88 protein-coding genes, 1 tRNA gene and 1 pseudogene (2 of these 90 running past the window's edge) are annotated in these 115,343 nt (G+C 34.2%); 30 read left to right on the plus strand and 60 right to left on the minus strand.

The window, feature by feature from the left end:
- The 4 genes from ABD011_RS14560 to leuB all read left to right on the plus strand — a co-directional run.
- Positions 1–608, plus strand: partial view of a 2-isopropylmalate synthase gene (locus tag ABD011_RS14560; protein WP_134200873.1) — the 3' portion only. It extends 568 nt beyond the left edge of the window; the window shows 608 of its 1,176 coding nt (coding positions 569–1,176); its start codon lies beyond the left edge, outside the window; it ends in the stop codon at positions 606–608.
- A 34-nt stretch (positions 609–642) separates the two neighbouring features.
- On the plus strand, positions 643–2,043 hold the full coding sequence (gene leuC, locus ABD011_RS14565) for a 3-isopropylmalate dehydratase large subunit (protein ID WP_343799428.1): 1,401 nt from the start codon (positions 643–645) through the stop codon (positions 2,041–2,043).
- A gap of 2 nt (positions 2,044–2,045) precedes the next feature.
- Positions 2,046–2,630, plus strand: coding sequence for a 3-isopropylmalate dehydratase small subunit (gene leuD, locus ABD011_RS14570; RefSeq protein ID WP_129761097.1), 585 nt, complete (start codon positions 2,046–2,048; stop codon positions 2,628–2,630).
- 147 nt (positions 2,631–2,777) lie between these two features.
- Positions 2,778–3,896 (plus strand): 3-isopropylmalate dehydrogenase, encoded by a 1,119-nt coding sequence (gene leuB / locus ABD011_RS14575; protein ID WP_343799431.1) that lies wholly within the window; start codon positions 2,778–2,780, stop codon positions 3,894–3,896.
- Between the two features lie 55 nt (positions 3,897–3,951).
- On the opposite strand, the gene argH is transcribed toward leuB, so the two are convergent.
- The 16 genes from argH to gltB all read right to left on the minus strand — a co-directional run bounded on the left by argH (position 3,952) and on the right by gltB (position 26,386).
- The gene (gene argH / locus ABD011_RS14580) at positions 3,952–5,226 is read right to left on the minus strand and encodes an argininosuccinate lyase (RefSeq protein ID WP_343799433.1); all 1,275 of its coding nucleotides are present in this window, start codon (positions 5,224–5,226) and stop codon (positions 3,952–3,954) included.
- Between the two features lie 108 nt (positions 5,227–5,334).
- Complete coding sequence (locus tag ABD011_RS14585; protein WP_343799435.1) at positions 5,335–6,396, minus strand: M20 family metallo-hydrolase; 1,062 nt, start codon at positions 6,394–6,396, stop codon at positions 5,335–5,337.
- Positions 6,393–7,169, minus strand: a complete 777-nt coding sequence (argB, locus tag ABD011_RS14590; RefSeq protein ID WP_343799437.1) for an acetylglutamate kinase — start codon at positions 7,167–7,169, stop codon at positions 6,393–6,395. The genes ABD011_RS14585 and argB overlap by 4 nt, the downstream gene beginning before the upstream one ends.
- A complete protein-coding gene (locus ABD011_RS14595) occupies positions 7,166–8,104 on the minus strand; it encodes an N-acetylornithine carbamoyltransferase (RefSeq protein WP_343799439.1) in 939 nt (312 codons plus the stop codon). The genes argB and ABD011_RS14595 overlap by 4 nt, the downstream gene beginning before the upstream one ends.
- Complete coding sequence (locus tag ABD011_RS14600; protein WP_343799441.1) at positions 8,101–9,231, minus strand: aspartate aminotransferase family protein; 1,131 nt, start codon at positions 9,229–9,231, stop codon at positions 8,101–8,103. The genes ABD011_RS14595 and ABD011_RS14600 overlap by 4 nt, the downstream gene beginning before the upstream one ends.
- Positions 9,228–10,028, minus strand: coding sequence for a pyrroline-5-carboxylate reductase (proC, locus tag ABD011_RS14605; protein ID WP_343799443.1), 801 nt, complete (start codon positions 10,026–10,028; stop codon positions 9,228–9,230). Before proC ends, ABD011_RS14600 begins: the two co-directional genes overlap by 4 nt.
- A gap of 52 nt (positions 10,029–10,080) precedes the next feature.
- A complete protein-coding gene (gene argC / locus ABD011_RS14610; RefSeq protein WP_343799445.1) occupies positions 10,081–11,055 on the minus strand; it encodes an N-acetyl-gamma-glutamyl-phosphate reductase in 975 nt (324 codons plus the stop codon).
- On the minus strand, positions 11,052–12,239 hold the full coding sequence (locus tag ABD011_RS14615) for an argininosuccinate synthase (protein WP_343799447.1): 1,188 nt from the start codon (positions 12,237–12,239) through the stop codon (positions 11,052–11,054). Before ABD011_RS14615 ends, argC begins: the two co-directional genes overlap by 4 nt.
- Positions 12,232–12,858: a GNAT family N-acetyltransferase gene (locus ABD011_RS14620; RefSeq protein ID WP_343799449.1), complete on the minus strand. Its 627-nt coding sequence runs from the start codon at positions 12,856–12,858 to the stop codon at positions 12,232–12,234. Before ABD011_RS14620 ends, ABD011_RS14615 begins: the two co-directional genes overlap by 8 nt.
- Before the next feature lie 463 nt (positions 12,859–13,321).
- Positions 13,322–14,587 carry a threonine ammonia-lyase IlvA gene (gene ilvA / locus ABD011_RS14625; protein ID WP_343799451.1) on the minus strand — a complete coding sequence of 422 codons (1,266 nt, stop codon included), beginning with the start codon at positions 14,585–14,587 and terminating at the stop codon, positions 13,322–13,324.
- An 8-nt stretch (positions 14,588–14,595) separates the two neighbouring features.
- Positions 14,596–16,098: a ketol-acid reductoisomerase gene (gene ilvC, locus ABD011_RS14630; RefSeq protein WP_343799453.1), complete on the minus strand. Its 1,503-nt coding sequence runs from the start codon at positions 16,096–16,098 to the stop codon at positions 14,596–14,598.
- Between the two features lie 10 nt (positions 16,099–16,108).
- On the minus strand, positions 16,109–16,639 hold the full coding sequence (ilvN, locus tag ABD011_RS14635) for an acetolactate synthase small subunit (protein WP_131508904.1): 531 nt from the start codon (positions 16,637–16,639) through the stop codon (positions 16,109–16,111).
- A 2-nt stretch (positions 16,640–16,641) separates the two neighbouring features.
- Entirely contained in the window at positions 16,642–18,378 is a 1,737-nt protein-coding gene (gene ilvB, locus ABD011_RS14640; protein WP_343799455.1) for a biosynthetic-type acetolactate synthase large subunit, read from the minus strand.
- A gap of 11 nt (positions 18,379–18,389) precedes the next feature.
- Positions 18,390–20,069 carry a dihydroxy-acid dehydratase gene (gene ilvD, locus ABD011_RS14645; RefSeq protein WP_343799457.1) on the minus strand — a complete coding sequence of 560 codons (1,680 nt, stop codon included), beginning with the start codon at positions 20,067–20,069 and terminating at the stop codon, positions 18,390–18,392.
- Between the two features lie 353 nt (positions 20,070–20,422).
- Positions 20,423–21,889, minus strand: coding sequence for a glutamate synthase subunit beta (locus ABD011_RS14650; RefSeq protein ID WP_343799459.1), 1,467 nt, complete (start codon positions 21,887–21,889; stop codon positions 20,423–20,425).
- A gap of 3 nt (positions 21,890–21,892) precedes the next feature.
- Positions 21,893–26,386, minus strand: a complete 4,494-nt coding sequence (gene gltB / locus ABD011_RS14655) for a glutamate synthase large subunit (protein WP_343799461.1) — start codon at positions 26,384–26,386, stop codon at positions 21,893–21,895.
- A gap of 437 nt (positions 26,387–26,823) precedes the next feature.
- On the opposite strand from gltB, the gene ABD011_RS14660 reads away from it, so the two are divergent.
- Together ABD011_RS14660 and ABD011_RS14665 are read left to right on the plus strand one after the other, a co-directional pair.
- The gene (locus ABD011_RS14660; RefSeq protein ID WP_262733497.1) at positions 26,824–27,858 is read left to right on the plus strand and encodes a porin; all 1,035 of its coding nucleotides are present in this window, start codon (positions 26,824–26,826) and stop codon (positions 27,856–27,858) included.
- Positions 27,859–27,914: 56 nt separating this feature from the next.
- Positions 27,915–29,231 (plus strand): ammonium transporter, encoded by a 1,317-nt coding sequence (locus ABD011_RS14665; protein WP_262733498.1) that lies wholly within the window; start codon positions 27,915–27,917, stop codon positions 29,229–29,231.
- A 122-nt stretch (positions 29,232–29,353) separates the two neighbouring features.
- Here the strand turns inward: ABD011_RS14665 and ABD011_RS14670 are convergent, their stop codons facing one another.
- On the minus strand, positions 29,354–31,939 hold the full coding sequence (locus ABD011_RS14670; RefSeq protein WP_343799464.1) for a phosphoenolpyruvate carboxylase: 2,586 nt from the start codon (positions 31,937–31,939) through the stop codon (positions 29,354–29,356).
- Positions 31,940–32,314: 375 nt separating this feature from the next.
- Between ABD011_RS14670 and metK the strand changes: the two genes are divergently transcribed.
- Positions 32,315–33,568: a methionine adenosyltransferase gene (gene metK, locus ABD011_RS14675; protein WP_129761117.1), complete on the plus strand. Its 1,254-nt coding sequence runs from the start codon at positions 32,315–32,317 to the stop codon at positions 33,566–33,568.
- Between the two features lie 58 nt (positions 33,569–33,626).
- Here the strand turns inward: metK and ABD011_RS14680 are convergent, their stop codons facing one another.
- From ABD011_RS14680 to ABD011_RS14710, 7 genes are all read right to left on the minus strand, one after another.
- Positions 33,627–34,808, minus strand: a complete 1,182-nt coding sequence (locus ABD011_RS14680; protein WP_343799466.1) for a sialidase family protein — start codon at positions 34,806–34,808, stop codon at positions 33,627–33,629.
- Positions 34,801–36,369, minus strand: coding sequence for a M20/M25/M40 family metallo-hydrolase (locus ABD011_RS14685; RefSeq protein ID WP_343799468.1), 1,569 nt, complete (start codon positions 36,367–36,369; stop codon positions 34,801–34,803). Before ABD011_RS14685 ends, ABD011_RS14680 begins: the two co-directional genes overlap by 8 nt.
- 212 nt (positions 36,370–36,581) lie before the next feature.
- Positions 36,582–36,664 (minus strand) — tRNA-Tyr (locus ABD011_RS14690).
- Between the two features lie 76 nt (positions 36,665–36,740).
- Entirely contained in the window at positions 36,741–39,530 is a 2,790-nt protein-coding gene (locus ABD011_RS14695; RefSeq protein ID WP_343799470.1) for a carboxypeptidase regulatory-like domain-containing protein, read from the minus strand.
- Positions 39,531–39,567: 37 nt separating this feature from the next.
- On the minus strand, positions 39,568–40,455 hold the full coding sequence (locus ABD011_RS14700; RefSeq protein ID WP_131508893.1) for a GLPGLI family protein: 888 nt from the start codon (positions 40,453–40,455) through the stop codon (positions 39,568–39,570).
- 105 nt (positions 40,456–40,560) lie between these two features.
- Positions 40,561–41,406, minus strand: coding sequence for a GLPGLI family protein (locus ABD011_RS14705; RefSeq protein WP_343799472.1), 846 nt, complete (start codon positions 41,404–41,406; stop codon positions 40,561–40,563).
- An 8-nt stretch (positions 41,407–41,414) separates the two neighbouring features.
- Positions 41,415–41,783, minus strand: a complete 369-nt coding sequence (locus tag ABD011_RS14710) for a hypothetical protein (protein ID WP_343799474.1) — start codon at positions 41,781–41,783, stop codon at positions 41,415–41,417.
- A gap of 123 nt (positions 41,784–41,906) precedes the next feature.
- Between ABD011_RS14710 and ABD011_RS14715 the strand changes: the two genes are divergently transcribed.
- From ABD011_RS14715 to ABD011_RS14730, 4 genes are all read left to right on the plus strand, one after another.
- Positions 41,907–43,379 carry a sensor histidine kinase gene (locus ABD011_RS14715; RefSeq protein WP_343799476.1) on the plus strand — a complete coding sequence of 491 codons (1,473 nt, stop codon included), beginning with the start codon at positions 41,907–41,909 and terminating at the stop codon, positions 43,377–43,379.
- On the plus strand, positions 43,372–44,052 hold the full coding sequence (locus ABD011_RS14720; protein ID WP_343799478.1) for a response regulator transcription factor: 681 nt from the start codon (positions 43,372–43,374) through the stop codon (positions 44,050–44,052). Before ABD011_RS14715 ends, ABD011_RS14720 begins: the two co-directional genes overlap by 8 nt.
- Positions 44,053–44,150: 98 nt before the next feature.
- On the plus strand, positions 44,151–45,554 hold the full coding sequence (locus tag ABD011_RS14725) for a sensor histidine kinase (protein ID WP_343799480.1): 1,404 nt from the start codon (positions 44,151–44,153) through the stop codon (positions 45,552–45,554).
- Positions 45,529–46,230 (plus strand): response regulator transcription factor, encoded by a 702-nt coding sequence (locus ABD011_RS14730; RefSeq protein WP_131508887.1) that lies wholly within the window; start codon positions 45,529–45,531, stop codon positions 46,228–46,230. The genes ABD011_RS14725 and ABD011_RS14730 overlap by 26 nt, the downstream gene beginning before the upstream one ends.
- A 75-nt stretch (positions 46,231–46,305) precedes the next feature.
- On the opposite strand, the gene ABD011_RS14735 is transcribed toward ABD011_RS14730, so the two are convergent.
- A complete protein-coding gene (locus tag ABD011_RS14735; protein WP_343799483.1) occupies positions 46,306–49,521 on the minus strand; it encodes a T9SS-dependent choice-of-anchor J family protein in 3,216 nt (1,071 codons plus the stop codon).
- A gap of 194 nt (positions 49,522–49,715) precedes the next feature.
- Between ABD011_RS14735 and ABD011_RS14740 the strand changes: the two genes are divergently transcribed.
- From ABD011_RS14740 to ABD011_RS14750, 3 genes are all read left to right on the plus strand, one after another.
- A complete protein-coding gene (locus tag ABD011_RS14740) occupies positions 49,716–51,305 on the plus strand; it encodes a T9SS type A sorting domain-containing protein (RefSeq protein WP_343799485.1) in 1,590 nt (529 codons plus the stop codon).
- Positions 51,306–51,401: 96 nt separating this feature from the next.
- Complete coding sequence (locus tag ABD011_RS14745; RefSeq protein ID WP_343799487.1) at positions 51,402–52,181, plus strand: hypothetical protein; 780 nt, start codon at positions 51,402–51,404, stop codon at positions 52,179–52,181.
- Between the two features lie 2 nt (positions 52,182–52,183).
- Positions 52,184–52,798 carry a deoxynucleoside kinase gene (locus ABD011_RS14750; protein WP_343799489.1) on the plus strand — a complete coding sequence of 205 codons (615 nt, stop codon included), beginning with the start codon at positions 52,184–52,186 and terminating at the stop codon, positions 52,796–52,798.
- A 67-nt stretch (positions 52,799–52,865) separates the two neighbouring features.
- Here the strand turns inward: ABD011_RS14750 and ABD011_RS14755 are convergent, their stop codons facing one another.
- A complete protein-coding gene (locus ABD011_RS14755; RefSeq protein ID WP_343799491.1) occupies positions 52,866–55,283 on the minus strand; it encodes a sodium-translocating pyrophosphatase in 2,418 nt (805 codons plus the stop codon).
- 115 nt (positions 55,284–55,398) lie between these two features.
- Positions 55,399–55,926, minus strand: coding sequence for an inorganic diphosphatase (locus tag ABD011_RS14760; protein ID WP_343799493.1), 528 nt, complete (start codon positions 55,924–55,926; stop codon positions 55,399–55,401).
- A 163-nt stretch (positions 55,927–56,089) separates the two neighbouring features.
- Here ABD011_RS14760 and ABD011_RS14765 point away from each other — a divergent pair, with 163 nt between their 5' ends.
- On the plus strand, positions 56,090–57,859 hold the full coding sequence (locus ABD011_RS14765) for a DUF4209 domain-containing protein (RefSeq protein ID WP_343799495.1): 1,770 nt from the start codon (positions 56,090–56,092) through the stop codon (positions 57,857–57,859).
- A gap of 71 nt (positions 57,860–57,930) precedes the next feature.
- Here ABD011_RS14765 and ABD011_RS14770 read toward each other — a convergent pair whose 3' ends face one another.
- Both ABD011_RS14770 and ABD011_RS14775 read right to left on the minus strand, forming a co-directional pair.
- Complete coding sequence (locus ABD011_RS14770; protein ID WP_343799497.1) at positions 57,931–60,429, minus strand: DUF5686 family protein; 2,499 nt, start codon at positions 60,427–60,429, stop codon at positions 57,931–57,933.
- A gap of 61 nt (positions 60,430–60,490) precedes the next feature.
- On the minus strand, positions 60,491–61,468 hold the full coding sequence (locus ABD011_RS14775) for a pyruvate dehydrogenase complex E1 component subunit beta (RefSeq protein ID WP_131508880.1): 978 nt from the start codon (positions 61,466–61,468) through the stop codon (positions 60,491–60,493).
- 303 nt (positions 61,469–61,771) lie between these two features.
- Here ABD011_RS14775 and ABD011_RS14780 point away from each other — a divergent pair, with 303 nt between their 5' ends.
- The 6 genes from ABD011_RS14780 (at position 61,772) to ABD011_RS14805 (ending at position 67,259) form a co-directional block, all read left to right on the plus strand.
- Positions 61,772–62,518, plus strand: coding sequence for an electron transfer flavoprotein subunit beta/FixA family protein (locus ABD011_RS14780; protein WP_129761136.1), 747 nt, complete (start codon positions 61,772–61,774; stop codon positions 62,516–62,518).
- Positions 62,519–62,539: 21 nt separating this feature from the next.
- Positions 62,540–63,499 carry an electron transfer flavoprotein subunit alpha/FixB family protein gene (locus ABD011_RS14785; RefSeq protein ID WP_343799501.1) on the plus strand — a complete coding sequence of 320 codons (960 nt, stop codon included), beginning with the start codon at positions 62,540–62,542 and terminating at the stop codon, positions 63,497–63,499.
- 119 nt (positions 63,500–63,618) lie between these two features.
- A complete protein-coding gene (locus ABD011_RS14790) occupies positions 63,619–64,227 on the plus strand; it encodes a bifunctional nuclease family protein (protein ID WP_129761138.1) in 609 nt (202 codons plus the stop codon).
- A gap of 15 nt (positions 64,228–64,242) precedes the next feature.
- Complete coding sequence (locus ABD011_RS14795; protein ID WP_343799503.1) at positions 64,243–65,772, plus strand: NupC/NupG family nucleoside CNT transporter; 1,530 nt, start codon at positions 64,243–64,245, stop codon at positions 65,770–65,772.
- A gap of 207 nt (positions 65,773–65,979) precedes the next feature.
- The gene (locus ABD011_RS14800) at positions 65,980–66,804 is read left to right on the plus strand and encodes a thymidylate synthase (RefSeq protein ID WP_335977335.1); all 825 of its coding nucleotides are present in this window, start codon (positions 65,980–65,982) and stop codon (positions 66,802–66,804) included.
- Positions 66,805–66,806: 2 nt separating this feature from the next.
- Positions 66,807–67,259, plus strand: coding sequence for an energy transducer TonB (locus ABD011_RS14805; RefSeq protein ID WP_131508877.1), 453 nt, complete (start codon positions 66,807–66,809; stop codon positions 67,257–67,259).
- A gap of 65 nt (positions 67,260–67,324) precedes the next feature.
- Here the strand turns inward: ABD011_RS14805 and ABD011_RS14810 are convergent, their stop codons facing one another.
- Complete coding sequence (locus tag ABD011_RS14810) at positions 67,325–67,624, minus strand: isoamylase early set domain-containing protein (RefSeq protein ID WP_129761141.1); 300 nt, start codon at positions 67,622–67,624, stop codon at positions 67,325–67,327.
- A gap of 359 nt (positions 67,625–67,983) precedes the next feature.
- On the opposite strand from ABD011_RS14810, the gene ABD011_RS14815 reads away from it, so the two are divergent.
- The 3 genes from ABD011_RS14815 (at position 67,984) to lspA (ending at position 70,382) form a co-directional block, all read left to right on the plus strand.
- A complete protein-coding gene (locus ABD011_RS14815) occupies positions 67,984–68,907 on the plus strand; it encodes a dihydrofolate reductase (RefSeq protein WP_134200805.1) in 924 nt (307 codons plus the stop codon).
- Between the two features lie 80 nt (positions 68,908–68,987).
- Positions 68,988–69,881, plus strand: a complete 894-nt coding sequence (gene fabD, locus ABD011_RS14820) for an ACP S-malonyltransferase (protein WP_129761143.1) — start codon at positions 68,988–68,990, stop codon at positions 69,879–69,881.
- Positions 69,882–69,884: 3 nt separating this feature from the next.
- Positions 69,885–70,382, plus strand: coding sequence for a signal peptidase II (gene lspA, locus ABD011_RS14825; protein WP_134200801.1), 498 nt, complete (start codon positions 69,885–69,887; stop codon positions 70,380–70,382).
- A gap of 36 nt (positions 70,383–70,418) precedes the next feature.
- Here lspA and ABD011_RS14830 read toward each other — a convergent pair whose 3' ends face one another.
- The 4 genes from ABD011_RS14830 to ABD011_RS14845 all read right to left on the minus strand — a co-directional run bounded on the left by ABD011_RS14830 (position 70,419) and on the right by ABD011_RS14845 (position 74,674).
- Positions 70,419–70,610 carry a hypothetical protein gene (locus ABD011_RS14830; RefSeq protein ID WP_129761145.1) on the minus strand — a complete coding sequence of 64 codons (192 nt, stop codon included), beginning with the start codon at positions 70,608–70,610 and terminating at the stop codon, positions 70,419–70,421.
- 546 nt (positions 70,611–71,156) lie between these two features.
- Positions 71,157–72,404: a helix-turn-helix domain-containing protein gene (locus ABD011_RS14835; protein WP_343799512.1), complete on the minus strand. Its 1,248-nt coding sequence runs from the start codon at positions 72,402–72,404 to the stop codon at positions 71,157–71,159.
- 114 nt (positions 72,405–72,518) lie between these two features.
- A complete protein-coding gene (gene galE, locus ABD011_RS14840; RefSeq protein WP_343799514.1) occupies positions 72,519–73,538 on the minus strand; it encodes a UDP-glucose 4-epimerase GalE in 1,020 nt (339 codons plus the stop codon).
- Positions 73,538–74,674 carry a DegT/DnrJ/EryC1/StrS family aminotransferase gene (locus ABD011_RS14845; protein ID WP_343799516.1) on the minus strand — a complete coding sequence of 379 codons (1,137 nt, stop codon included), beginning with the start codon at positions 74,672–74,674 and terminating at the stop codon, positions 73,538–73,540. Before ABD011_RS14845 ends, galE begins: the two co-directional genes overlap by 1 nt.
- A 128-nt stretch (positions 74,675–74,802) precedes the next feature.
- Here ABD011_RS14845 and ABD011_RS14850 point away from each other — a divergent pair, with 128 nt between their 5' ends.
- Together ABD011_RS14850 and ABD011_RS14855 are read left to right on the plus strand one after the other, a co-directional pair.
- Positions 74,803–76,038: a 3-deoxy-D-manno-octulosonic acid transferase gene (locus ABD011_RS14850; protein WP_343799518.1), complete on the plus strand. Its 1,236-nt coding sequence runs from the start codon at positions 74,803–74,805 to the stop codon at positions 76,036–76,038.
- Positions 76,039–76,157: 119 nt separating this feature from the next.
- Complete coding sequence (locus ABD011_RS14855) at positions 76,158–76,463, plus strand: hypothetical protein (RefSeq protein WP_129761150.1); 306 nt, start codon at positions 76,158–76,160, stop codon at positions 76,461–76,463.
- Positions 76,464–76,554: 91 nt separating this feature from the next.
- On the opposite strand, the gene gloA2 is transcribed toward ABD011_RS14855, so the two are convergent.
- The 7 genes from gloA2 to ABD011_RS14890 form a co-directional block, all read right to left on the minus strand.
- Positions 76,555–76,941, minus strand: coding sequence for an SMU1112c/YaeR family gloxylase I-like metalloprotein (gene gloA2 / locus ABD011_RS14860; protein ID WP_343799521.1), 387 nt, complete (start codon positions 76,939–76,941; stop codon positions 76,555–76,557).
- Positions 76,941–77,906 (minus strand): TIGR03571 family LLM class oxidoreductase, encoded by a 966-nt coding sequence (locus ABD011_RS14865; RefSeq protein WP_343799523.1) that lies wholly within the window; start codon positions 77,904–77,906, stop codon positions 76,941–76,943. Before ABD011_RS14865 ends, gloA2 begins: the two co-directional genes overlap by 1 nt.
- Before the next feature lie 58 nt (positions 77,907–77,964).
- Complete coding sequence (locus ABD011_RS14870; RefSeq protein WP_343799525.1) at positions 77,965–78,903, minus strand: aldo/keto reductase; 939 nt, start codon at positions 78,901–78,903, stop codon at positions 77,965–77,967.
- Between the two features lie 4 nt (positions 78,904–78,907).
- Positions 78,908–80,113 carry an MFS transporter gene (locus ABD011_RS14875; protein ID WP_343799527.1) on the minus strand — a complete coding sequence of 402 codons (1,206 nt, stop codon included), beginning with the start codon at positions 80,111–80,113 and terminating at the stop codon, positions 78,908–78,910.
- A 2-nt stretch (positions 80,114–80,115) separates the two neighbouring features.
- A complete protein-coding gene (locus ABD011_RS14880) occupies positions 80,116–80,868 on the minus strand; it encodes a type 1 glutamine amidotransferase domain-containing protein (protein ID WP_343799529.1) in 753 nt (250 codons plus the stop codon).
- 122 nt (positions 80,869–80,990) lie between these two features.
- Positions 80,991–81,563, minus strand: a complete 573-nt coding sequence (locus ABD011_RS14885) for a Crp/Fnr family transcriptional regulator (protein ID WP_343799531.1) — start codon at positions 81,561–81,563, stop codon at positions 80,991–80,993.
- 16 nt (positions 81,564–81,579) lie between these two features.
- Positions 81,580–81,939: a winged helix-turn-helix transcriptional regulator gene (locus ABD011_RS14890; protein ID WP_343799533.1), complete on the minus strand. Its 360-nt coding sequence runs from the start codon at positions 81,937–81,939 to the stop codon at positions 81,580–81,582.
- A gap of 104 nt (positions 81,940–82,043) precedes the next feature.
- Here ABD011_RS14890 and ABD011_RS14895 point away from each other — a divergent pair, with 104 nt between their 5' ends.
- Genes ABD011_RS14895 through ABD011_RS14905 form a run of 3 tightly spaced genes read left to right on the plus strand, consistent with a single transcriptional unit; the run spans position 82,044 to position 83,850 of the window.
- A complete protein-coding gene (locus ABD011_RS14895) occupies positions 82,044–82,637 on the plus strand; it encodes an NAD(P)H-dependent oxidoreductase (RefSeq protein ID WP_343799535.1) in 594 nt (197 codons plus the stop codon).
- 52 nt (positions 82,638–82,689) lie between these two features.
- The gene (locus tag ABD011_RS14900) at positions 82,690–83,208 is read left to right on the plus strand and encodes a peroxiredoxin-like family protein (protein ID WP_343799537.1); all 519 of its coding nucleotides are present in this window, start codon (positions 82,690–82,692) and stop codon (positions 83,206–83,208) included.
- A 9-nt stretch (positions 83,209–83,217) separates the two neighbouring features.
- Positions 83,218–83,850 (plus strand): transglutaminase-like domain-containing protein, encoded by a 633-nt coding sequence (locus ABD011_RS14905; protein WP_343799539.1) that lies wholly within the window; start codon positions 83,218–83,220, stop codon positions 83,848–83,850.
- A gap of 170 nt (positions 83,851–84,020) precedes the next feature.
- Here the strand turns inward: ABD011_RS14905 and ABD011_RS14910 are convergent, their stop codons facing one another.
- The 5 genes from ABD011_RS14910 to ABD011_RS14930 form a co-directional block, all read right to left on the minus strand.
- Positions 84,021–84,590 (minus strand): hypothetical protein, encoded by a 570-nt coding sequence (locus tag ABD011_RS14910; RefSeq protein ID WP_343799541.1) that lies wholly within the window; start codon positions 84,588–84,590, stop codon positions 84,021–84,023.
- Between the two features lie 241 nt (positions 84,591–84,831).
- On the minus strand, positions 84,832–85,725 hold the full coding sequence (locus tag ABD011_RS14915) for a toxin-antitoxin system YwqK family antitoxin (protein WP_425545562.1): 894 nt from the start codon (positions 85,723–85,725) through the stop codon (positions 84,832–84,834).
- 27 nt (positions 85,726–85,752) lie between these two features.
- Positions 85,753–96,270, minus strand: a complete 10,518-nt coding sequence (locus ABD011_RS14920) for a SpvB/TcaC N-terminal domain-containing protein (RefSeq protein ID WP_343799545.1) — start codon at positions 96,268–96,270, stop codon at positions 85,753–85,755.
- 13 nt (positions 96,271–96,283) lie between these two features.
- Positions 96,284–98,962 (minus strand): T9SS type A sorting domain-containing protein, encoded by a 2,679-nt coding sequence (locus ABD011_RS14925; RefSeq protein ID WP_343799547.1) that lies wholly within the window; start codon positions 98,960–98,962, stop codon positions 96,284–96,286.
- A 243-nt stretch (positions 98,963–99,205) separates the two neighbouring features.
- The gene (locus ABD011_RS14930) at positions 99,206–99,886 is read right to left on the minus strand and encodes a response regulator transcription factor (RefSeq protein ID WP_343799549.1); all 681 of its coding nucleotides are present in this window, start codon (positions 99,884–99,886) and stop codon (positions 99,206–99,208) included.
- 555 nt (positions 99,887–100,441) lie between these two features.
- Here ABD011_RS14930 and ABD011_RS14935 point away from each other — a divergent pair.
- A pseudogene (locus tag ABD011_RS14935) lies at positions 100,442–100,864 on the plus strand (transglutaminase domain-containing protein); the annotation flags it as partial.
- A gap of 110 nt (positions 100,865–100,974) precedes the next feature.
- Here the strand turns inward: ABD011_RS14935 and ABD011_RS14940 are convergent.
- The 14 genes from ABD011_RS14940 to ABD011_RS15005 all read right to left on the minus strand — a co-directional run.
- On the minus strand, positions 100,975–102,447 hold the full coding sequence (locus ABD011_RS14940) for a serine hydrolase domain-containing protein (RefSeq protein WP_343799551.1): 1,473 nt from the start codon (positions 102,445–102,447) through the stop codon (positions 100,975–100,977).
- 106 nt (positions 102,448–102,553) lie between these two features.
- Positions 102,554–103,093 carry a helix-turn-helix domain-containing protein gene (locus ABD011_RS14945; RefSeq protein WP_343799553.1) on the minus strand — a complete coding sequence of 180 codons (540 nt, stop codon included), beginning with the start codon at positions 103,091–103,093 and terminating at the stop codon, positions 102,554–102,556.
- Between the two features lie 89 nt (positions 103,094–103,182).
- Complete coding sequence (locus ABD011_RS14950; RefSeq protein ID WP_343799555.1) at positions 103,183–103,971, minus strand: T9SS type A sorting domain-containing protein; 789 nt, start codon at positions 103,969–103,971, stop codon at positions 103,183–103,185.
- A gap of 61 nt (positions 103,972–104,032) precedes the next feature.
- Positions 104,033–104,842, minus strand: a complete 810-nt coding sequence (locus tag ABD011_RS14955) for a T9SS type A sorting domain-containing protein (protein ID WP_343799557.1) — start codon at positions 104,840–104,842, stop codon at positions 104,033–104,035.
- 58 nt (positions 104,843–104,900) lie between these two features.
- Complete coding sequence (locus ABD011_RS14960) at positions 104,901–105,998, minus strand: hypothetical protein (RefSeq protein ID WP_343799559.1); 1,098 nt, start codon at positions 105,996–105,998, stop codon at positions 104,901–104,903.
- A gap of 10 nt (positions 105,999–106,008) precedes the next feature.
- Positions 106,009–107,700, minus strand: coding sequence for a T9SS type A sorting domain-containing protein (locus tag ABD011_RS14965; protein WP_343799561.1), 1,692 nt, complete (start codon positions 107,698–107,700; stop codon positions 106,009–106,011).
- Between the two features lie 63 nt (positions 107,701–107,763).
- Complete coding sequence (locus ABD011_RS14970; protein WP_343799563.1) at positions 107,764–108,450, minus strand: DUF4386 domain-containing protein; 687 nt, start codon at positions 108,448–108,450, stop codon at positions 107,764–107,766.
- A gap of 4 nt (positions 108,451–108,454) precedes the next feature.
- A complete protein-coding gene (locus ABD011_RS14975; RefSeq protein ID WP_343799565.1) occupies positions 108,455–109,798 on the minus strand; it encodes a serine hydrolase domain-containing protein in 1,344 nt (447 codons plus the stop codon).
- A gap of 18 nt (positions 109,799–109,816) precedes the next feature.
- Positions 109,817–110,599: an FISUMP domain-containing protein gene (locus ABD011_RS14980; protein ID WP_343799567.1), complete on the minus strand. Its 783-nt coding sequence runs from the start codon at positions 110,597–110,599 to the stop codon at positions 109,817–109,819.
- 40 nt (positions 110,600–110,639) lie between these two features.
- Positions 110,640–111,587 (minus strand): polysaccharide deacetylase family protein, encoded by a 948-nt coding sequence (locus tag ABD011_RS14985; protein WP_343799569.1) that lies wholly within the window; start codon positions 111,585–111,587, stop codon positions 110,640–110,642.
- A gap of 7 nt (positions 111,588–111,594) precedes the next feature.
- Positions 111,595–112,506, minus strand: a complete 912-nt coding sequence (locus ABD011_RS14990; RefSeq protein ID WP_343799571.1) for a TolB family protein — start codon at positions 112,504–112,506, stop codon at positions 111,595–111,597.
- Positions 112,507–112,511: 5 nt separating this feature from the next.
- Positions 112,512–113,966 carry an amidohydrolase family protein gene (locus ABD011_RS14995; RefSeq protein WP_343799573.1) on the minus strand — a complete coding sequence of 485 codons (1,455 nt, stop codon included), beginning with the start codon at positions 113,964–113,966 and terminating at the stop codon, positions 112,512–112,514.
- Between the two features lie 3 nt (positions 113,967–113,969).
- Entirely contained in the window at positions 113,970–115,247 is a 1,278-nt protein-coding gene (locus ABD011_RS15000; RefSeq protein WP_343799575.1) for a DUF418 domain-containing protein, read from the minus strand.
- 18 nt (positions 115,248–115,265) lie between these two features.
- A protein-coding gene (locus ABD011_RS15005; protein WP_343799577.1) for a serine hydrolase crosses the window boundary here: on the minus strand, positions 115,266–115,343 show its 3' portion. Its footprint extends 1,950 nt past the window's final position; 78 of the gene's 2,028 nt are visible here — the last part of the coding sequence; the start codon falls outside the window, past its right edge; the stop codon is at positions 115,266–115,268.

Here is a 115,343-nt window from a genome sequence, read left to right on the forward strand (position 1 = left end):
AACATGTAAAAGGCATAGACAAAGCTATTTTATCTTGTCATTGCCATAACGATTTAGGATTAGCCACAGCAAATTCTATAGAAGGTGTTATTAATGGTGCTCGCCAAATAGAATGCACTATTAATGGTGTTGGCGAACGTGCTGGTAACACAGCTCTTGAAGAAGTCGTCATGATTTTAAAACAACACCCTTATTTAAATTTAGACACAAGTATTGTAACACAAGAACTTTATGGCATTAGCCAATTAGTACAAGAACAAATGGGTGTTTACTCTCAACCTAACAAAGCTATTGTTGGTAGTAACGCTTTTGCTCACAGCTCTGGAATTCATCAAGATGGCGTTATTAAAAACCGTGAAACTTACGAAATTATAGACCCAAAAGATGTTGGTGTTACCGAGTCTGCCATTGTACTTACAGCTAGAAGTGGTCGAGCTGCTTTAGCGTATCGCGCAAAAAATATTGGTTACGAACTAACCAAATTACAGCTTGATGATATTTATCAAAACTTCTTGGTTTTTGCAGATAAGAAAAAAGAAGTCAATGATAGCGATATTCATCAAATTATTGAAACAAGCAACGTGTATCAACAAATCATTTCGGCTTAATTAAAAAAGAGTACCGCTTTCGCGGAAAACAACTATGGGAAAAACATTATTCGATAAAGTTTGGGATACACATGTGGTCGATTCTATTGAAAACGGCCCTCAAATTTTATATATAGACAAACATTTAATTCATGAAGTTACGAGTCCTCAAGCATTTAATGAGCTTGAAGAACGTAACATTCCTATTTTTAGACCAAATCAAATTGTAGCAACTGCAGATCACAATACACCAACACAAAACCAACATTTACCAGTAAGAGACGAATTATCCAGAAACCAATTAAAACAATTGGCTGAAAACTGCGATAAAAACAACATTACACTTTACGGTCTTGGTCATAAATACAACGGTATTGTTCACGTTATGGCTCCAGAACTTGGTATTACGCAACCTGGAATGACTATGGTTTGTGGCGATAGTCACACCTCAACGCATGGTGCTTTTGGAACCATTGCCTTTGGTATTGGCACAAGTCAAGTTGCACAAGTTTTTGCTAGTCAATGTTTGCTTTTAACAAAACCTAAAAGCTTACGTGTTTCTGTAAACGGAACCCTAAAACCTGGTGTATTACCAAAGGATGTTATTTTATATATCATTTCAAAAATTGGTACAAATGCAGGTACTGGTTATTTCTGTGAATATGCTGGTGATGTTTTTGAAAACATGAGTATGGAAGGCAGAATGACTGTATGCAATATGAGTATTGAAATGGGAGCTCGTGGTGGCATGATTGCACCAGACGAAACTACTTTTGCCTATGTAAAAGGGAAAGAATTTGCGCCTCAAGGAGAAGCCTTTGAGAAAGCTGTTGCTTACTGGAAAACACTTCCTACTGATACCGATGCTACTTTTGATAAAGAATATACGTTTGATGCTGAAGACATCGAACCTATGGTTACTTATGGTACCAACCCTGGAATGGGTATAAAAATAAATGCCAAAATCCCAGATTTAAGCGATGCTTCTTTTGAAAAGTCTCTAGAGTACATGGACTTTAAAAAAGGAGAACTTATGCTAAACAAACCTATTAACTACGTGTTTATAGGAAGTTGCACCAACTCCCGAATTGAAGATTTTAGAGTTGCTGCCAACTATATAAAAGGTAAGCAAAAAGCACCAAATGTAACTGCTTGGTTAGTTCCAGGAAGTAAGCAAGTAGAATCTCAAATAGAAGAAGAAGGCTTAAAAACAGTATTTGAAGCTGCTGGTTTTGAATTAAGACAACCTGGTTGCAGTGCGTGTTTAGCTATGAACGATGATAAAATTCCTGAAGGCGAATACTGTGTTTCAACATCAAATAGAAATTTTGAAGGTAGACAAGGACAAGGCGCAAGGACTATTTTAGCAAGTCCACTAGTTGCCGCTGCAACTGCTGTAGAAGGAAAAATTGTTGATGTCACTAAAGCGTTAAGCCTAGAAGAAGAATTGATTTAAACATGGAAAAATTTACAACTTTACATAGTACTGCCATTCCGTTGGAAATTGAGAATATTGACACCGATCAAATTATTCCAGCGCGTTTTTTAAAGGCAACCGACAAACAAGGTTTTGGCGATAATGCATTTAGAGATTGGCGTTTTGATAAACAAGGAAACATTAACGAAGCCTTTGCTTTAAACAACCCAAAATATCATGGTAGCATATTGGTTGCTGGAGATAATTTTGGTTGCGGCTCTAGTCGTGAGCATGCTGCTTGGGCGCTTGCTGGTTATGGCTTTAAAGTGATTGTTTCTAGTTTTTTTGCCGATATTTTTAAAGGCAATGCTTTAAACAATGGTTTGTTGCCATTACAAGTTTCTGAAGGGTTTTTAAAAGATTTGTTTGAGGTTATTAAAACCAATCCTGAAACAGTATTAACCGTGAATTTAGAAGCGCAAACCTTAACTGTTGATGGTACAAATTTGCAAACCGATTTTGACATTGATCCTTACAAGAAAACTTGTATGATTAATGGCTATGATGATATTGATTATCTATTAAGTAAAAAAGAACAAATAGAAGCTTTTGAGCTATCGCGTTAGCGATTGAGGCATTTGTTGAAGCTCTCCAGATGGTTACAATCTGGAAGCGACTGCCGAAAGCGCGACCCTTGTGGTAACGCCCAAAAAAGCAACAAAATAATAACTAAATAAAGAGAGCAGTGTGATTTGCTTTCGAAGGAAATGACTATGAAATTAAATATTGCAGTTTTATCAGGAGATGGTATTGGTCCAGAAGTTACAAAAGAAGCCATCAAGACATTGAAAGCGATAGCTCAAGAGTTTGACCATACGTTTAATTTTAAATCGGCTTCAGTTGGCGCTATTGCTATTGATGAAACTGGAGAACCGCTTCCTGATGCTACGCTAGATTTGTGCAAACACAGCGATGCTGTATTGTTTGGTGCCATTGGCGACCCAAAATATGATAATAATCCTAATGCAAAAGTGCGTCCGGAACAGGGATTACTTAAGCTACGTAAAGAGCTTGGTTTGTATGCAAACATTAGACCTGTTAAGGCTTACGATATGCTTTTAAGTCAGTCGCCATTGAAGGAAGAAAACATTAAAGGCACTGACATTAGTATTTATCGTGAATTGACTGGTGGTATTTATTTTGGCGAAAAACAATTAAGTGAAGATGGTAATATCGCTTCAGATTTGTGTGAATATTCTCGTGAAGAAATTGAGCGTATTACGCATTTAGCTTTTAAAGCTGCACAAACAAGACAAAAAAAGGTAACACTTGTTGATAAAGCCAATGTATTGGAAACGTCTCGTTTATGGCGCAATGTTGTAAAACAAGTTGCTGAAGACTATCCTGATGTAGCATTAGAGTTTTTATTTGTAGATAACGCTGCGATGCAATTGATATTAAACCCAAAACAGTTTGATGTTATTTTAACCGAAAATATGTTTGGTGATATTATTAGTGATGAAGCCAGTGTTATTGGTGGTAGCATTGGATTATTAGCTTCGGCATCGGTTGGTGATAAACACGCGATGTTTGAACCTATTCATGGATCGTATCCGCAAGCTACAGGAAAAGGTATTGCAAACCCTATAGCCTCTATTTTATCGGCTGCTATGTTACTTGATCATTTTGAGTTACATGAAGAAGCTGAAATGGTTAGAGAAGCTGTTGAAAAATCGTTACAACTAGAAATCACAACACCTGATTTAAACAGTAAAAACAATACTATAACAACAAGTAAAGTTGGAGACTTTATTGAAGACTTTATTAATAACCCTAAAGATAGTAACCTAAATTTCGCGAACATTCATTTGGGTCAATCTACTATTATTTAGAGTGATTAATTATTTTGATTAAAATCAGAAAAGCACCTCCAAAGAGGTGCTTTTTTTATTCAGGAAATTTATTTTTTATCTCTTCCAAACATAAATTACCAATACTTCCAATGTGTGTATGCTCTTTTGAGGTGTCAGGCTTGTAGGTTCCGTTCTGTACGTCGCCACCAATTTTTTGATAAGCTTCTCTAAAACTCATACCGTTTTCAACTAGTGTATTGATGTTGTCAACCGTAAATAAATATTGATATTTCCCGTCGTTTAAGTCAATAGATTTTACGTCTATTTGTTTTATAGAATAGTTGAAAATCTCTAAAATATCTTGTATATCCATAATGGCTGAAATCATATTTTCTTTTAATAATTGGTAATCTCTGTGATAACCACTTGGTAGATTATTAGTAATCAAAACCATTTCATGATGTAATGCTTGAATTTTATTACTTTTTCCTCTAATCAATTCGAAAACATCAGGATTTTTTTTGTGAGGCATTATACTACTTCCAGTAGTTAACTCATCTGGAAAACTTATAAAGCCAAAATTCTGACTCATATACAGGCAAATATCCATCGCAAAACGCGCCAATGTATTGGCTAAACTACCTAAGGCTAATGCAATTGTACGTTCGCTTTTTCCACGACTCATTTGTGCAGCAACAACGTTATATTTTAAAGTTGAAAACTCTAAAAGCTGTGTAGTTAATTGTCTGTCAATTGCAAATGAACTTCCGTAACCAGCTGCAGAACCTAGCGGATTTTGATCAACGGTTTTTAACGCTGCATCTAATACATATACATCGTCAATTAAGACTTCTGCGTAGGCTGAAAACCATAACCCAAAAGATGATGGCATCGCAACTTGTAAATGCGTGTAACCTGGTAATAGTGTTTTTTTATATGTTTCAGATAACTCTAAAAGCGTTTCAAAAAAGTCTTTTGTTTTCGATTTTATATTGATTAATTCGGCTTTGTAAAATAGTTGTAATGCTACCAAAACTTGATCGTTTCTAGATCGTGCTGTATGGATTTTTTTACCAACATCACCATAGGTTTTAGTGAGTTCAAATTCAATTTTTGAATGTACATCTTCAAACTGATTGTCTATGGTAAATGTTCCGTTTTCAATTTGTGATGCTAAATCTTGAAGTCCTTTTTCTAATTGTTGTAATTCTTCAGTTGTTAAAACACCTATGGATTGTAACATTTTAGCGTGCGCTAATGAGGCTTGCACGTCGTATTTTGCAATATGTAAATCGATTTCTCGATCGTTACCAACCGTAAATTGTTCTATTTTTTTGTCTATGCTAATTCCTTTATCCCAGAGTTTCATAATTTATTCCTGCGAAAGCAGGAATCTCTGCTTTCTTTTTAATTAAACTTTTGTCTCCTCGAGCGTAGTCGAGAGGTTAATCAGGTCTCGACTGCGCTCGACCAGACATTATAATACTTTCTCTAACAATTCAATATAAATCTTAATGCCTTCTTCAATTTCATTGATATAAATAAACTCGTCTGCACTATGCGATCGCGTACTGTCACCAGGTCCTAATTTTAACGACGGACAGCTCAACACCGCTTGATCTGATAAGGTTGGTGAACCGTAAGTGTTTCTTCCAATTTCAATACCAGCTTTTACCAAAGGATGGTCAATTGGAATAGACGACGAATTTAACTTTGTACTTCGCGGAATAATACTATCACAAGGCGCTTCTTGTTGCAAAATATCCACAATCTCTTGATTAGAATATTTATCGTTCACACGAACATCTACCACCAAATCAACATTCGCTGGAACAGCGTTGTGTTGCTTACCTGCATTAATTTGCGTCACAGTCATTTTTACCTCGCCTAAAGCTTCTGATGTCTTTTTAAACGTATAATTTTTGAACCATTCCAATACTGAAATCGTATTATAGATTGCATTATCATCGTTTGGATGTGCTGCATGACTTGGCGTGCCTTTTACTACAGCATCAAACACAACCAAACCTTTTTCGGCTACCGCTAAATGCATCAAGGTTGGTTCACCTACAATCGCAACATCTACTTTTGGAATAACACTTAACATGCTATTTAAACCATTGTCGCCACTGCTTTCTTCTTCCGCTGAAGCAACAATAACTAAATTGTATTTCAGATTTTTTTGCTCATAGAAATAAGCAAATGTTGCAAGCAAACTTACCAAACAACCACCAGCATCATTGCTGCCTAAACCATACAGTTTTCCATCTTCAACAATCGCTTTAAACGGATCTTTAGTATAACCATTATTTGGTTTTACCGTATCGTGATGCGAGTTTAAAAGCAACGTTGGTTTGGTCTCATCAAAATGTTTATTGATTGCCCAAACGTTATTCATTGTGCGTTGATATGGTATGTTATGAAGCTGAAACCATTGCTCAATAAGTTGTGCAGTTTGATCTTCTTCAGATGAAAACGAAGGTGTTTCTATAAGTTGTTTTAGCAACGAAATGGCTTGTTCTGTTAACGTTGATATCATTTTAAAATGGTTGTGTAGGTTGAATTTTTATCGAAAAGCATCTCTGGTTTTCCAATGCATACTTTTTGTACATTATGATTGACAGCATGCATACAATTATTAATTTTTGGCAGCATACCTTCCGATATAATTTGATTGTCTATCAATTGCTGAACGCTTTTTGAAGTTATTGATTCTATCACTGAATGGTCGTCATTAATGTCTTTTAAAACACCGTTTTTTTCGAAACAGTAATACAATTCTGTTTTGAAAATTTGAGATAAACTAATAGCTAATTCTGATGCAATAGTATCTGCATTGGTGTTTAATAATTGTCCGTTTTTATCATGTGTAATGGCGCAAAACACTGGTGTTGCGTCATTTTCTAAAAGTAATTCTAAAGTTGTTGTATTCACTTGTTTTACATCTCCAACAAAACCGTAATCTATTGTTTTTACAGGTCTTTTGTCTGATACAATTGTGTTGCCATCTGCACCAGAAAACCCGATAGCATTACAGTTATTTGCTTGTAATTGTGCAACTATATTTTTATTGATTTTACCTGCGTAAACCATCGTAATAATATCCAAAGTTTCAGCATCGGTAATACGTCTGCCATCAATCATTTTTACTTCTACTTGCATTTGATTCGCAAGTTTTGTTGCTAATTTTCCGCCACCATGAACTAATAATTTAGGTTCTTCAATCGTAGAAAAATCTTTTAAAAACGCTTGTAATACATCTTCGTTATCGATGATGTTTCCGCCTATTTTTATGACTTTTAGTGTTTTCATCTTAATCCTTCTAAAATCTGCTTTAATACAATTTGAGCTGCAAATGTTCTGTTATTGGCTTGTTTTATGACTACTGAATTTTCACTATCTAAAACTGCATCTTCAACAACAACATTACGTCTTACTGGCAAGCAGTGCATAAATTTAGCATTGCCTAATTTGTCTTGTGTCATCATCCAATTTTCATCTTGATTTAATACCTTTCCGTAGTCATTAAAATTGCTCCAGTTTTTCACATACACAAAATCGGCATCTTTTAAAGCCTCTTTTTGATTGTAATTTATTGGTGTTTGTTTGGTTATCTTTTTGTCTAACTCATAACCTTCAGGATGTGTAATGGTGAGGTCAACCTCTAAATTTTGCATCATTCCTACAAACGAATTCGCCACAGCTTGTGGTAACGCTTTAGGATGTGGTGCCCAAGACAATACAACTTTAGGTTTTGGTTTTTCTGCCAATTCAGTAATCGTAATCGCATCTGCCAAAGCTTGTAATGGATGCGCTGTCGCACTTTCCATGTTAACGATTGGTACTGTAGCATATTTTTCAAAACTTTTTAAAATGTATTCGCTTTGGTCTTTGGCTTTATCTGTTAATGTTGGAAATGCTCTAACCGCAATAATGTCTGCATACTGTGAAATCACTTGAGCTGCTTCTTTAACGTGTTCTGATGTGTTGGCATTCATAACGGTTCCGTCTTCAAACTCTAATTGCCAAGCATCATTTACGTTTAAAACCATAACGTCCATTCCTAAATTCTTTGCTGCTTTTTCTGTACTTAATCTGGTACGTAAGCTGGCATTAAAAAACAACATGACCAAGGTTTTATGTCTTCCTAAATCTTGAAATTCATAAGGATTCATTTTTAATAAAATAGCTTCCTTTATAGTTTCGTTTAGGTTAGAAATGTCTTTTATTTCGGTGTATTTTTTCATGAGTTTAATTCTTTTTTCAGTGCCACAAAAAAGGCATCAATGTGTTTTTTCTGAATGGTTAATGGTGGAAGAATTCGTAAAAGATTAGGGTTTTTGGCGCTTCCTGTAAACATGTGATGTTTGTGAATAAGTTGTTTTCTTAATTCTGAAACAGGAAAATCAAAATCTAACCCTAACATTAATCCACGACCTTTAATACCTTTCAATCTTGGTAATTCTTTAGCTTTTTCAATAAAATAAGCTGAAATATCAATTGCATTTTCAAGCAATTTTTCCTCTTCTATCACTTCTAAAACCGAAAGTGAAGCTGCACAAGCCAAATGATTGCCACCAAAGGTTGTGCCTAACAAACCAAAGCTAGGTTTGATGCTTGGATGAATTAAAATACCACCTATAGGAAAACCATTACCCATTCCTTTTGCGATAGAAATAATATCTGGTGTAATGTTATGCTTTTGAAAAGCGAAAAAATCGCCTGTTCTACCAAAACCAGACTGTACTTCGTCTGCAATTAAAACCGTTTTATATTGTTTGCATAACGTTTCTAAACCTTGATAGAATTCGGTAGTGCTTTCGTCTAATCCGCCAACACCTTGAATACATTCAATGATTACTGCACAAGTTTGGTTTGCTTTCAGAATATTTTCAACTGAAATTAAATCGCCTAACTCTACAAAATTAACATCTTGTTGTGCATTAATTGGTGCTACAATTTTAGGGTTATCGGTTGCTGCAACTGCTGCAGATGTACGACCATGAAACGAATTTTTAAAAGCTAATACTTTACTTTTTCCGTTGTGAAATGATGCTAATTTCAAAGCGTTTTCATTCGCTTCTGCACCAGAATTACACAAGAATAATTGGTAATCTTTGCAACTTGAAAGTGTTTCTAATTTATCAGCTAAAGCGACTTGCAACGGATTTTGAATGGCATTGCTATAAAAACCCAATTTTGACACTTGATTAGAAATTGCCGACACATATCTTGGATGCGAATGCCCAATAGAAATCACTGCATGTCCACCATACAAGTCTAGATATTCGACATTATTTTCGTCGTAAACATAGACGTCTTTAGCCTTTACAGGTGTAATATCAAAAAGTGGATAAACGTTAAACAAACTCATATTTGTTCCTTTTTAATGTTGTTAATTTTATTAAATGACGCGACCATGCCTTGAATTAAAGACGAGCTCAATCCTTTGTGTTCCATTTCGTTTAAGCCTTCAATGGTACAACCTTTTGGTGTAGTGACAAGATCAATTTCTTCTTCTGGATGATTACCATTGGTGATTAATAAATTAGCTGCGCCTTCACACGTATGCATCGCTAATTCTTGGGCTTCTTTTGAGTCAAATCCCAACTGAATTGCCGCTTGTGTCGTCGCTCTAATCAAACGCATCCAAAAGGCAATTCCGCTAGCACAAACTACTGTTGCGGCTTGCATTTGCGCTTCTGGAATTACTAACGAATGTCCCAAACGATTAAAAATAGCTTGAGCAATTTTAATCCGTTTTTCACCTTGTGCATTGCTACATAAACAGGTCATAGATTTGCCAACAGCAATTGCTGTATTTGGCATAGCGCGAATGATAAACTGATCAGTCCCAATTTGTGCTTCAATTTTAGGAATGGTATAACCTGTAATTGTAGAAATTACGACATGCTTCTCGGTTAAAAAAGGTTTAATGTCTTTTAAAATCGATTCGAAATGCGCTGGCTGAACCGCAAAAATCAAAATATCCGATTGTTGTACAGCCAACATATTATCTGTTGTAAGCGTCACGTTTTTATAACCGTCAAATTCTGAAATATTTTCAAGATTTCGTTTGGTTAAATACAATGTCGTAATCGCATTGTTGGTGATTAACCCTTTGGCTATCGATTTCCCTAAATTTCCTGTTCCTATGATTGCTATTTTCATTTGTTTAGTAATTAGTGTTTAGTTGGTAGTGTTTAGTACTCACTCATACTTTTTAAAAATAACTCGCCTTTAATTTTAAACCTGTTGTTTCTTCAAAACCAAACATTAAATTCATGTTTTGCACGGCTTGTCCTGATGCACCTTTTAGTAAATTATCAATTATGCTTGTGACCAATAATTTATCTTCGTGTTTATGTAAATGAAGTATGCAATTATTGGTATTGACTACTTGTTTTAAATGAATATTTTCATTTGAAATCGATGTGAATTTTGTGTCTTTATAATAGTTACTAAACAGCTGTTCGGCATCTTCTAAACTACCATCAAACTTTGTGTAAAGCGTTGCGAAAATTCCTCTTGAAAAATCACCTCGATTTGGCATAAAGTTGATTTGCGAATTGAAATTATCTTGTAACAATTTTACCGACTGATTAATTTCACCTAGATGCTGATGCGTAAAAGGTTTGTAATACGAAAAATTGTTATCTCGCCATGTAAAATGTGTAGTCGCAGAAAGTGAAGTTCCTGCACCTGTTGCACCAGTAACTGCATTTACGTGTACATCTTCGATTAATGATTTTGTATTCGCTAATGGCAATAATGCTAGTTGAATAGCTGTTGCAAAACAACCAGGATTAGCAACATAATCAGCTTGTTTTATGTCTGATTTATTTAATTCAGGTAGACCGTAAACGAATGATTTTCCATTGAAAATCTTATCGTTTTCAAGTCTAAAATCGTTGCTTAAATCTATGATTTTTGTTTTGGTTGAAAACTCGTTTTCACTTAAGAATGCTTTTGAATTTCCATGACCTAAACACAAAAAGACAACATCAACTTTTGGATTGATTTTATTAGAAAATTCTAAATCTTCACTTATCAAATCTTGATGTACTTTACCAATAGAATTACCTGCATTAGAAGTGCTATACACAAAATCTATGTTTACTTCAGGATGATTGATTAATATTCTAACCAACTCGCCTGCTGTGTAACCTGCGCCACCAATTATTCCTGCTTTAATCATAACTCTTGATTTACTTGTTGATAGATTTTGTTTTGATTACCAAAGATTTTAATGAATCCTTTAGCGTCTTCTGCAGTCCAACCTTTGTTTTCTTCTCCGTAACTTCCAAACTTCGCACTCATTAAATCATGTTTTGAAGAAATACCGTCTAATGTGAAATGGTATGGTTTTAAAGTCACAACCACTTCACCAGAAACTTTATCTTGACTACTTTCTAAAAAGGCCTCCATGTTTCGCATTACAGGATCTAAATATTGACCTTCATGTAAATGCATTCCATAAAAATTAGACAGATAATCCTTATGCTGTAATTGCCATTTGGTTAACACATGTTTTTCTAATAAATGATGTGCTTTGATGATGATTAAGGCAGCAGCAGCTTCAAAACCTACACGACCTTTTATACCAACAATAGTATCGCCAACATGAATATCGCGACCAATAGCATAGGCAGATGCTAAATTATTTAAGACTTCAATATTGACTTCTGGACTATTTTCGATTCCGTTTACAGCAACTAATTCACCTTTTAGAAAGGTCAACGTGACTTTTTCAGGATCAGAATGTTTTAATTGTGAAGGATAGGCTTCGCTAGGTAAAGGTTTTTCCGAAGTTAAGGTTTCTGATCCACCAACACTTGTTCCCCAAAGTCCTTTATTGATTGAGTACTTTGCTTTTTCCCAAGACATATCAATACCATTTTCTTTTAGATAATCAATTTCTTCCTGTCTGGTTAATTTTTGATCTCTAATAGGTGTGATAATTTCGATTTCTGGTGCTAAAGTTTGAAAAATCATATCAAAACGCACTTGATCGTTTCCTGCACCAGTACTACCATGAGCAATATATTTAGCATCTATACTTTTAGCATATTTAATAATTTCGATCGCTTGGATAATTCGCTCTGCACTTACCGACAATGGATACGTATTATTTTTAAGGATATTGCCAAAAATTAAATACTTAATTACTTTATTATAATAAGACGCAATAGCATCGATATTTTTGTAAGTAGCAACACCCATTTTATAAGCGTTTGCTTCTATTTTGTTAATTTCTTCTTTTGTAAATCCGCCTGTATTTACACTTGCGGCATGCACATCGTAACCTGCTTTTGATAGGCTAACTGCGCAATAGGATGTATCTAATCCGCCACTGTAGGCGATGACTAATTTTTTACTCATTTTGCTTTTCTTTTTTTAGAAATCTGGTTTGTTTAATGCTTTTTAATCGCGTCCAGACTTTTTTATCGAATTTATGCTCTTGTGTATTTTGTTCTTCTTTTAATGGATCGTATAGCATACCAGTACACAAACACATTTTTTGTTCTGTACGTTGTAAAACGTCATAGTTTTTACAGGTTTGACAACCATTCCAAAAGGTTTGATCATCTGTTAATTCTGAAAACGTCACAGGTTTATAACCTAATTCGCTATTCATTTTCATTACAGCTAAACCTGTTGTGATACTAAATACTTTTGCGTTTGGGAATTTGGTACGCGAATGCTCAAAAATTTTCTTTTTGATTTGTTTAGCCAATCCTATATTTCTGAAATCTGGATGAACAATTAGTCCAGAATTTGCTACAAATTTTCCGTGACTCCATTGTTCTATGTAGCAAAAACCAGCAAATTTATCGCCATCTAAAGCAATGACAGCATTACCATTTTCCATCTTGGTAATGATGTATTCTGGTTTTCGTTTTGCAATACCTGTACCCCTTACTTTTGCAGCTTCGGCAATGGTTTCGCAAATAATTTCAGCATAAACGCTATGCGATTTGTTAGCAATAACAATTTCCATAATACAGACCGTGATAACGGTTATATTTATTAATAAATTCTATTTTTTGTTTTTTTGAGATTCCTATTTTATTAGGAATTGTTTTTTTTTGAAAGAGGAACTGGACACACCTAAAGTTCCGAAAAATTAGACATACCCTTACGGGCGACGTGGAAAACGTCGGCGTACTAAAACATGGTTATTAAGAGTAATAACTTGGTGTTTTAAAAATGATATCTGTAAAGGGTTGTTCAATGTGGTAAAAAATGAAAATGTGTAACTAATTTGCTTGATTTTGAGCATTAGCGACGTCGCTCACGAAGTGTTGAGCGTGTGGGTTGGATTTCCCTATTTCTATTTTTTGTTAAATTCATAGTGCTAAACTATAAATAAATTAAATACGACGGTTTAAAAATTGTTGATTTTAATCAAATTTTATGATTTTGTCAAAATAAGCACTTATAATTGCTTAAAATTTAAAAAATTAGACTAAAAACTGAAATAAATCAGGCTTGTTATTAAGATAGTCGCCATAGAAATTTCTGTTTTTCATTTTAGTGATTAATGGCTCTAAATCTTCTTGAGACTTTAGCTCAATACCAACAACTGCCGAACCAGTATCGCGATTGGATTTTTTTGTATACTCAAAATGTGCAATATCATCGTTTGGACCTAAAATATCTACCACAAATTCTTTTAAAGCTCCAGCACGTTGTGGGAATTTCACAATGAAATAATGCTTCAAATTTGAATACAACAATGCTCGCTCTTTTATTTCAGCAGTACGTGTTATATCATTATTGCTACCACTTATTACACAAACAACATTTTTTCCTTTGATGTCTTCGGTAAACACATCTAAAGCAGCAATACTCAATGCGCCAGCAGGCTCAACTACAATAGCCTCTTTATTGTAAAGCTCTAAAATAGTTTGACAAATTTTCCCTTCAGGAATGGTAATCATATCGTCTAAATTCTGCTTACAAATGTCAAAAGTTTTATCACCTACTTTTTTTACAGCAGCACCATCTACAAAGTTTTCAATGTGTTCGAGTTCTGTATTCTCATTGTTTTTAATTGATGTTGACATTGATGGTGCGCCAGTTGGTTCAACACCAATAATCTTAGTATTAGGGGACAATTGCTTAAAAATAGTTGACAAACCAGAGGCTAATCCACCACCACCAACAGGCACAAAAACATAATCTATAGGTTTTGGCGCTTGATTAAACAATTCCCAACCTACGGTTGCTTGTCCTTCAATAACTTTTTCATCGTTAAATGGATGAATAAAAGCCTTGCCTGTTTCTTGTTGCTCGCGCATAGCAGCATAGTAAGAATCATCAAACGTATCACCTTCTAAAACGACATTAATATAGTCTTCGCCAAACATTTTTACCTGTTCTATTTTTTGGTTTGGTGTTGGCGAAGGCATATAAATTGTACCGTGAATTTTAAGCAATTTGCAAGATAAAGCGACTCCTTGCGCATGATTTCCTGCACTGGCACAAACCACACCATTTTTCACTTCATTTTGAGACAATGAAGCCATTTTATTGTAAGCACCACGAATTTTATACGAACGTACCATTTGCAAATCTTCACGTTTAAACAAGATGTTGCTATCGTACAGTTTTGAATAGTATAAATTTGAGGTTAATGGTGTTTGATTTACTACCGATTTCAATTTATCAGCAGCAGCAATTACCGCTTCTAATGTTGGAAAATATGTGGTTTGTGTATCTTTCATTTGTTGTATTAAGATAAAACAGCTTCGGCTTTTACATCTTCGGTTTTTATCACTTTCATAGCTGTCATTGCTATACGCAAACGCTTACCTACAGTTTCGATAGAGTGACTTCTTATAGCTTCATTTACTTTTATCAATTCAACATTGTCAACATCATTTTTAGTTGCAAATGGTTTCCCGATAACATCGGTTGAAACAGTTTTCATGAAATCCACTAATAAAGGTTTTGCTGCATGATCGAATAAATAGCATCCATATTCGGCAGTATCTGAAATCACACGATTCATTTCGTATAACTTTTTACGAGCAATGGTATTTGCGATCAATGGTAACTCATGAAGCGATTCGTAATACGCAGAATCTTCAATAATCCCAGCGCTAACCATTGTTTCGTAAGCTAACTCAACACCTGCTTTTACAAAGGCTACCATTAATGTTCCGTGATCAAAATAGTCTTGTTCTGAAATAGTTTCAGACGTTAAAGGCGTTTTTTCAAAAGCTGTTTCACCTGTAGCTTCACGCCACGTTAAAAGGTTAATATCATCATTTACCCAATCTTCCATCATGGTTTTAGAAAAATGACCAGAAATGATGTCGTCCATGTGTTTTTGGAACAATGGTGCCATAATCACTTTCAATTCTTCCGAAAGTTTAAATGCTTCAATTTTTGCAGGATTAGACAACCTATCCATCATATTGGTAATACCTCCATGCTTTAAAGCTTCGGTAATAGTTTCCCAACCATATTGAATCAATTTTGCCGCATATTCTGGATCGATACCTTCTTCAACCATTTTATCGAAACACAAAATAGAACCTGTTTGTAACACACCACACAAGATGGTTTGCTCACCCATAAGATCGGATTTTACTTCTGCAACAAAAGAAGACTCTAAAACACCTGCACGATCGCCACCTGTTGCCACTGCATAGGCTTTTGCTTGTGCCAATCCTTTTCCTTGCGGATCATTTTCTGGATGTACTGCGATAAGCGTTGGCACACCAAACCCACGTTTGTATTCCTCACGAACTTCGGTTCCAGGACATTTTGGCGCTACCATAATTACGGTTAAATCTTCACGGACTTGCGTACCTTCTTCAACAATATTAAATCCGTGCGAGTAGCTTAATGTCGCTCCTTTTTTCATTAAAGGCATGACAGCGTTAACCACATTGGTGTGCTGTTTATCTGGCGTGAGGTTAAGCACTAAATCGGCTGTTGGAATTAACTCTTCGTAAGTTCCAACATTGAAACCATTATCGGTTGCTTGCACATACGATTGGCGCTTTTCGGCAATGGCTTGTGGTCTTAAAGCATAAGAAATATCTAATCCAGAATCTCTCATGTTTAAGCCTTGGTTAAGTCCTTGTGCACCGCAACCAACGATTACGATTTTCTTTCCTAGTAAAACTTCAACGCCATCTTCAAATTCTGACGCTTCCATAAATCTACATTTTCCTAATTGTGCTAACTGTTCTCTTAATGATAATGTGTTAAAATAATTTGACATGGTGTGTGTTTTAGTTTTTGAATGCTAGTAGCATTTCTGATATTTTCATTTCGTCTTTGGTTACAGCAATACGTCCTGATCGTACAAATTGCATGATGCCAAAGGGTTTTAATTTTTGATGTAATTCGTCTAATTCTTGTCGTCTTCCTGATTTTTCAAGGACAAAGAATTTCTTGTTTACAGTAACAATATTAGCGTTACTGTCTTTAATAATATTTTGAATTTGACGTTCGTCAAACAACAAATCTGATTTTATTTTGAACAAGCAAGATTCTTGATGAATGGTTTCATCATCCGTATGATAAAACGCTTTAATGACTTCAACTTGCTTTTCTATTTGACCGATGATTTTCTTGATTTGTTCTTCGGTAACTTTTACAACGATTGTCCAACGCGATACGCCTTTTATTTCGGAAACAGAAGACACAATACTTTCAATATTGATATGACGACGCTGAAAAATTGCCGAAATTCGATTTAACAATCCAATATTATTTTCAGTGTAAATAGACACAGTATATATTTGGTTTTCTTGACTCATAATTAACTTAATCTTACATCTGAAACCGAAGCTCCAGTTGGTATCATTGGAAATACGTTATCTTCTTTTTCTACGCAAACTTCTAGGAAGTAAGCTGAATCGCTTGCTATCATTTCTTTAACGGCATCAGCTAATTCTTCTCGTTTTGTGACACGTTTAGCATCTATATGATACCCTTTTGCAATCTGAACAAAATCTGGATTAACCAATTCGGTTGATGCATAACGTCTATCAAAAAACAGTTGTTGCCATTGACGAACCATTCCCAAGAAATCGTTATTTAAAACCACAATTTTCACAGGAACTCGCGTTTGAAAAATAGTGCCTAATTCTTGAATGGTCATTTGGTAGCCACCATCTCCAATTATAGCCACAACTTCACGATTTGGCGCAGCCATTTTTGCTCCAATTGCAGCTGGTAACGCAAATCCCATTGTACCCAAACCACCAGATGTAATGTTGCTTTTAGAAACTTTAAAATCGGCATAACGACAAGCAATCATTTGATGTTGACCAACGTCGCTAACAATAGCTGCTTCGCCTTTGGTTTCGGTATTGATTTGCTTTAAAACTTCACCCATTGTTAAGCCTTCTTTGGTTGGATGCAAATCGTTTTTTATGACTTTTTCAAATTCTACATCATATAGCTTTTTGAACTCATTGTGCCAATTATCATGAGATTTTGCTTCTAAAAGAGGCAACAAAGCCGCTAAACTTGTTTTGGCATCACCTAAAACAGCAATGTCTGTCTTTACGTTTTTATCAACTTCAGCAGGATCAATTTCAAAATGAATAACTTTAGCTTGTTTTGCATAGGTTGCTAAATTTCCTGTAACTCGATCATCGAAACGCATACCAATTGCGATAAGCACATCGCACTCGTTGGTTAGTTTATTAGGTGCATAATTACCATGCATACCAACCATACCAATATTTAAAGGATGTGATGTTGGAATTGCGGAAGCACCTAAAATAGTCCAAGCCGAAGGGATTCCTGCTTTTTCAATGACAGCTTTTAATTCTTCTTCAGCTTCACCCAAAATAACACCTTGCCCCCAAACGATCATTGGTTTTTTCGCACTATTGATTAAGTCAGCAGCAGCTTTTACCTGTTCTGGTTGTGTTTCTGGAACAGGTTTATAACTACGAATTGCTTCGCAAGTTTTATATTCAAAATCGAATTCTTCAAATTGAGCATCTTTAGTAATATCGATTAACACAGGTCCAGGTCTTCCGCTTTTAGCAATATAAAACGCTTTTGCAATCACTTCAGGAATTTCAGACGCTTTTGTGATTTGATGATTCCACTTGGTTACAGGTGTAGAAATACCAATAATATCGGTTTCCTGAAACGCATCACTACCTAATAAATGTGATGCGACTTGACCTGTAATACAAACCATAGGTGTAGAATCTATTTGCGCATCGGCAATACCAGTAATTAAATTGGTAGCGCCAGGACCAGACGTAGCCATTGCTACACCAACTTTTCCCGAAATGCGTGCAAAACCTTGAGCCGCATGTGTTGCTCCTTGCTCATGGCGTGTTAGTACATGATGTAGTTTATCTTGATACTTATATAATTCGTCATAAATTGGCATAATTGCGCCACCTGGATAACCGTAGACCGTATCGACGCCTTCTGCTAATAAACAACGCACCACAGCTTCACTTCCAGAAATGCGTGTTGATGTTACCACTTGTTTTTCGTCTTTTGTGATTATTTGAGTATTCTCCATAGTCTACGTATTTAAAATTCATCTGTTACGCAACCTTGCGCAGCAGATGATACAGTTCTTGCATATTTGTAAAGCACACCTCTATCAAATTTTAATTTTGGTGCTACCCATTGTTCTCTTCGTTTTGCTAATTCTTCTTCAGAAACTTCTAATGAAATGGAATTGGTTTCGGCATCGATGGTTATCATATCACCATCTTTAACCAAAGCGATTGTGCCACCTTCTTGAGCTTCTGGCGCAATATGTCCCACAACAAAACCGTGAGTTCCACCAGAAAAACGACCATCAGTAATTAAAGCGACTTCTTTTCCTAAACCAGCTCCCATTATAGCAGCTGTAGGCTTTAGCATTTCAGGCATTCCTGGACCGCCTTTAGGACCTTCATATCGAATAACAACCACATCGCCTTTCCCTACTTTTCCATCGCGAATACCATCATTTGCAGCATATTCACCTTCAAACACTTTTGCTTTTCCGATAAATTTTAAACCTTCTTTTCCTGTGATTTTAGCCACACTTCCTTCAGTGGCTAAATTTCCATAAAGCATACGTAAATGCCCTGTAGGTTTTATAGGTTCTTCTAGTGGCTTAATAACATCTTGCCCTTCGGTTAAATCATCAACATCCAATAAATTTTCAGCCACAGTTTTTCCAGTAACCGTTAAGCAATCACCATGAAGCAGTCCTTTTTTTAGTAAATATTTCATAACCGCAGGAATACCTCCAACAGCATGAACATCTTCCATAAGATATTTTCCGCTAGGTTTTAAATCGGCTAAAAACGGTGTGGTATCACTTATACGCTGAAAGTCTTCGAGTGTGAATTCTATTTTTGCTGCTCTAGCAATCGCTAAAAAGTGTAAAACGGCATTAGTAGATCCGCCAAGAATCGTTACCAAACGCACCGCATTTTCCAAAGACTTTTTATTGATAATATCTGATGGTTTTATATCTTTTTCCAACAATAACCTAACAGCTTCTCCAGCTTTTACAGCCTCTTCTTTTTTCTCATTCCCAGTTGCAGGGTTGGATGAGTTGAACGGTAAAGCCATACCTAATGCTTCAATAGCCGAAGCCATTGTATTTGCTGTATACATACCACCACAAGCACCAGCTCCTGGACACGCTTTTTGAATAATACTTTTGTACTCGGTTTCTGGTAATGTTCCTGCTACTTTTCCGCCCCAAGCTTCGAAAGCAGAAACGACATCTAATTTTTGTCCGTTGTGACAACCCGAATCAATTGTTCCACCATACACCAAAACGCTAGGTCTGTTTAAACGAATCATTGCTATTAAAGCCCCAGGCATATTTTTATCACAGCCTACGACAGTTACCAAACCATCATAACTCATGGCTTGTACCACTGTTTCCATAGAATCGGCAATAATATCACGAGAAGGTAATGAATAACGCATTCCAGGTGTTCCCATTGAGATTCCATCACTTACACCAATGGTGTTAAAAATCAATCCAACAACATCTTCATTTTGCGTGCCTTGTTTTACCAATTTCGCCAAATCATTCAAATGCATATTACATGGGTTACCTTCATAACCTGTACTTGCAATACCTACAAATGGTTTTTGTAAATCTTCATCATTTAAACCAATGGCATGCAACATGGCTTGTGCTGCAGGTTGAGTTGGATCTTGTGTTACGGTTTTACTGTATTTGTTTAATTTACTCATTATGTTTATTAATCTTCTAACCTTTTGGTTGTTCTAAAGTAATTTTTTGCAACATTCTTTCTTTTTTATTGTAATATTTTCATCTAGACTCAACACTTTTGACAAGTGTTCAAACAACTGAAAATCAGTATTTTAATTTAATGTGATTATGATGTTCAAAATTTAAATTTGATGCATAAAAAAATGCCTTCCGAAAAGAGGAAGGCATTTTTTTATAAAATATTACAACAATACCATTCCTCATCGATGCGAAATAATCACAACGATAATAATAGAAATGATATTAATAATTTGTCTGTTCATTTTTGTCTTATCAAATATGACACGTTTATTTAAAAAAAGCAAATCAAGAATTAAATTCTAGGTAAATCACCATCGCCTTTAAGTGGTAAATCTGATTTTCCCATAAGATATTTATCTACATGATGCGCTGCTTGTCTTCCTTCGGAAATCGCCCAAACTATTAACGACTGACCACGACGCATATCACCAGCTACAAACACATTATTAACATTGGTTTGATAGTTGGTTTCTGGCGCTTTTATATTAGTTCGCATATCGGTTTCTAGCCCAAACTGTTCTACCAAAGTTGTTTCGGAACCTGTAAAACCTAACGCTAAAAGCACCATATCGCAATCCCAATGCTTTTCACTATTAGGAACTTCTCGCAATTGAGGTCTTTGCCCTGGAGTTTTTACCCATTCTACCTCACAAGTTACCAAACCTGTTAAGTTTCCATCGATATCTTTTTTAAATGCTTTTGTTGAAATACTAAACACGCGCTCAACACCTTCTTTATGCGAGGTACTTGTTCGTAAACGCATAGGCCAAAAAGGCCAAGGTTGAGCTTCTGGACGCTCGATAGTTGGCTTACTTAATATTTCAAAATTAGTTACACTAACTGCGCCATGACGATTACTTGTTCCTATGCAGTCACTTCCTGTATCTCCACCACCAATAACAATAACACGCTTTCCTTTTGCAGAAATTTCAGCTTCTTCAAAATTTTCACCACTAACACGTTTGTTATTTTGCTTTAAAAAATCCATAGCTTGATAAACGCCTTTTGCATCAGCTCCTTGAATTGGTAAACCACGACGAACCGTTGCGCCACCACAAAGCACGACAGCATCATGTTCTTTTTTTAATGCACTTGCATCTACATTAACACCAACATGCGCATTGGTTTCAAAAAGAATACCTTCTTCTTTCATAACCTCAACACGACGATCAATGATGTTCTTTTCCATTTTAAAATCTGGAATTCCATAGCGCAATAAGCCTCCTACTTTTGCATCGCGCTCATAAACCGTTACTGAATGACCAGCACGATTAAGCTGTTGCGCAACTGCTAAACCTGCAGGTCCTGAACCAATAACCGCAACTTTTTTTCCTGTTCTAGATTTTGGTGGTTTTGCTGTAATCCATCCATTTTTAAAAGCTTCTTCAACAATGTTTTTTTCAATATTTTCAATAGTTACTGGATCTTCGTTAATTCCAAGCACACAAGCTTCTTCACAAGGTGCTGGACACAAACGCCCTGTAAACTCCGGAAAGTTATTGGTTGCATGTAAAATTTCGGCTGCTTCTTTCCATTTTCCGTTATAAACCTTATCGTTAAAATCTGGTATTAAATTTCCTAAAGGACAACCACTATGACAGAAAGGGATACCACAATCCATACAGCGAGCGCCTTGATTTTCCACTCGACTTTTTGCCATTTTAACAGCAAACTCCTCATAATTTTTTAAACGCTCTTCTACAGGTTTGTAATCTTCAACCTCTCTTTTATATTCTAAAAATCCTGTTACTTTTCCCATGATTTATTGCGTTACTAATTTTTCTTGTTCTAATTTGATTAATGCCTGACGATATTCCTCTGGAAGTACTTTTAAGAATTTAGGCAAGTAGTTTTCCCATTGTTCTAAAATGCGTTGCGCTAACGGACTTAACGATGCATTGTAGTGGTTTTCTATCAATTCTTTTAACTGTTTGATGTCTTCTGCATTTGTAACTGGATCGATATTTAACCCTTCTCCATTACATCTACTTTCAAAAGTTTTATTTTCGTCTAAAATATAAGCGATTCCACCACTCATTCCAGCCCCAAAGTTCCTTCCTACTTCCCCTAAAATCACAGCAACTCCACCTGTCATATACTCACAACCATGGTCGCCAATACCTTCAACAACCGCTTGCGCTCCAGAATTTCTAACACAGAAACGCTCTCCTGCTTTTCCGTTGATATAAACCTCACCAGAAGTCGCACCATACAAGGTTACGTTTCCTGTAATAATGTTATCCTCCGGAACAATGGTTGAGTCTTCAGGAACACGAACAACCAATTTAGCCCCTGACAATCCTTTACCCATATAATCGTTGGTATTTCCATTGACAATCATGGTCAATCCTTTGGTCGCAAAAGCTCCAAAACTTTGTCCTGCTGAACCTGTAAAATTTAGGTTCAACGTGTTTTCAGGTAAGCCTTGAGCACCATAAATTTTGGACACTTCGTTACTTATTATTGCTCCAACAGCACGATTTACATTTCGGATATTGAAATCTAAATATGTTTTCTCCTTACGGAATAACGCTGGATGTGATTTCTCAATAATTTTAAAATCTAAATGCTTTTCTAAATCGTGATCTTGCGTTGTTGTATTATATAGTTTTGTTCCTGGTTTTGCAGCTGCTTGATGAAGAATTGGTGTTAAATCTAAACCTTTAGCTTTGTAATGCTCTATAGCTTTTGTTCGACTTAATTTTTGCACTTGACCAACCATTTCATCTACAGTTCTAAAACCAAGTTTTGCCATGATTTGACGTAATTCTTCTGCAATGAAATACATGTAATTCACAACGTGTTCTGGTTTTCCTTTGAACTTTTTACGAAGCTCTGGATTTTGCGTTGCTATTCCAACAGGACATGTATTAAGATGACACACGCGCATCATGATGCAACCCGAAGCTACCAAAGGTGCTGTTGCAAAACCGAATTCTTCAGCTCCTAACAAACACGCTATCGCTACATCTCGCCCTGTTTTTAATTGTCCGTCGCATTCTAAAACCACACGATTTCTCAAATCATTCATCACCAACGTTTGTTGCGCTTCAGCAATTCCTAATTCCCAAGGTAAACCTGCATGTTTTAAAGATGTTAGTGGTGATGCTCCTGTTCCGCCATCAAAACCAGAAATTAAAACAACATCTGCTTTAGCTTTTACAACACCAGCAGCAACTGTTCCTACTCCAACTTCTGACACTAATTTCACATTAACACGTGCTTCTCTATTAGCAGATTTCAAATCGTAAATAAGTTGCGATAAATCTTCAATAGAATAAATATCGTGATGTGGTGGCGGCGAAATCAATCCTACATAAGGTGTGGAGTTTCTTGTTTTAGCAATTGCCGGATTTACTTTTGGTCCTGGCAATTGTCCGCCTTCACCTGGTTTTGCACCTTGCGCTATTTTAATTTGTATTTCGTTAGCATTGGTTAGATAGTTAGAAGTCACGCCAAAACGACCTGAAGCCACCTGCTTTATTGCACTGTTTTTCCAGTCGCCAGCAGCATCTTTATAAAAACGTGTTTCATCTTCACCACCTTCTCCAGAATTGCTTTTACCACCAATACGATTCATTGCAATGGCTAAATTTTCATGAGCTTCTTTACTTATAGAGCCATAAGACATTGCTCCTGTTTTAAAACGCTTCACGATTTCTGTCCAAGGCTCAACTTCTTCAATAGGAATTGGATCGTAATTTGTAAACTCAAATAACCCACGAATAGTCATTAATGCTTTGGATTGATTGTTTACCAACTCTGAATATTCTTTATAGGTTGTTGGATTATTTTCTCTAACTGCTTGCTGCAATTTTGCTACCGATAATGGGTTAAACATGTGCTTTTCGCCATTACGTCTCCAACGATATTCGCCACCAATTTGCAAGTCTAAATCGCCAGCGATATCCTGCGTTTCAAAAGCCACTTGATAGCGTTTGTAGATTTCCTTTTCAAGCTCCATAAGTCCAACGCCTTCAATTCGCGTTGGTGTATTTGGAAAATATTTATTTACCACATTTGAGTTGATTCCGATACATTCAAACAGTTGCGCGCCTCGATAAGAATTCAATGTTGAAATCCCTATTTTGTTCATCACCTTTAAAATACCTTGACCAACGGCTTTGTTGTAATTTTGAATTGCTTCTTCAAACTCTAAATTTAAATCTGGCAAATGACTTTCGATAATTTCATTTACCATATACGGATTGATTGCGCTAGCTCCAAACCCAAACAATAGAGCAAAATGATGCACTTCGCGAGGTTCGGCAGACTCAATTATCAAACTTACTTTAGAACGCTTACCTAAACCATACAAACCATGGTTTACATAAGAACAAGCCAATAAAGCTGGAATTGGCGCTTTTCCTTGAGTGACATTTCTATCAGAAAGCACAATAATACTCACGCCATTATCTATAGCTTTTGATGCTTGTTGCACCAATCTTTCAAGTGCTTTTTCTAGACCATTTGCTCGTTCATTCACATCATAAAGCATTGAAATAACCTCAACACTATAATCTTCTTTGCCTTTGTAATTAATGAGTTTATCTAAATCTTGTTTTGAAATAACCGGATTTTGAATTTTTAATTTTCGGCAGTGCTTTTCGTTAATATCAAACAGATTGTAATCGCTACCCAGTGTTAAACTGATATCTGTAATCATTTCTTCTCGAATACCATCTAAAGGCGGATTGGTAACCTGTGCAAACAACTGCTTAAAATAATTATAGATTAACTGCGGACGCTCTGACAATACTGCAACCGGCGTATCAGAACCCATTGAACCAATTGGCTCTTTTGCTTTGGAAGCCATTGGCAGAATAATGGTATTTACATCTTCTTGCGTGTATCCAAATATATGCTGACGCGTGTTTAGTTCAATTTCGTTATGCGTGATTTCGTAATCACTATACTTTATATCTTTTAGTCTGGTTAAATTTTCATCCAACCATTTACGATAAGGGTACTTACTAACGATTTTATTTTTGATTTCTTCGTCATTTACAATACGACCTTCGTTCATATCAACCAAAAACATTTTCCCTGGCTCTAAACGTCCGTGATATTCAACATTTTCAGGCTTTATATCCATAACTCCAGTTTCAGAAGACATAATCACGTAACCCGATTTTGTAACCGTATATCTCGATGGTCGCAATCCGTTTCTATCTAAAACCGCACCTATATAATTTCCATCCGTAAACGGAATAGACGCAGGACCATCCCAAGGTTCCATCAGGCAAGAGTTGAATTCGTAGAAGGCTTTTTTCTCGTCAGACATGTCCTTGTATTTTTCCCAAGCTTCTGGCACCAACATCATCATAACTTCAGGAAGCGAACGACCAGTCATTAATAACAATTCTACAACCATATCCATTTGAGCAGAATCTGACTTCCCATTTAAAACCGTTGGGAAAATCTTTTTTATATCTGGTCCAAACCAATCGCTTTGCATAAGTTCTTCACGAGAAAACATACGTGACACATTACCACGACGCGTGTTGATTTCACCATTGTGACACATATAACGGAACGGTTGTGCTAAATCCCAAGTTGGAAATGTATTAGTAGAAAATCGTTGATGCACCAAAGCCAGTTTAGCATCCAATAACGGATTCATTAAATCCTTATAATACAAACTGATGTCTTCGGGCTTTAAAAGTCCTTTATATATAATGGTTTTTGTGGATAAGCTAGGAAAGTAGAAATATGATGCTTGTGATAATTTTGAACCATAAATATCATGCTCTGCAATTTTACGTGCTGCGAAAAGTTTTAAGTTGAACTCAAACTCGGTTTGTTCCTCGCTTGCCTTACCAACAAATACTTGTTTTATAGAAGGCTCTGCAGTTGCAGCAACTTGCCCTAAAACTGAACTATCTACAGGCACATTTCTCCAACCCAAAATTTTAAGTCCCTGATTATTTATAGCATCCTCGAAAACATTAATACAATATTGCATTTGGTTTTCCTTTTTTGGTAAAAACATATTACCAACAGCATAACTACCTAACTCTGGAAGATTAAAATCACAGCTTTCCTTAAAAAACACATGAGGCACATCAATTAAAATACCTGCTCCATCTCCTGTTTTACCATCGGCATTTACAGCTCCTCGATGCTCCAGCTTAACAAGAATTTCTAATGCTTTGTGAATAATACCGTTAGAGCGATTACCTGTTAAACTACAAATAAATCCTGCTCCACAATTATCGTGTTCAAACTCTGGTAAATATAGTCCTTGTTTTTCCATAATAACCTACTACTTTTTGCTAATTTTAAACTTAGGACTTACTAATATATAAGGTATTTCACCATAAATAATAACGCTCTCTTTATTATTACGACATCCTTATTTTAAAGGTTTTATAATTAGAATCTCTCAAAAAACCACCTCTTAAAATACAGAATTCGCAATGGTTATTTTTCAATAAAAAATTCATTTTAATGAATATCAATCAATCAAAATGAATTTTACATGCGATATTTTCATCTTTTTTTGAATAATATTAAATTTTTATTAAAAAATACATTTTCAAATTCTCAAAAAAATTAATATAAATTATTTAACCCTAATTTTTTTAGGGTATAAATTCATTATATAATAAAAATACACTTACACACCCTATTTTTTTAGGGGTAAATAATGTTTTTGCATAGTTTTACTTTTCTAAACAAAACTAACTTATTATGAAAAAAAGAATTACTCTCGTTTTGCTATTAATGACTGTAGTGAATTTTAACTTGAAAGCTCAAGAAGAAGAAACTGAGGACAAGAAAAAATTCTCATTTAATGGTAGTATCGACGCATACTATCGAGTTAATTTTGGAGCACCCAACGACGAAAACGCCATTTACCCAGGTTCCTCTTTTGCTAATTTACCTGGTTTTGCCTTAGGTATGGCCAATGTTGTAGCTTCATACGAAGGCGCAAAGGTAGGCTTTGTTGCCGATTTAGTCTTTGGACCAAGAGGTGAAGACGCTATTTTCAATTCTCCTTTATTAAGACCAGGAGGAAGTTCTAATATTGTAAATCAGCTTTATGCTTATTGGAATGTAAGCGAAACTGTAACTCTTACTTTTGGTAATTTCAACACTTTTTTAGGCTATGAAGTTATTTCTCCAACAGGAAATTTCAACTATAGCACTTCTTACCTATTTTCTTATGGCCCTTTTAGCCATACAGGTCTTAAAGCCGACTTTGCCATTTCAGACGACTTTAGCTTTATGCTAGCTGTAATGAATCCAACAGATGCCACAGAATATAATCCAAATGGAAAATATGCTTTTGGTGCTCAAGTAGGGTACAAAGGACAGTACTTAAACTTCATTACTGATGATGGTGCATTTGAAATTGACTTCACAGGTGGTTTTGATCTGTCTGATGATTTTTACTTAGGAATCAATGGTGCTTACTTTGACAACGACGGAGTTGGTTTTGCAGGTGGAGCTATTTACCCTCAATACTCTACTTCTGACAAATTTACAATTGGACTAAGAGGCGAATATTTTGTAGAAAGTGGCGATTTTGGAGCTATTGGAACAGGTGTTGAAGACTCTAGCGTAATTGCCGCTACACTAACAGGAAGCTACGTAGTTGGAGACCTAACTATAAAACCTGAGCTAAGACTAGACAGTGCTTCTGATGACGCTTTTGTTGATACCGATTTAATGCCAACAAAAAGCCTTAGCTCATTTATTTTAGCTGCGATTTACGCATTTTAAATCCACCATGAACTTAACTACTACTCTTAAACTAAATAATATTTAATTTTTTTATAATGACAACTTTATTTTCAATTACACACTTTTTATTAGCGCAAGATGCTACAGCTACCACAAAAAATCTGGAAGATGCTGTAAGCGCAATAAAAGGAGACATGAGTATGCTATGGATGCTTCTTGCAGGTATCTTAGTATTCTTTATGCAAGCTGGATTCACTCTTGTAGAATCCGGAATGACAAGATCTAAAAACGCTGTAAACATAGCAATGAAAAACCTCTTAGACATCTGTGTAGGTTCAATATCATTTTGGTTTATTGGATACTCATTAATGTATGGAGATTCAGAAAACGGATGGTTTTTTTGGAGCGGATTAATGCAAGGTGAAGGTGCTGACCTATTCTTCCAAACCATGTTTGCTGCCACAGCAGCAACAATAGTATCTGGAGCTATTGCTGGACGAACAAAATACACAACTTATGCGATCTTCTCAATAGTGATGACTGCTGTTATATATCCAATTGCAGGTGGTTGGGAATGGAATGGAGGATGGTTAAACAGCGAATCTATGCCAGCTGAGTTTATTGACTTTGCAGGCTCATCTATTGTACATTCAGTTGGTGGATGGGCAGCTTTAGTTGCTGCTTTTATGGTAGGTCCGAGAATTGGAAAGTTTGTAGACGGAAAAGTAATCCCTATTCCAGGTCATAATCAAGTATTAGCTACATTAGGTGTGTTTATTCTTTGGTTAGGATGGTTTGGGTTTAATGGAGGTTCTCAACTAGCTTGGGGAGGAGATGACTCTTCAGCAGCTTCAACAGTTGTTTTAATCACTAACCTTGCAGCTGCAGCAGGTGGTCTTGGAGCACTTATCACTACATGGATTTGGTACGGAAAACCAAACTTAGCTCAAACCTTAAATGGTGCTTTGGCTGGTTTAGTAAGCATTACTGCTGGTTGCGGAAACATGACAGCAGGCGGAGCTCTTTTAGCTGGTTTAATTGGAGGTGTTATTGTGGTATTCTCTATTGAATTTATTGAAAAGAAACTTAAAATTGATGATGCAATTGGCGCAGCATCAGTGCATGGTGTAGCTGGTGCTTGGGGAACTTTAGTTATTGGTCTTTGGGGTGTTGATGGAGATACTGGTATTGGACTATTTAATGGAGGTGGGTTTGCGCAATTAGGCGCACAAGCCATTGGAGTATTAGCTTACGCAGTTTGGGCAATCGTTTTATCTATAATTGTATTTGGTATTCTTAAATATACTTTTGGGTTACGTGTAACAGAAGAAGAAGAAATACAAGGTTTAGATATTTCTGAACATGGTTCAATTGCCTATCCAGGAAAAAGACAGAGAGAATACGATGAATAGACACATCGAAATCTACATGAAATTCCTACAACAATTGATTACTATTAATTATTAATTGCTCAAAAAACCTCGAAGAATATCTTCGAGGTTTTTTACTATCATATATTAAGAAGAAAGAAAGACTAAGCTGAATTTCTACTAGCGTTTATATTACCAAATAAGGATCTCGTAACAATCTTTTCAAAAATTTGAATTTGAGCCTCATCTTTTACTTTTTCTTTTTGAAGTTCTTGCAACTTTTTAAGTGCATACTGCTGAATAGTCAACAGAGGCAACACAATAGACTCTCTAACTTCAATTGAAGCCTTACCAGACGGTTCATTTTCCATTAAAGTTTTATATCCTGTAAGCTTTAACAACAACCTCTTAGTGGTTTCATATTCTTGATAAATAATTTTCCAGAACTCTCCAAACTCCTCGTCTTCAGCCATATATTTTGTTAAATCAAAAAACGATTTAGATAATGACATCATACTGTTTTCAATAAGAGTTTTGAAAAAGCTAGACTCATTGTACAGTTTCTTTACTTTATCAAACTCATCATTATCTTCATAGTGTTTCAAAGCTGTACCAACCCCAAAAAATCCAGGAACATTTTGCTTTAACTGACTCCAAGAACCTACAAACGGAATTGCTCTCAAGTCTGAAAACACCAAAGCATCAGACTTCCCTCTTTTTGAAGGTCTACTTCCAATATTGGTTTTGGCGTAATATTTTAAAGTACTCATACGTTCCAAATAAGGAATAAACATTGGATGACCTTTAAAATCCATATAAGTTTTTAGGCTTATTTTTGCCAAATCATCCATTACTGCTGTATTCGCCTCAGATAACAAATTGTTCTTCTCGTTCATTCTGTTATAAATACCAGAACTTATCAATTGCTCTAAGTTGTATTGTGACGAATCTAAGGTTCCAAAATTTGAACTTATGGTTTGCCCTTGTATCGTCAACTGCACTTCTTTATCTTCAATCGTTGGACCTAAAGACGCATAAAACTGATGTGTTTTACCACCTCCTCTAGCAGGTGGACCTCCTCTACCATCAAAGAAAATAACCGTAACGTCATACTTTCTAGACACCTTAGTTAATCGCTCTTTTGCCTTAAAGATTGCCCAATTTGCCATAAGATAACCACCATCTTTAGTTCCATCAGAAAACCCTAACATAATCGTTTGTTTATTGCCTCTAGATTTTAAATGCGCTTTGTAAGCTGGGTTAGTATAGAGTTCCTCCATCACCAAATGCGCATTTTCTAAATCTGTTATGGTTTCAAATAGAGGACCAATATCTACAGTAAGTTTATCTTGAAACGCAACCAATTTTAACATAGCATATAGCTGCATTACATTTAAAGTCGTTTGGTTATTACTGATAATGTATCGGTTTGCGGCACTTTCGCCATTATTATCTTGAATTTCTTTTATTGCTTTAATGGTATTTAAAGTCTTTAGCACTTCTTCATCTTCAAACAAACCTAAATCAACACTTCCTTCAACTTTAGAAAGCACTTCAACTTGCTTTTCAGGAGACAACGTATTGTAATCTTTTGGAAAAATAGTACTACCACTTTTAATAAGCCTATCCACCATTGCAGTAAACACCTTATCATGCGCTCTACTATCCTGTCTTATATCCAAGTTAGCAAAGTGAAAACCGAAAAGATGCGTTTTATTGATAAGACTAATTACATCTTTTTCATATAGAGACTGGTGCTCTTTATTTAAAATGTTTTTGATGTCTTTAAGTTCAGACACAAACTCATCTAACTGAATGATAGACTTTGAATCGGCATCAACAAACGCATTATATAACCTATGTTCTAAACTTGTGATTTTATCTTCAACATCCTTAAATGTTAGTTTTCTTCTCAACTTTCTTACATCTCTGTAATAGTTTTTAAGCACTGTTTGCTTTAAACGTTTTGCAACTTGTTTCGTAATTTCTGGAGTCACAAATGGGTTCCCATCTCTATCACCACCAGGCCAAAAGCCAATATTTATAATATCGTTTTTAACAGGTTTATCATCAAAAATATTCTGTTGAATATAATCGAAAATTGTTCCAAAGGAATGATAGAACACGTTTTCTAAATACCATATTAAACTTACAGCCTCATCATAAGGTGTTGGTTTTTTATGTTTAAAGAAAGGTGTTTTACCTAATTGCGCCAACAAATCATTAATCAACAACAAATCGTTGTTTTTAATAGCAGCAGACAAATCGGTAATAATCCCTAAAACCGAACCTGGATAAAACTGCGTAGGATGCGCTGTAAGCACTATTCTCACTTTAAATTCTTCGAGGTATTTTTGAAGCATCTCAGCATTATGCTCTGACACTACCGACTCTTTCAAGCTTCTCAGCGTACCAATACCATCCATATTATTCACAATTGGAAACGCTGCGTCTTCTATAGCATCAAAAAGCACCACTTGCCTCTCAATGTATTGTATAAACCTAAAAAGCAAATTTATTTGGCTTTCGTGCGAACGTCTCGCTTGATATTTTTTAAAAAAAGTATCTACAATGGTTGTTGGGTTATCTCCATTTTCAAAGCCCTTTTTACAGGTTTCATGAAACAGAGGTAACAAAACACCTGTTTTTGAAATAGCATCAAACGGCAAAGTCATAAATATACTATTGTATATCTGATACTTAGAGAGTACATTTTGCTTAAATCGGGTTAATTTAGGTGGTGTAGACATAATTTTAAATCTTATAAATGGTAACTATAAAAATACTCAAGCTAGAGCAAAAGACAAGAGCCTTTTCTGAATTTTGCAGAATTATGAATTAAAAGCTATTAAACTGAAAATTATTTTTTAAAATCGAGATTCTATTCCATTTTTCTGAAAACCATTATTCATCAATAATGTACCACCTTTTAATTAAATGAATAAAAACCAAAGGTTTCTTTTTTAGACAAAGCGTTTTGCCATTATAATTTTATCTGTACATTTGTAGCCAAATTTAGAGGAGAGATTTGACTGATTGCAACCTCATTAAAAAATGCTAAAGGACAGTGTAAACTTCCTTTGACGCTTTCGTCAAATCCCTTCGTAATATTACATTTATTATTTATGGCGTATTTATTTACATCTGAAAGTGTATCAGAAGGACATCCAGATAAAGTAGCAGACCAAATTAGCGACGCACTAATAGACAACTTTTTAGCTTTTGACCCTGAGTCTAAAGTAGCTTGCGAAACCTTAGTAACCACAGGACAAGTAGTACTTGCTGGTGAAGTAAAATCGAATATTTATTTAGATGTTCAAAAAATAGCAAGAGATACTATTAATGCTATTGGCTACACTAAAGGCGAATACATGTTTGACGGAAATTCTTGTGGTGTTTTATCTGCTATTCATGAGCAATCAGATGACATCAATAGAGGTGTTGATAGAGCTTCTAAAGAAGAACAAGGTGCTGGTGACCAAGGAATGATGTTTGGTTACGCAACAAGAGAAACTGAAAACTTTATGCCTCTTGCTTTAGATTTATCTCACCGAATACTAAAAGAACTTGCTGATTTAAGAAGAGAACAAAAAGACATCACCTATTTAAGACCAGACTCTAAAAGTCAGGTTACCATTGAATATAGTGATGACAATATACCTCAACGTATAGACTCTATAGTGATATCTACACAGCATGACGATTTTGATAATGACGAAGCAATGCTTTCAAAAATAAGGAAAGATATTATCGATATCCTGATTCCTAGAGTTATTTCAAAATTACCAGAAGACATTCAAGCCTTGTTTAATGATGACATTACTTACCACATTAACCCAACTGGTAAATTTGTTATTGGTGGACCTCATGGTGACACTGGTTTAACAGGACGGAAAATTATTGTTGACACTTATGGTGGAAAAGGTGCCCATGGTGGTGGTGCTTTTAGCGGAAAAGACCCAAGTAAAGTAGACAGAAGTGCAGCTTACGCAACCAGACACATCGCTAAAAACCTAGTTGCAGCTGGTGTTTGCGACGAAGTTTTAGTGCAAGTAAGTTATGCTATTGGAGTAGTTGAACCTATGGGAATTTTCATTGACACCTATGGTACTTGTCCGTTTAATATGACTGACGGAGAAATTGCCAATAAGGTTTCTGAAATTTTTGATATGCGTCCTGCTGCCATTGAATCTCGATTAAAACTAAGACAACCAATGTATAGTGAAACAGCTGCTTATGGACACATGGGACGAACTCCTGAAACTGTTTCCAAAACCTTTGAACAACCAAATGGCGAGCCTATTACAGTTGATGTTGAATTGTTTACTTGGGAAAAACTTGATTATGTAGACAAAGTTAAAACTGCTTTTGGCTTATAAACTATAACATATATTGAAGTTCAAAAAAACCTCATAATTAAATTATGAGGTTTTTTTATTAATCTATTTTCAAGCTCTCAATAGGAACTCTCGTTAATTCTACATCTTCTTTATTTGTAGCATAAGACACATAAAGGTAATCATTCCAAATTACGCTTTTAGGGTAGCTATAACCTACTCGTTTATATTTCCCTTCAAATCGCATAGGTTGTAAATCAGATTCGTTTCCGCTACGCAACAAAAATGCTTTATCAAACAAAAAACCATCTTCACTAAGTGTTACAACTAATGGAATTCTTGTTTTGCTTCCTGAAGGATTATTGACCATAAACGCAGTTCCATCTGGTAAATTACCTGCACTCTGTTTTGCCCTGGAATCAGGAGTATCAACCAATTGAGGCATCGTCCATGTTACTCCATTGTCATAACTTACTGATGCCAATTTTTTAAACGTACTTTCTTGATCTCTAAACACCATAACTATAGCTTTGTCCTTTTTCCTGTAAAACCAACTAGGTTCAATTGCTCTACTCATATTTTTATCAGAAGGCAAATTTTTCATCTTTCCTGCTTGCCAACCAGATATTCCTAAAGGGTCATCAGTATAAAAAGGTGTGATTTTTAAACCAGGTTGCATATGAAAAGCAGTTACAACTCTTCTATTAGGCACTGCATGTACATCTTGCTCAATGATTCCTAAAATAGGATTTCCTGATTTATCAGTAACTTTTTTAGGAGTTGACCAATCTACTCCATTACTTGAAGTCATATACTCTGTATAACCTTGTTTAGGATTAGCTTCGTCTTTTGGCCATACACAAATGTAAGCCACAAGAGTTTCACCATTACTCCACCAACCTCCACTTGTAGTAATTTTTGAGTTAGATGTTGATGTTAATGCAATAGGCTTGCTCCAAACTTTTCCGTCATAACTTCTAGAATAAAACACTTGAGTATCTTCTCCATCTTCATCTACTAAAGAACTCTGCCATTGTGCATAGAGCATGTGCTTAAAAGGAAATAATACCACTCCATGATTGTATTTATTGTCGTTCTCTGTAGGTGAAAAAATAGTAACTGTTTCTTTGTTTTTAGCCTCAGTAAGCCCAAGTGTATTGGGTTGGTTACTATCAAAAAGATTTACTACTTGAAAAGGTGCTGCTACTTCTTTTTCCTTACAGGTCAAAACCAACAAAGAAGCAACAAGTAACGCATATACTTTTAATTTAGATTTAATCATCTAAACCTCCTCTTCGTTTTGGTGAACGTTGCTCAGGCCATATTTTTTGCTCATCTGTTCTTGGGTCAATAGGCAACACAATTTTTTCTCTAGAAGCTAGATTAGGATCCTCTGATGCCATATAAGCCATAATTGCAGTTAAAATAACATTACTTCTTACGTCATCAAAAACGATTTTATCATAAGTATCTCTGTTGGTATGCCACGTATATTTTCGGTATGACCAATCTAAAGCACTCAAATAAAATGCAGGAACACCAGCTGCCACAAAAGACGCATTATCAGAACCTCCACTACTAGGCGAACCAGGGAAATCGGTTTTTATTTGGTCTTTTATTTCTCTTGGAACAGGGTACATCCATCTCGAAATGTAGTCGTATGCATTTAAATATCCAGCACCTGAAATTTCTATAACGCGACCTGTACCATTATCCTGATTAAAAACAGCTTGTACATGTTCTACAATTTCAGGATGGTCTTCAACAAACGCTCTTGACCCATTAAGACCTTGTTCTTCACTTCCCCAATGTCCAACTAAAATGGTACGCTTTGGGTTAGGATATACTTTTTTAAGGATTCGCATTACTTCCATCATTAAAATAGTACCTGTACCATTATCGGTTGCTCCTGTTGCTCCATCCCAAGAATCTAAATGCGCTGAAAGAATAACATATTCGTTTGGTAATTCTTTTCCTTCTATTTTACCTATAGTATTAAAAGTTGGTACTACTCCTAAATCTTTGGATTGTGCAACTACTTTTAAAGTTGGCGTATTACCACTCTCAGCAAGTCTGTAAAGCATTGTGTAATCTTCCATTTCAATATCTAAAGTTGGGATATTCTCAGTACGTGAACTAAAAATTCTATTCACACCAAACCCTTTAGACCAATATGAAGACAATATTCCTGCTGCTCCTGCATCTTCAAAAGCTTTAATAATACCTCTTCGACCATAACCTGTTCTTGCTATATTTTGCAACCATTCTTTAGTCAATGAATCACGTTGCTGCTTCATACGTTCATAGGATGTTTCAGTTGCAAATTCTTCCCAGTTTTCATCTGGTCGTCCTGTAATTTGCTTCATAGAAGTTAGTACAAACTTCCCTTTTACATTTGGCAGCCATTTTACAAAATCTAAAGAATCTTTAATTCTAGGTATAGCAATTACCTCAGCCGTAATACCTTCTTGTGGTGTACTAGGACTCCAAGCTAACTGCATTCCTTCTAGCGACTGCACTCTTGGTGATACCATATCTACGTGAGTAATGCCTCTTTCCCAAGCTTTCCATTCTCCCCATTGTTCATTTTCCGCAGAAATTCCCCAATGATCATAAGTATCAACCACCCAATCATTGGCTTGTTTCATTTGAGGTGTCCCAACCAATCTTGGACCAATTACATCTAATAAATGGTGTGCTAAGGATTCTAATTGTGAATTTTCATTTGCTTCTTTAATAATGTCTTCAACTACTTTGTTTTCCTCTTTATTTTGAGAATACGCTGAAAATGTCATTAAAAACAAGGCTAGAAAAGTATTTCTAATTATTTTATTTGAAATCATACATTTATGGATTTGCTATTAATTTTAAGAAACGTAAGTTAAAACTATTTTTAAAATTGTGCCTCTAAATAAACGTTAAGACTGGAGAGAAACTAATAAGTTTTTATGGAAGATTAACTGCGTTGATACTGCAAAGCTACGCTTTGAAAACACAAAGACCCACAAAACAAAAAAGCAAGCTTTATGTTTTGCTTGCTCTTTGTATTTATTCGTGGGGAGAGCAGGATTCGAACCTGCGAAGTTAAAAAACAACAGATTTACAGTCTGTCCTCGTTGGCCGCTTGAGTATCTCCCCAAAACCGTTGGCAAATATATTATTGTTTTTGTTCTGAACAAACAATAATTTATCAATTTGTAAAAAATATTACTTTTTACAACTCATATTGCAATCTAAAAGTTATAAAACGCGGTTGAATAAACGTTTCAGAACTGAACACCGAAATACTTCCTGCTCCATTGCTAACATTAGAATCGATATCTAATAAGTTTGAAGCTATTAGTGAGTATTCCCATTTAGCATCTCTATCTTTTCTATAGCGTAATGAAGCATTCCAAGTTCTAAAAACATCTTTTTGTCCTTCGCCATTATCTTGTTCGTTATAGGTAAAGTCTGTTAAAAACGATACCGAATTCCAAATATAAGCATCAAACTCGATAGAAGGTGCATTTGTGGTGTAAGTTACACTATTTGTTCCTTGGTCATTTTTAGACACACTATATGCATATCTAAACGATACGTTTGGCGCTTCTCTAAAGTTTGTTCTAATTTCTGGAGTATAGCTTTGTGAAAAACTCTCATTTACAGATTGAGTTCCTTGAACAAATTGGTTGTTTTTACTGTAATTAAAATTTGCTCTCAAACTTGCTCTTACTTTACCAAAGGTACGTTGCACTCTACCAAAAAGGGATGCGCTTTCGTCAGCAAAACCAGAATTGAAATAAGTACTTGTTCTAATTACATTTTCAAAATTGGTTAATGAACGTATTTGATCTATGTTTTTACTATAATTTGCTCCAGCAAACACATTGGTATAATTAAACAAATTGAAACTATGATAAAACAAACTCAAATTGTGCGAAAGGGCATTTTGCAATTCTGCATTACCATAATTAATACTATTGTAATTGTTAAGCACTAATCCTTCTGCTATATTAGTAACATCAGTAAACGATGTATTCATTCGGTAATTAAAGGTTAAGCTTTCACTCTTTTTAAATTGAATTCTGGTTTCAAAATCTGGTAAAACCATAAAGAAATTATCGTCAAATAAGGTTTCACCCGCTTGTGTATTTTTATTACTGTATGCATGTAACGACAGTCCTGGAGTAAAGGTAAACTTCCCTGATTTTAACCTATAATGTACTCCAAGATAAATATCAGAAAAATTATACTCTACATCATTTATCGCAGTCAACATATTACCCTCTGCATCAGTAACCTGAGGTGTTGGGTCTAACTGTGATCCGTCATCTAAAAACTGAAAGATATTAGAATTGAACTTTTGATTACTTAAAATCGTTCCTAAAGTAAAGTTGATATTACTTTTTGAATTTAAAATATTGTAGTAATCCAATTTAGCATCTAATTGGTTGGATTTTACACGACGGTCTTGATTTAAATTATATGAAAACTGATCTAAATCTAGTCCTAATCCTGATGCAGTAGTATCAAACGCATCTTGGTTTTCTTCGTCATCATTGTTTGTTGGGTCGTTAACCAATAGCGCATTGTAAAACGGATCTTCGTCTTTTATTAAATGTTGCGCTTCTAGAGCAAAAATATTATTCTCGTTTAACGTGTAATAGTAGTTAAAATTTTGATTAATACTAAATGGTGAAGCTGTGTCAACCTGATCAGTATTTCCTACTACAGATGAAAATAAATTTTGGCGCTCTTCATCATCAGAAAAACGTGCCAACACGTCATAATCTAATTGATTATTAACATTTGGTTGGTATTTAGCGCTAAGCTTTGCCAAAAACTGGTTTGTTGCCTCTCTTCCTGTTTGTACAGTAGCTTCATCTGGAGGAATATTTGCCGACTCGTCTATTGGTGTATTTGGGTCGTCTTCAAACTCAATATAATCTATAAAACTCTCTTCTCTAGTTCGCATTCTAGAACTATTGTAAATAAGAAAACCGCTAAAATCCAATGATTTTTTAGGCGAATAGCTAAAGTTAGTTGCAATAAGTTTTGTAACAACTTCTTGAGCTCTTGAGATATTTGTTAATCCTCCTAATCCATTATCTCCTAAATTAATACTCGTTCCACTGGTTCTACTTGGCATTCTAAAACCACCTCCAAAGTTTCTTAAATCTCTATTAGTTAAAGCAACTTCACCAACATTATTCATATCTCCAATGATGTTGACACTGTATTTTGGACTGTAATAAAATAGTTTTGGTTGCACCAAATACAACTCATCATTAGGTGAAGGTGCAGTACCAGCTCCTAATGTAACATCACCAAACCAAAAATTCTCTTTTCCTTCTTTTAACTTAATGTTGATAGCAACGTTATCCTGATTGTTTTGAACACCACTAAGCTGACCAACTTCAGAATAGTTACGGAGTACTTGAACTTTATCTACTGCATTAGAAGGAATATTTTTGGTCGCTAATTTTGTGTCACCATCAAAAAAATCTTTTCCATTTACCATTAATTTACTCACTTCCTTCCCTTCAACCTCAATGGTTCCGTCGTCATTAACCTCAACTCCAGGAAGTTTTTTAAGAACATCTTCTAGCTTCCGTTCGGTTCCATTTTTAAAGGAATCAGCATTATAAACTAGTGTATCTCCTTTGACCGTTACAGGCATTTCGTAAACCAATTCAACAGCATCTAAACTATTATCAACTTTTAAAGTGAAGTCTTTTTTTAAATCGGCTTCTTTAGTGTTCAACAGCTCTTCGTAAGTTTTCATTCCAATGTAACTCACCTGAATTTTGTATGACGAATTTTTATCTAACGAAAGTTTAAAAAGTCCTTTATCATTAGTTACAGCATAAGACTCCAAAATTTTTGTTTCTTGATTAATTGCAACAACATTAGCAAGTTCAAGCGGAGTTCCTATACTGTCTTTTACTACACCTTCTACTTTTATTTGAGCAAAAGAATTGCTTGCTGCTAAGAGCAGCATGAACATAAAGATTTTTTTCATTTGATTTTTTAGTTGGGATTATTTAAAAGTGAATTGATTAGAAACGTCTGTTACCACGACCTCCTCTACCTCCATACATTTCGCGCATTTCTTCAATTTTATCTTTCATGATTTGGTTGTACTCTTCTCTTGTTACTTCTTTACCTTTTGAAGGCATTTTAATCTCTTCTTTTTCTTCAGGATTCATTACAATTTTAGAACACAATATTGTTGTTCTACCAGCATTAACCTCAAGAATTAAACCTGGTAATCCCCAATATTCTCCTGGACCTTGGTTTACTGGGATTTGTGGTGTATACCAAGCTGTAATGGTTATTTCTTTTGGCACTTCCAACTCACTCATTGGATCATCTCTATCTACTGAATCTTTAGATTTTTCTGCTTTTTCCTTTTCGTCATTGCCTCTATCTCTTCGTCTTCGCATATTCATAAAATCCATCTCATCTACTTTTTTTACAGCTGTAGCTTTATAACAAGTATATTGACCTATTTGCTTGGTTTCTCCCTCCATTTTCCACTCTAGAGTTTCAAGTTCATCAACAACTAAAAACTGTTTGCCAAAAAATTCCTGTTCTTGTAAAAGCTTAGATTCCTTCACATTTTTGTATTGCGGACCACCTGTAAAACTACTCATCATTCCTCTCCATGGACCTCCTCCTGAACCTGGTGTTTCTAGCTTTTCTTCTTCTTTATATGTAGACTCTGTTCTATTAAAGGTTAGTATAAAGGTTTTTTCGAGCATACTTTTCATACGCTCAGTAATCATCTTTTTTTGTTCTTCGCTCATTTGTCGACCTCCAAAATTATCCATGTCGACTGTAGTCTTAGATTGATAGATTGCTTTACCTTGAAATTCTTGAGCTAAAAGCGTGTTACTGAATAGTGTAATTAATACAACACAAAGTTTAATTGAGATTGATTTCATTGTTTTAAGTCTAAAGAGTTTGTGTTAAAAATACAGTTTTAACTATTGTTAGACATCTAAAACAATTGAAAGTTTAATTGTAAAATGTTAAAATCCAATAAAAAATTAACCTCCTATTCTTATCTCAATCTCTTGTCCATCACCTTTTCCTCTTCTTGGACTGTAACGTTCTTTCATTTCTTCCATTTTCTTTTCCATAATTTTATCAAACTCTTCTTTAGTCACTTTTTTACCTTTTTTAGGTTCAGTGATTTCAACTTCATTTTTTGGATTGAGCACTATTTTACTACAAATGACAGTTTCTGACCCATCGTTTACCTCAAGAATTAAACCTGGAAGCCCATAATAATTACCTGGACCATTGTTTACAGGAATTTGAGGCGTATACCATGCTGTAATAGTTATGGTTTCCATTTCAGGTTCTTTTTCTTCATCTAAATCTTTATCACCATTAACGCTAATACCTCCAACAATTTTTGGTCGCTCGCGAGTTATGGTTGCTTTATAGCAAGTGTATTCGCCAATGTTTTTAGTCTCTGAGCCAAATTGCCAATCAAGTTTTTTTAGCTCGTCTTTTATCAAAAAGATTTTTCCAAACACATCATTTTGATTAGTGTAGCGTTCTTCTTTTGTGTTTTTATACAGCACATCTGCTCCTCCTGTGTTTATCATTACTACTTCCATCCCTCCAGGTTGAGGAGCTCCAAGCGATTCTTCTTCTTTATAAACCGATTCTTCTTTATTAAACGTAAGTATGTACGTTTTTTCAAACTGCTTTTTAAGCATATCCATCATTTTTTGATGCATTTCAGAGTTTACCTGAGTACTGTCTAGTTTAATATCTACTTTTCGTTTTGACTTGTAGGTTGCAACTCCTGTAAACTCTTGAGCGTGACTTTTTATAGACGCTAAAAGCACTACTACAATTAAAACTTTTACTATATCTTTCATGGTCTTATTTATTGATTGTTATAATAGTCTGTTACTAATTTTTTTATAGTATTGATGTTGTTATAAAATGCTTCTTTCTCTCCTGCTTTTCCAGTGATTTTATAAGTTGCAGAAGCTTCTTTTCCATTAGACATTGGCTTACCTTTACATTTTATCTCAAATGAAATGTTTTCATCAGGACTCATGTCGTCAACGATACTTTTTATATCATTAAGATTAAATGTGCTTTCCAACTCTTTAACAGAATCGATAGTTATTGACACTTCAATACTTTGAATTGTTGTTGCTAAAGTTTCATCTGCATTTTGTAGTTCCTTTATTTGACTAAAAGATGTAAATGCAATTAAAAAAGTAATCGTGGTAATTAGTGTTTTCATTTATGTTCGTTTTTTGATTAATACTCTACAAACTTAAACCAACCCAAATGAGTATTAAGTTAACCAGTGTTAACGTGTGTTAACCGATTAGTTTTTATCTACTTTAACATTTACTTTTGGCCTATGAATAATTCTAGATACCGAATAATATTATACTTCATAGTTACCGTAATACTCAGTACTATTGCGATACAAGTGTATTGGAATTATAAAAACTATTTAGCCAACAAGCAACAGCTTATTAAAGATGTTCAGGTGAGTTTAGATAAAGCTGTTGATGATTATTATGTTAACCTTGCCGAACAAACCACCATTGGATTTGCTTTTGAAGGCAATGACAAGGACGACTTTTTTGCCGAAGACCATAAGTTTGACTCCATTTTAAAGCAAATTGATATTACCAAAAAAAAGTTTAAAAACCTTGATAGCCTTAATCTTGAAACTACTGATGGTATTTCTATTTATAGAGGTGCTAATGTAGATTCAATTTTAAATGCAAAATGGGATCACAAAAAGCTGAATTCTATTGACATAAAAAAAGACTCTATAAAAGTAAAAGGATTTGAATTGCTTACGTCTAAAGTTGTTATTTCTATTTCAAATGACACGCTTGATGTTAAAAAAATTGACAGTTTAATAACTACTGACTTATCTCAAAAAAACATCACTATTGATTACACACTTGATTTTAATAGAGACAAAACAAAGAGGATAAAAGACACAATAAGCGATTCAAAAAACATTTTAAACGTTGCTTCAAAATCTACATTATTACCTAAAGGAAGTTCTTTAAATTTAAGTTTTGAAAACCAAACAAAGCTTATTTTAAAACGCATTTTTGGTGGTATTTTAATTTCCACATTGTTAATTCTAGCAGTGATAAGCTGTTTGTTTTATTTACTTAAAATCATCAAGCACCAAAAACAATTAGCTGAAGTAAAAAATGACCTCATTAGCAACATTACACACGAATTCAAAACACCTATTGCAACCATTGGTGTTGCACTTGAAAGCATTCAAAACTTTAATGTTATTGAAGATAAAGCTAAAACAAAAACGTATTTAGATTTATCAAACACGCAGCTTTCAAAATTGAACACTATGGTTGAAAAGTTACTAGAAACCGCTACACTTGATAGTGAAAATCTTGAGCTCAACAAAGACACTTATAACATCTCGGAAATTTTGACCACGAGTATTGAAAAACACCAACTTAATAGTGACAAAACCATAACCTTCAATATACCTGAAAACATTTCGGCAAAAATAGATGTGTTCCATTTTGAAAATGCCATCAATAATATTATTGACAATGCTATAAAATATGGTGGAGATGCGATTTCAGTTTCGCTTGAGCAAAATCATTTTGCATTTACCATTACTATTTCTGACAATGGAAACACGTTAACCAAAGCTAATAAAGACAAGATTTTTGAGAAATTTTACCGCGTTCCTAAAGGCAACACACATGATGTTAAAGGCTTTGGAATTGGACTGTATTACACCAAGAAAATTGCAGAAAAACATAACGGAACTATCACTGTTGATTTAAAAAATAACATTACCTCATTTAAAATAACATTACCAAATGCCTAAAACCACCATTTTATTAGCCGAAGATGAGCCAGCACTTGGTCAAATTATTAAGGAAAGTCTTGAAACTAGAAACTTTAATGTTATTTTATGTGATAATGGCGAAAAAGCATTTGAAAAATACCAGTCTGAAACTCCCGAAATTTTAGTCTTGGACGTTATGATGCCCAAAAAAGATGGATTTACATTAGCTAAAGACATTAGAGCAATTGATGATACAATTCCTATTATTTTTTTAACTGCCAAATCGCAAACACAAGATGTTGTTGAGGGTTTTACCATAGGCGGAAATGATTACCTAAAAAAACCATTTAGCATGGAAGAGCTTATTGTAAGAATTAACAATTTGCTTAACAGAACACAAGTTCAAAAAACTTCAGAAGTATTAAAAATTGGAGATTATACGTTTGATTTCCCAAAGCAAACACTTCAATTTAACGCTGAAGAAAAACTACAACTCACACATAGAGAAGCGCATTTACTATTCCATTTAATTAAAAACAAAAACCAGGTTTTAGACAGGTCAATCATCTTGAATAAACTTTGGGGAAATGACGATTTTTTCTCTGCAAGAAGCATGGACGTTTTTATCACTAAACTTCGAAAAAAACTATCTAAAGACGACACTATCCAAATCATAAACGTAAGAGGCTTTGGGTATAAACTCATTGGTTAATTTCATTTTCCTATTTTTATAGAAATATTCTCGGTTAACAATAAGTTAATAGAGTATTGTATTAAACTGTTTTCATCTTTTTATGGTAATTTAACTCTATGCAAATAAAATCGAAATTCCTTATTGCTGGAGCAATTATTGCCTTAATCGCCTTGACAAGCATGCAAGGGTATTTAACGTTCAACACCTTTGATCTAAGAAAAAAAAGCTTTGCAGTTGACTCTAGAACCAAAATAGGCGACATAGTAAAAACCAAATATGTTGATTCATTATCGTGGCATTATCGTATGGATTTTGTAGATAAAATCCCTGACTATAAACGAAACCGAATTAGCAAAGAAGAACTCCTCGCAGATTTAAAGTTTTTTGCCAACGACAGGAACGACGAATTTACAGAATACTTCAATAAAGAAGCTGAGCGCTTGGGTTTAAACGAAAATATATTATTTAAAAAAGTAGCATCTTCAATTCAGCTTATTGATGAAAATGGTAACGTCGAAAACCTCCTTATAGAAGACAAAGATTCACCAATATTTTTAATTGGTACTGATTTCCTACTTGAAGAAGGATTACTCATTAATGCTTGGAACTGGACATTTGACAAAGGATTTATAAATGACAATCATCAACTAGAGTCTGTAACAGTTAAATATAGAGCTAGTATTTACATGAAAATTGTAGATTGGGATAAAATCATTTTTAAACAACTGCTGTTTCTTTTCTTAATTGCATTTTTACTGTTCCTTTTTGTAATATCCCTAGTAACATACTCTATTAGAAACTTATTTAAACATAAGCGCATTTCTGATATTAAAACTGACTTCATCAATAATATTACTCACGAACTAAAAACACCACTTTCAACTTTATCAATTGCCACCAAAACCTTAACCAATAGGTTTGCAAAAGACAATACAGATATTGCTAAAGAATCTATTGACACTATTAACAGACAAAATAAACGTCTTCAAAATTTAATTGATCAGGTAGTAGATAACAGTTTAGGATATAACGACATTAATTTAAATCTCGAACAAGTTAGTCTGCCAGATTTTATTAATGAAGTGTGCGATGACTTTGCATTAACATTACCTACTAATATTCAATTTTTAAGAGATGTTGAAGTTAATGATACTGAAGTTGAAATTGACAAGTTCTTCCTTGGCACAGCCATAATTAATATTTTAAATAATGCCATAAAATTTGATGGCACAGTGCTTAAAATAAAGTATAACATCACTAACAACATGCATACTATTGCAGTTTCTGATAATGGCATAGGCATCTCTAAAAAAAATAAAAAACTTATCTTTGATAAATTCTATAGAGTGAGCGAAAAAAACATGCACACCTACAAAGGCTTAGGCTTAGGCCTTTACTACTGTAGTCAAATTGTTAAAGCTCACCATGGACTAATAGACGTTGAAAGCAAAGTAAAAGAAGGCTCAACATTCTATATAAAAATTCCCGTAGAAAATGGAAAAGAGAATTTTATTAGCTGATGATGATATTGATTTTGGCACTACCCTAAAACAATATTTGGAGCTAAATAAGTTTGAAGTTGTTTGGGCAAAAGATGGCTCTGAAGCTTTAGATTTATTTAAAATGCACTCTTTTGACATATGCATTATTGATGTAATGATGCCTAAGCTAGACGGCTTTAAACTCTCAAAAAAACTCAGTAAGAAAAACCCCGAAACACCTTTTTTATTTTTAACTGCTCGTAAAGCTAAAGAAGACCGAATAAAAGGTTTAAGCTTAGGTGCTGATGATTATATTTCAAAACCATTTGATGTTGAGGAACTCATTTTAAGAATAAACAACATCATTAAAAGAACTAACCAGCAACAAACCATTAGCTTAGAGACTGATAAAGAAGAGCCTATTGCTATTGGCAAGTATTTATTTGACAGCAAAAATCTTACATTAAGTATAAATGGTAAAAGCGCTAAGATTACTGAAAAGGAAGCGCAGCTTATTTATTTTTTATTCACTAACAAAAATAAACTTATCCCTAGAGATGATATACTCGCAAAGGTTTGGGGACAAAGCAATTTTTTTTCTGGGAGAAGTATGGATGTATTTATTACAAGGGTAAGAAAACATCTAAAAGAAGACCCTAATATTAGTATTAATAGCGTTAGAGGTGTTGGACTAGAGTTTGTAATTAAAGATTAAAAAAACAAAAGCCAGCAAACTAAATTACTGGCCTTTTCCATGAAAAAAACTACTTTTTAGTAAAAAGTATTACGTTTAATTTTTTATAAACTTTTTAATAGCTGTATTTCCGTTTGCATCTTTAAGATTTACAAAATACATTCCATTAGCAAGATTAGATACATCAATAGTTTGTGCACTTAACTGTTGTGACAAGATGTGTTTTCCGTTAATGCTATAAACATCAACTGTCTCAATAGTGCTACCACTTACATGTAATGTGTTTTTTACTGGGTTTGGATATATTTTAACTGAGCTGTTAAAATCATAATCGTTAGTACTTAAAGAAGGATTATCCTCATAAGTAAAATTATCTATGTATAAATTATCAAAAGTTGTTGCAGCATTGTACTTAAACACAATATAGTTATCAGATCCAGCATAACTATCAAAGGTCACAGTTTTCTCATCCCATGCATCATCAGTCATATCTGCATCTAAAAATGTTTGATATGTAGTATATGTTGAAGCATCAGTAGGATCAGTCATAGTACCAACCTCTAAACCTCCATTGTGATCATCATAAACATGGAAACGAATTTGTTTAGTGCTATCAAAATCAGACAACATAGGAGTAATTAAAAAGATATCTGAAGTTTCATCATTACCACTATACATTCTCACACTAATAGAACCTTCTTGAGCTTGAAAAGTACTGTATCTCACGTATGGGCTTGTTGATACAGGATTAATTAAACTAGACCAACATGGTTCTATTTCAGCATTGTTAGCATTACCCTCAAAGCCGTTGGTGAAAGTCCCAGATTCTGGCACACATAATGTCGTAAAATAAACTGGTCCAACCCATGGGCTTGTACCATTTGCATCACAATCAGCTCTTACATAAATTTCATAAGCAGTATTATCTGTAAGACTATTAAAATCGCTATTTGAAGTACTAGACGAAGTTACAACACCTGATGCTGGCTCACCTGTTCCTGCAGGTTGCACAACATACTCCCAACTGTTTTGTCCTCCAAGAAAATTCCAACTAACCTCAACAGAAGCGTCTGTTACATTTTCAGCTACAACATTATACACTTCAGTACAAGCAGGTTGATCTGTAATTGCAACATCATCAATATAAAAAGCAATGCTTGCTCCAGTACCTGCTCCATGCTTAAGCACTACATACTCATCAGTACTTGCTGGTAAATTCACAAAATATTGAAGAAAACTACCTGAAAAACCACCTGTTGTTATTGGAAATTCAGTTATTTCTTGAAAAGTGTTAGCATCCATAGGATCACTCATAGTACCAACTATTATATTAGCATCAGTATTCTCGCTATTCTTTTTAGCATAAAACTCTAGTCTATGCATACCATCATTAGCAGTAGTATGTTGAGGTAAAATAAGTAACACATTTGCACTAGCATCATTACCTGTATTCATTATAATTGCATTAGCTCCTGAGTTAGCATACGATGTGGAAGTATTTACCTCAACTAGAGGAGACCCAGAAGATGTAACGTTTTTGTTCCAGCAAAAAGGAAAATCAGCATCTGAATATAAATCAAAGTCTTCAGTAAAATTAGTTGCAAATGGCGCGCAAGCGGTTCTTATATCGTAAGGTCCAAACCAAGTGCTATAACCAGAACCATCACTACCTGCTGCATCACAATTAGCTCTAACAAAAATTCTATAAGGACTATTTGGTATAATTGCTTGTCCATCAGAATCCAATGTAATATTATTTGTAAGGGAACTTGTTACTATTGGAGTTTCTAATGCTGGATTAAAGTTTAAACTAGTTTGAACAATTACCATTTCCCATTCCGTTTGCACTTGAATATCTGGAGTAATTTCTAAGTCAAAAGAAACATCGGTAATATTACTTGCCTCTACATCTAGCACCTCAAAACAAGAAGGCTGTGTAGTAACAACTATATTGTCTAAATAAACAATCTTATTAAACGAAGCGGTTGTTTCTGGTTTAAATGCTAAATGACTTGCTGATGCATTTAACGGCACATTTACATAGTAAAGTGAATAGTTATTAGTGTTTTCAGAAGAGTTAATTAGCGCAAAACTGTTAAGTTCTACAAATGTATTTTCGTCATTAGGGTCAGACATTAAACCAACTTTTATAACAGTTTCATCTGAACCTACTGAGTTTACTTTAGCTGCAAATTCTATTCTATGCATACCATCGGCAATAGTTGTACTCTCAGGAGAAACTAAAAGCATAGTATCATCATTACTCATTTGAATTTCATAGTAATTATCAGGAGAGTACGATTGCGTAGAGCTAGTATTTACTTTAAATATAGGCTCTGTTCCTGTTGAACTTGAAATTGTTGTCCAACAATAAGGAGTTACAAGTTCATCTGGCATGCTTTCAAAATTTTCAGAAAAATCATCTACTATACCACAAGCAGTTCTAAAAAATATTGGACCAATCCAATCACTCACACCATCAGTATCACAATCTGATCTCACATAAAACTCATATTCAGTATTATTAGTCAATCCTGGAACGTTTACAGAACTAGACGAAACACCAACAGGTGTAGCTGCGTCAGGATTACCAGTTCCTGGTGATTGCACAACATATTGCCACTCTAAAGCACTTGAGGTCCAGCTAATATTTACTGAAGTTTCATAAGTATCATCCACACTAATAGCACTTGGAGGATAACATGTAATTGCGTTAAAATCTAATTCAATATTCGCTCTGTAGTAATCTAAAATTCCAGAAGGTGGTGACGCAGGATCAGGATTAGTAAAATTATTTCCATAATGCAACACTCTTCCACTAGCTTCTGAAAATCCTAAGTTGTGTGCAATAAAATCTTTAGAGTCATTATCATCTTGATTTTCGTCAACTACTATAACTAAGTTTGCTGTATTTGAGTAACTAAATGGTGTATCCAAAATTATAGACACCTCGTTATTATACACTGTAAATGTGCCTGCAAACACTTGTGTTAAGTTAGCTAAAGGAATCCAATCAGAATTAGAAGCAAAAGTATCATTAGCAGTTTCAGCCATATATACAACTATGTCATTTGAATTTTCTAAAACTCCATCAGTATAATATGTAATTTTTGAAATACTACCAGCTTGATTAATTTCTGACTGCAAATAAATACTCTGTGAGTAAGAATAATTATCGTCAGGATCAATAGGCAATTCTTGAAATGTACTTGTTGTAAGACCACCAAGCGTAACTTCATTAATTGATACCGTTTGTGCATTAGCAAAAAAGCTAAAGAACATAAGGGCAAGAAATAAGTAATTTTTTTTCATTGTATTAGTCTTTTAGTTTTAATTCTGAATTAACTTAGCTATCTTAAGACAACTCTAAGTTGAGTGTAAACTTATTCACTATTACTTATTTAACAAAGTAAACTAAGGTTAACGATAAGTTAACGGTACCTAAACACATTGAAAAAAAGTCTTTTTTTTTGACTTTTGTTACAAGACTAAAACAAATATGAATCATGACTAGAAAATTACTTTTACTCTTTGTTATTGCTTTTTCCCAAATTGTAAACGGACAAACTGATGAGCCTATTGGAGCTCCTGCTATACTTGCTTCAACATCTTATGTTTGTGAAAATGAAGAAACCGAAAATTTTGTTGGGTTTACCAAATCTCCAGAATTTGCAACTTGTCCAGGTTATGATAATTGGGTTGACTCTTGGTATACATTTACACCAACTGAAACGCGTCAATATTCTATTGAAATTGAAGCTTTAACAGGAAGCATTTTTGATGTTAGAATAGGTGTTTTTTCTGGAACTATAGGCAACTTAAATAGTATGACTGGTTGTGCTACAAGATATTTTAGCGCTACTTTAACTATGGGTCAAACTTATTATATTAACACCAGAGGAGCGAGTGCATCTACTCAATATAGATTATGCGTTTATCCTTTTCCTGATGCGCCATCAAACGACGAACCTGCAAATGCTGATGTGTTGTTAGAGTCTACTTTTGATGTTTGCGAAAATGCATCTGTTGGATACACAACTAATGCAACTTATACTAGTGAAGCTGAATGCAGCACTTCAAATCCTGATGTGTGGTACAGCTTTACACCAACTGAAACTGGAGAATATACTTTTAGAGCAGACCTTGTAAATGGTTCTACTCCTTTATACATAGGAGTATATAGCGGAACTCCTGGATTCTTAAACCCTTTCCTTGAAGAACCAACATCTCCAACCTTACAGTGTCAAGATATTGTTTTAGCCGATTTAACTGCTGGAGAAACTTATTATGTAAGCGTAACATCATCAAATTCATCACAAGCCATTTATTTTGAATTGTGTGCATACAAGTCGCCTGATGCGCCATCGAACGATGATTGTTCAAACCCTATAGCACTAACAATTGGTCAGTCTTTTGAAGACAGTTACATAGTTGCTACCAATACATCTGCGTCAGTTAATCCGGGAAATTCTAATTTTCCTAACTGCGGAACCTTACCAGATTTTGGCATCTATGGTAAAGACGTATGGTTTTCGGTAGTGGTTCCTGCTTCAGGTAGCTTTACTATTGAAACTAGAGCAGAACCAACTGAAACTAATTTGAGTGACACTGCCATTGAAACTTATACTGGTTCTTGTGGAACAGAAACCTTAGAACCATTTCATTACAACCTACCTCCACCAAACACAGGAACTGCTTATTGCAGCAATCAATTTGTAATTGGAGGTAACGAATTTGCTGGTATGTTATTTACTAATAAAACTCCAGGAGAAACAGTAATAATAAGAGTTTGGGGTTGGGCTTATCAATTTGGTAAATTTAGAATTGCTGCCTACGATGCTACTTTAGGTGTTAACGAGTTTGACTTAAACAGTTTTAAATACTATCCAAACCCAACTAATAATGTATTGAATATAAAATACAACCAAAACATTAATAAAGTAACAGTAAACAGTATTATTGGAAAAGCTGTTTTAACTAAAGAAACCAATGCACAAGATGTAAGTGTAGATTTATCTAGTCTTGCTACTGGAATTTACATTGTAACCGTTAACTCTGGAGAAACTTCAACTAATTTTAAAGTTTTAAAAGAGTAGTATTAGATTAATAGCAACTTTAAAAAACACCTTTGTAAACAAAGGTGTTTTTTTATTTATGCAATATGGTTTGATTTTTGTACTTTTCATTTCGCAATGAAATGGATTAACTACATTTTTTTATTCCTTATATATTCTGGTTATGCTCAAGATAGTATACAGATAAAGCTTATAAATAGCTTAAAACTTGAAAAGGAAACGATTATTAGTATTGACGATTTTGAAACGCTTTACCATATTAAAAACAATACGTTTTATAAAACTTCAAATAATAAATCAATAAACTACAGCAATGTTCAATTAGGAAACATTACTTCTGCTAATGCTTTTAATCCATTAAAAATTAATCTGTTTTACAAGAGTTTTAATACTGTTATTATTCTTGATAATCGTTTAGCCGAAATTTTCAAAATAGATTTTAATATGATGCAACCTTATAAAAATGTATCACATATTACTACTGGTTTTGACAATTCGCTTTGGGTTTTTAATCAAGATTTACAACAACTTGAACTTTATGACTATAAAATGAACAAGGTTAAGGTTAGATCGCTTCCTGTACAATCTAATGTACTCGATCTAAAAAGCAACTACAACTATTGCTGGATGCTTACCGAAAAGTACTTGTACAAGTACAATTATTTAGGAAGTCTTATTTCTAAAATGGAAAATAAAGGCTTCACTGAAATGGCTTTAAATAATGAAAATGTGGTTTTAAAAACTGATAATCAACTCTACTTTTTAGCAAGTAATAGTCAAGATGTTGTACCAATTCAAAGGTCAAAATTGTTAATAAATCAGTTTTTATTGGCCAATGAAACCTTGTATATTTACGACAGCAAAATCCTAAGTAAATTCCAACTAAAAATTAAATAAACATGCATGTTGCAGTAGCAGGAAACATTGGTGCAGGTAAAACAACTCTCACCAAATTATTAGCCAAACATTTTAACTGGGAACCACAATTAGAAGACGTAGTAGACAATCCGTATTTAGATGATTTTTACAACCAGATGGAGCGTTGGAGTTTTAACCTGCAGGTTTATTTTTTAAATTCCAGATTTAGACAAGTATTACAAATTCGCCAAAGCGGAAAAGACATTATACAGGACAGAACCATTTATGAAGACGCTCATATTTTTGCACCTAACCTTCATGCTATGGGATTGATGACCAATAGAGATTTTGAGAACTATCGTTCACTTTTTGATTTAATGGAATCTCTTGTTCAAGGTCCTGATTTGTTAATTTACCTTAGAAGCACTATCCCAAACTTAGTATCACAAATTCATAAACGTGGACGCGATTATGAAAACTCAATTAGCATTGATTATTTAAGTAGATTAAATGAGCGCTACGAAGCTTGGATACATGGTTACGACAAAGGAAGACTACTTATCATTGATGTAGACAACCTAGATTTTGTTGCTAACCCTGAAGACCTTGGTTTTATCATTAATAAAATAGATGCCGAAATAAACGGTTTATTCTAAACAATAAAAGACAAACAAAAAAGCCACATCAAATTGATGTGGCTTTTTTGTAGTATAACTTTGAAAACTAGCTTTGTTTTTCAATTTCTTCAGTAACTGTTTTCTTTATTTTAACCTCAACATCATCAACAGTCTTATCATTGTTCATTGCTTCTACTTTAGCTTCAACTTCTTCAAGAGTACCTTCAATAATTTTTTCTTCAGTAGTGGTTTCTCCATTAACAGTTGTTGTTTTAGTTAAAACAGCTACAGCATTCCCTGTGGTTCCATCATCATTAATTTCAACGGTAATTTCTTTAGTAATATCATCGTTACCTGCTAAACCAGTTTCAGCAGTGTGACCACCTAAAATTGGAGCAATAACCAATCCTACTAAACATGTTAGCTTAATTAAAATATTCATTGATGGCCCTGATGTATCTTTAAAAGGATCTCCAACAGTATCACCTGTTACAGCAGCTTTATGCGCATCACTTCCTTTATAAGTCATTTCACCATTAATTTCAACTCCAGCTTCAAACGATTTTTTAGCGTTATCCCAAGCTCCTCCAGCATTGTTTTGGAAGATTGCCCACATTACACCACTAACACATACTCCTGCCATATAACCTCCTAATGGTTCAGCTCCAAAAATTAAACCAATTAGTATAGGAGTAATAATGGTAATTAAACCTGGTAAAATCATTTCTTTTAATGCTGCTTGTGTAGAAATATCAACACACTTTGCATACTCAGGAGTTCCTGTTCCTTCCATAATTCCTGGAATTTCTTTAAACTGACGACGTACTTCATGTACCATTTCCATTGCAGCTTTTCCTACTGATTGCATTGCTAAAGCTGAGAAGATTACAGGAATCATTCCTCCAACAAATAACATTGCTAATACATCAGCTTTAAAAATGTTTATTCCATCAATTCCTGTAAACGTTACATAAGCAGCAAATAGCGCTAATGCAGTTAATGCAGCAGAGGCAATAGCAAATCCTTTACCAACAGCTGCAGTTGTGTTTCCTACTGAGTCTAAAATATCTGTACGCTCACGCACTTCAGGATCTAGCTCGCTCATTTCAGCAACACCACCTGCGTTATCAGCAATTGGTCCAAAAGCATCAATAGCTAACTGCATAGCTGTAGTAGCCATCATAGCAGATGCTGCCAAAGCAACACCATAAAATCCTGCTAACTCATACGATCCATAAATTGCAGCTGCAAATAAAATTACTGATGCAAATGTAGATTTCATCCCTACAGCTAAACCAGCAATAATGTTTGTTGCTGCTCCTGTTGAACTGTTTTGTACTATATCTAAAACTGGCTTTTTACCTAATGATGTAAAATAAGCTGTAACTACCGAAATTAGTGCTCCAACAGCTAATCCTATACACGCTGACCAAAACACATTCATTGATGATACGTCTACATAACCTTCACCAAAGAACTTCATGCTCATAGTTTCAGGTAACATATATTTAATTAAACCAAAACTAGCTGCTAAAGTTATAATGATAGCTACCCAGTTTCCTGTGTCTAATGCTTTTTGAACTTGAGCTTCTTTAGCGTTATTACCAGAAATTTTCACTAAAAACGTTCCTATAATTGAAGCTAAAATACCTACACCTGCAATAACAATTGGCAACAAGATTGGTCCCATATTATTAAAGTTATCAGTAAAAGGTGTATTTACTGACATATCTTTAATTAAATAATTACCCAATACCATAGCTGCTAATACTGTTGCTACATAACTACCAAACAAATCGGCTCCCATACCAGCTACATCACCAACGTTATCTCCTACGTTATCTGCAATAGTTGCAGGATTACGAGGATCATCTTCAGGAATACCAGCTTCAACTTTACCAACTAAATCTGCACCAACATCGGCTGCTTTAGTGTAAATTCCACCACCTACACGCGCAAATAGTGCAATAGATTCAGCACCTAATGAAAAACCTGCTAATGCCTCTAGAGCAATAGTCATTTCGTCATAAAAAGAAGCTTCGCCAACAATGAACATTTTCATAAAAACAAAAAACAGTAAACTAAGTCCTAGTACTGCTAAACCAGCAACACCTAGTCCCATTACTGTTCCACCACCAAACGACACTTTAAGCGCTTGTGGTAAGCTTGTTTTTGCAGCTTCGGCAGTACGTGCATTGGCTTCGGTTGCAACTCGCATACCAATGTTTCCTGCAAGAGCTGAAAAAATAGCTCCTATAATAAAAGCTACTATTATAATCCAATGTGTAGTATCAACAAAGTAAGATATTGCTCCTAGAGCTACAGATGCAATAACAACAAATATTGCTAACAATCTGTATTCGGCATTTAAAAAGGCTAGTGCACCTTCTTTAATTGATTTTGAAATGCCTTGCATTCTTTCGTTTCCAGGTGCTTGTTTTTTAACCCAAGACATCTTTACGAACATGAACAGTAATCCTACAATTGCCAATATCATTGGCACAAAAATCATATTTGATTCCATATTTTATTAATTTGATTAGTTTGTATCTTAACAAATGTAACAAAATGGATTAATATTAAAAAGCCCTTACACTTCTGCAGTGTAAGGGCTCTAAATTGCTATGTTACAAGCTATTTTATATTGTAAAGTTACCGTTTGCTTTGTGCTCACTGCTTTCGTAGCGCTCAACACATTTGTTAAGGATTTCGTATGCTTCTTTAGCATTTCCCCAACCACCAACATCAACTTTCTTTTCTTCTAAGTCTTTGTAAACCTGAAAAAAGTGTTCAATTTCTTTAATTCTATGTGGGTTTAAATCTTCAATATCGTTGTATCTATTCCAGATTGGGTCAGAAATTGGCACACATATTAATTTTTCATCTGGTCCTTTTTCATCTGTCATGTGAAACACACCTATTGGTTTTACTTCCATAACACACATTGGAAATGTTGGCTCTGTTCCTAATACTAAAACGTCTAGAGGATCTTGATCTAAAGCTAAAGTTTCAGGAATAAACCCATAATCTCCAGGATACATCATTGATGAAAACAACATACGATCAAATCTAATTTTTTTTAATTCAAAATCGTATTCGTATTTATTTCTACTTCCTTTAGGGATTTCTATTAGTACATCAAAGGTCAATTTTCCTGCTGCTGTCATATTTTTATATTTGTTTTTCGGGCTGCAAATATAATGTAATGTTTGAGTTATGGCAATTAATTACCCTTGACTTTATCAAAAAAATAACCGTAATTTAACAGTGGATATGAATTATTAGGTCAATCCATATTTTTATTATTAGCTATTAGTTTGACCAAAACCTATGAATGAAATTCCAAATGAATTAAAAGACTTTTATGCCTCAATTGAAAATTTGAACTCATTAAGTATATGGAACATTCATCGAGAACTGAAAGCAACCGCTAAAATCAAAGGAGAGTGGGAAAAGAAAATTATTATAGAAAGAAAATCACTCAATTACAATCTAAATAAAGGCGAGTTAGTGACAAACGTTCAAGTCACAGATTCACAAGGTCAAATTACAACAATTGGTTTAGAAAAGGAGGACATAGAATATCTTAAACAGCGATTAGAATTTACACAAAATACTTGGCTAAAATCAAGATATTCTCATTTACTCTGGCAAGAAATTAAGCATCATAAATATGCTGAAATAGCTATTGATAATTATGTTGCTACAATCAATAGAATCAAATCGGAGGAAGCTCGTGAGTTGCCCATAATTCTTTCTGCAATTTTACATATATCAAAGAAAACAAAGAAGAAAATAGAAGTCGCCAAAGAAGTCGCAATTACACTTGTTAATGACTTACCAAATTGGTTTAAACCAAATATTTTAAATTCTATTCTAGAAAATAATATTCTTACTAAAAAGGAACTAAATGATATTGCTTTAAAATTACCAAGTTGGATTGAAGAAAAAAATCCTGTATCATATTTTTCAAATAAGCAAAAATTAGAAACTGGTATACAACTTTATAATTTACTAGAACTTCCGTTAAATGAACTGTATGAGTTATTAGCCAAAAACGAAGACTTGATTCTAGAACAGCATCAAGAGGATACAGACTTTGTCAAGTATACCACAATTGGAACAAAGGCAAAATATTTAAGACTTGCAGGTAAGTTAGAAAAAGCAGAAGAAAATCTTAAAGAGTATAATCGCCTTAAGCAAACGGTAAAACTCGGAAAAGTAAGTTGGCAACTTGGAGAAAAGGAAACAGAAATGTTTAATAGTTATCTCAATATGAAATCAAAAGTCATATTGGATATGCCAACAGAGGGAATACTTGCTTTCTTCTCAATTAACGAAGACATTCTAGTTGACCCAATTGAAAATCAAGAAAATGCCAAGAAAAGTATTAAAAACTCAATTCATAATTTATTTAGCACAAGTGTTTTTGACATAAACAGCAACTTCAAGAATTTAAAGGATTCAGAAAAAATTGATAAAGAAATCATTCAGAGTTATACGATTTCCCACGGAGTTAAATGTTTCAGTCTTTTCCTAAAAGTGTTTGTAGACGGAATTTTAACAGGTAAACTCAATTATTACAAAATCTATGACTTTTTTGAATCTCAAACTTGGTATGGTACTAAATTCAAAAGAGGAATGACCGATAATGAAATTGACCAAAACTCGAACTGGTTAACAATGCTCGCACCAGGAATCCATAATCTTTTTGCTCAATTTGAACTCTCGGTTTTAATGAATACTAATAAAATCAACAACTTCATTTTAGCAATGGATTCTTTGACTTTAAAATTCGAAGGTGCATTAAGAGACTTTATCAGATTGTCTGGAGGTAATACATCTACCTCTAAAAATGGAGAATTAAAAGAACAATTACTTGAGGAATTATTAGAAAACGAAACAACAAAAAAATACTTTACAGAAAAGGACATTGAATTGTTTAAATATGCATTTACTAGAAAAGGAAAAAATTTGAGGAACAATATTGCTCACTCATTTTTAGAATTTTCTGATTACAATTTACAAGCTGTGACTTTAGTTTTTTTCTGTATTTTGAGACTTGGAAAATATACGTTTAACGAAAAAAACAACAGCTGACAATGGCTAAAAGTAATTATTAGTTCTTGCCAACGCAACTAGCCATAACACGAACACGCTAAACAAACCTCCTAAAAATAAAACCCAAAACTTCCTGTAACACCAAACTTTCGTGCGTCAGGTGTATCGAGATAATTTCCTCTAAAATTGAAGTCTATACGTAGTATTTTAAAAATATTACCTACACCAACACTGTATTCGTAATACACCTCATCACTAGGTGCGTTGTAGATTAAACCTGAAGCATTAAGGTTACGGTTTTCTTGTGAAATTTCTCCCCAAACACCACGTACACCAACAATAGCTCTTAGGTTATACTTTTTAAGAAATGGTATACGCGAAAATAATCGACCATTAAAATTATGCTCTAAATGCAACGACGAATAGGTATCAGTTACAAACTCATAAAAATCTAACTGCGAGAAAGTGTTGTAAATAGAAAAATACGACTGGTTACCAGGAACTACACTTAACAACCCAAGCGGAACTTCGCCAAAAGTTTTACCTGCTTCAATAGTTGTGGTTAAGCGACCAAAACCACCAACTTGCCATGGTTGTATGTATGAAAACTGCAATTTAGTATAGTCAAAATCGCTACCAAAAACAGTACGATCTCCTTTGCTTAATTGAGCAAATAAACTTGCATAATTATCATTGGCATTTCTACGCTCTACACCAAAACCTGTCATTTTTCGTTTTGGGAAATACGATACCGAAAGCGTGCTTTCGTATTGTCTTATTTCAGATGAAATTCCTGTAGGAGATTCTTCATCAAAATAATCGAGACTAAAAGTTTCTGAAGCCGACTCTAAAGTTCTATAGTTAGCTCCTAGCCTAAACACAAGGTTTTTTACTGGCTCAATTTCCAACGAAAGTGTTGTTAAATTAATACTAGAAAGCTTATCGTTAGGACTTGTACCAACCACAGCAGATGAGGCAAAACTACGTCCTAAAACATCGGTTGAATTGGTTAAACTCGCTCCTATTTGCTCTACATCTCTTCGGTTTCCACCAGAGAGAATAATACGATTCTTTTTATCTACCAACCATTTTCCTGAGATACCATATTTAAACTTATCGTCTCTAAAACCGTAAGCTAAAAACCCTTCGAGCCTCCAAAGGTCGTTTGGTCCAAAATAGGTACGACCTCCTGTTCTTACCCTTACACCTTCTACTTCATTATATCCAAACGTTGAAAAGATAGGTCCATAATCAAAATTAATACTCGGAAACTCAATGTAACCTGAAGCTAACACGCTACCAATATTGTAAAGTCGTTTAAACTTTTTTACGGTTTTTAAAGTGTCTAACATTTTGTAAACACCTTTTTCGTCTTTGTTAAGCGACTCTAGTCGGTTTTCTTCCCAAAAGGAATCATCACGATTGTAAACGTCTTCATTGTAGTTGTAAACCTCTTCGCTATAGAACTTTTCGTTTTTTGGTTTATCAAACTCATAATTATCATACAAGGTGGTACGCTTACCGTAAATTCCACGAGATTTTTCTTTTTTGTTCAGCGCAAAATCTGACATAAAATAATCGCGCTTTATCAAAAACAACGAGTCGTTAAGGACTTCAAACTCTTGTTCTATATAAATTTCTTTTACCCAGTTTATGTTAGCACTTTTAGAGGCTTGCAGATTAATTTCTTTGATAGCATAGGTAGTATCAGCAACCCAAAAATCGCCTTTAAAAGTGAGTTCGTTTTTTCTACGTGGATAGTAAATAATGTTGTAGCACCATTTGTTATCGATAAACGAACTATCAGAAAGCACATAGTTGTAAGTGTTAATTCCTGTTTTAGAAATTGGGCTTACAAAGCTTTTATCAAAAAACTTAAGGTAGTTGTCGTAAATGTTATAATCGGAATACAGGTCGTCTACAAAATCGATAATCACCTGATTGTTGCTAAAACCAGAGTTTTTATTCCCTTTTAAGTCTTCTTTCTCCTTGTCTAGCACATTATCGCCATAAACTCTACTTACGGCTTCATTAATAAATATTGGTAAGTAGGTTTTTCCTGTTACTCTTGAGGTGTCTACTTCTTCAAAAACAAACTCCATACCTCTAAACAGCTTACTTTTTATAAGTGCACTGTCAATAGTGTTTAAGTCAAACTCAACCTTTTCGTATTTATCGTACTCGTATTGCTTAAACTGATTGAGTCCGTTTTTACGTTTGTGTTCCCATATTTTCTTTAAAATGGCAATAGCTGGATTTTCTTCGGCTTTTTTAGATTGCTTTCCTGTAACAATTACAACCTCATCAAGTGCATCAGCTTCTTCTTTTAAAACCAAATTGAGCTCGTAGTTTACTTTTTTGGCAAGTGGCAACTCTAAAGTTTCGTAACCTAAAAAAGAAACGATGAGAGCATCCCAAGTAGTTTCAGATTCAAGATAAAATTTACCATTTTCGTTAGTGATTGTACCTTCGGTAGATCCTTTAAAAAGTACATTAGCAAAAGCAACAGGGTCGTTGTTTTCGTCTACTACATGACCGCTAACTTTGGTCTGTGCCAATACGTTAGCAATTCCTAAGCAAAAAAATAGGGCTATTAATTTTATCTTCATAAGCAAAAAACTTCATCAACAATACTGCCAATGAAGTTTATATAACGCAAAAAAATGCGATTTATTTATACATTACCTTTTTTACTGCTTTTATTACATCGTTACTGTTAGGTAACCATTCTTCCAGAAGTACTGGAGAGTAAGGAGCAGGTGTATCGGCTGTGTTAATTTTTACAATTGGAGCATCTAAATAATCAAACGCTTCAGACTGTACTAAATATGTAATTTCAGTAGACACATTACCAAAAGGCCATGCTTCTTCAAGAATTACCAATCTGTTTGTTTTCTTTACAGAAGTTATAATTGCTGCTCTATCCATTGGACGTACAGTACGCAAATCGATAATTTCACAAGAAATTCCTTCTTTTTCTAATTCGTCTGCTGCTTTGTAAGCTTCTTTGATGATTTTTCCGAAAGAAACGATAGTAACATCAGTTCCTTCGCGTTTAATATCTGCAACTCCTAACGGAATTAAATATTCGCCTTCAGGAACTTCGCCTTTATCACCATACATTTGCTCACTTTCCATAAAAATTACTGGATCGTCATCACGAATAGCAGATTTCAATAATCCTTTTGCATCATAAGGGTTTGAAGGCACAACAACTTTTAAACCTGGAGTATTTGCAAACCAGCTTTCAAAAGCTTGAGAGTGTGTTGCAGCTAGCTGTCCTGCAGAAGCTGTAGGTCCACGAAATACAATTGGACACTTAAATTGTCCACCAGACATTTGTCTGATTTTTGCTGCGTTGTTTATAATTTGGTCAATACCAACTAAAGAGAAATTGAATGTCATATACTCTACAATTGGTCTATTACCAGTCATTGTTGAGCCTACTGCAATTCCTGCAAAACCAAGCTCAGCAATTGGTGTGTCAATAACACGTTTAGGACCAAACTCGTCCAACATACCTTTTGATGCTTTATATGCACCATTATATTCAGCAACTTCTTCACCCATTAAGTAAACGCTTTCATCACGACGCATTTCTTCGCTCATGGCTTCACAAACTGCTTCTCTAAATTGAATAGTTTTCATGTATTATCTCTTTAAATCGGAAAGCAAAAATAGGAATATTTCATAAAAAATACACCTTATAATAATACATTGTTTCTTATTGGGTCTTCATTTTTAAATTGATGCTATTTTAAAACACTCAAATCGTATTTTGTTTTAAAGAATTCTTAAAATTTGCGCATCTTTTTTCAAAATTTCATCAATCGATCTTGAAATTATCTTTAAAAAGGAAAAAATATTATGCACGCATAGTAAATATTCAAATTAAAATAATTAACTTCGTAACCTCAAAAATTTTTTAGTGTAAAACATAATAATAACGATATGAAAATATTAGTATGTATTAGTCATGTACCTGATACGACTTCAAAAATTAATTTTACGGATGGCGACACAAAATTTGACACAAATGGTGTACAATTCGTAATCAATCCTAATGATGAATTTGGATTAACTCGCGCTATGTGGTTTAAAGAAAAACAAGGTGCTAGCGTAGATGTTGTAAATGTTGGTGGCCCTGAAACTGAGCCTACACTTCGTAAGGCTTTAGCTATTGGAGCAGATACAGCTATAAGAGTTAACACTGAAGCTACAGACGGTTTTGCAGTCGCAAAGCAATTGGCAAATGTTGTAAAAAATGGTGGTTACGATTTAGTAATTGCTGGTCGTGAATCTATTGACTACAATGGTGGTATGGTTCCAGGAATGTTAGCTGGATTAACTAGCGCAAATTTTGTAAACAACTGTATTAGCCTTGAGGTTGATGGAACTTCGGCAAAAGCTGTAAGAGAAATTGATGGAGGAAAAGAAACTGTGTCTACAGCTTTACCACTAGTAATTGGTGGTCAAAAAGGACTTGTTGAAGAAAGTGACTTACGTATTCCTAATATGAGAGGTATTATGATGGCTCGTAAAAAACCTCTTAACGTTGTAGAACCTGTTGATGCATCAGCTGAAACAGCTTCAGTTAAGTTTGAAAAACCAGCTCCAAAAGGTGCTGTTACTTTAGTAGATGCAGATAATGTTGGTGAATTAGTAAACCTACTTCACAACGAAGCAAAAGTCATTTAATTAACGTACAAAAAAGAAAAGATGTCAGTTTTAGTATATACAGAATCAGAACAAGGAAAATTTAAAAAAGTAGCGTTTGAAGTTGCTTCTTATGCAAAAGCTGTTGCAGACCAAATGGGAACAACAGTAACTGCAGTTACTATAAATGCTGATGACACATCAGCTTTAGGAAACTATGGTGTTGACAAAGTATTAAAAGTTAACGATGCTAGTTTAGATAAATTTAATGCCAACGCCTATGCAAGCATTATAAAACAAGCTACAGAAAAAGAAGATGCCAAAGTTGTTATAGTAAGCTCAAGTGCAGACAGCAAGTATTTAGCACCTCTTTTAGCAGTAGATTTAAATGCAGGTTTTGCATCTAACGTGGTTGAAGCGCCTTCTAGCACGTCGCCATTTACAGTAAAACGTACTGCATTTACAAACAAAGCATTTAATATGACTACTATTAACTCTGATGTTAAATTAGTAGCTGTTTCAAAAAATGCTTTCGGATTAAAAGAAAATACTGCAAGTGCAGCTGCTGAAGATTTTTCAGCTTCAATTCCAGAAATAAAAGTACAAGTTGATACTGTAGATAAAGTTACAGGTCAAGTTACTATTGCAGATGCTGAAGTTGTAGTATCTGGTGGACGTGGATTAAAAGGTCCAGAAAACTGGGGAATGATAGAAGAATTAGCAGATGTTCTTGGTGCTGCTACAGCATGCTCTAAACCTGTAAGTGATTTAGGTTGGAGACCACACAGTGAGCACGTAGGACAAACAGGAAAACCAGTAGCATCAAACTTATATATTGCAGTTGGAATTTCTGGAGCTATTCAGCATTTAGCAGGTATCAATGCTTCAAAAGTAAAAGTAGTTATCAACACAGATCCTGAAGCACCTTTCTTTAAAGCTGCTGATTACGGAATTGTGGGTGACGCCTTTGAAGTTGTACCTAAACTAATAGAGAAATTAAAGGAATTTAAAGCTCAGCAATAAATAATTTTTTTATAAATTGTATTGTTAAAGGACTGTTTGAATTTGGTCTAAATCTCCAAATCTGTTAATTTCAGTTTGGTAAAGTCCTAATTTAAACAGTTCTTTGTGTTTTTAAATTTATGAGCTTAGTTCGTCTTAACATAAAGGGCATATCGTACAGCCAAACTCAAAATGGCGCTTACGCTTTGATTTTAAACGAAGTAGATGGTGACCGAAAACTTCCAATAGTTATTGGTGCTTTTGAAGCACAATCAATTGCCATTGCTTTAGAAAAAGAAATACGACCTCCTAGACCCTTAACACACGACCTTTTTAAAAATTTTGCTGACCGATTTGATATTGTTGTAAAGCAAGTTATCATTCATAAATTGGTAGATGGTGTGTTTTATTCAAGTTTAATTTGTGAACGTGATAAAATAGAGGAAATAATTGATGCAAGAACCAGTGATGCCATCGCTTTAGCTTTGCGTTTTAACGCTCCTATTTTTACTTACAAAAACATTTTAGACAAAGCAGGTATTTACTTAAAAGTAAATCCTAAAAAAGACGAAGAAGAAGATAGTATCTTAATGGATGAATTAGTTGCTGAAGAAATTGAAGCTAGCGTTCATGAAAGCTACAAAGATAAATCTATTGAAGAATTACATTCACTTTTAGACGAAGCTGTAAATAATGAAGATTATGAAAAAGCAGCAAATATTCGTGACGAAATCTCAAAACGAGAGTAATACCTATTTTAAATTATGAGAAAGCAGTTTTTGTTTTTTGTTGCCCTATTTTTTCTTTTTACAACCCTAACCGTATCACAAAATCCAGAAACAACCACTCAATTAGATACTATTGAACAAGTTACAGAAATTGTAACAGACTCTATAAATTCAATTAATGAAATTACTGAAGTAGTAGATACTGAAAATGCTGTTACTACAACTGAAGACGCTACACCTAAAAGTACAATTATTCCTAGCCAAGGGTTTTCTTTCAATAGTCTTTGGAGAGGTGCATTAGGTATGATAAGTTTAGTTTTTATTGCTTTTTTATTCAGTAGTAATAGAAAAGCTATTAACTGGAGAATCGTAGGTATTGGTCTAGCTTTTCAGCTACTAATTGCTGTTGGAGTATTAAAAGTGGAATTCATCAAAACTATTTTTGAATTTATAGGCGGAATTTTTGTTCAAGTTCTTGAGTTTACAAGAGCAGGAAGTAAATTTTTATTTGAAGGCTTAGTAGTTGATATGGATACCTTTGGATTTATTTTTGCGTTCCAAGTACTACCAACAATTATTTTCTTTTCGGCACTTACATCGGTTTTGTTTTATTTAGGCGTTATTCAATGGGTAGTTAAAGCTATGGCTTGGTTACTTTCAAAAGCCTTAAGAATTTCAGGAGCTGAAAGTTTAAGTGTTGCTGGAAATATCTTTTTAGGACAAACAGAAGCACCTTTATTAATTAAAGCCTACTTAGAAAAAATGAACAAGTCTGAAATGCTACTTGTCATGATTGGTGGTATGGCTACCGTTGCTGGAGCTGTACTTGCAGCTTACATTGGTTTTCTAGGTGGTGACGATCCTGAATTAAGACTATTTTACGCAAAACACCTTTTAGCGGCATCAGTAATGGCTGCTCCAGGTGCTATTGTCATTTCAAAAATACTCTACCCTCAAACTGAAGAGGTAAATACCGATGTTTCTGTATCTCAAGATAAAATTGGTTCAAATATACTAGACGCTATTGCTAATGGAACTACCGAAGGTTTAAAACTTGCCGTTAATGTTGGTGCTATGCTTTTAGTATTTGTAGCGTTTATAGCTATGATTAACTATGGATTTGGAAAAGTAGGATACTATACTGGCTTAAACTCTTGGATTGTTGAAAATACTAGATATGAAAGTTTATCATTAGAGTTTATCTTGGGCTATATTTTCTCTCCTTTAATGTGGTTAATTGGTGTTGCCAAAGAAGACATGGCGCTTATGGGACAGTTGCTAGGTATTAAATTAGCTGCAAGTGAATTTGTTGGATACATTCAATTAGCAGACCTTAAAAACGCAGGAAACTCAATTCATTTAACATACGAAAAATCAATAATCATGGCAACCTACATGCTATGTGGTTTTGCTAATTTTGCATCTATTGGTATTCAAATTGGAGGTATTGGTTCTTTAGCTCCAGGACAGCGTAAAACCTTATCTAAATTTGGGATGAAAGCTTTAATTGGAGGTACAATTGCATCATTGATTTCAGCAACTATTGCTGGTATGATTATAGGTTAAACAATTTCTGCAAAAGCAGAAATTTTTTAATAAGCATCGAATCGAAGTGTACAAACAAGTACTTTATCTTCGTTAATAACTTTTTCATATCTATCGTTTATCAAATATAAAAACAGCATTTCTTTTTTATTAATTTCGTATGCACTGAAATTTCTTCAGCAAATGTCTAACTTAAAAAACAGATTCCTGCTTTCGCAGGAATAGATTATGAAGCAGTATTTAGATTTAGTAAAACATGTTTTAGAACACGGAAACGAAAAAGGAGATAGAACAGGAACAGGAACAAAAAGTGTTTTTGGTTATCAAATGCGTTTTGATTTAAGTGAAGGTTTCCCAATGGTAACAACCAAAAAACTACATCTTAAGTCAATAATTCATGAGTTACTGTGGTTTTTAAAAGGTGATACAAACATTAACTATTTAACCGAAAATGGCGTTCGTATTTGGAACGAATGGGCTGACGAAAATGGAGACTTAGGACCTGTTTACGGTCATCAATGGCGCAACTGGAATAGTGACGAAATTGACCAAATAAAGGAAGTAGTTGAAACACTTAAAACCAACCCAAATAGCCGAAGAATGTTAGTTTCAGCTTGGAATCCTTCAGTGCTACCTGACACTTCTAAAAGCTTTAGTGAAAATGTTGCAAACGGTAAAGCTGCATTACCTCCTTGCCATGCGTTTTTTCAATTTTACGTAGCAAACGGAAAGCTATCTTGTCAACTTTATCAACGTAGTGCTGACATATTTTTAGGCGTTCCTTTCAATATTGCGTCTTATGCATTGTTTACCATGATGATGGCTCAAGTGTGTGGTTATGAAGCTGGAGAATTTATACACACTTTTGGTGATGCTCATATTTATAGCAACCACTTCGAGCAACTAGAATTGCAACTTTCTAGAGACCCAAGACCATTACCAAAAATGATTTTAAATCCTGAAGTAAAGGATATTTTTAGCTTTACTTTTGACGATTTCACTTTAGTGGATTATAATCCGCACCCACATATTAAAGGTGCTGTTGCTGTATAAACATGCTTAAAACACTAGTCTTTTTTACTTGCTTTTTATTTCTTACTAGTCTAAGCAATGCTCAAGATTCAATCACTAAACCTGAGAGCGAAAACGAATCTGAAATTATAGTCCTTGATGAAATTCCTATTTATCCTGGTTGTGAGCGAAAACGAAGTAATAAAAAACTAAAAAAATGCATGTCAGATAAAATTTCAAAATTCATCACTAAAAACTACAATCTTGATGTATTTAAAAGCCTTGACCTGCCAGCAAGTGATTATACCGTTTATATTATTTTCAAATTAAATAAAGAAGGGGAAATTATAGAAGCTAAAGCAAGAGGTCCTCACCCAAAACTTGAAAAAGAGGCTGTAAGAGTTATTAATAGTTTACCAAAAATGACTCCTGGTAAAATTAAAGGGAAACCTGTTATTATTCCTTATTCAATACCTGTTTATCTTAGTAATAGATAAAACTATACAAAACAAAAAAAGCTTTCAATTTTTGAAAGCTTTTCTTCTAATCTGTTTTTTCAAAATTATAAATTTAAAACGCTGTTTTCAGCTCCTGCATAGTCATTCCATGCGTAGGCATCAGCAGCTTCGTCGTTGGTATATGTACCATCTACAATATATCTAAATTCATAAGAGTTGTCTTTTTCTAAATCTACAGTACCTTTAAAAGTCCCGTTCTTTAACTTTTTAAGCTGAAAATCTTTTTTCTCTTTCCATTCGTTAAAGGTTCCTACTACTGTTACTTTTTTAGCTTCTTCAGCAGGTACAGAAAAAGTGACTTTACATACTGGTTTGCTTTTTAAGTATTGTTTTTTAATAGCCATAATTAAATGTATTTAATTCTATTTCAAAGCTATAAAAGAAAATCCTAGCTACAAACAATTCTTTGCATTTGAGACACGATTTATCATTTCGTTAAAAATGAGTTCATTTTAATTTAAAGTAAGAAAAAAAACATATTCTTTTTTGGCAGATATTCAACATTGCTATCGTTTGATTTTCAGAGCGTTTACCACTACAACGTTTGCACTTTCAAATACCTCAATCACTAGCACTTATGTTACAACGATTTCGCGACTTTTTACATCAATTAAACTCTATTACTTTAAAAAATAGACCTATAAAATCTTAAAAACTATATTATAAAAAAGACGTAAATTTACCTTTCAATTATTTCATGATTATGTTCGGAAAGAAAAAACAAAAACCTCAAATAGATAAAGAACAATTGGAGCTTATACAAAACGCTCAAAAACGCATTAAACAAAAAAAGCGCTTATATGCTCACTTTGTTGTGTTTTTAATTGGAGCTGTGTTTTTAATTGTTGCAAATACTGTTTTAGGTATTGGAAAAGACACTACCTTTTTTGGTATAGACTGGTTTGTATATGCAATACTTATTTGGTTGTTTCTTTTTATATATCACCTTTTCAATGTGTTTGTAACCCAAAAATTTATGGGAACAGCCTGGGAACAACAGCAATTAGACAAATTGGTTGCTAAACAACAAGAGCGTATTGAACAACTAAAACAAGGTTTTTTGAAAGAAGAAACACATATGGCAAAAACCCAAGCATATAATGAAGTTCAAAAACTTAAAAAAAGCAACAAGGCTAGTCAACTTACCATAATTGTTGCTGCTGGTGAAGATAATGCTATTGGTAAAGACAATGACCTTATTTGGCATTTAAGTAACGACCTTAAACGTTTTAAAAGTTTAACCTCTGGTCATCATATTATAATGGGTCGTAAGACTTTTGAAAGCTTTCCTAAACCGCTTCCTAACAGAACACATATAGTAATTACAAGACAAAACAACTATAAAGTACCAGATGGAGTAATTGTAGTTAATTCTTTAGAAGACGCTATTGATGCGGCTAAAAGTGACACACAACCGTTTATAATTGGTGGCGGAGAAATTTACAAACAATCCATTAATCTTGTTGATAAAATTGAACTTACAAGAGTACATGACACTTTTGAAGGTGCTGATACATTTTTTCCAGAAATAGATACTACCACTTGGAAAGAAATAGATAGAGAACGCCATGAAAAAGATGAAAAGCACAATCATGCGTTTTCTTTTATAACCTATGTAAGACAGTAAAAAAGTATACCTATCTCAAAATTAATGCTAATATCTTTTAAAGATATTATTCCTATTTTTGCAACATAAAATTTTAATACATGAAAGCATACATTTTTCCTGGTCAAGGTGCCCAATTTACTGGAATGGGATTAGACTTATATGAAAATTCACCTCTTGCTCAAGAACTTTTTGAACAAGCCAATGATATTCTTGGATTCTCTATAACTGATATAATGTTTGAAGGTTCTGCAGAAGACCTTAAAGAAACAAAAGTTACTCAACCTGCAATATTTTTACACTCAGTAATTTTAGCTAAAACCTTAGGTGATAGTTTTAAACCTGATATGGTTGCTGGCCACTCTTTAGGAGAGTTTTCGGCCTTGGTAGCAAATGGCACTTTAACTTTTAAAGATGGTTTAAAACTAGTATCGCAACGTGCTTTGGCAATGCAAAAAGCTTGCGAATTACAACCAAGCACAATGGCTGCAGTATTAGGATTGGATGATGATGTAGTTGAAAAAGTATGTGCAATGACCGAAGGTGTTGTAGTTGCTGCTAATTATAACTGCCCTGGACAATTGGTAATTTCAGGGGAAGTTGAAGCTATTAACAAAGCTTGTGAAACTTTAAAAGAAGAAGGAGCTCGTCGTGCATTAGTATTGCCTGTAGGTGGAGCATTTCACTCACCTTTAATGGAACCAGCAAGAGAAGAACTTGCTGCCGCTATTGAAAACACAATGTTTGGTAAACCAAACTGCCCAATATACCAAAACGTTACAGCAAGTGCAGTAATTGATGAAGCTGCCATTAAAACCAATTTAATCTCTCAATTAACAGCTCCTGTAAGATGGACACAATCGGTACAACAAATGATTACTGATGGTGCAACATTATTTACTGAAGTTGGACCTGGAAAAGTATTACAAGGTTTAGTTAAAAAAATAAATAGAGAAGCTGAAACGGTTTCAGCAACTTTTGAGACTAACTCATAACTTATGAAACTATCTAGAAATTTAGCTATAATACTACTTATTGTAGTAAACATTGCTGTAGATCAAATATCTAAATTGATAGTTGATAGTAAAATGAATTTAGGTGAAACCATTGAAGTTTTTGGTAACACTTTTATTCTTCAATATGTAAAAAACTCAGGTGCCTTTTTAGGAATGGGTAGCGAACTAAACGACACATTACGTATTATACTTTTAATACTATTACCCGTTTTAGTATTAAGCTATCTTGTTTTTTATATTTTCAAAAACAAACATTTAGATAAATTAGCAATTATTGGTCTAAGTTGTATTGCAGGAGGTGGAATTGCTAATATTTTTGACCGTATTGCTTATGGCAAAGTAATAGATTTTCTTCATTTAGATTTTGGTGGAGTATTTAGAACCGGAATCTTCAATCTTGCCGATATATCAGTTACATCTGGGATGATATTATTACTTTTAGGAAGTTTTTTTACTAAGAAAAAAACAACAGTAGAATAAAAAAGTAAAAGCCTCTTAATAGAGGCTTTTACTTTTTTATTTAGCTAAAATACAGTCTTCGCAATCTTTTACTTCACCATAGTATGTCTCTCTATATTTGTGAAGGGTTTTAAACGGAATACTTAAAAATTGCTTTTTAATATACGTTACATTTGTTTGTAATAAACCCATTTTTGGAGTGAATCGTGCTTCGGGTTTTGTCTGTCTTTTTATACTTATCAATTTCATTTTATTCATTTATCATTCAAGGCAAAGAAAGGCATCTTATATCCCAATTCAAAATAATTGAGGTTAAATCATTGTTAATCAATTTATTAAATACGAATATAATAATTTAATGCTCATATCGTTATGATATTTGTAGGAAAAACCAGCATCTATTGAAAATTCAAAAAATACTGGTCTTTCATAAAAAGCCTCAAGGAAATTACTTAATCTTTCAGATTTTACCTAAAACTTGTATTGAGTTAGACATGCTCAATAAAAGAACTTAACTCATTCCTAACTAACAGAAGTCAGGGTTAAGTTGATACTTTTTCCTTGAGACGTTGATAACTATATTACTATTGAAATAATTAAAAATACAACTGCAAAAAGGTAGGTGATAAATATTTTTAAAGGCTAATTCAAATCTATTTTTTCACAATATGAATACAAAGCTTAATGAAACTATAGAATTTAGTTTTAGTTTGATGCAGACAAACTACCTTTGCAATTGCATCATAAATGAAGCTATTTTGTCGTTAAAAAAAGGTAAAGCCTATAATAGTTTACTCATTTTTCATTTACTGATTTCAAAAACTGTGAAGGTGTTAGAGAAGTTTCTTTCTTGAATGCTTTATTAAATGTAACCTTATTATTATAACCAACAGCATAAGCAACATCAATAATTTGAGTATTCTTATCGCTTAGCTTAAGCATTTGGATAGCTTCTTCAACTCTAAATTTATTAACTAGCTCAAAAAAGTTCATATTAAAATGCTCATTTATAATCTGAGATGTATTATGGCGAGATGTTTCGAGTTTCTCAGAAAGGCTTTCTAGGTTTAGACTGTTATCCATAAATATTTTATGATCTACCATAAGCGTAATCAAATTTTGCTTCAATTCATTGGACAACGATTTTGTTAATCCTGATTTTTGATATTTTGAAAAAAACTCAGTATTCTTTAAAATTATTTCTTTACTAAATACTTTAGGTTGCACTTGAGCCATATAGGAAATATAAAGCACCATTAAAGCCATAGCTACCACTACAATTTGATAAATAAAACTATATGCATTAAAAAACAGGCCACTAATTGATATACCATATATAAAATAAGACACTACAAAAAGTACATGCATTCTATACACTCCCTTCTTCCAAAAAACGATTGCTTCTAAATTCTTGTATAGTTTAGACTTTGCACTCTTTAAATGATTTTTACTTATCAAAAATCCGTAGATAATTAACGACACTAACTTTGGGATAAAAACTATATAAAAAAACGAGCTTTCAGTGTACACACTACTTGTCCCTAATTGTATTTTAATTTTTTCTTCTAAAGGCAAACTATACAATGGAAATAAAAAGAAAAGTAATACCACTGTAGGTAAGAGGTGTAAAGCATCTAATGCTTTAAACTTATGTTGATTATTAATTCTTTTAAAGTAAAAGTACAGTAATGGACCATAAAGTAAAGCTACAGAAGCAGACATTAAATAGGTATGCGCATATTTAAGCTGATAATTGGTATTATAAAGCACAAAATCCAATATAAAAAAAGTATGAACAAGAATAAAACCACTCATTAAACTTGTACTAACTCTATCCGTATTCTTTGTAAAATTGAGGATTATGGCAACATAAAAACCAATAAGTGCAACGTAGAAATATAAAAAGTCTAAAACTCCATACTTTAAATTATAGGAGTCACTTAATTGCGCAACATCAATAGCAGTCATTGAAAAACAATTGGTTATAAACAAAGTAAAACCAATAGATAAAAGCAACCTTTTTATTTTTAAATGAAATTTCATTAGATTGAATTAGCCTTTTTAAAGTTATTCAATTTAATAATGAAATGCTCTTAAAAAATTGTTAATACACTGACTAAGTTACTGTTAAATCTTACAGCAATAACAACACACGTATTACAGGTTTCTTATCTTTTTTTCCCAATTCCATGCAGAACGCATAGCATCGTCTAAAGTTAGTTCAGCTTTCCAACCTAATTCATTATTAGACTTTGACGTGTCAGCATAAGCTTTTGTAATATCACCTGCACGCCTTGGAGCAAACTTGTAATTAAGCTTTTCTCCAGACACCTTTTCAAAAGACTTAATAACTTCTAGCACTGAACTGCCTTTACCTGTTCCTATGTTAAAGACTTCGTAGTTAGAAGCATTGGTTTTATCAATTAGGCGTTGCAACGCAATAACATGAGCTTTTGCCAAATCAACCACATGAATATAGTCTCGTATACAGGTACCATCTGGCGTTGGGTAGTCATCTCCAAATACCGAAAGTTGCTCTCTAAGTCCAGCAGCTGTTTGAGTAATAAAAGGCACTAAATTTTGAGGAACACCAAGAGGTAACTCTCCTATTTTAGCACTCTCGTGTGCTCCAACTGGATTAAAATATCGCAAGGAAATTGCATTGAAATTATCATTAACCTTACAGGTATCTTTAATAATCTCCTCTCCTATTTGCTTTGTGTTTCCGTAAGGAGATTCAGCTGGTTTTACTGGTGCATTTTCAAGTATCGGCATAGCATCAGCTTGTCCGTATACTGTACATGAAGAACTAAAAATAAAGTTAGATGCTTGTAAACCTAAAACCGACTTAAGCATGTATATAAGCGTATTTAAGTTGTTTTCATAATACAACAGAGGTTTCTCAACACTTTCGCCTACCGCTTTACTTGCTGCAAAATGAATTACACCTACAATATCTTTGTGAGCATTAAAAAATGTTTCAACTTTTAATTTATCTTTTAAATCTAGTTTTTCAAAGATTGGTGTTTTACCTGTAATTGCTGTAATGCCTTCAAGCACATCTATTGAGGAATTTGAAAGATCATCAATTATTACGACTTCAAAACCTTTGTTTTGTAATTCAACAACAGTATGTGAGCCTATAAATCCTAGTCCTCCAGTAACTAATACTTTCATTAATTGTTGTTTATGAAATTTATAACTGTATTTGTAATAAAGCTTATTTGTTCATCATCAAGCTCGGTGTGCATTGGTAACGAAATCACTTCTTTTACCAATTGATTGGTAACTTTAAAATCAGCTTCGTTATATCTAGAATCCTTATACGCTTTTTGTAAATGCAACGGAATTGGATAATACACACCACATGGTATTCCGTTTTCATTTAAATGTTTAACCAAAGCATCTCTGTCAGTATCTAAAACTCTCAATGTATATTGATGAAACACGTGATTATCTTCTGCTCCATCTCTATGAGGAGTAACAATTTTTTCTTGACCTTCAAATGCTTTGTCATAAGCATTAGCTGCTTTTATTCTTGCAGAATTATATGTATCTAAGTTTGGCAATTTAGCATTTAAAACTGCAGCTTGAACAGAGTCTAAACGCGAGTTAACACCTACAACATCATGATGGTAACGCTCATACATACCATGATTTACAATTCCTCTAATAGTATGCGCTAAATCATCATCATTAGTAAAAATTGCTCCTCCATCGCCATAACATCCTAAATTTTTTGATGGAAAAAATGAAGTTGAAGCCACATGACCTATTGTACCAACCTTAGCTTTTTCACCATTACTGTAAGTATAGGTTGCACCAATAGCTTGAGCATTATCTTCTATTACATAAAGGTTATGTTCTTGAGCAATTTCCATAATTGCTTCCATATTTGCACATTGCCCAAACAAATGCACAGGAACAATAGCTTTGGTTTTAGGAGTAATCGCTTTTTTAATAGCTTCAATATCGATATTAAAATTTTTCTCATCAACATCTACCAAAACAGGTGTCAACTGCAATAACGCAATAACCTCAACTGTTGCCGCAAATGTAAAATCAGCTGTTATAACCTCATCTCCTGGCTTTAATCCTAATCCCATCATTGCAATTTGCAAAGCATCTGTTCCATTAGCACAAGGAATTACATGTTTTACGCCTAAATAATTTTCTAAATTACTTTGAAACTCATGAACCTTTGGCCCATTAATATATGCTGTAGAATCTAAAACTTCTAGTATAGATTGGTCTACTGTAGTTTTAATTTTTTCATATTGACCCTTAAGGTCAACCATTTGTATTTTTTTCATTCGAAATTTGTAATGAGTTGTAGAAAGTGTCAAAAAAACATTTGACGAGTAGCGAATTTACAAAATTCAATAACGACAGCCAATGAATTTAGTGTAAAGTAATGTATTTTAGCAAAAACATAATTTACGTGGGAATATTGTACAATCTTGGTATTTATTTTTTAGGTTTTATATTACAAATTGTAGCTTTATTTAATGAAAAAATAAGGCTAGGTGTTAAAGGTCGAAATGAAACATTTAAAAAACTAAACCAACACCTTAAAAAAGAAGACAATACACTTTGGTTTCATTGTGCTTCGTTAGGTGAATTTGAACAAGGCTTACCAGTTTTTAAAGAACTAAGAACACTTTACCCTAACCATAAAATCGTATTATCTTTTTTTTCTCCTTCAGGTTATGAAATAAGAAAAAACACCGACGTTGCTGATCTTGTTGTGTACTTACCTTTAGACACAAAAAGTAATGCAAAACGGTTTATAGATTTAGTAAAACCTGAACTGACCATTTTTGTAAAATACGACATTTGGCCGAATATGTTGAATGCTCTAAACAAACGTAAATTAAGAGCTATTTTAATTTCGGCTACATTTAGAAAAAACCAATCTTACTTTAAGTTTTATGGTTCAAAAACTAAAAAGGCTTTACATACATTTGAACACATTTTTGTTCAAAATAAAAGTTCAAAAACTCTAGCAAACACTCTTGGTTTAAAAAATGTAACCGTTGCAGGTGATACTCGCTTTGATCGTGTTAACAATCAACTTAATCAAGATAACACTTTAGACTTTATCTCAAACTTTAAACAAGACAAACTCTGCGTAGTTATTGGCAGCTCATGGCCAGAAGATGAAGAGTTACTCATTAAGTTCATAAATAACAATCAAAACCTCGATGTTAAATATATTATTGCACCTCATAATATCAAAGCTGCTCAAATTCAAAGTATTACTAAAAAACTAAATGTTGAAACCGTTTTATTCTCACAAAAAGAGGGAAAATTACTTTCTAACTATTCAGTATTTGTGATAGACACTATCGGACTATTAAGTAAAATTTATGCTTATGCTGATATTGCTTATGTTGGTGGTGCAATGGGTAACACAGGCCTTCATAACATTTTAGAACCTGCTGTTTTTGGTGTCCCTATAATCATTGGAAGTAACTATAAAAATTTCCCAGAAGCATATGAAATGATTGACAATGGAGGGTTGATTTCTATCAAAAATTTAAATGAATTAGAAGATAAATTACAGTTGCTAATAGAAAATAAAGACAAAAGACTACAACAAGGCACAATAAATCTCAACTTTATTAAAAAAAATAAAGGTGCTGTAATCCAAATAATCAATTACATACGTAGATAGACTAATATTTTGAATAATCTTAATAAAAATGTTAATATTTGTTAAAATTTTTCATTGATTATTCATTATAAGTTATTAATTTCGTGTAACATATTTAACACTTAAAACTATTTTAAACAATGAAAAAATTATTATTACTTGTTTTGGCACTTGGATTGTCATTCACAGCATGTAGAGAAACAAAAGAGAAAGCAGATGAAGCTGGAGATGCAATAGAAAACGCAGCTGAAGCTACAGGTGACGCAGTTGAAGAAGCTGTTGAAGAGGCTGGAGAAGCTATGGACGATGCAGCTGATGCAACAGAAGAAGCTATTGATGATGCTGTTGACGCAGTAGAAGAAGCAGCTGATTCAGTTAAAGAAGGTGCTAAAGACGCTGTAAACGATGCAGCAGACAAAGCAAAAGAAGCAGTTAAAGGACACTAATTCTTTTAATGTCTTTAAAAATAAAAGCCTTACATTTCTGTAAGGCTTTTTTTATTTGTCATTATTTTAAGAACTACTATAAATATAAAATTTACAACTCATATAATTCAATAGGTAAGTTGTCAGGATCATTAAAGAATGTAAATTTCTTGTTGGTAAATGGATCTATTCTAACACCTTCATGCGTAATTTTTTTTGAATCTAAGTATTGTAAACTTTCTTCTAAATTATTTACACCAAAAGCAATATGTCGTAAACCTGCCGCTTCTGGTTGCGATACGCGTTTTGGCGGATTAGGAAACGAAAACAACTCTATTACATATTGATTATTTAATGCTAAATCTAACTTATAAGAATCTCGGTTTTTACGATAAACTTCATTTTTTATGCTAAAACCAAGAATGTCTGTATAAAATGCTTTTGACATTTCGTAATTTGAACAGATAATGGCAATATGATGAACGGACTGTAACTGCATTATGAATTGAAATTTGGTAAAACAATATCGGAAATTTTATTTATCGCCTCATCTAAAGGTGTGTCTGATTTTCGTAAATGTAATGCCATATGGTTTACACCTGCCTCTTCGTAAGCTTTTAATAATTCGGCTAAATGATTAATACCAATTGCACCACCAAAACGATGTGGTTTAAAAGTCGCATTATCATCTTGTAATAGATTTAAATGAAATGCCGAAATATAAGGTTTACAAGCCTGATCTGTATCGTACAACGCTTCGCACCATCGTTTACGATTTAAATAGGTTTCTTCTGGTGTTCTTGGATAATTAAACCAACCATTAGCATTTTTGGCAATCCACTCGAGACTTTGTCCGGAATGTCCTGCAACAACTAGCGGAATCTGATGTTTTGGCTTTGGGTACACAGCAACACCTTTATTTAAAAACGGATATATGGCCGATAAATCGCTGTTGGTTTTCCAAGCCTCTTGCATAATATTAAGATGATCTCTAAACAATTTTGGTCGCTCTTGATAATCTATGCCATACATAGGAAACTCAACAGGTCTATCACCCAAACCTAAACCTAAAATAAGTCTGCTATCACTTAGATGTTCTATAGTAGCAGTTGCTTTTGCTAGTTTTATAGGTTGATGTAATGGTGAAACTATTGCAGCTGTACCTAACAACACATTTTTAGTTGCGGCAGATAAATATCCTAAATAACTTAAGGTGTCGAATAACTGTGCACCATCACCAAAATTAGGATCGTAAACGGGTACTTCTCTAATCCAAACTGCAGCAAAACCAGCCTTATCAATTTGTTTAACGTACTGTAAATGCTTACTTATATCTGGTACGCCAAATGGTCTGTCGTCTTCTTTTCGTTTTTTATCGCCTTCTAAAGACCAATCGTTATCTAACGGAAACTCAATACCAAGCGTCATTTTGCCTGGTGTATATAGTTTATCAAAATTTTTCATAGCAATTTTTTGAATTCAATAACATCAGGTAACTATACAGCTACCTAATGTTGTTTTATTAAGCATTCCAAATACTGTCTGCGGTATACGGACCGTTTTCAACTTCCCAAAATGTACCATCTATAAAACGATGATTTTTATCTAAAGCTTCAATACGTTTCATATCGTCTTCATTTAATTCAAAATGAATAGTATCAAAGTTTTCTTGAAGACGTTTTGGATTAACCGATTTTGGTATTACCGAAACACCACGTTGTATATCCCAAGCTAGAAGTACTTGTGCTGCTGTCATGTTATTAGCAGTTGCGATGTCGTTAATAGTCTTGTTTTTCAACAGATTTAATTCGTCATCATCATTTGTACCAGAACCAATTGGCGCATAAGCCGTCATGTGAATGCGATGTGCTTTAGCGAATTCTAACAGTTCGTTTTGTTGTAAAAACGGATGCACTTCTACCTGAAGCATTTCTGGTAAATGTTTAGCATGATCAATAATGTCTGTTAAATCATTTTGGTTGAAATTACTCATCCCAATATGCTTAGTTAAGCCTTGCTCTAAAGCATCTTCCATACCTTTCCATGTGTCTGTAAGTGGTTTGTCTTCAAGTGGAATAAATTCTTCAGCTTTTTTAGGAAACTCAACGCCTTTTTTAAAGGCAACTGGCCAATGGATGAGGTATAAATCTAAATACTCTAACTGTAAATCGTTTAAGGTATTTTGTAACGCAGGAATAACGTTTTCTCTTCCATGAGAATCGCTCCATAATTTTGAAGTAATCCATAAGTCTTCACGTGTAACAATACCTTCTTTAATGGCATCTGCGATAGCGTTTCCTACTTCTTTTTCGTTACCATATACTGATGCACAATCAATATGTCTATATCCAATTTTAATAGCTTCGTAAACCGACGTGTACACTTCGTTAGGTTCTGATCTAAAGGTACCAAGACCTAGAATTGGCATTTCGTCGTTATTTCTAAATTGTAAAGTTTTCATTGTTTTAAAGTTTTTCTTTTTTGTATAAAATCAAAGTGATTAAAAAGCCGACTATTACTAATATGCTACCAACCCAAGGTGTTGCACCAACACCAAGTGAAGATTCAATAATAAGTCCGCCAACATAAGCGCCAATTGCAATACCTACATTAAAGGCTGCTATATTTAAAGCAGATGAAACATCTTCTGTTCCTGGTAAATATTTTTCAGACATTTTTACCACATACAATTGTAATGCAGGCACATTAGAAAAGGCTAATATGCCCATAAAAAATAGTGTAACAACCGACCATATTTGGCTAGATGCTGTAAAATAAAGTATAAATAATACTATAGCTTGTAAGGCAAACATCACCATTAAGGCTTTTCCTGGTTTTTTATTAGATACTTTACCGCCTATTACATTACCTAATGCAATTGCAATACCGTAAACTAGTAATAAAATACTCGTCATATTTGCTGAAAAACCAGTAACTTCTTCTAATAATGGTGCTAAATAGGTAAAGGTTACAAAAGTACCACCATAACCTAAAGCTGTGATAGCAAGCACCAGTAAAATAGAACGATTTTTAAGTACTTTTAACTGATCTAAAATACGAAGTGGTTTTGATGTTTTAATGGACGCTGGTATCAAAAAGTAACTTGCTACTGCGCCAATAATTCCTAAGATAGCAACACCTATAAAGGTAGCACGCCACCCGAAATTTTGCCCAATATATGTTCCCAAGGGTACACCAGTAACAATTGCTACAGTTAAACCTGCAAACATTATAGAAATGGCAGAAGCACGCTTATCTTCTGGTACTAAACTAGCTGCAATTGTTGAGCCTATTGAAAAAAACACACCATGCGCAAAACCAGTTAATATTCTAGCTAAAATTAGTAAGATAAAACTTGGTGCAATAGCTGCTAATCCGTTACCAATTATAAATAAAAGCATTATAGCAATTAGCAGTTGCTTTCTAGCAATTTGACTTGTTAATGCTGTTAATACTGGTGCACCAATTGCAACACCAACTGCGTACAGACTGACTAATAAACCTGCAGAAGATATTGAGGTGTTTAAATCGTTTGCTACTGTTGGCAGTAAGCCAACAATAACAAACTCTGTAGTTCCTATACCAAATGCACTTATGGTTAACGCCCATAATGCAGCTGGTAAACTTTTACGTTTAGATTTAGCTTTTAGAGTTGCTGTTTGCGTTCCCATTTTTAGTGTTTATCCTCTAAAAGTTCTACAATTTTTTTTGCTGCTAATTTTGCAGAAGCAGGATTTTGACCTGTTACTAAACGCTCATCTACGCTTACTTTTTCTTGCCACATAGCTGCTTTATCTACAGTCGCACCACGTTCAATAAGTTTGTCTTCTAATAAAAATGGTACCACGTTTTCTAATTTTACATTAGCTTCTTCTTCATTAGTAAATACGCTTACCGTTTTACCTTCAACTAAATAATTACCATTAGATAATTTAATATTTACTAAAGCCGAAGGACCATGACAAACAGCTGCTACAACACCGTCATTTTCGTAAATTTTTGCAGCAATTTTCGCTAGCTTTTTATTGTTTGGAAAATCCCACATCGTACCATGTCCACCAGCATAATAAATGACATCGTAATCTTTAGCTTTTACTTTTGAAACTTTTAATGTGTTTTGAAGTTTATTCTGGAATGTTGAATCATTCCAATATTTATTATTCACTTCATCTTTAAGATCAAAACCATCTACTGGTGGATTGCCGCCTTCTGGACTTACTAAGGTTATTTCATAATTATTAGCTTCAAAAACCTCGTAAGCATGAGTAACTTCACTTAAATAATAACCAGTGTCCTTACCTGTGTCACCTAATTCTTGATGACTAGAAAGTACCATTAATACGCTTGGTTTGTCTTGTTTTTTTTGTGCTATTAAGGCAATGCTAAAAAGCAAAGCAATTGCTGAGGAATAAAATCTTGTTTTCATTGTTTTGTTTTTGGTTTAAAATTCTGTTACAAAATTCAATGAAAAGCACTACTTGTGCGAGGATGTATATCACGATTTTAAAGTGATGTATCGCAACAAAAAAATGTGATGTATATCACTTTTTAACCTTTAAAACGACTTAAGGTTTCTCTGGATACACCTAAATAGGCTGCAATCAGTTTTTTAGGTACACGCTGTACTAATTTTGGTAGTTTAAATAATAAAGCGTCGTAACGTTCTTCTGCAGTTTGTGTTAATAAAGACAGGATACGTTGCTGCAAACCGATAAACCCGTAATTAGATTTTATTCGGAAGAAATTTGCCATAGCGGGAATTTTTTGACAAATGGTTTCACGACTTTCTAAAGACAAACAGAAAAACTCAGAATCTTCTATACAATCTACAAAAATTGTGGCAGGTATTTGATGCTGAAATGCGTAATAGTCGCTAACCCAATAGTCTTCCATAGCAAACTGAAGAATGTGCTCGCTACCTTTTTCATCTACAGCATAAGATTTAATAAGTCCGTTGATAATCCAAAATTCGCAATCTACGGGTTGTCCTGTTTGAATTAAAAACTGATGCTTTTTAAGTTTTTTATGTTCAAAATGAGGAGCAATAAAATCCCACTCTTCATCAGTAAGTGTTACAATTTCCTCAAAATGCTGCCTTAAGAGTTGGTATTGATCTTGCATGAAGCAAAAATAGAAATTATAGAGTTACAATTTTACATGCTTCAAACTCAATGTCCTTAAAACTATCTTGAGTCCATTGGCTCAAACTTTTAAGAATTGGTAGTAAAGCTTCGCCTTTTTCAGATAAAGAATATTCTACTCTTGGCGGTATTTCGGCATATTTTTTTCTGATGATTATGCCATCTTCTTCAAGTTCTCTCAATTGTTCCGTTAGTACTTTTTTTGAAATAGTAGGAGTAAACATTAAGAGTTTACCAAAGCGTAAACTACCGTTTGCTAGTAGGTAAATTAAAATCGGTTTCCACTTATTTCCAATAACGTTCATTGCATGAACTAAAGAACATACATTCGGATTGTCAATTACCTTTCTTCCCATTAGTTACCATTTTGTAACCACTATTTAAGGTGGTTTAATCATTATTGGTTTCAAAAATAAACTATTATTGGTTTCTTTGCAATACTAATTTAAAATTTAAATACATGAAAAACGTACTTATAATTAATGGTCATCAATATTATCCTTTTTCTGAAGGAAAATTAAATCAATCTTTTGTTGAAAAATTATCCACTCAATTAGGTGATGCTAACTTAAGTGTAAAGACCACAGAAACTCAAAATGAATATAATGTAGACGAGGAAATTGAAAAATTCCTTTGGGCAGATATCGTGTTTTTGCAAACACCTCTTAACTGGATGGGAATTACTTGGTCGTTTAAAAAATACATTGACGATGTGTTTACCGCAGGAATGATGGGAAAACTATCTCAAGGTGATGGTCGTACAGCAGAAGCTCCAAAAAAGAATTACGGTTCAGGAGGTTTGTTAAAAGGAAAATATATGATTTCGGTAACTGCCAATGCACCAAAAGAGGCTTTTAATAATCCTGACGAAGCTTTTTTTGCAGGCAAAAGTGAAGACGACTTGCTATTACCAATGCACCTTAACTTTAAATGGTTTGGTCTAGAGCCTTTAAAAACTTTTTTTGCTTATGATGTGATGAAAAATCCAGACACTGAAAACGACTTTGCAAGATTTGAAAAGCATATTAATGAAGAATTGCTTCAAAAGATATAATCCTTTCAAAAGTCTTCATATTTAAAAAGAATATAATTTATATACACATAAAATGAACAGACCAACACCAAAGCATATAGCACCAAATTTAACTTTTCCAGTTTTAGATGGTAACGAATGGCAGATTAACAATCAGCAACCAGAAAATTTCACTTTAGTGGTTTTTTATAGAGGTTTACATTGCCCATTGTGCAAAAAATATTTACAACAGTTAGAAGAGTTATTACCAGAATTTAAAGAAAGAGGCGTTAACGTTATTGCTGTAAGTATGGATTCTGAGTCTAGAGCACGCTTATCACGTCAAAAATGGGAACTATCAGAATTACAATTAGGTTATAACTTAGATTTAGAAACTGCTAAAAACTGGGGATTATATTTAAGTAAAGCTGTAAAAGAAGGTGAACCAGACATATTTAGTGAACCAGGACTATTTTTAATAGACAATAACAATAAAGTCTATTATTCTGCTATAAATAGTAATCCTTGGGGAAGACCTTATTTACCGTCATTTGTAAAGGCTGTAGATTATATTGTGTCTTCAGGTTATCCTGCAAGAGGCGAAATGTTATAAATTTGTAATATGAATTACACCGAAAAAAACTATTATTTCGATTACGATAACCCTGTTATTAAGGACATTGTAAAAGAGGTTGAGCACTTAACTTTTCAACAAGATATTATAGAACAATTATATCTAAAGGTTAGAGATGGTTGGCGTTACTTACCTTTTAATATTGGTTTAACGAAAGCATATTTTAAAGCTAGTAATATTGCAAAAAAGCCAGATGGACATTGCATTGACAAAGCCATTTTATACATTGCTTGTTTACGCGCCTTTAATATTCCTGCAAGATTACATTTAGCTAAAGTATCTAACCATATTGCAACAGAGCGCTTGGAAAAAGTGATTGGAACTAATGAATTAGCTCCTCACGGTTTGGTTGATGTGTTTTATAATAATAAATGGGTAAAATGTTCACCTGCGTTTAATAAAGAACTATGTGCCATTTACAATGTAGATGTTTTGGATTTTAATGGAACAGAAGACGCTGTGATGCAAGAATACAATAAAGACGATCATAAATTTATGACCTACATAGAAGATTATGGTCATTTTGAAGATGTTCCTTTGGAATTTATAAAAGACACATTCAAATCAAACTATCCTAGTCTTTATGAAAGATTTAAAGATCAGGATCATATTACAGTTTAAAAGAAGAACTGTTTTTTTTAAAATACAAAAAGCCTTACATTTCTGTAAGGCTTTTTTTGTACACTACATTGATCTATTCTCGAACCATACTATCAAATTGTTCCTAGGAATAATTGATTGTTAATAAAAATGTTAACCTATCCATTTTGTTAACACTTATTAGGTTTAACTTATCTCCTTTTAACGTCTTTGTTGAATCTAGGTAATTTATACATGTAACTTTTTAATGAATTTTTTCGTACCTCGATTTCGCCAAAGGGTAAATATTGCCTCCTGTTAGTCGGCGAATCTTTTATTTGACAATGCTCTGCATTGAAGACATTTATTTCGATTTCCATATGCTGGGTTACATAACCATCTCTATTGCTAATATACGAAGAAGATCCTAAATGGTCGCTATGGTACCAATAGGCATCGTAGCAATCGGCATCATGTGCATAGCGTTGCAGGTTGCCTTCGCCATAACCTCCTACATAAGGGCAAGTGCCCAAGCTTATGCTTTGGCTTAAGGCTGTATAGGTAGCTCCAAGCCCTGTGTTGGCTACCTGTACACTAGTATCGGCTTTAGTGCGTATACCCTCAAACAGCCCTTCAATTTTTGGTGGGTACAAGCCCAAGTCCCTTACCGTACCCAAGGTACTCTGTATACGCTCTGCTCCTATATAGTAATGCTTGGTATAACTGCTTATGAGGTCTCCTTGCTCTGCCTGTTGGTTAGGGTTGCTAATGCTATACCACACGAGTTACATTTATACACGACTAAGTTACCTTAAAGGTGAGGTAAAAATGGCTTTAATATGGAGTAAAGGTGAAGTAAAGGTTGAGTAAAGGCTCAAAACAAAAGGGTTAAATGTTAAAAAATGATATAATTTTCTTACAATTATATGTATAAACAGTTATGATATCCATTCTTTATGGGTTGGATAACTTAACTTACCTCACGATACAATCGTGCAGTACTAAGGTTTTTTCTAAACCACTCTATTTTATAATTGTATCTTTTACATAAATAGGGATTTCAAAATATTTTATATTCTCCTCCCTTATAACACCCATAGAATCAGAGTCTTGTTCAAAATACTCTACAATATAGCCTCTTACGGTATAATCACCTGTTTTTTTAATTTTTTTTCCAAAAGCCACTGTAAACCGAAATTCATCCTTCGGAAACCATCTTTGATTAACAATATCCTTAGTTAAATTATAAAAAGTGTCTAATTCAATCTCTTTTTCATTTGAAAAATCTGAATTAAAATTAAAGCCACTTTTAGGAAGCACTACATAAATTTCTGATTTCCTTTCTTTGAAGATTGGCAACCCTAAAATAGCTGCAGCTCTAAACGGATAATTTAACGCGAAAGTGTCTTGTGCTTTTATAATTTCAAAATAAGTTGTGGGGTAATACAAGGTATCTCCTTCTGTATTGAAAGACCACACTTGGTTCAAATAGCTTTTTCCATCTATGTTTTTGTACTCCCTAGTCGATTTTAATCTTCCTTGAGCATCAAAATACCTCCAATTTCCTACTGGAACAAACTTATCCATCCCTAAATGAAGTATACTCCCTTCATTTAATTTATCTCCATTAATATTAAAAATTACTCTTTTAGCCAAACTATCAACTCCGTTAGTTTTCCAATAGATAATACCCTTTATTCTTTCATCAGGAGACTTATAATAGGTAATTGAGGAGTCAACTTTCACGTTATCCCTATAGTAATGGATTTGCTTTAACTTACCGTTAGGATAGTATTCTTTATAAATATCGTTTAGCTTTCCGTCTCTTAAATAATATTCCTTTTTAATTTTCCCATCATTATAGTATTCAACTTTATGTTCATTTTCACATGATAAAAAACAATAAAAAATCAACATCAAAAAAGCTCTTTTTATTAACATTTTTTATTTAATTATTACAGATTTTACTTTTCTTCCATTTTTCAAATCAGGGTTTTTCATGAGTTTTACAGAGTCATTTTTTGCATCTTGTAAATTATCATAACCAACAGTATAAGATCCTCCTCCTTCTAAAATTATCTTCCTATAAAATCTAGGGTTGCTACTATCATCAACCCCAAAGAGGTTTTCTTCAATAACCAAATCAACAAAATCTAAAGCAGGGTCTACTACTTTTACTTCTTGTCTAGCTTCATCCATAAGAGTTTTATATTCATTTTTTAGGTCAAAATTCTTAGCATTGGTTCTAGCATTGGTCATAACATCTCCTCCTGAAGACCGCTTTTTACCTTTCGCATAACCAACTAAAATCATAAATGCATCAACGTTTACATCTTGTACTGTCCCATCAGTAATAGTTTTCAAATCTTGCGGCCCATATACTTGCCCATCACTTGTACTGAAGGAAAAACCATTACTGCTTGTTCTTTCCCTTCGATATGACCCTCTTGATCGTCCGCCATTTGTTGAACTCCCCTTTGTACTAGTTGAACTGTTTGAACTTGAACCATTGACACCAAATATGCTAAATAATAATTTCGAAATAGGGTTTCCTTCGGTTCTTTCTTTTCTTCTTGCTACAGGCTTTGGTGTATTGCCTTTACCGTCTGGATCCTCGGGTCCCATACCTGTAGGGTCTATTAATCTAACAGGATTAAGCATAGTATAGTTGTATGTACTCCAACTTGCATACTTCTCCGCCAACGGGTCAACACTCAACCACACACTCCATTTTGGGTTATAGTACCTTGCGCCATAGTAATAATTTCCAGTCTCATCATCCAATTCCTTACCATTAAACTTGTATGGTGTATTATAAGAATTTTGGTGCTCGTCTACAAGGGTCTCACCAAAAGGTAAATACTCCATATGCTGGGTTACATAACCATCTCTATTGCTAATATACGAAGAAGATCCCAAATGGTCCCTATGGTACCAATAGGCATCGTAGCTATCGGCATCGTGTGCATAGCGTTGCAGGTTGCCTTCGCCATAATCTCCTACATAAGGGCAAGTGCCCAAGCTTATGCTTTGGTTTAGGGCTGTATAGGTAGCGCTCAACCCTGTGTTGGCTACCTGTACAATAGTATCGGCTTTAGTGCGTATGCCCTCAAACATGTCTTCAATTTTTGGTGGGTACAAGCCCAAGTCCCTTACCGTACCCAAGGTACTCTGTATACGCTCTGCTCCTATATAGTAATGCTTGGTATAACTGCTTATGAGGTCTCCTTGCTCTGCCTGTTGGTTAGGATCACTCAATGCCTTGGCGGTTACCAATGGGCTTGGGTAGAGCATAATCTCATCATGGGCGTTTTGGGAGACCGCGTAGGCATTACTACGTACATCTAATCTAGTGGGTACATAGCGTACCACACGCTGCCCAGAGGCATCATAGGTATATACTGCTATAGGGTGTTGTTTTGTATCCTCAGGGTTTAAATCCACAGCGCGCAAGCGGTCTTCTTCATCCCAAAGGTTGCGCTGTAAGGTTGTTATGTGCTGCTCTACAACACCCTCATAAGCAGGCCCTTGTGAGGCCTCGACAATTACTTGTTTAATGCTGGTTTGGTTGCCATTGGCATCGTAGTCTATCAGTTTCTTTTTATACTCTGGGTCACCAATGGTTAAACTCCCACTATCTGGTGTTTCCACTATTTCCCTTGGGGCATGGGGCTGTACATAGCCATATTCATCTCCTTGTCCTTGTATAACGTTTACTCCTGTAGCATAGCCAGCATAGTCCAAGTGGTAATTGGTCTTTATCATAGTTTCCGGTGTGTCTATGGCACTGCCATATCCTGTAACAGCACCTTGCACGTGGGTTTGGGTTTTACTAACAATGTTGTGCGCCAAGTCGTACCTCATATCCAAACTGTACTCCTGTGCCAGCAATGGCGTAGTAAAGTCGTTGGGCCCTGTATAACGTCCATTGGCATATACCAATCGGTTGTAATCATCATACTTGTAAGTATGGCTTATAGGTCCTCCCAACTGCCCTGTACTTGGAATACTGTTTTGGGCGTTTTGGGTTGCTACACTGGTTACATTACTTAAGGCATCATAGCCATAACGATTGGTAAGTCCAAAACCAGTAAATTGGTGGCTTAGGTCTTTAAGACGCCTTCTATTGTCATAGGTATAGCTGGTACTGGTACCGTTACCATAGGTAATTTGAGTACGCTCTCCTAAGGCATTGTACTGTATGTTGCTTACTATTTGGTCGCTGGCAACACCGCCATCAATGAATCGGTTAATATGGTCTAGTGCGCCTCCCAAATTATAATTGTAGTCCACACGTTCACCATCAGGGTAAATAATACTTTTTACTCGATTGTGGCTGTCATAGGTCCATTGGGTGTTGTACCAATAGGTATGTCGTCCTGCCACCGCTACACCACGTAAATGGTGGTTAAGGTTACCTAGTTTATCATAGCCAAAACCTTGCACTCCAGAGGCATCTTCTTGCATGTACAATCTGCCTACGGCATTTCTGCCTTCTGCATCTGTATTGCCTGGGTAACCATAAGTATAGGTACTATTATTTTCGGGGTGTTGTGGGTATTTTACTTTTATAAGTCTATTTTTTAAATCATACTCATAGGCTATGGGTAGCTGCTGTCCATTTGACAGTAGGTTGGAGGTGTAGCGTTCTTTTAGGTTACCCATAACATCATAAGTAAAGGTTTGCAACCCGTGGTCTGGGTGGCGTTCTTCAATACGTCGTCCTGCCAAATCATATTTGTAAAATGTTTCATACCCTTGGTGGTTTTTAACCTTTATCTTTTCGCCTATTACATTGTAATAAAACTGAGTGGTCAATTCACCATTTTGTACGGTTTTTCGTTGTCTGCCTCTTACATCGGTATGGGTTTCAAAAGTTTGGTCCAGCTCATTGGTTACGGTGGTTAAAAACATTCCATCGGCAATACTGTACACAGTGGTTGCAGTATCGTTCTCATCAGGCTGCTTAACACTAATAGTTCTGTCTCTACTATCATAGGTCATTTCGGTAGGAGGAATTGTGTTTTGGTCTGTAACATAATCGGCAATAGTCCCTAGATAATTAGCACTAGTAAAGGTAGGCAAATAGGCTGCAACTACACGACCATAGGGATCCTTGTGTTCTTTACCGCTTACCAGCCAACCTAATTGGTTGGTATCATTGTCATTAACAAGCTGTGTTTTTTTAAGCTGTATGGCACTCCCCATACCATCTACCAAACTCACGGTTAACAATTGGTCGTTTTGAGCATCGTCCACAAAATGTCTGGTTACCGCATGGTGTTTGGCTGCTCCAGTTGGCGTAGTTCCAGGTTCAAAACTTCCTATAGCTTGGCAGTAGTCGCCATTAAGCTGTGGTAGGGCAACCTCACCTTCATACTGCATACGCAGGGTCCAGCCGTTAGGCATTTCGTTGGGTGCAGTTACCTCAACAAGGCGTCCCCTATTATCAATACGTGTGCGTAGCTGCTGGCCATTTATATCTGTAGCCAATAAAGGTACTCCAAAACGATACTCATAACTACTTGTGGACACCTCGTTATATGAATTTGACACCTGTGTAGGGTAGGTGTGTACCGCTGGGTCATAGGCTATAGTGGTAACAAAGCCATTTTGCTGGGTATAGCTTATTGGATTACCATAAAGATCATCATAGCCTATGGTAACGGTATTGGTTTCAGTAGCATTAAGCGTGGTGGTCACCTTGATTAGTTTCCCTTTGTTATTGTATTCGGCATTACGCTGTCGAAACAACTGTCCGTCACTATCGCGTTTCACTTTAATACTTTTAACAAATCCGATACTGTTTCTATTGTACATACCTACTAAGTAGTCATAATATTCCATTTCGGTACGATAGGCATCCTCACCAAGTTGCCTGTAAGTTAATAGATTACCTCTGCCATCATAAGCCGTAAAGTGCTGCTCAATACTTAACCCTACTGCATTCTCAAAAGTGGTAGCTACGGTTTTTACAGGTGCCACAAAAAGTCGCGAATAGTCCAACAAGTCTGTACTCAATCCTGATTGCAAATAGTGTTGCGTTGGCGAAGCATTAACATTAACCTGTGGGACTACAGGATCCATAATGTTGTACAATGTAGTCTGCTCGCTCAAGAGTGCTTCATTAGCATCATGTACTGTAGTACGTTTTACCAAACCTTTTAAATACACATTATCAGTATGGTACTCAACTACTGAATAGCGAAAAGTACTATCGGTATCTGGGTCTAGTTGCGAGGTAGTGACCTTGCCAAAACCTAAAAACTCACGTTCCCTACGGTCGTGCTTGGGGTGTTCATAGCTTACACTTGTTAATGTTTCGTCAGTTGTTGTAAACCCTCCATCGGTATCAGCAGTAAATCCATCGTTGGTTCTTATGGTGTGCATCACCCACTTGTTATGTGGTAAATCATAGGTGTTTCCTGCTCTGGCATAATCTATTGTCCAACTACCTCCTAATGGCGTGTTAACCGTTTTAAGCAAATTGGTTTTACCAATTTTGTTTAATTTGGCAATGACATCATCGTTATTATTACCTGCTTGCAACACATCAGGATAGCCATCGCCATCTATGTCCTGAACCGTAATGCGTTTTTGGTTAACGCCTCCACTTACACCACCTGTAGCAGTGCCTGTTATTTTTAAGGGAATGGTAATGAACCCTAAGGGTATTGGGATAACAACACCACCTGTAGCTGAACCATAAAGGTTTCCTGTAGTTGAGCGGTTTTGGTCAATAGTCGTGTTATTGTAAAAATCAAGGGCATCAGCCTCAAAACCGGCTCCAGTGTTTAGGTACACTTTAAAGTTTGTTTCTGTTTTCTTGACTAAGTCAGGTAATCCATCGGCATTAACATCCAATAGTGTGGCAGTAACATTTGCGGTACTTGTACCTACCCCAAAACCACCACCAAAGGATGAGGTTACCACGCCACCTCCACCTGAGGCATTACTACGTTTGCTAACATTTAAATCTGTAAGGTTAAGGTCTGTACTCCAGTTTACAGGGTTGGCGCTAAACTCATACCCCAAATTAAGTCGGACACTAACTCCTGAGTGTTCTGTAATCGTAACTTGGTCAGCCAACCCATCACCATTAATGTCAACCCACATTTTAGAGTTGCGTGTTGTACCACTACTGGCATTAATACCAGAATTGATGTTTGTTCTTGTAGGGTTTGAAGTGCTTGGGTTATCAGCAGAAGTAGAATTAGGGAGTACACCCACAATGGTTACACCTGCGGTATTATCTTCATTTTCAGCACCAGATACAAAAGTGTTTTCTAGCGTATGTTCTATTAAGCCACCCTTCATGGAGGTAAACTGTATATTGCCATCGGTAATCATATCTGGGTAACGGTCTCCATTCACATCTATATATTGGTTCAATACCTTGGACCAACCATTGCTCTTTGTACCTGAGCCTCCTATTTCGCCAGATCCTTCATTAAGTGAAATAGATACTTCATGGTCAGTTGCGGTTCCTTTTGAAAACGACCGTTGCCTAAGACCTATAAAGTTTGAGGTACTACCACCTACATTGGTCAACTCTCCTTCACTAATATGGATATCTTGCAAATTAGGCTCACCAAAACGCCCCAACTTACTAACCAAGGTTGTATTGTCAAATCCATATGTGGCTGGTGCCCTTTCGCCTGTAGTATCATCCACATCCACTATAATTGCCATTGCATCATAGCTCAAATCGGCATTGTCCTGATGGTATAACAAATATCGTATGGCTTCAATAGCAGTAGAGCTTGCTTCACCATTGTCTACCTGATCATTTAAATCTTGAGCATTGGCACTATTAGAAGCAAATACTGACATGTCTATATTGCCATCAAATACATCCATAACAATGTTACCATTATCAACTATAAGATCACCATTTTCCTGATTATAATGGTAATTAATACCTCCATTGTATAAAAATTGTCCCCAACCTCTATAAGTCATTCCAAAAAAAGAGGATTGTTGTGCAAAAAATGGCTTGCTGAGTGTTTTTAGGGTAAAAGAAGGATAGTTATTTTGTTCGCTAGAAATCAACTCAAAAGTTATAGACGTAGGGTTATTTAAAGCAAAATCCTGATGTTCCATATAAAATGCCGAATATAGCATTCCATCAGGTGCATTAACTATAGCTTCAACCTCTCCTTTTGTTAATGTAAAATTATCAAAAGAGTTAGATCCGTTTAAATTGGCTGAGTTAGGATTGGCCCCTATCTTAAAAACATAATCATAAAGAACCAATGGGCTGTTATTGGTCTCTCTATGCACATAAAACGTATCATGGTCTATAGTTGTAGCCACTCCATTTATCCTTGTTTTACTTACCCAATTGATTTTTATAGGAAAAGCATTTTCATGTATATTGTCAAACTGTGAGTAATCAAGGTTTTGGTCAAACATATTATGGCTTACCTTTAATAAATCGTTAGCACTATCATTTGCAGTATTTGGGTCAATTATTGGTGTAGGTAAATCTGTACCGGCAACAGCATATTGTGTTTCATTAACATTGTTATCGTAAGTAAAATAGCTCACCCCTGGATAATGGACTTCAGTGCCGTTTACAAATATTATAGGTTGCCAGCCAATGGTATTCCACTGCACATTGGAGTCGCTTTCTACATAAAATCTAAAAGCATAACTATACGCTCCTGCATTAGCAAACTGGTTAGGGATAGCTGCCATTTGAGATGTTGATGCTCCACTTGGTGTAACCGATTGGTCTTCATGATTATAAGTGTACACTATAGTATCAACTTGAATGTTGGTTTCATCTATTTGTCCATAATTTGGATTTGGTTCCCCACCAATTGTTTCATCAGTATCATGTTGATAGGTCGTTTTTTCAATAACAAACCGTGTATCATCCGATAGGGTCAATCCGTTTTGAAAAAGTTGATTCACTCCAAAATAGGTGTTAAAAGAAATAGTATTATCTTCAGGACTAGGGCTCCAACTCCCTCCGTTGTTTATCATATAATCTGTGGTTGCATCAAACTCTAAAAAACTTGTATTATGCTCGTCATTAGTGGTGTTGAATGTAGTAGCACTTGTACTACTATAGCTTATCGCTGGATTCCATGCTACTGTGCCTCCACAACCGTATTCTTCATTATGAATCCTAAAAAACAACTTGTCCCTTTTTTCAACCTGCACTCCCTGTTTATTGATGTTTTCAGAACTGTTTGATGAAGACAAGTACCACGCATTATTAGCTCCAATTGCAATGCTTTGGGTGTTTCCTGTGTCTTGGTTAGAGTTGGCTTTTTCTATGGTAAGCCTAAAACTATTGGTGTAATCATCACAAGTATTGGATTGTAACAAAGTAGCTACACTTGCTATATTTATAGTGCCACTATAGGGTGCTACCCATACTTTTACATGGTCAAATTGCGAATAGTCTGAACGCAACTTCTCAATAGATTCAAGCTCTAAAGAGTTAATTACATCTTGGCTTAAAGTTCCTGTAGTGATTTCATTTGCAGTTAACGAAGAGTTGGTGTTAAAACTTACTATAGGGCTATCACTATCCCAAGGAGTTGTATTGTTAAAGTTAACTATGTTGTTAGAGGCTATATCTATAAGTCCATCTCCATTAAAATCGGTAAAATACTCGTCTGTTTCTGTTCTTGTTCTACTAGTGCTTCTCCCTTCACCAACACCCAATGGACCAACACCTAGGTTAGCATCAAACCCAAAGGTATTGGTTCTAGACTTTGTGTTGTCAAGTTCAGTTATATTTGTAATAGAGGTTTCAGCCCCAAAACCATTAAGCGTACCAAGGTTAGGTTGGTATTTCAGTCCTAAATCTGTTTTATAAACCTTATCAGGAAGTCCATCTCCATTAATATCTATAAAACTAATCTTGGTCTTTTCTTTACTTTGGCTATAGTTATAAGATGAGCCTATAGTACTGGTAACCGTTGTAGGGTTGGTGCCTATTCCAGCACCTCCTCTTACCCCTAAAGAAAAACCCGAAGTAGTCCCTGTACCCAGTGCCGAACCACTTGTAACTATATTAGCAACCCCGTTAAAATCTACAGAACTGCCTCCCCAAGTAACAGGAGTAACAGCATTAATTATTTGGTCTGTTCCCAACTCATCATAATATTCCATAGTATTGGAATAAAAAAGATTTCCTTCAGTATCATATTCTGAAATTTTGCTCAATTGCATTTTTTTAAATGTAGACTCAATATAATCAAACTCATAGCTTCTAACAACCTTCCACCCATCATCATCTTTATAACGAATCAATATTTTGGTCAATAGATCCTGGGTTGCCATCATAGTTCCTGTTCGTGCATTTAATTGGATATCATCCCTTATAATATTAACAGAACCATTATTAGTAATAAATTTGACTTCATAAAAATTATCAACCCCAGCTTTTTTAGTATATTGAATCCATCTAGGTTGAAATGATTGGGCTGACACCCCATTAATACTTATACTCTCATCTTTATCATAATAATAATCTACCCAGTTCCCATAAGTATCTGATGAACTATTTAATGCCCAATGAGTTATATTGTCGTTTTCATCCCTAACTACAGAGTTCTCATCAACCTCATATATACCATTATATTTAGAGCCACCATACCAATTCATGTTACCATACTTATCCCAAACTTGCCATATATAATTTTTAGGGGAATTACCCCAACGTATAATTTTAAAATAGCTCCCTTCTTTTCTTAAATAAAATAACTTTTCGCCATTAGAACTGGTATTATCATTTCTCAGCATAATACCATCATAACGATGAGGGTTAGTATAGTCACTACCTACTTTCTGCACCAAAGTTTCCCCATTCAATTGGTAAATCTCAGACTCGTTATAAGTATCAAATCGTGGTGTTCCCCAACGCGTATCCAAGGTTATGGCTGGTAATTGAAGGTTCCAACCAACTCCCATCCAACCATTTCCAGCCTCGCTATTATAATTGACACTCAAGCTAGGCATCATACCATTACGACCAGTTGGTAACTTTATAGGAAAATAAGTTGAGGCTATCCCATTTGAATTTGGTGCTGGAGGCGCAATACTCACCACACCTGCACTTGGGTTGGCATATTCCATATCGGTGATGGTAGTTGGTGTAAAACTAGAGGTCTCAGCCATTTCTGGTACCTTTATTACACCATTAATATAATCGGTATCCCCACTGTATTCCGAAACCACCATAGAATTGGCATAGTCCAATTCTGTTACAGGTAAGGCTATCCATTCTCTCTTTTTTCGGTCAAAAGCAAAAGTGCGCACATCTTTGTCACTATAACCTACAGGTATTTTGGTCTTGTCGTACTTTAAATGTAATTCAAAATTAGTACTATCAGTAATACCTGACGTTTTTATGCTATAACCTAGAAACACTCCTGAAGTAACATTAACAACATCAGAGTTTACTGGGCGTAATGCTTCAAAGTTAACACCTCCAACCTGCAATTGGCTTTCAGTAACTGTAGGTATGTTCGAAAAATTCTTAACAGTTAAGGCTTCTAGAGATATAGGCGCTTGCATGGGATGCTTAATAAGAGAGTGACCTTTATGGGGTTCGTCAGTAAAGACATACTCCATAACCGCATCGTTATAAACAACTTCAAAATTCCCCTCAAGACTCAACCCTTCGCCATAACGTATTGATAAATGCTTCAAGCCTTTAGGAACCTCATCCAAAATTGTTTCAAAAACACCATCTTTAACTGGTATTGATCTACCCAACGCCTCAACAAGTGTGCTGCCATCTTCAACAAAACCCAATAAATGGATTTTCCCACTATAATTTACAAGTCGCTCTGTGCTAATATGAATACGTTTAGAGCGTTTTTCTACAAGCTTAACTTGTAAGTTTTTAACCTTATACAAATAAGGAACATCGGCTCTTCTATTAAAAAATATTTCATTATTACCTGCTTTTAGTTGTCCTTTTAAAAGATGTTCTTCCACTCTTGTCCATGTGTTGTTAAGTTTTAGGGTTTGGCCTCCATAAACACTAAAGCTATTGATGCTTTTTGTAGTTTGCTCTGCTGCGGACACACCATATAGATCATATGTTAAAACCATATCATAATGATCAAAATCAATACTTTCAGGAAGATGTAATGTAAAAAAGTTGTCTCGTGGATTTTCCTTTTCTATCGCTTTGCTTATACCTATTATAGCTTGAGACTCCAAGGCATGGAAAACTGAAGAAGCACTGTCTTTTACAGAGTTACTGGTTGTCGTTTTAACATTGGATTTTATATATGCCACCTTGCCTCCAGTATGGTACTTATTAATATAATCATACTGCGAAGAACAATTAATGTTAGGCTGAAAACGATCAGTTCTTGACAATATTTGCTCAATAGGCTGCCCAAAAACAAGCACATTACTCAATAGTGACGTTAATAATGTACCAACAAAATAGGATGTTCTAAGTGATTTAAAAAATGGTTTATGCATAACAAAAGCTAGGTTATTTAATTATAATTTTGTCTGTTTTTACACCTAATGAAGATGTGGTTCTTATAAAGTACATACCGGCAGATTGAAGATTAAAAGGTAGCCTATAAGCCGATTTCCCATTAATAACTGTATGTGACAATTTTGCCCCTGTAACTGTAAACACTTCCACTGTAGCTTCAAACACCTCTGTAGCTGTTGCCTCATAGGTAAAAGTAGCATTAGGCTCTGATGGGTTTGGATACACCGCTGTTCTTAAAGCACTATTATTTTGACTTGGCGGAGTCAATTGAGGGGTTTCATTATCTCTATTTGGGCAATTATCTTTAAATATAAAGGACTCGGTAAGAAAACAATTGCTGTTGTCAACACCTGAAATCTCAACCCTTAAAATTTTTCCAGCATAAGTATTATAAATAGGGTCCTCATGACAATAGTTAGCGTTTATGGTATCAAAAGTAAGCGTAGGTTCTTCACTAATCAAAACATCGCTAATAAACCATCGGTACGTGGCTGTAGTACCAGAAATTAACACGCTAGCATCTATAACGAATTCCAAATCTCCATTTTCAAAATAAGCAATATCATACCCTATATTTGGATAACCAAAATCTCCTGGATAATAAAGACAGCTACTGCAAATGGTTTCCAATTGCGAAACTAAATCCAATTCAAATTGGGGAGCCACAAAATCTACGACTTCTACAAAAGTCTGCCCTTCGCTATCAGTCACTGTTACTATATAGGAACCATAGGGTATATCGGTAAGCGTTGTTGTTCCACTATGCGCATAATTAACAACACCATCAATTCCTTCTAAATTAGTTACATAATTAGGGAAGCCCCCATTAATGTTAACTGTTAAACTATTATGTAATGGGTCGCATCCATTGATTGTGGTTAATATCACATCATAATCTTTAAAACCTATTGTAATAATGTCCGAAATTTCACAGGATAAATCGCCACTAGTCACAATAACCTCATACAAACCAATTTCATCTACAGTTAATGTACTCTCAGCTTCTGGCAACAACACGCCATCATGATACCACTCATAGGTTGCATCTGGGTCATTAATACCTTGCACTGCATCGAGTGTTATTTCTGGTTGATTAGTAGTTAAAAATTGATCAGGTCCCAAATCCAAATTAAAATCCCAAGGATCAACAGTTATTTCTGTTTCAGCCACAAGTCCTTGTGGGTCATGAACTATAATATGGTAGGTTACATCAGGTTCTACGGAAAAAGTATATGTATTATTATTTGTAGTATCTTCTATGTTGCCTTGATTAGATTCAACTACAATATGATAGTCTGGTTTTCCTCCAGTAATATCAAGGACTATTTCCAACTTATCTTTTTTACAGCCTTGTACTTGAGCCTGTACAATCATTCGAGGCCCTACTCCAAAAGTAAATTGATCGTAAATACTTCGATCGGAATCAAAAAAAACGTCTTTGAAATAAGCTGTTTTATTATTCCAATCAATTTCACCTACATAATACTCAATATGTTCACTATCAAATTCAGATACTTCATCATTTCCTATATACTTATCTTGTAAAAGCCAAAGGGTCTCTTCTGGATTATAAGTTAAATAATCCACTAACTCATCTGTTAAAAACAACTTAAAATGTATAGGTAACTTGTTAATTTTTTTACCTGTACGCTGCGCTAACCATACCTTATCCCAAAACTTAATTCCATGTTCATTTTCATTAATCAAACTAGGACTACGATCATTATCTCCAAACACTAGAAAATAGTCGTTGGGTATGTTTTCCTTCTCTTGTTTTTGCATGTTGGTTTCAACTATATCCCCTATCGCAGAAACCAAATGGTCTTTTAAATGTGTACTTTCACTCTGCAACTGATTGAGTCCAGAAATAGCATCCCTACCAAAACCAAAAATCCTTTCAGGAAATAAATGGTTATTGGCTTCATCCCAAAAAACAATATTCTTTGAACTTAAATATGATATATTCCTATTAAGTGTTAATCCATATTTTAGTGCTAAATAACTTTCAACTCGGTTACGTTCATTATCGCTAATCTCTCTAGGAAAAGAGATAAACTCGGGAAAACTTCCATTAAAGTAATTGTCTTCATAACTTTGAATAGAATCTATTTGTGTGGGTTCTCCAATAGAAAAAGTCGTTTCACCTTCTTGTCCATAACTTTTGAATTTTTTATCAATAGTATAGTTGTTGGTGTGGTAAAAGTTTACGTTGGCATTTTTGTTACTTGTGTAATCAGCATAAATTTCATTTGTAAAAACATTTTTGTTATTAAAATCAAAAAAGTTTCTGATTATAGATTCTGTCTCAAAAATTGGCACAAAATTTTCTCGCCATAAGGTTCCTAAATGAGAAAAAGAATTTGGTTTTTCAGGTTCACCTACAAAAAACACATTCCTTCCGGTAGTATTTTCCAAGGAAGCTATATATTCCAAACAGAGCTTCTCAGCAAAGATTGAAGGATTGAAGTTAAAAAGACTTTTTTCCGTTTCACCACATTTATTGATCGTAATATCTGTTTGTGCTGAGTTGGGAAATACTCCATTTTCAATATTATCCCAATTTGATATATACCAAACTTCGGCTCCAGGAACACCTCCTGGTTGGTTTTGGGCATTGATAAAATAAAGATTAAATACTATAGAAAGAAAAAAAAGAAGTTTTGATTTCATAGATACAGTGTGCTATCATTAAAAATTTCATTTATCAAGAAACTAAAAATAACACACAATGCGCAAAATAAAAGCACCTAAAAAGTAAGCAAAAGCACAGTATTAAAACAACAAAAAGTAACATGAAAAATCATAAATATAAAAGCAAAAATCTATACCTAATTAAAAGTACTTTTATGCTTCATCTTATTGGTTTAGATTAATAAGACTTACTTTTTGCTATTTAAACAATTTTAACGGATACTATATAAATCCTTTTGTTTTTGCAGCAATTATCATATCGCGATCGCTCATAAATTTGTTACCAAATTTAACCTTAACATGTGCACGTCTCTTTTCTAAACCAGATTTTGTGAGAGGTAACAATGCTATCAAATCTTTCATCTTAGCTCCATTGGACATTTCATGTAGAATTTTAAGATCAAGGTCGTCCAATACAATAGCTGAATTCAATTGTTTTCTCATTAAATCAATAACGGTTTTGCTATAATAAGAATCGTTTTCAACAAGTTTAGTTATTGAAACTACCAAATCTAAAAAAACAATATCAGATTTTATCAAAAAGGCATTAGGATTCAACGAGGTCAAAATATTTTTTAACCTATGATTATCAGTATAACTTGTACAAACCAATAACTTACAACTTGGGTTTTTTTTAATAATCACCTGACCAAGCACTTCTCCATTTAAAATATCATATGATTTACTCGAGGGAAGATTAATATCTAAAAAAGCTATGTCAAATTTGTTATTATTTAATTCAATAGCTCTAATTTTTTCTATAGCTTGACCACAATCTAACGCTTCAGTAATATTAAATTTAATATTCACTAAGTCTTCTTCTACAAATCTCAATGCTCGTCTATAACTATCAATAATTAACGATTCATCTTCAACAATCAATACTTGGTATTTTTTTTTCATATTCAGAAGCGATCAATTATTAGACTATGACAAAAAAGTGCATTAAACGATTTAGTTATTAAAAATTCTATGAATTCAGCTAGGTTGAAACGAATCCTATAAAATCTGATATTTTTTTAGACCCTATTAAAAAAACTACTATCTCACTTATGTTTTTCCTTTAAATTATAACTCAATTCCAGTGACTCAACCACAATTGTTATCAAAACAAAAAAAATACTCTTTAAAAGAATATAATTAAACTAAATAAGGTTTTTATTTAGAACATATTGCAAAGTAAATATAATAATTTATTTAACTTTTCAAACATCATGAAATAACTCTTAAAAGTTCATCTATCACTTAATAAGCAGTTTTACTTATTAAGGAGGGATTGTACAAAACTAAAAATCAACCAAATCCATTATTCCTATCAGCTATTAATCTTTGATATAATTCATATGCGCTACGCTCTACCCAACATTCAACAAGTTTATTATCTTTAATATCCCAAATGGCAATCCCAGAAAACGATACAAATTTCTGGTCGGGTTGTAAACAAAAAAGTCAGATGGACATTGCATTGATAAAGCCATTTTATACATTGCTTGTTTACGCGCCTTCAATATTCCTGCAAGGTTACATTTAGCTAAAGTATCTAACCATATTGCTACAGAGCGTTTAGAAAAAGTGATTGGCACTAACGAGCTGGCACCTCATGGTTTGGTAGATGTATTTTATAATGGCAAATGGGTTAAATGTTCGCCTGCGTTTAATAAAGAACTATGTGCTATTTACAATGTAGATGTTTTAGATTTTAATGGTACCGAAGATGCAGTGTTACAAGAATACAATAAAGACGACCATAAATTTATGACCTACATTGAAGATTATGGTCATTTTGAAGATCTGCCTTTGGAATTTATAAAGGACACATTTAAATCAAATTATCCTAGTCTTTATGAAAGATTTGAAGGTCAGGATCATATTACAGTTTAAAAGAAGAACTGTTTTTTTAAAATACAAAAAGCCTTACATTTCTGTAAGGCTTTTTTTTGTACACAATATTGATCTATTTTTTGAACCAATCAGTAACTTATTTTAAAACTTTATCTTTTATCCCACAACTCATTACCTAGATATAGCTTTTGGGTGAGTAAATATTCGTAAATATTATTGACATTGTCTCCATTGAGAAATACGATATATCCGTTCTTGGATTGAGGAAACATGATTACCAAAGTACTTACCCCGGGATCTTTACCTGTATGTAACATAGCAAACTCACCATCACTAAAACCTGTCAGTATTTCCCAACCAAAACCAAAGAAATCATTCTCTCGCAATTTTACTTGATGTTTTTGCATTTCTTGAAATAGCTTTTTATTAAGTTCTGCTCCATTAATTACATAGGCCACAAACCTTCCATAATCTTCAACAGTGGTTAATAGATTAGCCGCTGCATTAGCCTCGTAATACTTAACAGTTTTAATATTATTACCATTTTCGTCAAAGTTTTGGGCATATCTTGATTCATCCATGGAAACATCCCACCAGAACCTTGTATCGTTCATTCCTACAGGTTTAAAAAGAAACTCTTGTGCTAACTCTTCAATAGGCCTTCCTAACTTATTCTCAATTGCTTTTCGAAGATATTCAAAGCCTTCTCCTGAATACTGGTACTTTTCACCAGGTTCAAATTGAAAAGTTAGCTTATTTGAATCAGTCATGTACCTCCAATTCGGGAAGCCCGTTTGGTGGGTCAACACTAAATAAGGTGTTAATTTTTTGTATCTATTGTCCTCTTTTAAATCTGGGTCTATCCAATACTTATATAACGGTTCCTGTAAATCCAAAAGTCCTTTGTCCACTAATTTTAAAACTGTTAAAGCAAATACTGGCTTTGTTAATGAAGCTACTTTAAAGATGGTATTGTAAGGTGCTTTTTGGTTTTTATCTAATGTACCATATACTTCAACCTTCGTTAATTTACCATTCTCAATAATGCTCAAACCTAATGCTGGAACATTGTTGTTTTTAAGAAGTTGTTCAATTTCGCTTACCTTGTCAATAGAAGTTGTTTCTGGGTCTTTGTGATCATAGCTCAATGCTTCGCTCAATACCCAATCATCGCTTTTTAATAACCAAACATGTGTAAACATTGCTATGCTTGTTAAAACATCTTCTTTTCCATTTTCTCTAATATAGAAATGATGCTCTCCTTTTTGAATGGCGCCATATAATTTTCCGTTATTGAATAGTGGAAATACTTCCAAACTGTTTGCGTTGACTTTACGTATCGGTTTTTTCTCTGGGTTTGAACAAATGTATTTTTTAGTATTATTAAAAAAAGAGTTCCTGTCCTGAAACCCGCTTTGGTCGTGATAGAACTTTAAATCATCTGCTATATGATTTTCTAAATAGTCTAAATCACATTGGTTAAAACCTCTTTCAAAAAACACACTGTCTTGCTTCTTTAAGGTTTTGAAAAGGTCAGAATTTTTGTCTATTTGAGCATTGATTTGTAGTGTACTATATACCGTTAGAACAACAGCGAAAATGATTGTTTTGATTTTCTTCATTTTTGATAATTTTTTGTATTGATGAACATTTTTTGTAAATGTCAATTAAAATACATCATTACATGAAAAAAGCACCTGACAATAGCACGACAAGTACCCGCTAATACTATATTATACTGAACTTGAGCTGAAAATAGAGCCTTCCTTTTTTATCAATCTCAAATGCATTTCTAATCACAATAAATAGGTTTGAAAGCAGTAAGAAAATCATAACCACAAGTATAGACTTGCTATTGAGGTCTAACCAATTTTTTAAAAATGATGCCGCCATAAAAATAATCACCGCTAGGATGGTCCATACTATTTGAATTGTAACCAGTTGTTTTGTTATTGCATTGAACTCTTTTTTTACAAACATAATTATGAGTGGCACAATAATATTTAGAGGTGGTATTACTGTAAAAGGTAATGCAGAAAAATTAATTAGTTTAAGTACTCCTAAATCTGACTCTATTGTTTCATCTTGTTCTAGAAGTAAGGAATTCTCTTCTATTTCTAAAGCCTTTGCAAGCGATTTTAAGGTATATCCTTTTGGTTCAGTTCCTGCTTCAATACGCTGTATGGTTCTAACAGAAACACCAGATTTTTCGGCTAATTCTTCTTGTGTTATGTTTAACTTCTCTCTTATTTTTTTTAATCTAGACATGGTATCTCCCTTATTAACTCTTGTTAAATTAAGAAAATAGTTTGAGACGTTCATTGTTGACATTGGCAATTGCTATATATAGTTTAAAATTAGTTTTTAATAACTTTTATTGGTTTTTCATCATCTAACTGCAGTATATACAAGCCCGCATCGACACCTTTTAAATTCACTACGCTATTATTTTGATCAATGCTTCCTTGCTTAATCAGCCTCCCTTTGATATCAACTATTTTAAAGTGCGTTATATTTTTAATGCTTTTTACCATTAACACATCTGATGTTGGATTTGGAAAGATTGACATGTTATTCTGATTAAGCCTTATAGTATCTATTGAGAGTGTTGCAGTACTGATTGTAATCTCGTCAATTATAGCTGTTATATTGCTATTACTGAAACCCGTCATTCTAATCTCATCGATGTTTTTAAAATCGTCGTTATTAGATAGGTCATAATCTGAAAAGCTACTTGATGCACTTAATACCACAGCACCAATACTATTTCCATCTCTATAGCTTGTCATTGTAAAATTACCTAAAAAGCTAAACCACTGTATTATAATACTATCTAAATTAAATTCACTACCATCGTCTGATGCCATATTTAAAGTGGTAGCTTGTTGCGCAAAAACTGTTACCGTATTTGGTGAATTGGCACCATTATGATTTATAGAGCCTGAACCTTCCCCATCTACAAAAAACGACCAGCCTTGTAATGAACCATTACGTGGTAAAAGATCATATGCTGCAACATTAGCATTTGAACCATCAAAGGTTGTGGTCCCAATAGCTGGTTGGGCTGAAAGTGTTGTAACCAAAAAGAAAACTACTAATAGCCCAACTATAGATTTTGATTGATTTTTAAAGTAACATTTATTCATAATTATTAATTATTTGATTGATTTTTATTTAAGTTTTAACCTTATATAAAATGCGATTTGATTATAATTTTAATACTTTAATAGGTTGTTGATTGTCTATTTTTAAAAAATACAAACCTAAAGGCAGCTTTGTTAAATTGATTTCACTGTCATTTTGATTTATTTTTCCTTGTACAATAACTGCACCCTGTATATCTATTATTTGATAGTCAACTTTATCATAAACATTTTTCACATTTATATAATCGGTTGTAGGATTGGGATAAACGGCAAAGCCATTTCTATTAATATCAAACTCATCTATTGATAATGATGAGGCGCTGATTGTTATTTCGTCTATTTTAACATTCATATTGCTTACCCCACCAAACCCCAAAAATCTTATTTGATCTATGTTATCAAAATTGGTGTTGCTTGATACATCGTAATTGTTATAACCTTGTGTAGCAGAAATAGTGAGTTGGCCAACAAAGTTACCATCTCGATAGCTTCTCAAGCTTACATCACCTGTAAAGTCTCCCCACTCTATAACTATGTTATCTAGGTCAAACTCACTGCCATCTTCGGATGAAATGCGTATGCTAGATAAATATTGTTGGGTAAAAAGACTAACATAACTAGGATTGGTTGTTCCGCTGTGATATATAGCTCCTGCACCTGGTCCACCTGTATCATATCCATCCATGTAAAAATCCCAACCTTGTACCGAACCCGTTCTTGGAAATATGCTATAAGGTGCTATGTTAGCATCAGTACCATCAAAGGTTGTAGTTCCAATAGTTGGTTGTGCTGAAAGTACTGTTATAAATGAGAATGATAGGAATAGCCATACCATTTGTTTTTTTGATAATGTAATATAGGTTAAATTCATAATTGTAATTGTTTTATAATTTATTGTTAGATGTTAATATTTGTTAAGTTGATATATCTTAAAAAGTGAGACATGGTAATACATCATCATTGAAATAGGGTTCTTGATTTACCCAAAACATATAGTTTACTTTAAGAAAGTCTTTAGCAAATGCGTGAAGCATGGGAACTATATTTTTTCTTGCACGCTCACCTTTATCTTCTTCTTCGTTGTAGTCTATATCTGCTCCAGTTTTACCAATGTAATTGCCATCTTGAATAGCTATGCCTAGTGGTACTGTAAACCTTCCTTCATGCATTTGGGCTAAAGCATGATTTAACTGTGCTTTTCTGGTTACCATTAAATCAGGACCACCAAGACCCACACCAATACTTTCCCCATAACTGTAAATACTTCTTAAATAGCCTTTATCATCAAATGGCAACCATTCTCCTGGAATAAAGTTGGCGTAAATCATTGTAGTTGATATCGGAAATGCTTGTTTTAATGCTAACATATTTTCCTTTATTCCTTGGACATAATTTGATTCCGAAAAGGTGGAATCATCCTCTTGTTTTACTTCTATGGCTGTTTCTTGTAAGTTGATGCCTTCTATAATACCATCGAATTCTTTACCCAAAGCCTTTAAAAGCAACGCAAATCGCTCTCGTACTTTTTTATTCCAGCGTTTGGTTACCCAACCATCAGGTTCTCCAGCATCATTATATTGCATTATTGCTCCTTGGTCATATTCACTGGAAAGCAAATAGGTTGGTGCTGCAATGTATTTGGGATTGAAAGTAATATCCTGTAGCTGAATGAATAGCTTTTTATCATGCTTTTTCAAATATTCAATATCTTCCCGTATCATGGCAAAATCGTAGAAACCTTTATTTGGTTCTAAATCTTTCCAAGCATACATAATTTGGGCTCCTTTGAATGCAGAATGTTTTAGAAAGGAATGGTTTCTTATGGACTCTCTGTCTCTTGAAAAATAAACGAAATGCCTAATGCTATCTTGTAATACTGGGCATTTTGCATCCTCATACTTTTTATAGGCATTTTTATACTTTTCGGAAGGATTTTGCCCTACTATTAGATTCACATAAAACAATGCAGTCACTAACAGAATTACTTTGGAAAATAGATACTCAAGATTAACTACATCATCTTTCATATTAAATATCTCATTTAATAATTAATTTAATAGGTGTTAGGCCTGCAACTTTTAATAGATACATTCCAGAATTTAAACTCGTAACATCAATTGAATTATTAGATTTAGTTTTTCCAGAAGATATCAAGCTACCTTTTACATCAAAAATTTTATACTCTAAACCTTGTTGCAATCCTTCTCCTTTTAAAACAACAAAGTTTTCTGCAGGATTAGGATATAGCTTAACAGAAAGGAGGTCATTGTCAGGAATTGACAAACTACCATCGATTAATTTAATAATATAGTTATCTCTATATTCAATAGCACTTACTATAGTTTGACTAGCCGTTTCGGGATTAATATCTACTGTATTTTCAAAATGTGCTGCAGTATATATATTATCTTGTGCATCAACGCCTAAATTATTAGCATCAATAAAATTAATACCACCTAGTTGAAAGCCATTCAAAAAACTACCGTTTGAATCCAATATACTGATATAAGCATCGGAAGCATTACTCGATTCTTGAGTTAATGAAAAAACATTAGCGGAAGGATCTAAATCAATAGTGTTAGAGTAGTAACCAGCTGTTATGATGTCACCATTACTATTTACCTCAATATCATAACCCAGAACGGAATCATTACCTTCTAAATGTTTAGCCCATTCTACCCCACCAAATGGATTAATCTTCATAACAAAACCATTATAAAAACTATTAGAAGTTAAATTGATAGGGGCTCCTATAATATCATGATTGAAATTAACAGTAAAACCAAAATATCCAGTAACAAAAGCGTTACCAAAATCATCAACAGTAATGCCATTACTAAATACATCACCACCATGAGTAATTCCTGCACTTACAAATTCACCGGCATTATTGAGGTGCAACACATAACCTGCAAAACCATCTGAAGAAGCCGTAAAAAAATCTTCTTGGATAGGGTTTGGATTTAAATCGGAAGTGCCTGAAAAATAGCCTGTAATGAACAAATCCCCAGAGGCATTAACAGCCATATCAATAGCCAAATCTGTATCTGTGCCCCCATATTGCTGTGAAGCAATGTAATGACCATTAGTATCTAATCGAAGTAAAAATGTATCACTAGCGCCCGTGCTAGTTAACATAACATTATTACTTCCTGGATCAATATCAATAGGATCATAAAAAAAACCAGAAAGTATTATTTCGCCTCCAGGCTTGTAAATAATAGACAAGGCCTCTTCAAAACCTGTACCTCCAATACTTTTTGCCCAAACAAACTCTCCATTGATATCTAGTTTAAGAATGAATATATCTTGTAAGCCAGACGAAGTTAAGTTGAAACCTGCACCCTCTGGGTCAAAATTTACAACTGTTTCATAATTTCCAGTAATGTATACATTACCAAAAGAATCACTTGTAATAGCACTCCCATGCTCGAAATAATCACCACCTACACTTTTAGCCCAAAGTAAATTACCATTACTATCTATTTTTTGAATAAAGGCATCATAAAACCCGTTAGAAGTTAATTCTAATGTCCCATTTGGGTCAAAATTTGCGGTGTCTGAAAAATAGCCCGTAATGTAACTATTACCAGCATCATCCACATGCATTGCTTTAACCACATCTTCTCCGTTACCTCCAAAACTGCTTCCCCAAGAAAAGTTTTGTGATAAGGATAAATGAGTAATTACTAATAAATTGCTTAAAATAAAGTACTTTTTTAAATTCATTTTTTTGATTTTTGATTGATTAAAATTTTTGGATTATATTTTTTACATAATTTTTGATAGTATTTAAATTGGCTTTTTTTGAGGTATTACTTTCTTGAAACCCTTTATAACTAACCAAAAGCCCAACACAAGCTCAAAAACTCCTGTTGGCGCATTTAATGCTAAATACTCAACCGAAATGACATCAACTATATTAAACAGTAGTAGCACGCTTGCTGCTATTGACAATATGGTTCCTAATATTCCCCAAACAGATAACCATTTAGGTATTAACTTGGTTTTAAAAAATAAGATGTACAACAGTAGGTTAGCTATACTGATGGTAAACACCATAAAAATGTGGTTAATGTAATCTCTTGTGATTTTAAGTACATTACCGAATGCCTCAAATGACCATTGATTTTCAGAAGAACTCTTAACAAATTCTTGACTTACTACAAGAATTGATAATAGTATAACCGAACCAATAATCAAGACAACTCCTGAAATGATTCTAAAACTTAAAAAGCCCAACACTAACCTTTGATTATATTTTTTCAGTATTGGGTATAACAAAATAGCAAAGCCTACATAGGTTAAAGACAATATGAATTGAAAAAAAGCGGCTATTGTTACCTGCATGGTATTTGTTGCAGCTTCTGTGAGATATTTAGGTGAATCGATAGCTGAAGCTATACTTAAAATGCCTGTTACCATTCCTAAAATGATAAGTATTCCGGCTAATTTTACGCTGTTTTTTAATAGTTTCATATCCTTACTCTTTATCCAATACATTTGTTTTGCCACCTTGAGATATATGCATTTGATTTTTTTGGACGTCAAACACTATTGCAATACCCGCAGGCTCGTATATAAATTCACCTTTTTCTACAGCTTGTAGATTCATTACAGAATCGCCCGGTGCTTGAAGGTGTAGTTGACTACCAGATCTGGTTACTGTTAATTTTACCGGGAAGGTGTTGCTTGAATAGACCCCTAGATATTGCTCCAATTCTTTGGCTTTTGGTTCATAAACCCTGAAATCGGGAATCTCAAAATGTTTGTTAAAAAGGCTATTGACAATAGTTACAGAAATTGAATTTAAGCTGTAATTCAAGCCATTGGACGTGATTGCAAATGCTATATTTTTTTCTGGAAAATACCTTAATACAGATGTGAATCCATCTATTTCCCCATTATGACCATAACTGGATTCATTATAATATTCTATTTTGAAAAGCCCCATTCCAAATTTGTCTTGAATGATTTGCATTTTTGAAACACTCTCGGACGAAAGTATTTTGTTGTTAAACAGAGCTTCCGTAAAATGTATTAAATCTGTGGGGGTAGACACAATGCCTCCCGCACCCATATCGATGGATGGATCGGTTTCGTCCGTTTTTTTCCATTGCTTCTCAAATTGATAGGCATAGCATTCATTGTTTGTGACATCTATTTTACTTCCAAAAAATGTATGATTTAAGTTTAAAGGCCTGACAATTTCATCTTCTAAAATCCTCGCATACGGTTTTTTATAAAACTTTTCTAGGATGTACGATAGTAATACATAGTTTGAATTGCTATATGCTGCTTTCTCATCAGGATTAAAATCGCTACCGCCTTGAGTAATGATTTCCACCATCTCTTTTTCCGTTTTTGGGCGGGTGTGATAACTTAAAAATGCTTCTTTGTTATCCGTGAAACTGCGGATACCACTTCTATGATTTAAAAGGTTTGAAATAGTGATACTACTTGCGTTTTTTATTTCAGGAAAATACTTTTCTATTGTTTGATTAAGCGATATTTTTCCTTCTTTTATCGCTTTAAAAGTCAATGTTGCTGTAAACAGTTTGGAAACTGACCCTATTCTGTATTTCGTTTCTTTATTAGGTTTTTGTTTCGATGCCATATCAGAATAACCCACTTGTTTATTGTAGATTACTTTTCCGTCTTTTAAAATTGCTACACTACCCATGAATTTTTGATTTACTTCAAGCGTATTGAAATAGCTGTCTAGTTTTTGGGTGTTTATACTTTGAGCCAGCCCCATTTCTATTTTTAACATAGAAAACAGGGCTAACAAAAAGATAACTGTTGTTTTTTGATTCACTAAAGCCACAATTAATAAGATTTACTATTAAGGAGTTTGCAATTTGATGAGTCTTACACTTACCCCAACATCACTAACTACAACTCCTCCATTTCCTTCTGTCTCATTAAAACGGAAATAATGATAACCTTCTGCAGCAGGGGTTGAAGTCCAAAAATATCCATATGTCCCTTTGAATATAAAGTTACCCTCCACTGTTCTTGCGCCTCCAAGTAAAGATTGAAACTCTCCATTAACAAGTTCCGCAGTGCTATTTTCGACTTCACTAAACAAGGTTTGCCAATGCTCTTGAGTAGGCAATCCCCAACCCTCTGGTGGCAATTGTGAAGCTGCCTCCCAAGTGTATAGCTTTCCATAAGTCTCACAGTTAGCCGACTCCTCATCATAGCACCATGATGAAGTTGATGTTGCTGTATTGGTATCAAAATTGAAATTTTCACCCAACCATATTTGATCACCAATTTTTACAATTTTATAGCGTTGCCCATTACGTTCATCTAATAGTGAGTTTAAATGCGCTTCTGAAACACTTGTAGCGGATGTACAGTTATTGGCATCTCTAACTGTTATTGTATAATCACCAGATTCAACATCTTCAAAGGTATCGGATGTTTGAAATGTTGTACCATCTATAGAGTACTCATAAGGTGCTACACCTCCTGTAGCTGTAGCTATAATTGTGAATTCTTCTGCGGTAGCTGTTACTGCCAATGTGCTGTTTGCACATGGGTTATTGTCGTCGTCATTAGAACAAGATGTTGCTAAAAACACTACTATTAATAAAAAGATTGATTTGATTTGATTGTTCATTTTTTGATTCATGATGTTTGTTGTTTATTTAATAAATAGGTTATTTTTTAATGTTTTGTATTTGGTTATATACCTTTTCAATCTCGGATAGACTTGGTTCTTGTTTCATCCATTTTACGCGTTCTACTTGTGTACCCATCCATCGATAAAGCCAACTAATACCCCATTTTTTGTAATAAGTATCTTTTTGTGTGTAGATAGGGTCTGTTAACGATTTTTCAAAAGGGACGATTTTGTATTTAGCTTGTTTTAATCTTGATATGATTTCAGATACATAATCTGCATTAATAGCATTGTCGTGGCATAGATAAATATGCTTAATAGGACGCTTATAGATTGAGGTTGCCATCTTCTCATAAAAGTTTAAGAGCTCCATGGTCTTATCTACATATTGTTCACCAATAGCTTTAGCCTTTTCAATATCACCGTTATTGAGATAGTATTGATACACGGTATCAAACATCCAGTCGGAGCTTTCAATGGTAAAAGGTGCTATTATGTAATCTTTTGATTTAAGATATTCTCTAATTTGTATATGCTGGGTTGAGTCTTTACCCATATCGTTAAAGGGAAACCGAAAGTATTTAACTTCTTTATTATACTTTAAAGAATAATTTTTGGTTAATACTTCACCTTGTTTAATATCTTTTACAAAACTCTCAAAGCTGACATCTGAATATCTGGGGTGGCTATAGGTATGATTGCCGATTATGGCCTTCTCATCTTTAATCCATTGCTCCAATACTTCTTTGTTCTTATCTATAAACTCTGTTTTATAAACTTTATCCTCGTTAATGAAAATGGCAAAGGGCACCTCTAAAGAATCTAGTACATTTAACAGTAATGGCGAGAAATTATCCTTTTTATATTTGGTTGTATTAGGTACATCATCAATAGTGATGGATATGGTTTTTTGCTGTGAAAAAACCATCACATTTACAAGAGAAATAGCACCTAGGACTATTAATTTATAGGTCAGTATTTTCATGGTTTTATTACTCTTTTAAAGAATTGATAATCGAAGCATCAACCCAATAAATATCCTTATTACTCGTGTAGAATAAATATTTACCGTCTTGGGTTACAAATGGACACAGCTCATGACCTTCTGTATTTATAAGTTTTCCCATATTTTTGGCTTTTGACCACTTACCTGTAACATCCTTAAAACTGACATATAAATCTCCTTGTCCATAACCTTCTTTTCTTATACCACAAAAAATGAGATATGCTTCATCCGGAGACACAAATACATCTGCTTCGTAAGCTGTTGAGTTTATTGAATTACCAAGTAGTTTTGGTTTTTGAAATGTACCTTGTTTAAATTCAGAGGAATAGATATTAAAATCGTGCTGTCTATTTTCTACTGCGTCTTTATTGGATGAAAAGTACATACTTCCATCCTTTGTAAGCGACATGTAGTATTCGTTTTTGTTGGTGTTGATATTCGAGCCTGCATTAATCAATTTTGTATTCCACTTGTTACCCTCTCTTTCAATATACCAGATATCATAATCTTCTTTTGCATCGTCACTTTCTAACGCTTTATTAGATATAAAGTAGAGTCTGTTTTCATCGGGTGATAGATAAGGGTCGTTTAAACTGTACTTATCGTGAGATAATAATACTTTAGGTTTGCTCCAGGTTTTACCTTCTAATTTGGTATAGCGTATTTCTGCCATTCCATTAATGTTCGCTCCATAATAGAATTCGGTAGCTTCCTTATTAAAAATCGAACCGAATTCAGATTCATTCTTTATAGAAATATGCCCTGGCGCAAAAATCTCTGGAGTTAAACTAGGTGGTGTTTGATCTAGATATTTTAATTTTTCCTTATGACAATAAGCACCACTTAAAATTAAGCTTATTGGGAAATAACAACACATCATTAATATGTATGATTTCATCTTCTTCATTCTATACCAAATTTGCCTGTTATTCCTTCTAATATCTTTTTAGGATTATACCCTACACCTTCTTTAAAAACAGTTTCCGTATTTTTAATTACAGTAGCATCTTTATCTAAATTTCCATCTAGAATTACAAAGTTGGCTCTTTTATCTATTTGAATGGTTCCAATATCGTTACGTCCCAATGCTTTAGCCCCATTTCCTGTCATAATCTGAATAGTCTCTTCGGTTGAAAATCCTGCCTCTATAAGTAGTTGGTAATTTCGTTGGTCACCAAATCCGGGAAGTACATGTCTTCCTGCATCCACACCGGCGCATAATAACCCTCCCATTTTATAATATTGATATTCAAATTGCATGATTAGTTTCAATCGATTCTCTCTCAATACATCTTTAACTTTTCTGTCAAAACTTATTCGTGTCTCGTTGTACTGATTACGTAAAAAAGGTGACATCGCTTTTATAGTTCTTTTATCTGCATAGGCTCTGTTAGGTATGCTGGCCTCATAGATAGATAAAGTTGAGGTTAAAAGCACCTTATTATCAATCATTAGCTGTTGCAATCGTTTTACGTCTGGATCATCAATAATAAGTTCATCCATATACTCACGTCCTCCATTACATTGTCCATAATCTTTATTGCTTCTAAAATCACTTGTACTATTCAAGCCGTGTTCGATAGCGTCAATTCCTAATTTGGTGGCTTCTTCAAAGGTTACAGAACATAAATGCCCTCTTACCTTTGCACCATTTTTATGGGCAATTTCAATAATTGTTTTTAAATCATCAGGATTTGTATTGCGATAGACTTTAAACCATTTTACACCTTGGTCTAACCAATACTGCATCGTGTCTTTCAGATGTTCTGTGTCTCTTGGAATAATCATATTGGGATTGCCACCTTGTCCTGTGATGAAGGGTGCACTGGGAATAATGTCTGGTCCAATTTGTTCCCCTTTTTCTATTCGTTTTGATAATTCCAATTCTTTATAAGGTGAAGCTGCACCGCAAGTTTGAATGGTGGTTACCCCAGAAGCTAAATATAATTTAGCAGCTACGTCACCTACATCAGGAAACCTTGGGATGTGCAAATGGTTATGCATGCCTACTATACCGGGAATAATGGTTTTTCCTTTAAGGTTAATAGTTTTAGCATTACGAGGAATTATTATATCAGCATTATCACCCACCTCTTTAAAAATTCCATTTTCAATGATTACTGTTTGATTTTGTTTTATAGCTTTACCTGTTCCATCCACTATCGTGGCATTGGTAAATGCCATAAAATCTTCATGGTATTTTATGTATGGTTTTAAGCTATCTGATAGTTTTATACTTTGATTCTCACTGTTTTGTTTATCTACAAATATTTTACTTTCTGTAGTGTTTTTACAACTTGAAAAACAAAGTAGAAATACAATAAAAATGTATTGACATATTGAGTGATTAATAAACATATATTAGCTTTTGTTAAATGAATTATAGGTTAATTTTCTCCAGAGAAATTCTAATGGTCCTTGTTTGAAATTTCTCAACCATATATGTGTACATATGATTTGAATAGCCCAAATTGCTATAACAAACCCTAACAGTTCAAATCTTGAAAAGCTATTGTACATTCCAAAACCGTAGCCATAAAATAAAACTCCTAAAATGATGCTTTGAAAGATGTAATTGGATAAAGCCGTTCTACCTATTTTAGAAAGCGTCTTAAACTTTACATTCCTTAAATACTTCTGATATATCCCATTTAATACTAATATATACCCAACACCCAAAATTTCTTTAGGAAACGTAAAAAGCAATGCATTACATGTGCTGATATTTGGAATATGGTCTTCGTATGTCCATTGATAATAGCGTAAATAGTTTATTACCAATCCAATTATTAAAACTAAAACCGATATATACCAATAGTACTTCCATGATTTATAGTCAGAAAAAATACCTGCTCTAAACAATATCATGCCAATAATCATCACTATTAAAGTTGATAGAATTAAAGATTGATAATAGAACTCGCCTTTATGAACCTTATGATTTTCATAAGAGTTTATCACTCCTTGCCAATAGGTAGGTTTTGGAACCTCAACTTCTTCTGAAAGATTAGGCGACTTTTTAGTATATCTGTTTTCCCAGGAAGTGATTAACTTATTGTCTTTATCTGTTCTTTTAGCCTCTTCTTTATTTAGTACCTCGGTATAATTTGAATGTGATTCCTGTCTTTTTGAAACACTCTCGTACGATTTTATGAATAAAAAGGAAGCTAAAAACAAAACAATTAACACTAAATTCTCACTTTTCATAGAACGAAATGGAAGCAAAAACAAACCACAAATAGCATAATGATACAGTATATCACCATCCCATATAAAATAGGCGTGAATGACCCCAATAACAAACAACCATAACAACTTTCTAGTATATATATCCAAAGCTACTAAACCAGTAACTTTTTGTTGGATACGCTCCATGAAAATCACGAAGCCAACACCAAAAAGCAAAGCGAACATGGTGTAAAATTTGCCTTGGGTTAAAAAATACACCCAAAAGCGTGAATGGTGATCTATGGCACTTTCATAACCATAGTGCCAAGAACTCCATGGATTGGGATAAACAAAGGACTCTATATTTATAAATAAGATTCCTAGAATTGCAATTCCTCTTAAAAAATCCAAGGATGGAATACGCTCTGTAGCCGTTGTAGGTTTTATATTTTTAAAATTCTCTTCAGTCATTTAATTATTCATTGCACTTTATTCATCAAAAACAATCTTACTTAACTCCTGAATATCTGGTATAAAGCCATAATCAGATTTTGATATAATAGTAGA

It is taken from the genome of Gaetbulibacter jejuensis, from assembly GCF_039524015.1.
Taxonomy (GTDB): domain Bacteria; phylum Bacteroidota; class Bacteroidia; order Flavobacteriales; family Flavobacteriaceae; genus Gaetbulibacter_B; species Gaetbulibacter_B jejuensis.

Coding starts and splice junctions, on each gene's coding strand:
- leuC (WP_343799428.1), top strand. CDS start 643: ATGGGAAAAACATTATTCGATAAAGTTTGGGATACACATGTGGTCGAT.
- leuD (WP_129761097.1), top strand. CDS start 2,046: ATGGAAAAATTTACAACTTTACATAGTACTGCCATTCCGTTGGAAATT.
- leuB (WP_343799431.1), top strand. CDS start 2,778: ATGAAATTAAATATTGCAGTTTTATCAGGAGATGGTATTGGTCCAGAA.
- argH (WP_343799433.1), bottom strand. CDS start 5,226: ATGAAACTCTGGGATAAAGGAATTAGCATAGACAAAAAAATAGAACAA.
- ABD011_RS14585 (WP_343799435.1), bottom strand. CDS start 6,396: ATGATATCAACGTTAACAGAACAAGCCATTTCGTTGCTAAAACAACTT.
- argB (WP_343799437.1), bottom strand. CDS start 7,169: ATGAAAACACTAAAAGTCATAAAAATAGGCGGAAACATCATCGATAAC.
- ABD011_RS14595 (WP_343799439.1), bottom strand. CDS start 8,104: ATGAAAAAATACACCGAAATAAAAGACATTTCTAACCTAAACGAAACT.
- ABD011_RS14600 (WP_343799441.1), bottom strand. CDS start 9,231: ATGAGTTTGTTTAACGTTTATCCACTTTTTGATATTACACCTGTAAAG.
- proC (WP_343799443.1), bottom strand. CDS start 10,028: ATGAAAATAGCAATCATAGGAACAGGAAATTTAGGGAAATCGATAGCC.
- argC (WP_343799445.1), bottom strand. CDS start 11,055: ATGATTAAAGCAGGAATAATTGGTGGCGCAGGTTACACAGCAGGCGAG.
- ABD011_RS14615 (WP_343799447.1), bottom strand. CDS start 12,239: ATGAGTAAAAAATTAGTCATCGCCTACAGTGGCGGATTAGATACATCC.
- ABD011_RS14620 (WP_343799449.1), bottom strand. CDS start 12,858: ATGGAAATTGTTATTGCTAACAAATCGCATAGCGTTTATGCTGAAATT.
- ilvA (WP_343799451.1), bottom strand. CDS start 14,587: ATGAAAGATACACAAACCACATATTTTCCAACATTAGAAGCGGTAATT.
- ilvC (WP_343799453.1), bottom strand. CDS start 16,098: ATGTCAAATTATTTTAACACATTATCATTAAGAGAACAGTTAGCACAA.
- ilvN (WP_131508904.1), bottom strand. CDS start 16,639: ATGAGTCAAGAAAACCAAATATATACTGTGTCTATTTACACTGAAAAT.
- ilvB (WP_343799455.1), bottom strand. CDS start 18,378: ATGGAGAATACTCAAATAATCACAAAAGACGAAAAACAAGTGGTAACA.
- ilvD (WP_343799457.1), bottom strand. CDS start 20,069: ATGAGTAAATTAAACAAATACAGTAAAACCGTAACACAAGATCCAACT.
- ABD011_RS14650 (WP_343799459.1), bottom strand. CDS start 21,889: ATGGGAAAAGTAACAGGATTTTTAGAATATAAAAGAGAGGTTGAAGAT.
- gltB (WP_343799461.1), bottom strand. CDS start 26,386: ATGGAAAAACAAGGACTATATTTACCAGAGTTTGAACACGATAATTGT.
- ABD011_RS14660 (WP_262733497.1), top strand. CDS start 26,824: ATGAAAAAAAGAATTACTCTCGTTTTGCTATTAATGACTGTAGTGAAT.
- ABD011_RS14665 (WP_262733498.1), top strand. CDS start 27,915: ATGACAACTTTATTTTCAATTACACACTTTTTATTAGCGCAAGATGCT.
- ABD011_RS14670 (WP_343799464.1), bottom strand. CDS start 31,939: ATGTCTACACCACCTAAATTAACCCGATTTAAGCAAAATGTACTCTCT.
- metK (WP_129761117.1), top strand. CDS start 32,315: ATGGCGTATTTATTTACATCTGAAAGTGTATCAGAAGGACATCCAGAT.
- ABD011_RS14680 (WP_343799466.1), bottom strand. CDS start 34,808: ATGATTAAATCTAAATTAAAAGTATATGCGTTACTTGTTGCTTCTTTG.
- ABD011_RS14685 (WP_343799468.1), bottom strand. CDS start 36,369: ATGATTTCAAATAAAATAATTAGAAATACTTTTCTAGCCTTGTTTTTA.
- ABD011_RS14695 (WP_343799470.1), bottom strand. CDS start 39,530: ATGAAAAAAATCTTTATGTTCATGCTGCTCTTAGCAGCAAGCAATTCT.
- ABD011_RS14700 (WP_131508893.1), bottom strand. CDS start 40,455: ATGAAATCAATCTCAATTAAACTTTGTGTTGTATTAATTACACTATTC.
- ABD011_RS14705 (WP_343799472.1), bottom strand. CDS start 41,406: ATGAAAGATATAGTAAAAGTTTTAATTGTAGTAGTGCTTTTAGCGTCT.
- ABD011_RS14710 (WP_343799474.1), bottom strand. CDS start 41,783: ATGAAAACACTAATTACCACGATTACTTTTTTAATTGCATTTACATCT.
- ABD011_RS14715 (WP_343799476.1), top strand. CDS start 41,907: ATGAATAATTCTAGATACCGAATAATATTATACTTCATAGTTACCGTA.
- ABD011_RS14720 (WP_343799478.1), top strand. CDS start 43,372: ATGCCTAAAACCACCATTTTATTAGCCGAAGATGAGCCAGCACTTGGT.
- ABD011_RS14725 (WP_343799480.1), top strand. CDS start 44,151: ATGCAAATAAAATCGAAATTCCTTATTGCTGGAGCAATTATTGCCTTA.
- ABD011_RS14730 (WP_131508887.1), top strand. CDS start 45,529: ATGGAAAAGAGAATTTTATTAGCTGATGATGATATTGATTTTGGCACT.
- ABD011_RS14735 (WP_343799483.1), bottom strand. CDS start 49,521: ATGAAAAAAAATTACTTATTTCTTGCCCTTATGTTCTTTAGCTTTTTT.
- ABD011_RS14740 (WP_343799485.1), top strand. CDS start 49,716: ATGACTAGAAAATTACTTTTACTCTTTGTTATTGCTTTTTCCCAAATT.
- ABD011_RS14745 (WP_343799487.1), top strand. CDS start 51,402: ATGAAATGGATTAACTACATTTTTTTATTCCTTATATATTCTGGTTAT.
- ABD011_RS14750 (WP_343799489.1), top strand. CDS start 52,184: ATGCATGTTGCAGTAGCAGGAAACATTGGTGCAGGTAAAACAACTCTC.
- ABD011_RS14755 (WP_343799491.1), bottom strand. CDS start 55,283: ATGGAATCAAATATGATTTTTGTGCCAATGATATTGGCAATTGTAGGA.
- ABD011_RS14760 (WP_343799493.1), bottom strand. CDS start 55,926: ATGACAGCAGCAGGAAAATTGACCTTTGATGTACTAATAGAAATCCCT.
- ABD011_RS14765 (WP_343799495.1), top strand. CDS start 56,090: ATGAATGAAATTCCAAATGAATTAAAAGACTTTTATGCCTCAATTGAA.
- ABD011_RS14770 (WP_343799497.1), bottom strand. CDS start 60,429: ATGAAGATAAAATTAATAGCCCTATTTTTTTGCTTAGGAATTGCTAAC.
- ABD011_RS14775 (WP_131508880.1), bottom strand. CDS start 61,468: ATGAAAACTATTCAATTTAGAGAAGCAGTTTGTGAAGCCATGAGCGAA.
- ABD011_RS14780 (WP_129761136.1), top strand. CDS start 61,772: ATGAAAATATTAGTATGTATTAGTCATGTACCTGATACGACTTCAAAA.
- ABD011_RS14785 (WP_343799501.1), top strand. CDS start 62,540: ATGTCAGTTTTAGTATATACAGAATCAGAACAAGGAAAATTTAAAAAA.
- ABD011_RS14790 (WP_129761138.1), top strand. CDS start 63,619: ATGAGCTTAGTTCGTCTTAACATAAAGGGCATATCGTACAGCCAAACT.
- ABD011_RS14795 (WP_343799503.1), top strand. CDS start 64,243: ATGAGAAAGCAGTTTTTGTTTTTTGTTGCCCTATTTTTTCTTTTTACA.
- ABD011_RS14800 (WP_335977335.1), top strand. CDS start 65,980: ATGAAGCAGTATTTAGATTTAGTAAAACATGTTTTAGAACACGGAAAC.
- ABD011_RS14805 (WP_131508877.1), top strand. CDS start 66,807: ATGCTTAAAACACTAGTCTTTTTTACTTGCTTTTTATTTCTTACTAGT.
- ABD011_RS14810 (WP_129761141.1), bottom strand. CDS start 67,624: ATGGCTATTAAAAAACAATACTTAAAAAGCAAACCAGTATGTAAAGTC.
- ABD011_RS14815 (WP_134200805.1), top strand. CDS start 67,984: ATGTTCGGAAAGAAAAAACAAAAACCTCAAATAGATAAAGAACAATTG.
- fabD (WP_129761143.1), top strand. CDS start 68,988: ATGAAAGCATACATTTTTCCTGGTCAAGGTGCCCAATTTACTGGAATG.
- lspA (WP_134200801.1), top strand. CDS start 69,885: ATGAAACTATCTAGAAATTTAGCTATAATACTACTTATTGTAGTAAAC.
- ABD011_RS14830 (WP_129761145.1), bottom strand. CDS start 70,610: ATGAAATTGATAAGTATAAAAAGACAGACAAAACCCGAAGCACGATTC.
- ABD011_RS14835 (WP_343799512.1), bottom strand. CDS start 72,404: ATGAAATTTCATTTAAAAATAAAAAGGTTGCTTTTATCTATTGGTTTT.
- galE (WP_343799514.1), bottom strand. CDS start 73,538: ATGAAAGTATTAGTTACTGGAGGACTAGGATTTATAGGCTCACATACT.
- ABD011_RS14845 (WP_343799516.1), bottom strand. CDS start 74,674: ATGAAAAAAATACAAATGGTTGACCTTAAGGGTCAATATGAAAAAATT.
- ABD011_RS14855 (WP_129761150.1), top strand. CDS start 76,158: ATGAAAAAATTATTATTACTTGTTTTGGCACTTGGATTGTCATTCACA.
- gloA2 (WP_343799521.1), bottom strand. CDS start 76,941: ATGCAGTTACAGTCCGTTCATCATATTGCCATTATCTGTTCAAATTAC.
- ABD011_RS14865 (WP_343799523.1), bottom strand. CDS start 77,906: ATGAAAAATTTTGATAAACTATATACACCAGGCAAAATGACGCTTGGT.
- ABD011_RS14870 (WP_343799525.1), bottom strand. CDS start 78,903: ATGAAAACTTTACAATTTAGAAATAACGACGAAATGCCAATTCTAGGT.
- ABD011_RS14875 (WP_343799527.1), bottom strand. CDS start 80,113: ATGGGAACGCAAACAGCAACTCTAAAAGCTAAATCTAAACGTAAAAGT.
- ABD011_RS14880 (WP_343799529.1), bottom strand. CDS start 80,868: ATGAAAACAAGATTTTATTCCTCAGCAATTGCTTTGCTTTTTAGCATT.
- ABD011_RS14885 (WP_343799531.1), bottom strand. CDS start 81,563: ATGCAAGATCAATACCAACTCTTAAGGCAGCATTTTGAGGAAATTGTA.
- ABD011_RS14890 (WP_343799533.1), bottom strand. CDS start 81,939: ATGGGAAGAAAGGTAATTGACAATCCGAATGTATGTTCTTTAGTTCAT.
- ABD011_RS14895 (WP_343799535.1), top strand. CDS start 82,044: ATGAAAAACGTACTTATAATTAATGGTCATCAATATTATCCTTTTTCT.
- ABD011_RS14900 (WP_343799537.1), top strand. CDS start 82,690: ATGAACAGACCAACACCAAAGCATATAGCACCAAATTTAACTTTTCCA.
- ABD011_RS14905 (WP_343799539.1), top strand. CDS start 83,218: ATGAATTACACCGAAAAAAACTATTATTTCGATTACGATAACCCTGTT.
- ABD011_RS14915 (WP_425545562.1), bottom strand. CDS start 85,725: ATGTTGATTTTTTATTGTTTTTTATCATGTGAAAATGAACATAAAGTT.
- ABD011_RS14920 (WP_343799545.1), bottom strand. CDS start 96,270: ATGCATAAACCATTTTTTAAATCACTTAGAACATCCTATTTTGTTGGT.
- ABD011_RS14925 (WP_343799547.1), bottom strand. CDS start 98,962: ATGAAATCAAAACTTCTTTTTTTTCTTTCTATAGTATTTAATCTTTAT.
- ABD011_RS14930 (WP_343799549.1), bottom strand. CDS start 99,886: ATGAAAAAAAAATACCAAGTATTGATTGTTGAAGATGAATCGTTAATT.
- ABD011_RS14940 (WP_343799551.1), bottom strand. CDS start 102,447: ATGAAGAAAATCAAAACAATCATTTTCGCTGTTGTTCTAACGGTATAT.
- ABD011_RS14945 (WP_343799553.1), bottom strand. CDS start 103,093: ATGTCTAGATTAAAAAAAATAAGAGAGAAGTTAAACATAACACAAGAA.
- ABD011_RS14950 (WP_343799555.1), bottom strand. CDS start 103,971: ATGAATAAATGTTACTTTAAAAATCAATCAAAATCTATAGTTGGGCTA.
- ABD011_RS14955 (WP_343799557.1), bottom strand. CDS start 104,842: ATGAATTTAACCTATATTACATTATCAAAAAAACAAATGGTATGGCTA.
- ABD011_RS14960 (WP_343799559.1), bottom strand. CDS start 105,998: ATGAAAGATGATGTAGTTAATCTTGAGTATCTATTTTCCAAAGTAATT.
- ABD011_RS14965 (WP_343799561.1), bottom strand. CDS start 107,700: ATGAATTTAAAAAAGTACTTTATTTTAAGCAATTTATTAGTAATTACT.
- ABD011_RS14970 (WP_343799563.1), bottom strand. CDS start 108,450: ATGAAACTATTAAAAAACAGCGTAAAATTAGCCGGAATACTTATCATT.
- ABD011_RS14980 (WP_343799567.1), bottom strand. CDS start 110,599: ATGAACAATCAAATCAAATCAATCTTTTTATTAATAGTAGTGTTTTTA.
- ABD011_RS14985 (WP_343799569.1), bottom strand. CDS start 111,587: ATGAAAATACTGACCTATAAATTAATAGTCCTAGGTGCTATTTCTCTT.
- ABD011_RS14990 (WP_343799571.1), bottom strand. CDS start 112,506: ATGAAATCATACATATTAATGATGTGTTGTTATTTCCCAATAAGCTTA.
- ABD011_RS14995 (WP_343799573.1), bottom strand. CDS start 113,966: ATGTTTATTAATCACTCAATATGTCAATACATTTTTATTGTATTTCTA.
- ABD011_RS15000 (WP_343799575.1), bottom strand. CDS start 115,247: ATGACTGAAGAGAATTTTAAAAATATAAAACCTACAACGGCTACAGAG.